Origin of the sequence: Pseudoalteromonas sp. NC201, from assembly GCF_002850255.1 — a bacterium.
GTDB lineage: Bacteria > Pseudomonadota > Gammaproteobacteria > Enterobacterales > Alteromonadaceae > Pseudoalteromonas.
Window position 1 is genome coordinate 2,068,700 of the sequence record NZ_CP022522.1, and the last position, 115,343, is coordinate 2,184,042.

Consider the following 115,343-nt stretch of genomic DNA (forward strand, 5'->3'; position numbering starts at 1 on the left):
GCATGATGTCAGAGTCTGAACGGCTTGGTTTATCATCGGTGATCACGGCGATTAACTTGTCACCTGTCGGTGCTAAGCTAACTGAGATAAGTGTTTTTCCTTTACCAAGATAAAACTGATTATCTTGGATACTTGCGTTATTCGCTTCTATCTCTTGATTTCTTGCTTCTCGATCTTTGCTGTTTTTGTGCGTTAGCGCAACGAATTGAATTAGTTCGTGTTGCTGCTCTGCGATATATCCATTTGGCTCTTTCACCCCTTCAGGCTTATCCGCTAAATGTAACTTTACCAGCTCTTTGGTTAAGCCAGTGACTAAATCGAACGCAAATAGCGCATTGCCTGAACGGTAAGCTAATCGGTTATCACTTAAGAATTGCGGTGCATACTCATAGTTCGAAGAATGAGTAACTTGTGTCAAAGCGCCAGACTTCAGGTTTTTAACGAATATGTTGCCTTTAAATTCATAAGATTGTAGCGTCCGACCTTTATTATAAATCGCGTTTGCAGCACCAACGGCATGCAAATCTGACAGCGAAACCGCTTCGCTTGTTTGTGCGCTACTGACTTTAAATAGATCTCTTAACTCTGAACCAGCTTGCTTACGCTTATAGAAAACGGTTTTGCTATCGGCCCCCCAATACGCGCCCTCTGGTTGTCTTCCCAACCAATCAGGATGCGCCATTGCTTGTTTTAGGGTGATCTGCTCACCACCAAAATCAACGGGAGTGGCAACAACTTGTGGGACTGGTGAATTGGCTTCAACTTGTTGTGGTTTTGGGCTTACTTCAGTGGTCTGACAACCAGAAAGGAATAAACCTGAAGCGACTGCCATCGAGATAAGAGAGAGTTTCAACATGTGACTTTCTTATAATAGTTAAATTTGTCTAATTTAAGCAGAAAGCCAGCGGAATATCGACAGATTTAAGATTAAAAGCACAATGGGTGGGACAAAAAAAGGCCAGCATAGGGATGCTGGCCAAATACTCTCTGCGCTCACATAGTCGTTGATGGACAACGAGTATGAAATGAGGCCTATCCGCGCCTCACAATAGTAGACCGCACTATCAGAAAAGAGTTCCAAAAATTACAGTAAAAAAATTAAATTTTTTATATCCAACCTGAGCTCTTCGATAAAGGAATGAGCTAACTCAATAGTTATCAGAAGCTTAGGTTTTTAGTTAACAATGGGCCTCTTTAGCTAAAAACAGTAGTACTAATTCAAAATTAATTGCTGAGCGGTTTCCATAACCCCAGGGTAGTCTGCTTCAGGCAAGATATCAGCAAGCTCTGCCAGTGCTTCACCTAATTTATGAAGTGAGTCAGCTGACACGTTGATATGCCCCATTTTTCTGCCCGGTTTCGCATCTTTGCCATACCAGTGACTGGTTGTCCCCGGAACAGCAAGAACTTGCGATGGAATGTGACTTTGCCCTAAAACATTAATCATCGCGGTTGGGCGAAGCAGCCTTGTATCACCAATCGGTAAACCGGCAACGGCACGAATATGGTTTTCAAACTGGCTTACATGGGCACCTTGTTGAGACCAATGTCCTGAGTTATGTACCCTAGGCGCTATTTCATTAACCAATAATTGACCTTCAACATCGAAAAACTCAATAGCAAGTACACCAACATAATCGAGTGCATTCGCAAGTTTCGCAAATGCGTCTTCCGCTTGCGATTGAATATTGGCTTTCTCTTTCCCGGCAATTGATAAGGTCAGTACACCATTGGTATGCTGGTTTTCAGTCAACGGATAAATTTTACATTCGCCATTTTTTGCTCGCACACCAATAATCGACACTTCACGGTCAAACGGTATCATTTTTTCAGCAACGATAGAGTGAGGCTGTGCTTCAGTGCCTGCTTGCAAAAACTCGGACATTTCGGCCCAAGTACTATCTATTTCAGACTCTGATTTAACTCGCCATTGCCCTTTCCCATCATAGCCTGCCTGACAGGTTTTAACGACCAAAGGCATGCCTAACTCATCAATCGCTGTGAGAAAATGCGCTTTATCCGTAATGATTTTGAAAGGAGCACAAGGAACAGATGTTTTATCTAGTAGTGCTTTTTCTTTCGCGCGATCACCACCGGTGGCGATTGCTTCTGCGCCAGGGTAGAACTTACCGCTTTGTTCGCAAAGCGCTAAAACATCATGTGGAATATGTTCAAATTCGGCAGTGATGGCATCAGCATTGTCAATGGCTTGCTGTAATGACTCTGGTGTTGTTGCAAAGGTAACGGGGTTTATTACCGTTTGACTGCCAACATCATAGGCCAACACTTTTATATCAAGATGAGTTGACGATAGACTCATCATACGGGCTAATTGTCCCGCCCCTAAAACAAGAATATTCATGTTATTTCGCAGGATCTGGATTAGCTAATACCGTTTCTGTTTGTTCTTTTCTGAACGCTTCTACTTTTGCAAAAACCTCAGGCTGCTGACAACCTAAAATTTGAGCTGCTAACAAACCGGCGTTTGCAGCACCAGCGTCGCCAATCGCTAACGTACCTACCGCAACACCTTTAGGCATTTGGCAAATTGACAGTAATGAGTCCACGCCATTTAGCGTTTTTGATTTTACTGGAACGCCAAGTACAGGCAGACTTGTAAATGCTGCCGCCATACCTGGTAGGTGTGCAGCACCGCCAGCACCGGCAATGATAACTTTGATCCCACGTTCTGCTGCTGTCGAAGCATAATCCGCTAAAAGCTGTGGAGTACGGTGAGCTGAAACCACTTTAGTTTCATAATCAATACCAAATTTATCTAACATTTCAGCTGCATGTTGCATTGTAGGCCAGTCTGATTTTGAGCCCATAATGATGCCAACGGTCATAATAATTCCTCGACTAATTTTGAACGATACAGGGCTAAGGTCCTTCACACCTTAGCTGCGGGCATTATACCTGAGTTCGTCTTTAATGCGAAGAATCAACTTATTGCAATTATCACGCGATGACACCCTGAGTTATTTAGACACTATCAATTCTTCAATACTTAATGCTTTAGCACGGTTAAAGTGAGAGAAAAACGTTTTGGGACCCATAATTAGGCATAGCACCGCGAGACCACCTGGGATCAGCACAATTTTTAAAGCTGGGCCAAGAATATAGCTGTAAAAAAAGATAAAAGGGATGAATAGAATGTATCCGATGAATAAGCTCAAATATTGCATAACAACTCCTATTGAAATTTAATGAGCATGCTCAATTATAATAATGAGCGCGCTCATTATTTGCAAACTTTATCTCTTAAATAATCTGGAATTGTGCTACACTCTCTTCGCAAATAAAAAGGTAACCATATGAAAAAAAGAGAAATTACGTACAATAAAATTCTCAGTGCTAGTTGGCAGCTTTTTCAAGACAATGGTTTTGAAAACACCACTACTCGGCAAATTGCCCAAGCAGCAAACGTGGCAACGGGAACGGTTTTCTCTCACTTCCCCACTAAGCTCGACATGCTCAAAGTCGCAATGCATAACCAAATAGATGAACTAATTAATGAAGCGAAAACATCAGATGAGCAGCATAGTGCCAGCTTAAAGTTACGCCACTATGCAAAGTATTTATTTGCTTTTTATCTTAGCAATAGAGATTTCAGTAAAGAGCTGCTTTGTGGGATTATTTGGCATAGCGAATTCTTTAAGGGGCAACTCAATTTGTTCAAACACTTGTTATTCAGTGAGCAGGAATACAATGAGTTGAAAGCAACCGTTATGATGGACTGCTACTTTATGACCTTATTAGAAGGGTTAAGCAATGAGCATAGTTCTGTTGACCAGATGCTGCATTCTCTATCTCAGAAGTTGAAACTGGTTAACCAATAAATTGTATGATGTGTTCTTTATTGAATATTCATACGAATTTACTTGTGCTTTTGAACTTCTGACCATATAAAGCATCTAGGACTAGTGTAATAAGCAAGTGCTTGGGAAAAGTTACTTAGTTCCTTATTTTTGTCTAACGAGGTCAAAATGAAACGCGTCATCTTATTCCTTATCACTAACTTAGCAGTAATGCTTGTGTTAGGAATTGTGTTATCTATCTTAATGTCTGTGTTTGGTATTTCTAGCCGAAGCTATACAGGCATTATGGTTATTGCTGCCGTATTTGGATTCGGTGGTTCTTTTATCTCTCTTTACATGTCGAAGTGGATTGCAAAGAAATCAACAGGTGCCCATGTTATTGAGCAACCACGAAACGAAACTGAACATTGGTTAGTTTCTACTGTCGCAGAGCAAGCTAAAAAAGCAGGAATTGCGATGCCAGAAGTTGCAATTTACGACAGCCCTGAAATGAATGCGTTCGCAACCGGGCCGAGTAAAAATAACAGCTTAGTTGCTGTGAGTACTGGCCTACTCCACAACATGAATCAAGACCAAGCAGAGGCAGTGCTTGCGCACGAAGTGTCGCACGTTGCAAATGGCGACATGGTTACACTTACCTTGATCCAAGGTGTTGTAAATACCTTTGTTATATTCTTCGCTAAAGTATTGGCGGGTATTGTTGATAACTTCTTGAATGGCGATGAAGAAGAGTCAGGTGGAAGCTGGACATATTTTATTTTTGATATGATATTCCAGATCCTCTTTGGTATTCTGGCTTCTGTTGTTGTCGCTTACTTTAGTCGTAAACGAGAATTTGCAGCTGATAAAGGTGCAGCGGATTTAGTCGGTGCGCAAAAAATGCGTTCAGCATTAGAGCGTTTGAAGCACAACCATGAATCGCAATTAGAAGGCTCAATGATGGCTTTTGGTATTGCTTCAGGTAAGTCTATTGCAGACTTCTTTGCTTCTCACCCACCACTTGATGAAAGAATTCGAGCACTTTCGTAACTCTTTTCACATTTGTACTAGGGCAACGATTACGTTGCCCTTTTTATAACTCAATTTTATACAGATTATTTCCAACAGCGCAAAACCCCAAACGCTTGAGTAGGTTTAATGAACGAAGATTATCAGCCGATACATGCGCCAAAACCACATTGAGCTTAAACTCAACCTGGCTTTTGTTTGCAAATAGACAACGTAAAGCTTCAAACATCACGCCTTTACCCCAATAATCAGGCATTAATTCATAGCCAATATGTAGGCCCTCAATATCACCGTCTTCGTGATAGAAACCAATACATCCAATCACCGCTTTAGTGCTTTTACACACGAGGCAAAAACGACCACCTATACCTTCATATTGACGCTCAATATCCATTTGGATCATGCACTTAAGGTCTACTTCAGTGAGGTTATCGCCGTAATCGTTATACGCTTTTACCTGCGGTAAATTAAGTAACGCTAATAACTGCGGATTATCTTTGTGCCTTATGGGCCTGATGACTAGCCTTGGTGTTTCAAATTCCATAAAATGCTCAGGTCTAAGTATCTGCCGCAATGGTAGCACTTATTGCAGCACATATACCTTTCAATATTATGATCGCTTGCATTGCTTTATAATTTAGCATTTTTGGAGAATGAATATGAGTCAAGAGTTCACCGTTATCCCACCAACGACAAAGGTTTACTGCCCAGAGAGAGGTGAAGGCTGGACTTTAACGGGCATTACAGGGATCGATGAAAATGCATCAGTGATGTTTTCTGGCGTACGCTATACCATCTCAGCAAAAGAAATTGTTGAGTCATTATTGCCAAACTTTAAAAATAGGCAAGAATCAAATAATTAGTACTTTTTAACTATTTTACTGTTGTAAAAGTGTAAATTATGATCAATTATAGCGCTAGATTGCAAAGTCAATAATGGAAGCGCCCGCCTTAAAGGATTAAGTCATCGCATTGCGTTGGACTCAATTGCGAAGACATTGCTTTGTGTTGTTTTAAGTTACAGGACGTACACTTTTTAGGGTTCCTGCTATGTTAAAAGCATCACTCACAACACTTGGTTTACTCTCAACATTACTTTCCACATACACCTATGCAGATAGTTGCCCAGGTCAGGTTTTTGGTATTAACGCTGGCCGCGGCGATATTGGTATTTTGTTTGGCCTAGATGAAGGTGCAGGACAAGCCAGCGCCAATAGTTTAGCCGCTTTTAGTTCGGCAGCACTCGCCTATGATACTAGCAGTGCGCGTTGGTACTATGCATCCGCACCAAGGCCAATCGATTATAAAGTTGACACTAGTCATCTAAACTTACCAGCTGACGCAGATATTCCCATTGAAGGTAAAAAACATCGCTATGTTCAACTGGCATATTTTGATGGAACCTCCCATACCATAGTCGGTAGAACGGCTTATTTGGTGGGATTGGCATATGACAGCACAAACGATAGACTCATTGGAACGAGTTACGATTCTATTTACAGCATAGATAAAAACACAGGCGACGCGACTAAGCTCTCGGATCTCCCCTCATTGGCGGGAAAATACCGCGGCGATCTTGAGTTTTATAATGGTCGCTTGATTCTAGTCACGAGTGCAGCCGTTTACCAAGTTAATACCAACGACTTTTCTGTGACTAAATTATCTGATCACGACCTAACTGCCGTTACAGGGGCAAGCCTTAATAGTAACGGAGAGCTTATTATCAGTCGCGTTATCATTAATGACGCCGGACACACCAACAAAAGTGCGATTTATAAGTTAAACCCTGATACAGGAAGCACCTGTTATATCAATACATTACCAATACGAATAAATGACCTTACATATAACCCAAATGGTAGCAATACATGCTATACCGTTTCTGGTTGCGGCGGCACACCAACCCCTCCTTCGCCACCGTCTTTTACGTTAACGAGTATTGAAAACACGGTTTATGAAGGAAGTACCCTTAGCTATCAAATTACCTTAAGTAAAGCCTTCGAGCAGGACGTCAGCTTTTCGGTGGCGGTCAATGATGTGACAACGCAATCAAATGACTACGTAGCACCACCTACTTCATTGGTAATACCTACGGGCAGCACAACTGCTACCATTCAAATAGCAACAATAGACGATACTGAGTACACTGGCGATCGGGAACTCTCTTTGGGCGTAACTGGCGTGAGCAATACCTCAGGCAATGAAACCCTATCGGGAAACATACTCGACAATGAAACCGCGTGTGTGCCTGACAACTACACGCGGATCAATTACGCGTTCGTCAGAGAAGATTCGTTATTCAATAACGACTGGGGTATCAAAGTAAATGGCCAGTATATTAAATTGCTTGATGAATACGGCAGTGCCGGCAGCTATGACATCCTTCAAGGACAATCCTTTACCTATGTGCTCGCTATTGATGGTAACAGTAATGCTCTATCAACCAAGTACCAAGTTTCAGGTACCAACCAACGTTGGGAAGATCAAAACGATAATGATTACAATGACTTTGAGGTCAGTGTGACAACACAAACCATTCAAAAAGGTTGTAATTAACAGACTCAAAGCGGCTTACTACCTTTAGAAGCCGCTTTGTTTAACCTGAACTCGGGATAAGAAGTTAGTTAATCCACTAAAATCACTAAGTTCAAAAGCGTAATATCACTCTAGCCAGAAGTTATTTCTTAATACAAGGCAAATTTGTGCGTCAATAGCTGGCCTATTGCAAGCAAATTTAACGCAGTAGTAAGGAATAACAGCTGCTAGAGAACAAATTGTTATCCCGAGTTTAGGTTATTTAATACTAACTGGTACCTGATTTTAGCTCAAACAACTCTAATAACGCTGAGCGAAGCTGTAGCTTTGGTGTGCCCTCACTGTAAGGCGCTGTTGCAAGCAGCGGACAGTCTAGACGAAGCTTTAAACTTTCAAGGTTTTCTTCAAATACAGACATCTCAGGGTCAATCTGGTTTGCAATCCACCCAACCAAATTCAGTCCTTTTTGCTTGATAGATTCTGCCGTTAAAAACGCATGATTCAAACAGCCTAGCTTCATGCCAACCACTAAAATAACGGGAAGTTGTTCTCTGACGACCCAATCATACAGATATTCATTGTCGTTAATGGGCAATGCCCAGCCACCTGCACCTTCACATAATATATACTCAGCGCCTAGTTGCTGAATTTCACTAAAGCGCTCATGTAGCTTATCGACTGTGATGTCAACATTTACCTGTCTTGCTGCAATATGCGGGGCAATTGCTGGTGCAAAACAAAATGGGTTAACTTGCTCGTAAGTACCGTGCACCGTCGCAGCTTCCATTAAACTGATAGCATCGACGTTCACTAGTTCACCAAATGCCTCTTCAGCATCCGCCGCAATCGGCTTAAAGCCAAAAGCCTTTTTGCCGTGCTTAGCCAACAGTTTCAGTAATAAAGTAGAAATATAGGTTTTACCTACTTCTGTGTCGGTCCCAGTTACAAAATATGCTTGATTCATTTCCTTAACTCCAAAAATCCGACTTGATAACTGACATCAAAACCATTTTCACTCTCAGGGTAGCTACTCAGCAGCTGAGCGTAAGCTGATTTGCCTAACAAACCTTGTCGACGAGAAGCGGTTTTTACATCGTTGGCACCGATATTTTTTACCGATCGCAACGCCTTTAACGGTGTGTCATAACTATCAATCAATAACGCTTCATCCGCCCAAGTCACTGCGAATCCGGCTTGTAGAGCAAAAGATTTAAGTGCCGACAGCGAATAAAATGAATTGATATGGCCACACTCATCGATGGCTCGCCATGCGCTATCGATTTCGTTTAACGAGCCGTCAAGCACTGAGCTTAGCAACACTCGTCCTTCTTTTTTTAGTACTTCATACAACTGCGCAAACAACGCTTGCGGGGAATTAGACCACTGAATTGCAAAATTACTAAAGACTAAGTCGATACAATTTGACTGAATAGCGAGTTTATCCATATCACAGCAAACACTATTTGTCGTATTTTCAGCGCTTGCCAACATAGCCAAGCTAAGATCCGCTCCAACATAATGATTCGTGAAGGCGTTTAATCTATGAAAGTTTTCATGTGGCCCGCATCCTAAATCGAGCAACCTAGGAAACATACGCACCGCACCAAGCTCGCTATTTTGCTGTGTTAAACGTGAAAAGAGTACATCTGCGGCCTGTTTTTGTACGTTGGCGTGTTGAGAGTATGATTGCGCGGCTTTTGAAAAGCACTTTGCTGTTTGCGTCTTTTGTGCTTTGCTCATGCTCCCTCCACTAAGGCCGAAACTAAATTGTCTATATCTTCGTGACTGTGCTGTGCCGTTATTGTTATTCGCAATCGTGCGGTATTTTGCGGAACCGTTGGTGGCCTTATAGCCCCAACCCAAAGTCCCTTTTCCTTAAGTTTATGTTGCGCCGCTAATACATTTTCGCTGCTACCATACACAAGAGGCTGTATGGCCGTATCACTTGGAATAGGAGATAAGTTGGTTTGTGCAACTAACGACTTAAAATAGTCGATGTTTACTTGTAATTTGTGTCTCGCTTCAGATGCAGCAAGCAATTTATTCAACTGGCATAATGCAACGCTTGCCATAATAGGCGACAACGCCGTTGTATAGATAAACTCACGATTAAATTGCGTCATGTAATTTATCACATCATGACTTGCTAATACCGCAGCTCCTTGACAGCCCATCGCTTTGCCAAAGGTGATCACCAAAATTTCAGGTTTAATGCCGCTTTCAATCGTGCCAAGTCCTTGCGCTCCCACAACGCCAAACGCATGAGCGTCGTCGACCATGAGCCACGCAGAATGAGACTTAGCCAGCACACTGATTTCAGATATCGGCGCTTTGTCTCCATCCATAGAAAACACCCCTTCAGTCACAATGAGTTTACTGTCGGCTTTGGTTTTTTCTAATCGAGACCTTAAGTGCGTCAAATCATTGTGATTAAAGCGAACAAACTTAGCGCTACCCGCTAAACCACCGTCTAACAGGCTGGCGTGGTTGAGCTTATCTTGGAACACCGCAGCGCTTAATTGCTTTTCTTGGGGCGTGAACAATGCCTTTAACACACTGGTATTAGCGGCAAAACCGCTTGGAAATAACAGTGCGGCATCATAACCCAAAACGCTGCAAAGCTTATCCTCTAGCTGACGGTGAATATCAAGATAACCCGTAACAAGCGCCGAACTACGGCTTCCGGCTTCAGTGCATGCGAGAGTGTTAAATTCCAACGAGTCTGCAAGTCCCAGGTAGTCATTGCTGGCAAAGTTAATATATTGCTGATCAGCAATTTTAATTCTACTTGCAGAGGCCTTTTCAACCACAATGCGTTTTCTTAGCAACCCTTCAGCGTGACGAGCTGCTAAGGCAGATTGAATATACTCAAACGACATTGATTAGTTGGCTTCGTAAAATAGCTCTGATGTCGCCTTGTCCGCAATTGCAGAGCTTAACGATGCCTCATAGGCCTCATCCGAATAATCTTCACGTTTTTCAGGGTTCATCCCAAGTTTTCTGATGAGGTTCATATCGGCGTCTGCTTCCGGGTTTTCCGTGGTTAATAGCTTATCACCATAGAAAATTGAGTTAGCGCCAGCGAAGAAACACATCGACTGCATCTGTTCATTCATTGCCGTTCTACCTGCAGATAAACGCACGTAACTGTGTGGCATCATGATGCGCGCAACCGCAATAGTACGGATAAACTCAAAGTGATCGAGATCATCAACATTTTCAAGTGGCGTGCCCTTAACCTTAACAAGCATGTTAATCGGTACACTTTCTGGTTGTTTTGGCAGGTTTGCTAATTGGATCAGCAAGCCATAACGATCAGATGCCTGCTCTCCCATTCCTACAATACCACCAGAGCACACTTTCATTCCTGCATCTCTTACGTGATCAAGGGTATCGAGTCTGTCTTGATAAGTTCTTGTCGTGATAATCTGCTCGTAGTATTCAGGTGAGGTGTCCAAATTATGGTTGTAATAATCCAGGCCCGCTTCTCTTAGCGTGTGCGCTTTTTGATTATCCAGTTTACCCAAAGTCATACAGGTTTCTAGACCTAGCTCTTTAACTTCTTTCACCATTTTGGCGATATAAGGCATATCTCTATCTTTTGGATCAGACCAAGCGGCGCCCATACAAAAACGCGTCGCGCCCTTTTCTTTAGCAAGCTTTGCTTGAGTTACAACCTTTTCCACTTCCATCAAACGCTCTCGTTCAAGATCAGTTTTGTAATGACCTGACTGTGGGCAGTATTTGCAATCTTCAGGACAGGCACCCGTTTTGATAGACAGCAAAGTGGAGATTTGAACTTCATTGGGATTGAAGTGTTTGCGGTGAATACTTGCTGCATAAAAAAGTAAGTCGTTAAAAGGCATGGTGAACAGTGTTTTTACTTCTTCATGTGTCCAATCGTGTCTTAGCGCGCCTAATTCCATATTTTCATTCTCTTTTTATTCTTGCCTAAATTTACAACACGAGTATTTTCTAGTGATTAAATTTAGCGCAGTCAAACTGACGGTGATTGGCTTAGTCTACTTCTTAGCTTAGTATTGTCAACGTTACACGCGCCCACAAGGTTTACAAATGAGCAATAAACAGACAATCGATATTGAATTTGATCGCAAGCATATATGGCACCCTTATACATCGATGATTGACCCTCTGCCCGTCTATCCAGCCGCAAGAACATTCGAGAACAAAATTGAGCTTGAAACTGGCGAAACTCTCATTGACGGTATGGCATCCTGGTGGAGTGCTGTGCATGGTTATGGTCATCCAGAAATAATCACGGCGATAAAAAATCAAGCAGACACGATGAGCCATGTCATGTTTGGGGGGCTAACTCATCAACCTGCCGTGGAGTTATGCAAACTACTTGTGGAGCTAACCCCAGCCCCACTTAATCGAGTATTTCTAGCCGACGGTGGCTCAGTCAGTGTTGAAGTTGCAATCAAAATGGCGATCCAATATTGGTTGAGTAAAGGCAAAAACAATAAAACCCAAATAATGACAGCCAAAAAAGGCTATCACGGTGATACATTCGCGGCGATGAGCGTTTGCGACCCTGTGAATTCAATGCATGCCATGTACCAAGGCTTTTTACCTGAGCAAGTGTTTGTCGATGCCCCTAAAAGTGAGTTTTACGGCAGCCAAAGCCAAGATGAACTTAACACGTTAGAAACCGCATTTGCTGCTCATCATGAAAAGGTCGCGGCATTTATCATCGAACCGATAGTACAAAATGCAGGCGGTATGAACTTCTACCACCCTGAATATCTCAAGGCGATTCGAGCGCTATGCGATAAGTATGAGGTGCTACTAATTTTAGATGAAATTGCGACTGGATTTGGCCGTACAGGTAAAATGTTTGCCTGTGAACACGCAGGGATCTCACCGGATATTATGTGTGTTGGCAAAGCGCTTACTGGCGGAAACATGACGCTCGCGGCCACTTTGGCAACAGAAGATGTGGCTTTGGGTATTAGCCAAGGCGAAGCGAAAGTGTTAATGCACGGACCAACTTTTATGGGAAACCCGCTAGCGTGTGCTGCCGCAGTTGCTAGTCTCACTATCTTAAAGCGCCAAGAAACAATGGCCAATATTGAACGAGTCGCGAGCGCGCTTAACGCACTCAAGCGCTGTCTTAATCTAAATGCAGTAATAGATGTCAGAGTTCTTGGTGCGATTGGCGTGGTGGAAGTGGAAAGGGTTGTTGATGTAGCAAAAATCCAAAAATTCTTTATTCAGAAAGGTGTCTGGATAAGACCATTTGGCAAGCTAATTTATATTATGCCGCCTTATATCACCTCAAATGAAGATATTGAATCACTCATTGACGCGATTTATATTGCCATTGACGGCGAACACTTCTAAAACACAATAAATTTGGAATTAGGTCTATTTCATGACCTAATTCTAACAATGCAATCTAAAATCATGGCGCATAATCAATAAAATTACGTTATTTCGAACTTTCCTCGCTTTGTACCTGAAATGACATCAATGGTATGTTACCATGCTCGCTTTTATCATTAGCAAATGAGAAAAGAGACATATTATCTATGCAGCAAACCGTCAAATTGCAGCCAGCTGAAGCTTATCAGCCCCCTCGTTTTACTGTTTACCAACACCGCCAAATTGATAAGATTGAGCAATTGGATAAACTACCTGAACACCTTCGCTTTCAAATGAAAGTCGTCGCCAACGTGTTTCCTTTTCGCGTTAATAACTTTGTCATTGAAGAGCTCATAGATTGGGATAAAGTGCCTAATGACCCTGTTTTTCAATTAACTTTCCCACAGCGCGGTATGTTGGATGACGAGTCATACGAGCAAATGGCCAACTTGTTAAGTCGTGAACATACACCAGAAGAAGTGTTTAACCTCGCAACCAAAATTCGTCAAAAGTTAAACCCGCACCCAGCTGGTCAAATGGAAAAAAATGTTCCTGAGTATGAAGGTGAACGCGTAGACGGAATCCAACACAAATATAAAGAAACAGTGTTGTTTTTCCCATCTCAAGGACAATACTGCCACTCATATTGCACTTTCTGCTTCCGCTGGGCGCAGTTTGTTGGAAAGGCAACTCGCTTCAATAATAACGACGCTGAATTACTTCATAACTACTTAGCCGAGCACACCGAAGTGACCGACCTACTGATGACCGGTGGCGATCCTATGGTAATGCGCACCGTTAAATTGCGTAAATACCTAGAGGCGCTAAAAGAACCAAGGTTTGACCATATTCGTACCATCAGGATCGGTACTAAATCTCTCACTTTTTGGCCTTTTAGATACGTCACCGATCCCGATGCACAAGAGCTGTTAGCCTTACTAAAAGAGCTGGTTGATGCCGGAAAGCATGTATCAATCATGGCGCACGTTAACCACAAACAAGAACTGCGTACTGATGTCACACGTGAAGCGATTAAACTCATCCGCAAAACAGGTGCGCAGATCAGAACACAAGCACCGCTTTTAAATAATATAAACGTAGACGCTGACATGTGGGCTGACATGTGGAAAGAGCAAACACAGCTTGGCATGATCCCCTACTACATGTTTATCGAGCGTGATACCGGCGCTAAGCGTTACTTTGAAATCCCGTTACATAAAACGTGGGAAACTTTCCGTGAAGCTTATAAGCAAGTCTCTGGTGTGAGCCGCACAGTTCGAGGCCCTTCAATGAGTGCAGGTCCTGGAAAAGTTGAAGTGTCTGGCGTAACCGAAGTCGCGGGCGAAAAAGTATTTGTGCTGCGCTTTATTCAAGCTCGAAACCCTGACTGGGTGCAGCGTCCATTCTTTGCCAAGTTCGACGAGAATGCCCACTGGCTGGATGACTTAAAACCTGCATTTGGGGAAGAAAAATTCTTCTGGCAGGACGAGTACGACGCCATGTAAATGTAAAAATATCAAAAAAGCCAGAAAATACTGGCTTTTATTTTATTTGGCGCATTTAAATAACCTGAGATTTAGATAAGGGATGGGCTAACTCATTGCTTATAAAATCACAGTAAATTATTTCCTTATCTAGCCAGAGCGTTTTGCGGATAACTGGCTACGAAAAGCATTAATTTGAATAATGTTTTAACTGTATCTATCAGGTTTGATTGCTAGGAATTAATCAAATATGACATCGCTTAAGGGCCAAACTCGGCGGTTCAACAGCAACACCATATCTTAAATCCAATTGCGATAAAGGGCACTCGACTGACTCGTATTTGGACAAAAACGTTTTAGGTCGCCGGCTGTGCAAGGCAAATTTCGCATAAAAACTTCAAAGGGCGAGCACTTTGGTAATGGGGCCGCTTGTGCCGCGTAGTTAGTTGCCGTTAACCAACTTGTTATGCATTTTTAGAGTTGCCACATTATCTCATTTCTTAGCTTTTGAACGACCTCAACCTTGGGGCCTGCAACCACTGCGTAAACAAAGGTCTTACCTTCTATCCGAGTACATTTTATAGCGGCTCTATTATTTGAATAATTCCCATACACAAACTCCCCGTGGGAGCTTTTGACAACCCCGACGAATCCAAGTGATGACAATATTTCCATACTTTTATTCGCGCATTTAGATTCACTTATATCCAGTAATTTATGGTCAGACCAAATTTGTGGTGGAAATTCCTTTTGTATGGTCACTACTTCGCTAATACTAGGCTCTTGATCAATACTTCTCGGTTGATTAATAGCACAACCTGAAACGATCATTAAGATCGAACTGAAGATAATCCATTTCATATTTACTGACACTCCGTTCATGCATAACGCCTTAATAAACAGCGGGAAATAGCAGACTAAACTAAGCGCAAGCCTGCTGCTTTGCGTCCACTGTTTAGTTAGTTTGTAAGGGGTACAACTTAATTCATTAATAATCGTGGGTGTCTTTATTTTCCTCCTATTTTTTCTCTGTGCTGAACGTAAGAAAAGCCCAAGAGTGACCTCTTGCCAATTAATACTAATGTGTCACCATCTTTGAACTTTCTCCATCTGCCTTTTTCTAACCCACAAACTTCTTCATTAGCGAAATAAGAGTATTCTTTGACCTTAATCCCATAGTCACAAATTTTGGATGAAGTAGTTTTTCTAAATGTTACGTTGTGCTGAGCAGCTTTTGCTACGGTATAATGAATGCAAGCAGGTAAACCTTTTGCAATTGAAAAAATCGACAAAAGTGGAACGAAGATAATTAAAAAAAGAACGAAGATAACTCTCTGTTTTGTTTGTAGTGGAGGCATTTGGTGCGAATGTCTAGACCTGAATACGAAATATAAACCCGAGCTGATAATGACCGCAGAAACAATACAACTCAATATGAGTAGTTTTAAATAAACCTCCTCGTTAACTAAAAAATTTGCGTACATACCGATAAAGGTAAATAAAAGATAACAAATCGCTGACACCCACCACTAATTTACACCTTCCAAATATACCGCCTAAGCTTTAATTCTGCACTCAAAGGATTGAGGAAAACAAACTATGGCAACTGCCCGTAAAAAGCAAATCCACCTACAAATCGCTGACATATATGGACGCTCAGCTGCTGTCAAGTAATACTCATCCAACAAGGTTGTTTTAACAGCCTTGTTGCTTCTTTTATTTATCTCTCATTTACTATTTGTATGTATTGATAAACAGTCACTTTGAGTCACCCTAAATAAGGTGCTGCTCTGACATATATTCGGGCTTAACTGACTTTCAGCGCCCCTAATGAGTTTCGAACCTAGCCACCCAAAAAGTAGAATACACCCACGCGGCATTGAATGCCTTGCCTATAACGGGTTTAACTAGGTAGGTTTGACCTTTTGTTCATCGTTATGTTTACAGCAATGAGAATATGGCTATCAAGGGCTCATAAACACCCACTCGGGCTCGAGGCCCTTGTCACGACCGGGCTCCTTAATAGCCATAATTTGAGTCATGATTGCGCCTCACTTTGTGTATATTGGGCTTTATAAGGTTCATTTCTTTGTAGCAATATCCACATTAAGCGAGCCAATCGGTGGGCCGTGGCCACCACCGCTTTATTTTTACCGCGACGTTCTACCAATGCGTTGATCCATTTGTTTAAATCATCCTGCTTTTTGTGCGCATGATTGACCACTGTACGGGCACCATGAATGAGTTGTTTTCTTAGATAACGATCACCTCGTTTGGTGATCCCTCCCATCTTATTGGTTTCACCCGAAGCATATTGACGTGGTGTGATCCCAAGCCACACAGCCAACTCCTTTTTATTAGAAAATGCTTGCCCTTTATCTATTGTGGCACTCAATGCCGATGCGTTGATAATCCCAATTCCGGGGATGGATTGGATAATTTGAGCAGCTTGGCTCTGTTCATTAAACTGCTTAAATTGTGCCTCTACATTTTTAATATTGGCGTCTAACTTTTGCATTTCTTCATAAACGTCTCTGAGGAGTAGATTTAAAGCTCCATGTAAATTACGGTTGAGCAGATCAGCAATGGTTGCACGAAAAGACTTTAAGCTCTTTTTGATGACGATGCCAAATTCAAGTAACAAACCACATGTTTGGTTGATGCAGGCGGTTCGATTATGTATGAGCCGCTCCCGATAGCGATGTAGTGCTAGGATTGCTTGTTGATGCTCTGTTTTTACAGGAACAAAGCGAATGTTAGGTCGAAGGCTCGCTTCATAAATCGCCATACAATCATTTTTATCGTTTTTATTGCCACGGACAAAAGGGGTAACATGTTGCGCAGGGATAAGCTGAACTTGGTGCCCAGCTTGTAAGCAGTACCGCCCCCAATAATGAGACGTTGAGCATGATTCCATAACAACATTACAAGCAGGTAATTGGGTCAATGTTTGCAAGAGCTTTGCTCTATCTAACCTTCTGGAAAAACATTTATTACCTTGCTTATCAAACGATAAAAGTTGGAATACATTTTTTGCTAGATCAATTGAAAGCGTGCTAACGTTATTCATGATGGACTCTCCTAATAACTGTGTTTGCAACTATCAGTTTGGCGCATTGACGCCGATTTGGGAGCGTCCATCTCATCACCCACCTCTAATTTGCACCTTCCTAAGATACCACCTAAGCTTTAGCTCTGCACTCAAAGGATTGAGGAAACCAAACTATGGCAACTGCCCGTAAAAAACAAATTAGTTTAACCGACACCAAATATTATCACTGTATCTCCCGTTGCGTGAGGCGCGCCTTTCTGTGCGGTGAAGATAAATTTACTGGAAAATCATACGAACACCGCCGTGATTGGGTTGAAGAAAAGCTCCTGATGCTGGGCTCCGTGTTTTGTGTTGATGTCTGTGCTTATGCCGTGATGAGTAATCACACCCACATTGTTTTATATGTTGATGATAAAAAGGCGAAACGTCTGTCGGATGAAGCAATTGTGATGCGGTGGCACAAGTTGTTTAAAGGCAATTGGATAAGCCAAAAATTTACTGAAGGTGAGCCACTCAATGAGTCGGAGCAATTGATGCTAGATGAGCTGGTTGATAAGTACAGGGGAAGACTAGCGGATATTAGTTGGTTTATGCGGGTGCTTAACGAAGACATCGCCCGCCGAGCAAATATAGAAGATAACTGTACAGGCCGATTTTGGGAAGGACGATTTAAATCCCAAGCATTACTGGATGAAGCAGCACTGGCTGCTAGTCTCGCTTACGTAGACTTGAACCCCATTAGAGCCAAAATCGCCGCAACGCCTGAAACCTCAGACTACACCAGCATCAAAAAGCGAATTGACCATGCGAAATTAGGTAAACAGCCAAAAAGCCTACTACGATTTGCTGGCAGCCCACGAAAACATATGCCAAAAGGACTGCCTTTCGAGCTCAAATCCTATATTGAGTTGGTTGAACTCACAGGCCAATGTATTCGCGCCGACAAGCGAGGCTATATCTTTGAGTCTCAACCCATACTCTCTCGACTAAATATCGAACCGGAGAACTGGATAAAACTCACTACGCAGTTTTCAAGGGTATTTCACGGTGCCGTTGGCCGAGAGCGAACAATAACCGCTTACTGTGAAACACTGCAAAAAAGACGGCGGACAAACCTAACAAACTGCGAGCGCTTGCTGGCTTAGCAGAGCAAGCTTTTCAATTCTAGAATTTCTTACTGTTGTATTTACAGCGCTTTGTCGTGCACGATAACCCAGTTTTGGTGAAGAGATTCGCCTGAGCGCTAAAAATTAGTCTATCGATGAACGTTTTTGACCAAAGTGATTGAAGTATTTTTATACTCTTTTACTTCATCTTCTTAGCTTTGATGCTAATTGTGATGGGTGTCATTTGTTTTTTTGTTGATGTAGAGATACGCTTACCCGCCAAAGGTCACCCTATCTAAGAACGCTTTTGTCTATATTCTTTTAGTGTTTCCGCACGCTTTAATCTCACTTTGCCAGCATAGATACAAATAACGGTGGGTATCATCAATGATAATATATGTCACTTGTTTCCACAATGAACGCCTTTGCCAAAACTGATTGAAGTGTTTTTATACTTTTTTACTTCACTTCCTCGGCTTGGATATTAATAACGATGATGTCACTAATTTTTTATTTTCTTATTCTTATTTTATTTGGATCAATATTCATTACGGGAGATGAACTGCCCATTGCAGCCCCGCATGATGGGTGGTGTGGGCTGGAGGTTAGAGGCATCCAACCCCCAGATTAGTTGCAATTACACCGATATTTTTGCACCTAGTTTTTTTACTGCTGCTTTTAGAAAGTGCTCTTTATTGGTTTCCATTTCATTTAACTCTTCAGCTAGTCGCTCCTTCCATTCTATAGCCGTTTTTTCAATTTCAATGAGTATTGTTGGATTGCCTCTTTCTTCACGATATAAATCTATCAAAGTTTTGTAGGTATCATATTTATGAGGAACACGTCCCCCATTTAAATGATAACTAAGCTCTCTATCCGCGGCACCAAACTGATACGCTGCACAAGAACCTTCTAACGTATTCAAGTATCGAGTAAATAATAAGAGACATTCGTCGTCACCGAATATTTTTTTAGCATCGGACTCCGTTAAAATGTAGTGCGCGCCTATATCCAAATTCAGTTTGTTTTTTGCATATGATTTGGCGACAAGTTCCAATTCGGTTTGAGCAGAAACATCAAATGTAGAATACGTTGCATGGATTTTATTCCAATGTGCTGCCTGCTCTAATGCAATACGTGCAAAATAAACTTGTCGAGTTACTAATATTATTCCAATTACTCCTATTACTAAGCTTAATATTGGAACCATATCTTTAAAAAAATCAGCAATAGTCATTCTGAACTCCATGTTTGCAACTAACATTTTAGTATTTATGCGGCACGCAGTTTATGTTGCATTATCATTTTTTGGACTGAGCTGCTACCAACTCGGTGTGACAGAGTTGGTGTTGTTTATGCTATGGCTTACTTAGGAAAAATAGGCTTTTTAGAGGATCTCACTTTCCTAGCTAGTGTAATCAGTTTAACTAGTGTTATGTAAGCTTTCCCTGCATTGCTCAGCGCTTATTATGTATTCATTACACCTAAATTTGCCTTAATAAGCAATTATATTTTTTACGCGTACAAAGGCCGCTAGCCTGAGCAATTAAGCAGGTTAACTAATTGATTTTAATTAGCTATCTAGCTGCTAACTCTTTCGATCTACTTTGCTCGGTGTTGCATCTAACTTAATTACGCCAATTAGCCGCAAGATACCTGTTCGACAATGTTGACAAGGCCAATGCGGTATCAGTGTCACGTTTTCTGTCTTTGGCTTCTTTGCTCTGCGTGTGTATGATGCCAGCAACCTTAACAGCGCTAACTTTCGCTTACGACATGCATTGGCTAAAAACCGTAATGCCGAATACGCATTCGGCCCTTTAGACAAAGTATCTACACTCATGTTTTACAGCAAGACGCAAACGGTGTTGTTAGCTCTTTGAGCAAAATTTTTTAGCTTGTTTTGGAGCAGGAATGAGCTGACTAAACGGCCGCTATGTAGAATAAGGCTAACATTGACGACCGTCTCTTGTTTGCTCTAAGGTGAAGTCTAAACCCGCTCTTTTTAACTGTAAGATCGGATATGATACTACCCTGTTTTACATGCGCGAGCGTTGTTAGGGTTACTCTACCCTATGCTTGATCACCATTCGAAAAGGTGGGCCATTTTTGAAATTGTTTTCAAGCCAATGCCATGGCTATTACGCTTGGCATATAAGTGCTGTAGGGATTTATCTTTAATTTCACCGACAATGACTTCTTTCACTTGATAACCCATTGCCACAGCAGCTGACGCATAAGCAACAAACTCCCATTTCTTGATATTGGTGTTATCAACAACGACCAAAGGGATACCTTCAGCTAAGGCGTTAATAAACCGGGCTAAGTTTAAGTTGTGATATTCTGAAAGGCGTTGTTTTTCAAAATGATACTCGCCGTTTTCATTAAGAAAATAATCATCGGTTGAACAGATAAAATACTGTGTTTCATCGCCGGAGACTAGGTCGTCGGCTAGCGTTTGCGCATAATGCGATTTTCCAGAGCCAGGTAGACCCCTCAAAATAAAAACTTGTTTCATCGAGTTTTGAACGTCACTGTTAGTATTAATAAAGCTATTTTTATCATCGAACATTCATAATGCCACAGTCCGACTGTTTTTTCATGGCTTTTACTCATTCTTTTCAGCCCAGTTTTTTGCATTTCAGTGTTTTTTTATTTGTCCATCGCAGGTAAGATACGGCTTACATGACGATAAGACACTCTGTCTTTTAATTTACAAATAAAAAATAAATCATTTGGAGTAAAGATGAGCCACACAGCGATAACGGAGCTACTAGCAGGCACCGTTGCGGTTGACAGCCAAGTAACAGTAAAAGGCTGGATCCGTACACGACGTGATTCAAAAGCAGGTATTTCATTTCTAGCCGTTCATGACGGTTCTTGTTTTGACCCTATTCAAGCCGTAGTCCCTAATTCGCTGAATAATTATGACGAAGTGACTCGTCTTACTGCTGGGTGTTCAGTAGCGGTGACTGGTGTGCTTGTACAATCACAAGGTCAAGGTCAATCTTTTGAGATCCAAGCGAACAGCGTTGAGGTATTAGGCTGGGTTGAGAATCCAGATTCATACCCAATGGCTGCAAAACGCCACAGTATTGAATACTTACGCGAACATGCGCACCTTCGCCCTCGCACTAATGTTATGGGCGCGGTTACGCGTGTACGTAACTGTCTTGCACAAGCTATTCACCGTTTTTATCATGAGCGTGGCTACCAGTGGATCAGCACGCCTATCATTACCGCAAGTGACTGTGAAGGCGCAGGCGAGATGTTCCGTGTATCTACACTTGATATGAACAACCTACCACGCACAGACAAAGGCGATGTAGACTATTCAGAAGACTTTTTTGGTAAAGAAGCATTCTTGACCGTATCGGGTCAGCTTAACGGCGAAACATACGCGAGTGCCCTTTCAAAAATCTATACTTTTGGTCCAACATTCCGTGCTGAAAACTCAAACACTTCTCGTCACTTAGCAGAATTTTGGATGGTTGAGCCTGAAGTGGCATTCGCCGACCTTAACGACATCGCAGCGCTCGCTGAGGACATGTTGAAGTATGTGTTTAAAGCAGTACTTGACGAACGTCGTGATGATATGGAATTTTTTGCACAGCGCATCGAAAAAGATGCCATTACTCGCCTAGAATCATTCATCGATAAAGACTTTGCTCAGGTAGATTACACAGACGCTATCGAAATTCTAAAAGCATGTGATAAAGAGTTTGAATTCGCTGTTGAGTGGGGTGTCGACTTACAATCAGAACACGAACGTTACCTTGCTGAAGTACACTTTAACGCACCAGTGGTTATCAAAAACTACCCTCGTGATATCAAAGCATTCTACATGCGCCAAAACGAAGACGGTAAAACCGTTGCAGCTATGGACGTCGTTGCGCCTGGTATTGGTGAAATCATTGGTGGCTCACAGCGTGAAGAGCGTTTAGATGTGCTAGATGCGCGTCTTGAAGAGATGGGCTTAAACAAAGAAGATTACAGCTGGTACCGCGACCTACGTAAGTATGGAACAGTGCCTCACTCAGGCTTTGGTCTTGGCTTTGAGCGCTTGGTTGCTTATGTTACTGGCATGGGCAACGTACGTGACGTTATTGCCTTCCCTCGTACTAAAGGCAGCGCGACTTACTAAAACGTCACAAACTCAGCTTTGCTAAAAACGCTCCCTTTTATGGGAGCGTTTTGCATTGTGCGTTTAGAGAGCTCTCATGATAACGTCAGCACTTTACTATAGTTGTACCAACATAGCGCTCACCCGAGTTCAAAGAACCCTACCAATTCAAACGCCTAAGCATTCGAATGCACAACACAGCCCTTAATGTAATGTGATGTAATCGATTAATTTGCATAACCATACTTAAATTAAACACCGAAAACACTTTATTAACAAACCTTTTAAAGGGAGTTTTTTATGTTTAATACTGTCACCAATCAGCAAGCAAAAGCCACAGCAGATCACCTACAAGCTGCACTGCAACCTAACAAGCAAGGTTTTGTCCCAGATTACAATATACCTTTACTCGCAACAGGAGGAGGAAATAGCCAGCCAGAAACCCTCAGCGCACTTGGGCCATTGGCAGATCTCATCGGCACTTGGGCAAGCGCTCGTTTTGCGGGATTTAACGTCATGCCGCTGCCGCAAGAAACTGCTCCAGAAGGGGTTATACTATTTAATTTCCCTTACTACGAGGTGATCACCTTTAGCGCCACACAAGGAAAAGTAGTAAATCGAGGTGGCGATTATCAACAAAATAGTTATACGATCTTTTATGAGCAACGTGTATTTTTTGCCGACGGTGACAAGAAAGACCAACTTGTGCATGCTGAAAATGGCACTTGGCTCAATTTAGCCACCACCAATCAAGGTTCAGGTAAATACAACCGCCCTCCTTATATCCCCGCTCCTTCAGGTGGAGCAAACGTGCCAATACAAAATCCAGAGCATGCGATAGTCAAACAGGTTTCAATTCCACACGGTAACTCAATTTTAGCACTTGGAAATCATCACTTTGTCGATGGTCGTCCAGAAATTCCCATTGCCAACACGCTGCCGCAACCAGAAACTAAGGCAGGTACTGCCATTGCGGGTTTGTATGGAGAAAACTCACCGAGTAATCCAAATATCAATCCGAATATCGTGTTAGAACAACAATTGCTAGTTAACCAAGCATATAACCCTATCACTAAAACGGATATTTTGACCGTTAACAGTGACAATGATGGATTAGTTTCAAGTATCCCATTTTGTAAAAACCATGTAGACGTTCCAAACTTTTCTACCACTTACTGGATAGAAAGGTTATCCAGTGGCGCGTTGCAACTGCAATACACACAGAATATTTCGCTACAGTTTAACAACACCAAAAACAGCAAACTACTGTTTCCCCACATTACTGCAAACACCCTGTTTAAGGTGGGATAGCGATACTAGGATTTCGCTTAGGTTCAAAATATAAGTTGATATCTACAGTGTAGTTAGTCAGGTCTCAACCTTGTTGTTATTTGCCATGGCGAATTTAGCGGTGTCTATCGCCCGGCACCAAACATCAATCTAAAGCCATGACTTTGGTCATAAAGGATTTGAAAATGAGTAATGACGTTAAAGATCTTCAGGTTCAGCTCACAGAGCTAAGTTCAAAAGTTAAAGAATTAGAAAAGCAATATTCTGAGCAGCAAGCAGAGGGAGTACGTAAATGCGACGCTTGCGCCCTTACGTGCAGTCCTTGCTATTTATGTACTCCTTGCACTCCTTGCACTCCATGTACTCCATGCTCGCCTTGTACAAACTGCCTCCCTTGTGTTGTCAATTTCTGTAACTGCTGCTTTCACTGTCAGCCAACAGCTACGCCAGAATCTGCATCACTGCAATGTCTACAGTGTCAACCTTCAGGGGGCGCTAGCGCTCAATGCGCACAAAGCATACAGTGTGTTCCTTGCATCGTTTCGTTCTGTGTAACCTGTCAGCCTGCGCAGTGTGTTACTTGCCAGCCAACACAATGTGTTTTATGTCAACCGCAGTGCGTTACTTGCCAACCAACACAATGTGTTTTATGTCAACCGCAGTGTGTTACTTGCCAGCCAACACAATGTGTTTTATGTCAACCGCAGTGCGTTCCTTGCCAACCAACACAATGTGTTTTATGTCAGCCGCAGTGTGTTACTTGCCAACCAACACAATGTGTTTTATGTCAACCGCAGTGTGTTACTTGCCAGCCGACACAGTGTGTGTTGTGTCAACCCTCAGTTAATCACTTTCAAGGTGCACAATTGTGTGCCGGAAGTAACCCAACATACCAATGTTATACCTGTACACCAGGTCCAATCTATTGCTGTATGTTGAGTGCAGTTCAAGGATAAAGACATTAGCGAAGCCTCTTTATCGGGGCTTCCATAACTTACAGAGGATGCATATGAATAAAGATAAAATAAGGCTATCACCTGCCGCAAGTATCTTACCTAACGATGAGGGAGTATTGTTACGCTCTGACCTTGGAGACTTTCAACTCCACGGAAAAGACATAAGTACTTTTGTTGACGACATTATTCCTTTATTAAATGGTGACTTTGGCCTCGATGAGATTGCATCACAAATAACGCAATACTCTAGCGCTAGTGTTGAGCAATTATTGCGCCTATTGGAGCAAAAAGGCCTCATTGAACGCGTTATTATCGACTCAACTTCAGCTCCTTGGCCTGAACAATACCGCTTTAATAACGCGTGGCAAAATGAGGCAAAGCGTGACCCTCGAACACTCAAAAATAACCGAATTCTGTGCATAGGGTTAACGCCTTGGGCAATGCCTATGCTAGAAGAGCTGTTGAATGCTGGCGTGGGGTATATTCATATTCTTGATAATAATAATTGTACTAACCAAAGTGGCTATTATCATCATGCAGTTAATCACCTACCAAGTAATACTACAACGATCGACGCATTCACAGACTACCTAAAGCAACGCTTTGTTCACTCAGAAGTTAGTGCACAAACTGCCGAACTGAACTCCTCATTAGATGAAGTTATTCTTCAAAACTGGGATCTGGTTGTTATTTCTCTACCATCGGACTCGCTCAGTGCGCATACCAACATCGCCACGCATTTAGCTACGCTTGCACTACCTACTTTTTACGTCTCCATTGATGGACTAACCGGGCATGTAGGTCCATATGTTACCAATCAAGGTGGTGGATGCTGGAACTGTTTACGGCTGCGAAAACTTGGCACCGCAATAAATCCGCAAACTGCACACAAGATTGATGAGATCACGAATAAAGCACATTCCGGCGCTCGAGCCCATTCAATTTTAAGTAGTATGTCAGCATCAATCGCAATGCAGGCTGCAACTGATATACAAACCATTTTGTTACAGTACACGCAATCTGTGCTGCAAAATACTACCAGAACAACCAATTTGGTTAGTGGAGAAAGCTCGCTCCACCCTATTATTCCAGTGCCTGAATGCCCAGTATGCTCTGGCCCTAGCGAACAAGATATCTCTGCTAGCAATAACACCTTACCAGCCATTTCTGAATTACAGACAGTTGAACAATTTAAAACAATGATGCGAGGTTGGGTTGACCCTGAATTTGGCGTGATAAAACAACTAACGGGCCATGCCCCCCACTTGCCTGAACTCCCTGTCACCGCATCTGCAAGCCTAAGTAGTTTTACAAGTGGTCAGTTTGATCCGAGAACACAAGGCCAAGTTGGTTCAGGCAAAGGATTAGACTCGCTTTCAGCTCATATTAGTGCCGTGGGTGAAGCGCTTGAACGTTATTCAGCAGCGAGATACGATATTCGTAACTGTCGTTATGCCACGGTAAATCAACTTCAAGGAGACTATGTAAACCCAGCAGATCTGGTCCTCTATTCTCCCGAGCAGTATGCAACACCTGAGTTTCCCTTTAGCAAATGGCGAAGCAAACAAAAAATTCATTGGGTTGAAGGCAATTGGATTGGCACAAGTCGCGCTACTTGGGTACCCGCATTAGTGAGCTACTTTAATTTTAGTTGCCCTTATGAAGAGCAATTCAGTCAAGTTTCTTCCAATGGCTTAGCGGCAGGTAAAGATAACGAAGATGCCGCTATCAGAGCTTGCTTCGAACTCATTGAAAGAGATGCGATGATGCTTACTTGGTACGCCCAACTCCCTTGCACTAGATTAGATGCCGACTCTTTGCTAACTGGTAAGTTGAAGCTCATGGTCGAATCGATAACGCAGCGAGGCATAGCACTAGAATTATACCTTCTTGACGTCGGCATCCATATCCCAACGGTGGTTTGCCTTGGTCTAGGCGATGGCATCACCACGCCTGCGGTATCAGTTTCATTAGCAACCCATGACAACATCAATGTGGCTGTCACCAAAGCATTATTAGAGCAAGGTCATGTTATGCCCTATCTTTGCAGCCTAATGCAGAGTGGGCATAAAGCTCCACAAACCGTAGAACAGGTCAGGACGTTAGAAGATCATGCCGCGTTTTATTTCTCTAACGCGCACTTATCCACCTTTAACTTTATGAGACAGCCTGCATCTGAATCTAAACCGCTATCATGTTGGCCTTATCCTACACTTGAGGGAGCCGCAGATCTAAGACAGCGCATTACCAAAGCAGGGGTTGATATTGCCATTGTTGATGTCACTGCCTCCGACGTTGCATTAAGTCCATTTAGAGTGGCTCGAGCCGTTGGCGTTAATATGCAGCCTATTCATTTTGGTGAACAATTCAAGCGCACTGACAACCCAAGATTGCATAAACTCTTGGCTGGCCGTGCGGTTAACTTGTATCCACACCCCATTGCATAAGGACTCAGCTATGAAAGTTTTAGTATGCGGAACAAATTACGGTGCTACTTATATTCGGGCATTACAATTTCAAAATACGGGATTGATGCTCAGTGGCATATTGTCAACAGGTAGCCTTCGCTCAACTCATTACGCTCAGTCCTTTGCGGTGCCACATTACACCGATGTAGAACAGATAACAAACCAACAAGTGGATATTGCTTGTGTGGCTATCGCTGGCGATGCCGGTATTGAGATTGCCACCGCCCTATTAAAAAAGCATATTCATGTAATTTGTGAGCACCCAATTGGGCAGGCCTCGATGACAGAGGTACTAGCAGTAGCCAAAGCTAATGGCGTTAGATTCTGGGTAAACGCCCATTTCGCCGATCTGTACCCTATTCGTTCTTTCTATGACAGCTACTTCAGTGCCGCAGCACAAGGCCAATGTATGCATCTAGACATCGCCGTTAACCTCAGGACACTGTATTCGGGACTGGATTTAATTTGTCGTCTGTTTACCGACGAAGTTGATGTGACAGTAGCCATTCAACCGAAGGCTACTTCGAGCGCGTTTGTTAGTATTTTGCTACAACGCGGGGAGATGTCCATTTCGCTGCTTTGTCAAAACTTTGCGTCTGAGTTTGATGATGGTTCAGCAACATTTATCAATCATAGAGTCTCAGCCATATTTAACCATGGCACATTACTGCTAAGCGATACTTATGGTCCGTTAACTTGGTTACCATCACCTATCACTATGTCTAGTAAAGAGTGGCGAAGCCACTACCTGCTGGAGCAACATGCGTTTACGGTGAATGAAATAATGACATTGCGCGATAAAGCCAACTTAGCCGTACTTGAACAACTTAAAGCCGTTATCTATGGCGACAGCGACTGTCCCCATTTTCAAACGCCTGACTACCTAATTGCATTATCAAAGCTTTGGGAGAATGTGTATTTAGTATTGAATGGAAGCAATGAGGCGGGTTAAAGAAAATATGTCGAAAAAGTAATAACAGCTAGCGTAGCTCAGTGACCCATTTTGAGGCGATAGCACAGCTGTGGGCAAGGTAGCGACGTCTGTGTCGGCAAGGTAAAAGTTTTTGTTATTTAGTCGCTCAATTTGAGGGAGTATTAACGCTAAATGGAATAATAGAGTGGATCGAACAGATCCACTCAAAGCATAGACTTAAAGTACGTCTAGTAGTTCAACGTCAAAGATCAACGTTGAGAAAGGTGCGATTGCAGCACCTGCACCACGCTCGCCGTATGCAAGCTCATGCGGCACGTATAGACGCCATTTAGAACCTGCTGGCATCATTTGAAGTGCTTCAGTCCAACCTTTGATCACGCCATTTACTGAGAATTCAGCTGGTTGACCGCGCTCGTAAGAGCTGTCAAATGTCGTACCGTTGATTAGAGTACCGTGGTAATGAACACGTACTTTTGAATCTTCAACAGGCTTATCACCTTCGCCAGTTTCAACTACTTCATACTGAAGACCAGACTCAGTTACTGTTACTTCAGCACGCTTTGCATTTTCTTCTAGAAATGCAACACCTTCAGCTGCTAATACTTTCGCTTCTTCTTCACGACGCTGTTGGATTTCAGCATTGATCTTCTCAAATGCTGCTTGAATTTCAGGGATCTCAACGCGGAAGCTGTCACCAGCATAAGCGTCTTTCATACCTTCGAATACAGAGTTAAGGTTTAGACCTTCAAAAGGGTTTGCTTTAAGTTGCTCACCCATTTGTAAACCAATACCGTAGCTCGCTTTATCTGCGTCTGTGTTGAATTGAGACATAGTCTTTCCATATTTTTTATTAACAAGAACCTTAGATTGTATCACAGCCAAAATAGGCAAGATACCGGAGCTGCTTGATTATCAAGCAGTCGAGCTATTCGTCGGACACAAAAAAACCGCTAGCTAGCGGCTTTCTCTTCGGCATATTGTTTGAGTTTTTTCATTACAAAGGTTGCAAATGGCAGCAATAATACAAGGCCTATATTAAGCTCATCACTGTACTCTCCCAAGCTACCAACAAAGTAGTGTCCAAATCCAACCACACCAAATAATGCAATAACCACACTGGCGATTTCTGGCCAGGATTTTTCATATTTAGTGATCAGATGACCAACGAGGCAATTGAATAAAAAAACATGCAGCAGCGTCATCGAAATATCAGGGTCTTGTTGCGAATCAATCGACAACGTTAGCGCCATGTTTAGGCCGCTAAGATAAAAATAACTAAATACAATCCAAATAGAACTATGTTTTATTATTGCCATGTTACTAGCCGCAGACATACACGCCTCCAAACGAAAAAAACCGCCATTTGGAGGCGGTTTTGGGAATGAGGTGGCGGAGAGATAGGGATTTGAACCCTAGATACGCTATTAACGTATGCCGGTTTTCAAGACCGGTGCTTTCAACCACTCAGCCATCTCTCCGTTGTTGGCGCGCATTTTATGGAGTTATCCATCGGTTGTAAAGCACTATTTCGATTTTTGCATTCAAAAGCGCAAATAATAGCCGAATAATCAATAATATTGCTTTGGCCTTTTGGCAATGTAAGCAAAAATACAACTGGCGATAACCATTGCAATCACGATGATCCCCGAATCAATCATACCGATGACTGCGTTTTTTGCAGGCAGCACTTTTTCAATGATAACCGGAATAGATGAAAACAACACAACGGTACTAAGCACTTTGAATGCTCTGGAAAAATCAAATCGCTTGGTGTAACTCATCCATGTTGTTAGTAATCCTAATACCAAAATAGGCGCTAATAGCCCCATCCATATCTCACTGGTATAACTCGATAATGCAACGGTTGCCGTGCATCCTATCAAGCTCCAAATAATCCAGGCGGTCCAATTTTCCCGTTCTTTTAAAAATAAATTACCCATGACACATCTTCTTTCAATTAGCTTGTTATTTTTATTATTGTTATAGAAAACAGGATTTACTGTCTTAGAGTAGCAAACATACTGGCTATAAAACAACCACATCGGTTGTGACAGTTTAAATAATGAAAAGTTCAACAAAAAGTATCAAAGAATGTGTTACCACAACATTAATCGCTGTATAAAAAAAGCGCAGCTATTGCTGCGCTCACCTTACTTTATTTTTACCCGTGGAATTTAACTTTCAGCTTTATCAAGTTCATCCACTAATAATTTGGTTTCATCCGCCCTCGGTTTTGTAAATCTCGCTAAACCGAGATAAACGACAGGTGTGAGGTAAAGCGTAAAGAATACTGCCAAGCCTAAACCGCCAAATACGACCCAGCCGATCGCATTTCTCGACTCAGCACCTGCGCCTACCGATAAAATCAACGGTAAAGCACCAAGCAATGTGGACACCAAAGTCATCATGATAGGACGCAAACGGATCACTGCCGCTTCTTCAACGGCTTGTCTTACTGACCGTCCTTTGTCACGTAACTGATCAGCGAACTCAACTAACAAGATGGCATTTTTAGCAATTAAACCAATCAACATCACTAAGCCGATTTGCGAATATATGTTTAGCGAAGTACCAGTAAGATACAGCGCCAATATGGCGGAAGTGATCCCAAACGGAACTGTGATCATAACTACAACGGCACTATTCACGCTTTCAAATTGTGCAGCAAGTACGAGCAATACAATTAAGAATGCCAGCACGTAGGTAAGTAACACTTCGTTGGCCGTTTCTTCAAACGTTAACGCTTCCCCTTTAAACGCCAGCGTCACGCTGTCGGGTAAACTCTGATCTGCTAGCGTTCGTAATTTTTCAACCACTTCTGCCATAGGCATGTCTTCTGGCTGTTTCATATCCAGCTCGATACTACGACGCTGCGCATGGCGTTCAAGCTCGGCAGCTACGCCCTCTTCTACAATAACGGCAAGGCTACTTAGCGGAACTAATGCACCAGAGCGGCTGCCAACATAAAGGTTAGCCAAATCACTTGGGTCTCTGATGGTATGGTTTTGAGCTTGCAGCATAATTGGTATGGATTGATCGCCAACATTCAAATCAGCAACATCATCGCCATTAATGGCCGCCCTAAGTGTCGTTGAGATATCACTCAAACTAACGCCAAGCTCTTCTGCTCTTCGACGGTCAATGTTTACGCGCAGCTGAGGTTGTGAGGGTTGATAAGAGATTTGCACTGGAGCCACGTCTGGCATTTCTTTTTCAACCAAAGCCGCAAATTGTTGCGCTGCTTTAAAAATCTCTAAATAGTCGTTACCAAGTAGCGCAAGCTCGATACCACCACCTTGGCCTCTTAGGTTTAAGCTATTTGCACCAAAGGCACGAGCAGGTGCACCTGGTATATTACCAAGCGGTCCTCTGATCTTATCGATAATTTCCTGTTGCGAGAAATGACGCTCATCCCAATGCTTTAATGGCACAGTGATAAATACAATATTTGGATCCCACTGACCAACAACCGTATAGATAGACTCTATTTCTCCACTTTCCACAAAAGGTAATAAAATGTCCTCCATTTGTTTGGCTTGTCGGTCCATAAAGTTAAGGCCAACACCGTCAGGCCCTCTTGCGAAAATCCGGATCTTACCTCTGTCTTCAGATGGCAAAAGCTCATTATCCAATTGCGAATAGAGCGCACCAGATAAGCTCGCAATAACCACAAATACACCAAAGGTTAGCCATGCATGGTCAAGTACCCAGTGGATCGTACCGCGATACATTTCTGCGAGTTTCACACCAATACTCGAAAATAGATGCTTTTTGCTATCTTGCTTTACTTTTAACTTAGATGTTAATGCTGGCACCAATGACAGTGCCACAAATGAAGAAATAATCACGGCACCAGCTAACACGCCACCAAACTCCCTGAACAATCGGCCCGCAGTCGAGGGTAAAAAGGCAATCGGTACGAATACCGCAGCAAGTACTGCGGTTGTCGCGACTACAGCAAAGAAGACTTCTCTTGTCCCAAGTACCGCCGCGGCGCGACGACCTATCCCTTCGCCACGACGACGCTGAATATTCTCACTAACAACAATCGCATCATCGACGATAAGTCCAGTGGCCAACACAAGTGCTAGCAAGGTTAAAATATTAACAGAGAAGCCAAGCGCCCAGATCAGCGCCAAAGAGCCGATAAGCGCGACCGGGATTGCAAAAGCAGGAATAAGTGTCGCACGCCACGAGCCGATAAATACCCAAAGCGTGAATACCACCAGCAATATGGTTATCACCAAAGAGCTCAAGACTTCATCTACGGATGAGCGAATAAACTGTGCATCATCGGAGGTGACGAATAGCTCCAGATCTGGAAAGCGTACTTTTATCTTATCAACGAGCTGCAGAACTTCATCTGAGATTTCAATGGTATTGGACTGTGCTTGGCGAATGATCTCAAGCCCAATTACAGGCTCTCCGTCAAGCCTCACCATAGAGCGAGGATCAGCCGGCCCAAAATACACAGAGGCAATATCCCCCACCCGAGTCTCACCACGAATGATGATATCACTCACCTGCTCAGCGGTTACTGAGGTGGCATCGGCACGGACAATCAGCTGTTGATCGTCTGACTTTAAACTGCCTGCAGGTACATCAAACGGGGCTTGTCTAAGCGCCGCAGCAACATCCGGAACGGTTAGATTAAAGCTTGTCAGTTTTAACGGATCAAGTCTTACGCGCAGCACTCGCTCTCTATCACCGTTCAGGCGCACATCGGCAACGCCTGGAATAGTTAAAAACTGCGGCGCTAAGTCTTTTTCTACTCGCTCGGTCAATCCTTCAAGTGTCAAAGAGGCACTACTTACAGTTAAAGACACCACGGCTTCTGCATCATTATCCGCTTTTATAATGGACACCCGTTCAACTTCTTCAGGTAACTCTCTTTGTACTCGAGAAACGGATTCGCGTGTTTCGTTTGCTGCATCGTCTAGGTTAATGCCCGGACGAAATTCAACAACAATCCGTGCATTATTCTCTTCACTTTGTGCACGAATGCTTTTTACACCACTGACACGCGCAACAGCCCCTTCTAACTTACTCGTTACTTCGGTGTCGACAGTCTCAGGCGAGCCCCCAGGAAACGATGCGGACACCGTTAAACGCGGCCTATCTACATCGGGCAGTTCACGAACTTCAACGCCGGCAAGAGCAGCAATACCTGCAATAATAATCAATAAATTTAATACAACGATTAATACCGGACGGCGAATGGCCATCGACGGTAAATCTTGTAGCTGTGGTAACTCCGGTTTAGTCACGATTTATTCCTTCGCCAGTGCATTCGTCACCGCAATTTCTTGCCCAGGACGAAGACGTTGCACCCCTTCTACAACTAATAACTCTCTTGCAGCCAAATCGCCTGATACCAGCAATTTACCCGGCAACCGCTGTTGGATTTTGACATCAATACGCTTAGCTTTGCCATCTACTTCTTTCCATACATAAGGACCTGTTGCGCCCCAAAGCAGTGCGGCTTCAGGAATAACGGCAAACTCTTCACCCAATACCTTTAACGATACTCTAAAGCTCATTCCAGGCAAAAAACGGTCATTGCGGTTTTCAAAGATGGCTTTGATTTTTAGTGTGCGGGCTGTTGGGTCTATTCTAGAGTCCATTTGCGCTATCTTTGCGTCGATCCGTGTTGAATTATCATTCCAAGGTGTCAGCAGCACGCTATCGGTCGATTTAAGCATGCCATACGCCGATTCCGGTGCCGCAAATTGAACATACAACTTATCAAAGTTATCGATACTCGCAATCGCGGTTTGGGTGGTAATGCGATCTCCAACCTCAACGTCGGTGAGTCCCATTACGCCAGAAAAAGGGGCGATCACTTGGCGGTCTTCTAATTCATTCTTAGCTTGGATCAAGGCGACCTTTGCTAAGTCTCTGTCCGTTACCGCTTTATCTAATTCATTAATTGGAACAGCGCCGCGCTTTTGGCTATCAGTTAGGCGGTCGACGGTGCGCTGCGCATCTGCAAGACGAATTTTAGCTTCTTCAAGCGCCGCTTTTTGGCGGCGTGAGTCTAGCTCCAATAGCAAAGTACCCGCTTTAACCTGATCGCCCGGTTTAAAATGTACCGCAGTCACCCTATCACCAATCGCGGGATACAAAATAACCGATTGAATAGCTTCAGCATTACCTACTGCCTGAATTTGCTGGCTACTGCTTTCAAATTGAATAGGCTCTGCAATCACTTGCGAAGGTTTCGCCAAAGCGGCATTGGTTATCAGCATAGTGGCCGTAAAAACCACCAAGCGCGTTACTTTACACATATTAACCTTAATAATTTCCATTGTTCTTAGCTATATTTGAGTGTAACAGTTAATCACTCACATCAAGATAAACTATTCGATAACACACAGGATAAGTGCGATAAGATGCAGTATGCCTTGCAGCGTTTTAAAGGCAAGCTAAGCCCATGTAAAGTAAGGTAAAGTTATGTAAAGATTGAGGCAGAGTTAGGCGCGATAGACTACCACGCCAAATAATGACTATTGTGCGGCCGCGCGCATCAGTCTGTCATTAACATCGCGCCACTCGGGCGCCGTTGGTGGTGCTTCCAACAAAATCTCGGTTGCACTTGATTGGTCCAATTGATGTAACCCGTGATAAAGGCCCTGCGCATACTTGGCTTTGTCAGCACCAAGTTTGAGATCCACCAGCTCGTTGTTTGCTGAATTCTCAGAGATCATTCGCTCAATTTGCGATGAATAATACAACACACCGGTATTCGCTTCGCACTGGCCGCTTAGGCGAGCAACTAACTCTTCCGTTGACAACAGGGTAAGCGGTTTGCTTGGTTGATAATGGGCTTTTACGTTACCAGGGACGGCTACAGTGTGCACATCAGGCTCATCCACTTCAATATTGAGCACCGCTTCAAGTGCAGCTTTAGTAATAGGGCCTGCTCGCAAGATCCTCGGTGTGTCTGAAGATACATCGAGGATCGTTGACTCAAGTCCTACTTCACACGGACCGCCGTCTAACACAGCTGCTACCTTGCCAGACAATCCAAACAACACTTGCTCGGCGGTGGTTGGACTAATTTTTTTGTAAGGATTGGCAGAGGGCGCAGCAAGTCCGGAGTTAATGTGCTGCAATAATGCTAGCATTGCAGGATGATTTGGCACACGTATACCCACGGTTGGGTGGCCGCCTGTGACTACATCGCTCACATGTGCTTGCTTTTTGGCAACGATCGTCAGTGGTCCCGGCCAAAAAGCATCTGCTAAAGCGTCAAAATAGTCTGGCAATGTTTCCACCCACTCAGTGACCAAAGACTTGTCAGCGAGGTGTACGATTAGCGGGTGATCAGCTGGGCGTCCTTTTGCTGCAAAGATTTTTTTTACCGCATCGAGTTGCCTTGCATCTGCTGCTAAGCCGTAAACGGTTTCTGTTGGAACCGCAACAAGGTGACCATCACGTGCAAGTTCAGCCGCTTGCGCCACTGCGCTTGGATCGGTTGCCAATAAATGTAAGGTTGTTAAGCTTGCTTCGCCCACGTGTCTTTCTCAGTGTAAAAAATGGACGCGAATTATAACCAATTTAAAATACAAAGAGCCAGTATTACTGGCTCCAGCGTAAAAACTAACATCAAGAACGGTTTGCGTTATTCAGCGCTTGCGACCATTACGGTTTTCACGTTAACAAACTCTTTGATCCCAAAGCCACCATGCTCTCTACCATAGCCACTGTCTTTAACACCTCCAAACGGCAAATTTGGTTGTGCCAGCGAATAACCGTTGATATTCACCATGCCAGTATCAAATTCCTTGATAGCAAGCTCTGTGGCACGTTGGATGTCTTCAGAAAAAATGCCGCCACCTAAACCATAGCGTGAATCATTGGCTACCATCATTGCCTCAGCCTCATCATTCACACGAATTAGCGACGCCACAGGGCCAAAGAGTTCATCATCATAAGCCGGCATACCGGGTTTGACGTCTTCCAAAATGGTGACAGGATAATAAAACCCCTGTTGCTTTGGAATTTCTCCACCAAGTGGACAAGTCGCTCCCGCCTTAACGGACGCTTCAACTTGTTGGTGTAATTCATCACGTAAATCTTTACGCGCCATAGGACCTAAGTCGGTGTCTGCTGCGGTTGGATCTCCCACCTTAAGCTGCTTAAACCCAGCCACAAAAGCCTCTCTAAATTGGTCATAAATTTCATCAACGATAATAAAGCGCTTCGCGGCAACGCAGGTTTCACCATTGTTGACAATACGACCTTGAATACACGCGGACACCGCTTTATTAATATCAGCATCTGCCAGCACCACAAAGGCATCGTTACTACCTAGCTCTAGGACGGTTTTTTTAGAAAGCTCAGCAGCTTGTTTGGCAACTTGTTTACCTACTTTATCGCTTCCGGTAAACGTAACACCACGAATATATGGATTCTTTATCAACTCGCTTGCTGTCTCACCATCAATTAACAGTGATTGATAGCAACCTTTTGGAAAACCGGCTTCTAAATACAGCTCTTCAATTAATTTAGCCATACCAAATACATTTGAGGCATGTTTCATTACCGTGGTATTACCCGCCATCACGTTCGAAACACTGTATCTGATAACCTGATAAAGCGGAAAGTTCCAAGGTTGTATTCCTAAGATCACGCCTATTGGTTGATAAGTGATAATGGCATGTCCCTGCTCAAATACCCGATGCTCGTCCTGTAATTCTTTTTCGCCATGCTCAGCGGTATATCGGCAAATTTCAGCACACAAGGAAACTTCCTGTTCACCCTGCTCCGTCACTTTGCCCATTTCCTCGGTCATCAGTGAGACTAACTTGGATTTATTTTGCTCAATTAAATCAGCAAGCCTGTTTAGCTTTTGTGCTCTTTGTGTAAATGTGGTTTTCTTCCAAAATGAATAACAGTCATTGGCTAAGTCCACCGACTTTTGCGCCTCGTCCAAGCTCATTAACGTATATTCATTAACGGGTTGCTCTGTCGCAGGATTAATTGTGGTTACCGTATTTGACATCATAAAGCTCCTTCAAAAATTTAACGGCGTAAATCAATTTTTAGATTTACAGCGATAGCCTTTGAATAAGCAAGGAAGGCACCAATCTGAGAACAATGAATATCCCATTGATTATTATGAATTAATTTAATTTCAGAATTAGATTTAAAAGAATTTGAATACGTGAATTAGAAAAGGCTACACACCTAATATGAAAAGTTTGCAGAGCGAATGGCGCTTGCGCAAATAGCTTGCAATGAAAGTTTAGCTGAGAAAAGGGACCATCCGGTCCCCTTGTTATGTATTCTTAATACAATGCACCTTTAGCGCTTTTGACGTTGCGCTTCTTTTTGCGCTAGCTTTTCTTCTTTACGCTTACGAATAGCATCCTGTGCTTCATGACCGATATGACCTTCGCCGCGTAGCTTCGCCAGTTCAATTTGCTTTTGGCGCTCAGCAAATCGTGCAACTTGCTCTTCTGTTAAGTCTTTGTGGCAGTGGTGACAAGACACCCCTTCCATATATTCTTCGAGTTGTTTCTCTGCTTCCGTGATTGGCATACGACAAGCATGACATTGATCATAAGACCCTTTGTTTAAATCATGATCGACAGCAACACGGTTATCAAACACAAAACACTCGCCTTCCCACATGGTTTCTTCTTTTGGCACGTCTTCTAAGTATTTTAGAATGCCGCCTTCCAAGTGATAAACCTCTTCGAAGCCTTGCTCTTTCATATACGCTGTCGATTTTTCACAGCGGATCCCGCCAGTACAGAACATCGCCACTTTTTTGTGTTTTTCTGGGTTTAAGTTATTTTGCGCCCACTCAGGGAATTCACGGAAAGTCTTGGTTTTAGGATCGATGGCATTTTTGAACGTACCGATCTCGATTTCATAGTCGTTACGCGTATCAACGAGTACAACGTCAGGGTCTGAAATCAATGCATTCCAATCTTGTGGTTTTACGTACGTACCAACCACTTCTTTTGGGTCTATACCTTGTACACCCATGGTCACGATTTCTTTCTTAAGCTTTACTTTAGTGCGGTAGAAAGGGCAAGTTTCATCGAACGACTCTTTATAAACGATGTTATCAAGGCCCGGTTGTTTGTCTAACCATGCAAGTAGCGCGTCAATGCCTTCACGTTTACCGGCAACGGTACCATTGATACCTTCTTCGGCAAGTAATAACGTACCGCGAACTTCATTCGCTTCCATCACATCGTGAAGTGGCTGTCTTATCTCTTGATAGTTAGGTAAAGAGACAAACTTGTACATAGCACAAACAACGTATTGTTCTGACATTGTATTTTCCTAGATTTAAGCTTTGATTAGCTTACACATTAAGCATGACGATGTGTAAAGCACGAAAACCGAGTCGCAAACCCGGCGCTGAGGCGCGTATTTTACGGATTTTTGATTAAAATGCAAAAAACACAAATTCTATATCCGATAGCGTCTATGCTTTGGTATAATCTCGTGTTTTTAAAATTCAAGACTTGGAGAAATTGACTTGAGATTCACTGAACTTGGGATAGATACGCGCCTAGAACAACAATTGGCTCACCAAGGGATCACGGAACCGACCGAGATCCAAGCGCATGCCATCCCAACGGCTCTAGCTGGCCACGATGTTTTTGCGCAGTCTAAAACAGGCTCTGGCAAAACCCTAGCCTTCTTGCTGCCTGCCGTACAGCGTGTAATGAAACAAAAAGCGCTGAGTAAACGCGATCCTCGCGTTGTTATCGTAGCTCCAACTCGTGAACTCGCGACTCAAGTATTCTCTGAGTGTCGTGCACTGTGTGCTGGCACTAATATTCAAGTCTGTAAGATTTTGGGTGGTGAAAACTACAATGATCAGGTAAAAGCGCTACGCCGCGACCCGCATTTTGTGGTGGGTACTCCTGGTCGTATTGCCGATCACGTTGAAAATCGTTCATTATTTTTAGGCGGTCTTGAACTGCTTATTTTTGATGAAGCAGATCGTATGTTTGACCTTGGCTTTGAAAAACAGTTGGACGTCATTAATGATTCTGCGGATCACCGCCAAAGACAAACGCTGCTATTTTCAGCCACACTAGACCATACTCAAGTTGAAGCATCGTCACGTCAATTACTTAAATCGCCAAAGCGCATTATGTTGAGCAATGCCCACCAGCAGCATGAAGACATTAAGCAAGCGCTCTACTTTGCCGATCATTTAGATCATAAAGAAGCGCTGCTTAAGCACTTCATCACACAAGATGACGTAGGACAGTGCATTATCTTTACCGCAACTCGTGGCGACACAGACCGATTAAGCAAACTGTTAAATGAGATGTCGATTAAAGCGGTATCGTTGTCGGGCGATATGCCGCAAAATAAGCGGTTAGACATTATGGAAAGCTTCAGCCGTGGGATTTATAAAGTGCTGGTTACCACAGACGTTGCCTCTCGTGGTCTCGATTTGCTCTCCGTTACCCATGTTATGAATTTTGACTTGCCTAAGCAGGCAGAAGAATATGTCCACCGTATCGGTCGTACAGGACGTGCCGGATTTAAAGGCACTGCGATTTCATTTGTTGGCCCCAAAGATTGGGATAGCTATGTGGCAATCAAAAACTATCTTGATGAGCCACTACGTTTTGAAGAAGTCTCTGGTCTTGTTGGTAAATTCAAAGGACTTAAGCAAAAACCACAGCAGAGTAAAAATCGCCCTGCAGAGTCTGCGCCAAAGCAAACAAGTAAACCTAAGAAAAAGCCGGTGAAAAAGTCACAACCGAGAAAAGTGGTCCCGCCACCGATTGATATTGACGGTACTATGCCGATGCGTCGCAAACCAAAACCACAAACTGACGAGGAATAATCATGTTAGGTCAAATCAAAATGTTAACCATTGAAGAGCTTACCGCTGAAGGGGCTTATTTAAACGGTGGTGAGCTTGGTGACGTGTTTCTTCCTCGAGCAGAGGTGCCAAAGCACACCGAAGAAGGTGACTCTGTTGAAGTATTTATCTATTTAGATAACTTGGGACACGCAACGGCAACAACCAAAAAGCCACTTGCACAAGTCGGTGAGTTTGCTCTGCTGCGCGTAAAAGAGATCAATAAGGTTGGTGCTTTTATGGATTTGGGTATTGAAAAAGACGTGTTAGCGCCTTTCAATGAACAAAAACCGAAAATGCGCGACGGCTATAGCTATTTGGTTAGGCTTTACCTAGACAACGCCAGTAAGCGTATTTGTGCGTCTAGTGCGCTGGGTAAATTTTTGAGTAAATCAAAAGCCGAGTACGAAAAATTCGAAGAAGTAGATCTAATCGTCGCGGCAAAAACCGATCTTGGCTATAAAGTGATCGTCAATGAAAAACACTTTGGATTGGTCTTTTTCAATGATGTGTTTAAGCGCATGTATATTGGTCAGCGCATGAAGGGCTTTGTAAAAGCGGTTCATGACGAAGATAAGATTGATATCGTGTTAGAAAAGCCAGGTATAGGTAAGGTTAAAGACCTTGCGGAAATCATTTATAGCAAACTCGAAGAAAGCGGCGGCTATTTACCGCTAGGCGATAAATCAGATCCTGACGCCATCAAGCGTACTTTCTCTACCTCTAAAGCTAACTTTAAAAAAGCCATCGGTGGTTTATTCAAAGATGGCCGAATTGATATCGAAGCGAATTCTATTTCAATTCGCAAGTCTTAAACGCACATAATACTTAACCTGAGGTTTGGATAAGGAATGTTCCAACTCATTGTTTCTAAAGAACAACTTAGTTTTTCCTTTTCTAGCCAGAGAGTTTTAGGGAAAACACCGCTTCCGCGTCCTGCTCTCGCTAAGGTACCTACATCCTGTAGGCAAGGAGAATTTACGCACCAATAGCTGGCTATTGGAAGTGAATTCAACGCGGTTAGCGCTAAAACTGGCTGCTAGAAAGGCATTAATTATCCGCAGCTCAGGTTACTTAGCAAGTCTCAACCTGAGACTTGCTTGTTACATTACACTGACTTCAAGCATATCACGCCATTTATCTACCGCTTTTAATCCCAGCTCAAACCCCAATTTATAATCAGACTTTAAGGTCTCAGGGCTTGAGCCTAAAATCATAGATTCCAGTGGTCTATTGGGCGCTATTTGAATGATGTTAACATCTTCTGGTGGTGAATTCATAAAGTTCACCGCATCGGCATAGCGACTTTGATAGTGATGATACATTTCAAACATTCGAGGAGATTGATTAACGCGCCGCATGATTGGCTTTAAGCGCTCAAGCACTGGCATTTTGCCATCGTCATGTGCCTCAATGGTTCTGATCACCCAAATCGTCTTTGCCCCTTGACTGTGTGCCCAGCGCACGGGTAAAGGATCGGCCACGCCTCCATCCATCATTCCGTGACCCGCAACTTTAACGCCTGGACGATATAAAAAAGGGATCGCACTAGAAGCCTTTAAATGGGTAAACATGTTATCGTGCCATGTATGCAAATAATGTGGCTCAAGCGAGTCTAAGTGACTTGCAACCGCATAAAAGTTACTTTCCGGCGTGAGGTGGTTAGGCTCAGTTGGAAACCGTACTTTGCCGCTGTGCTCTACTTGTTGAAAATACCAATCCAAGTCAATGACATTACCACCGGTAAAAAATCGCGCGGGACGGAAAAACTGCTGCTCCGTCGTCAGAGATTCGATAGCAGTTTGCGCATATTGACTTGCGCGAGCACAATAGGCTGCGAGGTTTTGTGCACCCGCTGAGACACCCACTTTTAAATCAAAAGGCGTAAATTTTTTCTCAAGAAAAGCATCAAGCACGCCCGCTGTAAAAATGCCTTTTTGACCTCCACCCTCAGCGATAATTGCAGAGCGTATGTTAGTTGTCATGTTGTGCTCTTTTTATTATATCAACCTGTACGCATCTTATTTTACTGTGGGCAAAAACCCGAAATTCAAGCTTTCATACCACTTAGCAATAAAAATGCCCTGCAGAACAGCGTTGTTCAAGCAAGGCATTCATAATATCCACAGCGTGATTAATATATGGTTAGAGTTTGCTTACGGAACTCTCTACTGGTCGTTTTAAAAAGCTGACTAATAGCGCGGGTAAAATGGTGAGTGTGACGATAGTTGCCATAGCAATACCACAAAGCACTATCATGCCAACGCCTCGATAAAGTTCAGATCCTTCTCCTGGAATGAACACTAATGGCGCAAGACCGCATAGGGTTGTCATCGTTGACATCACAATCGGTTTTAATCGCGTTTGTAGTGCTGAGATCACCGCCTCGTAAACACTCATCGCGGTACTCTCAAGGTTTCTGCGGCTTTGATCCACAATCAGAATAGGGTTATTAACCACGGTCCCTAACAAGATTAAAAAGCCAAGCATGGTGATCATGTCAAAAGGCTGGTGGAAAGTGCCTGTTATGCTACCAATGCCATTAATAGCAATTAGTCCAAGTAAGCCCCCTGCCATGCCAAGCGGCACTGTTGCCATGATAAATAGCGGGTAGCCCCAATGCTTGAAGATAGCGACAAGTAATAAGTAACACAGTGCTAATGCAACGATAAAATTACTGCCCAGCGCTTCTTTGGTTTTGTCTAGTTGATCGGCAGCACCACCTATACTCACATTGACACCAGGAAGCAGATCGCCCTGCCTATGAAGCTGCGGTAGTAATTCCATTCTTACTAATTCCTGCGCTTCCTCTAGGGCAACATTTCTTGGAGGAATAATATATACAGTCACGGTTCTACGACCATCAACTCGGCGCAAACTATCACTGTCTGCTTTTTCTCGTAGATCGGCCAAAGCGCTCAACGGGATCAGTCCAGCTTTGGTTACAACTGGAGATTGCGCTAATTGCGAAAGACTTTGCTGATTACCCGACTCAGAAAATAAAAAGACGTCGACTTTGTCATCGTCTAAAATCAACTCATCAACATAAGCGCCGTCACTCAGGACTGCGACCGTATAGCCGAGTTCGTCAGCACTCATACCCACTTCAGCCAGCCGTTGCCATCTTGGTTGAATCTCTATTAACGGTTGGTCGAGTGTCAGAGAAGATGGTGCAGAATCCACTTGTGGATTATCAAAGACCTCCCCCGCTAACCGGTACACTGCATCTGCCGCCCGGTAGAGCGCCGTTTGATCTGTACCGCTAATATCTAAAGCGACCGCTCTTGAACCGCCATCATTACTTGAGATAATCGAGCCTCGTGAAGAAAATGCACGCATTCCTGGGTAGCTTCTAAACTTGGTCGTGATTGCCTCCATCATTTCATCGATGTATTCACGGTTGTATGGTTCACTCAATAGCCAAATGCTACCAACACCAACAGACATCGAATAATACTTTAAAGGTGGCAACGACGTGTTACCCGATACAAAATCGCTGTCATCGTTTTCCAAATGCTTATTTAAATAAGGAAGTAGTTCATCACCAATTTTTCGCATATGGCTGAGGTTATAGCCCGGAGGCGCTATCATCATAGAGAACGCTTTTGGCTCCTCTCCCTCTGGCAAATATTCGGCTTTAGGCATAAATAACCACGCACTACCGAGTAACAACACACTACCGAATACAATACACACTATGCGAGCACGTGAACTTGATAACATCGCCGGAATAAACGTTGGCAGTTTAGGCGTAGACAACATGCCACTGGAGATCTCCTTACAGGCAAAATTTGCATTTGCCGCAGGCACCACAAACAAGGCTACCAACATAGAAGCGATGATTGCTCCAGAAATCGCAATTGCAACATCGGAATAAAGCTGTCCGGCTTCTTGCTGAATAAACAAAATGGGTGCGAATACCAACACTGTCGTTAGGGTTGAAGCGAGCACCGCAGGCCATACCTCTTGAACACCGGTAATAGCTGCTTGAAGTTTGTCGAGACCTCGGCGTCTTGCTTGCTCTATGTTTTCAAGTACAACAATGGTGTTATCAACCGTCATGCCAATGGCAAACGCGACACCGGCTAGGGAGATAACGTTGATCGTTCTGTCAAATAGCAACAGACCCAAAAATGCCGCGATGGTACAAATTGGAACGCCCATCACACCAATAAAGGTCGAGCGTGGGCTCTTTAAAAACCAAAACATCACCAGAGTCGCAAGCACCGCACCTAGCGCTAAATTAGTCCAAACATTTTCAACAGATCCTTTAACGTAACGAACATCATCGCTCAATAGCGTCAGTTGTAGTCCATTGCTTGCAAGCATGTCACGGTTGATGCGAGCCACTACCTCCATCATTTCTTCTTTAATCGCCATCACGTTAGAGCCGCTTTCTCGTCTCACCGAGAGCATTAAAGCTCGCTCGCCATTGTTATAGGCAATATCGCGCACTTCATAATGATCAAGCTTTACCTGGGCGATGTCTTTAAGCTTAATTGTGGTGCCCGCACGGTGACTGACTACCAGCTCTTCTAGCGCTTTAGCTGACTCAAAGCGGCCGACCATACGCAGTAAATAACGACGTTTACCACTATCTATATCGCCCGCTGAGGCATCTTGGTTACGGCTGCGTATTGCATTTCTAACGTCAACTAAGCTAATTCCACGGCTCGCCAATTGTTCTTGATCTACCAAAATTTGTACTTGATAGAGTGCACCACCACGCACACCAACCTGAGATACTCCAGTGACTCTCTCCATTTCTGGGCGAATAAAGTCTTCGGCATAATCACGAAGCATATCGATATCAAGATTGCGTGGATTTCCCGGTTGTGGCTTTAGATTAAAAAACATAAAGGCATTGCTCGAAAACGCGCTGCTGTATAACACCGGCTGGTCAACGTTTTCAGGATAATTTGGCACTTGAGATAACGCATTACTCACGTTTATGAGCGCTTCGTTGACGTCGACACCAAATGGAAACTCAAGCTCTATCTCTGCCTCACCGGTATTTGCATAACTGGACATGCGAGTTAGATTCGCAAGTGAGCGAAGATACCTTTCTTGCTCTATAAGTATTTCTTTTTCAACATCCTGTGGCGTGGCACCGGGCCAATTGGTCACCACAGTGATGGTTCTTACTTCAAGATCTGGGATCATTTGCACCGGAATTTTAAACGCCGCAACAATACCCAATATCGAACAGATCAATACCGTGACAGCAACTAAAATGGCGTGATTTACACTGGCTCTTAACATCACCCGCTCCTATAAACCCGGTACAATGTTTAATGCTTGGCCTTCTTGCAATAACTCATTGCCTTCAACCACCACTTGTTGCCCTATCTCTAAGCCAGATAGAACTTCAATATGACCATGAATTCGCTCACCAATTTGAACGTTTAACCGCTTTGCTTGACCGTCAACGGCCACAAAGACACTGAACCCACCGTCGGGATGACGCAAAATCGCATCGCTAGGAATAATCACGCTGTGGTCTTGTGCTCGAATTAGCGGCAGTTTTGCCGTAGCCGATGCGCCGACACGCAACTGCGCATCTGTTGGAATTGCCAATCTTAATAGAAACGAGCGACTGGTTTTGTCAACGACAGGAAGTTTTGCCAATACATGAGCTTGATGCTGCACGCTTGGTGTGCTTGCAACACTAAAATTTACGACACGGCCGAGATTAATAAGCTGAAAGTACTCTTGTGGTACTTGCAAATCGAGCCACAAAATATCACTACTTACTAGCTCAAACACCGTTTGTCCACGCGTCACCCACTCACCTAAATTAACCGTGCGCCTTGCTATCACCCCCGTAAAAGGCGCTTTTAATTGATGGCGGTTAACGAGCTCTCGCTGATAAGCTATCTTAGCTTGTGCTTCTAAAAGAGTGGCTTCTGATGCTTGTAACTTAGCCTCTCTGTCAGCAAGCTCAGTTTGCGCAAATAATTTTTGCTGCGACAGAGACTGTGCTTCTTTTACCAATCTTATCGCATTATTGCGATCGACCTTGGCGCGCTCAAGTGCTGCTTCTACGCTTTTCAGCTCAGCTTTTACTAAAGCGGCATCGAGACTCAGCAGTACAGCATTTTCTTCAACAATATCTCCGGCTTCAGCTGAGATCTTAGTGATTACACCATCGGTTAAACTTGACACTTGTGCGTGTTGTGCTGCACTAATTGAGCCCGTTAAAGACAGTGTTCGTTCAAGCTGTTGTTGCTTTACATCAGTGACCACAACGTTGACCGCTGCAGCATAAAGGTTAAAGGATAAAAGAGAGAATATTAAGCAAACGCATTTCATGTAGTTTGTTCCAAAGTTAAAAGCACTATTCCTTTTCGTAAGCACTTGGCAAAAGTACCTACTGATCTCGACTGAGCATTGCAGCTGGCGAGTTTATATCACTATAACGCGACACACTAACACAAATAAAAATCATTACTATCTAAACTGGATGAATGACCTCAAAAGTGTAGTTTGTGAAATAATGAATGAACAAAGAATATACAGAAATGACGCTTGGAATAAAGTAGACATAAATGTTGCTATGCCTACTTTAAGGGGTTAATTGCAGTGATTTAATTTAACAATACAAGTGAAGTGACATTACGAACACCAGGATGACTCATATAATCATTTTTAATTCCTTCAACTCTCAGTGATTTACCAATCAAACTCGGGTTAAGCTTGGGACTAAATGCATCACGCTGAGCTGCTTCCAACTTAATATATAGCTTGTTGCCAACGACAGTTGCGTCGCTTAATTCAAGCGCATAGATATCGTTTACAGCAGCTGTGATTTTGCCACTGACTACCACTGCTGAGCCATTATTTAGCGCTAATACGTCAGCAACACTCAAATCACTAGATGACTCTGTCGTTGTACCAACGGTTTGTATTTCACTGACTTCTCGTATCCCCGGTGCACTCATGTACGATGAGCGAACACCTTTGATAACTAAAGTAGAATCAAGAATGGATGGATTAAGCTGCGGACTAAATGCAGCACGCTGGTGACTTTCAAGTTTAACATTTATCGTATGAGTTGGATTTTGGCTGTCCTCAAGTACTAAAGCATAGATATCATTAAGTGCAGATTTAACACGCCCAACAAGCTCAATTTCATTGCCCTCGGCGGTTGCAAGCGCCTGCTCAACCGACAATGCCACTGGTGCAATCTGAATATCGCTTACATAACGAATACCAGCCTCACCCATATAGCTGTCTCGGGTACCAGTCACTATGATTGATTGACCAAGGATCTCAGGATTGAGTTGAGGGTTAAAGTCACTGCGCTGAGCAGATTCAAGCTTTACGTTGATACTTAGCGATACGTTGGCAGTATCTGTGAGTAATAGGCCATAGATACCGTTTACTTCGGCTGTCACTTTACCTAACACTGCAAATTTAGACCCAGCTGAAGCAGCAAGTGCCTGTGCTACAGAAATCGTGCCATCAGGAGTTGGCTCTGGATCGGGATTAGGATCTGGATTGGTTTGCCCTGAACCATAAGGCGCATTGAAAGAGTTATTTTTATAGCTATCTGTATTCCACGCATCAAAACCCGATGCAGGCGTCCCCCATGGCTGACCATTGTTTGGATCAGACATTTCTTGCAGCGCCATTGGCACAGGTGTTACTTCGCCGCTTGCATGACCGTTAGTACCATCAAAGTACTGATACGACTCGGGCGTTGCTAGCCAATTGATGATGTTGACCGAAAGTACAGCTGCATTACCTCTGTCCGTCCAGCCGGGGTACGTCTTTTTACTATTGCCATTATCCTGACGCTTGTATTTAGGTGTAGCATCTTCAATTGGAGAAGAATCACCAATAAACGCAGCTTTACCTAATCCGGCTTTTGAGATAGCAACATACGGGCCTTCATTTCTACCACCAAAGTAAAGCCCATCATCTTTAGCATGACGCCACTTAGCTGGTGTATCTGAAGGTGAAAAATAAACCAAGCCCTTCGCTTTTTGTTCATCTACAATCGCAAGCGTCGCGCCTGCGGCCATCAATACAGGAGTAACTCCGAGTGTGATCCCTTCTGTTTTGCTCGCAGACTCAATACCACTTACGCCTTGCTTGTAGTCAGCGGCATTAAAGCGAAAGCGGATCCCAAAATTTTCTGCAAGCCATCCCATGTCTGCTGATTTTGGATTACGCCAGTCACCGTACTCACCACCTAGATTATACTTGGCCAGATCTGAGCGGTTGTAGCCGTTAAAGACTTCAGTGGCATCCCACGTATTTAGATTACGATCCGCGTCATAATGATCTGCGATAAAAAATATCCCTTTTCCATCCGCTACAAACTGCAATAACGCTGCTTGCTCTGATTGAGTGAAAGGACGGTTAGTTTCTGCCAATACAAAGACATCTGCATCTTTAATCGCATCGTAGCTGATAACCGCTTCATTTTGATTGCTTTGAGAGGTACGGTCGTCAAAGAATCTAATCTTGCCGTCATTGTTTAAATCAACACCGCGATATTCTTTTACGGTATATCCTTCATTAACCAATGCATCCGCAAAGTCTGAAAACGCACCGTCAATAACCCAATCGGCATTTCCCTCCACGCCACCGTGTGACACATCAAATAATACTGTCTTACCATTGCTGTTTGTGGTTGGTGTTTTAACTGGAATATGGTTATTCCAGTCATACGGCTGTGCTGCAAACACAGATGTGGATATAGCCGCAGCCAAAACTACGCTGCTAAGCTTGAAGTTTACTTGTTTCATTCGTCAAATCCCGTTGAAAATTATAAAAAGAAGCGATAAAAAAGCCGCCAAAATATGGCGGCGTAGTGTATTAGTTCAGCGGTTGTGTTAAATCCAGCTGATAAAGTGCAAAACCTCGTTCGTCGGTTTTGCCAGTAGGTAGAATATGATTAAATTGCTGACTGTAGGTTTCAGCATCCGCACTAGTTGAACTAAAGAACTCAATATTAGCGCCAACTACAGGTGCAAATGACCAGTTCATATCTGCCGATGGATCAAGTCCTGCGGCACCATTTTGGTCGCTAACAAAAGTAATATAGTCAGCAACGACCTGACGGTTCTCATTTGGCGAGTCGACAACGATTTTATCTCCCTTAATATTTGGGAAATTACCGCCACCAGATGCACGATAGTTATTCGTTGCAACCAAGAATACTTGGTCGTCCTTCACCAACTCACCTTGATACTTCAATGCCTTAATGCGGTTACCGTTTGACACCTTTTCACCGTTTGCCGCGTAGCGTGCAGGCTCAGTGACATCAATTTGATACGTCACACCATCTAGCACATCATAGTTATATGAAGGAAAGTCTGGATTGATCAGCGCTTGAACGCCTTCAGTATTCGGTGTGATTTGATTGAACTGGCCTGCAGACATTTCAAGCCATTCGCGCACTTCGCTGCCCTTGAGCTTCAACACCTTAAGTACGTTAGGATAAATGTACATATCTGCAACGTTACGATAGGCGATATCACCTGCAGGAATTGCGGTAAAGTCATCTGGCCCGCCACGCCCAGCTCTAAAGGGTGCACCCGCAGACAGAATAGGTAATCCATCAAGCTCAGTACCTTGCACTATTTTTGCTGTATACCATGCTTGTGCGTCAGTCACGATTTGGATTGAGGGGTCGTCATTCACTAACGCAAAATAGCTGTTCACAGTGTTGGTGATTTTAGCAAAAGGCTCATTCACCCATGCGCGCGTTTCAGCATGCTCACTATGCACTACCGCTTCAATTGCTGCATCGCTTTCAACCAATGATATCGTGTTTCGATTTTCATCCGTTTCATAGATTGGTTTAAGCGTTGACTGTGAGTCAACCACCGTCCATTTACCTGACTTAAACTGGATATCTAAGTCAATTACACCAAGGTGATTTCCCCAAAAACCAGGCATTACAGCCGCAACGCCATTGATTGTGCCTTTATCGTTATCAACACCATGTGCCGCTAAGTCTGCATAGCCCGAACCTGGGAAGTTTGCATGCGCATGACCAAACATAATGGCGTCTATATCATCCACCTTAGATAAGGCATAAGATGCGTTTTCAGCCATTGGCTTATCGGCAGATACATCAAGACCTGAGTGCGGAATAGCAACGACAATATCCGCGCCTTCAGCTTTCATTTTAGGCACGTAGTGTTTTGCCATTTTTACGATGTCTTTGGCTATCACTTTGCCTTCAAGATTGGCCTTATCCCATTGCATGATTTGTGGTGGAACAAACCCGATAAAGCCAACTTTAATCACCTGAAGTTTGTCATTCTCGTCAAAGAATTGCTTTTCTTGAATTAGGTAAGGCTTAAATAACGGCACATCATTTGTTTCATCTTCGTCGCCATCAACCTTAAATACGTTTGCACTGATGTAGGGAAAATTCGCATCGTCGATTGCTTCGTCTAAAAACGCCAAGCCAAAGTTAAACTCATGATTACCAATATTTGCGACATCGTACTCTAGTGTGTTCATGGCCTTATAAACCGGGTGAACTTCTCCCTCTTTGAGGTTTTTGATTTTCGCCATATAGTCGCCAAGCGGACTACCTTGGATCAAGTCACCGTTATCTACTAGCATGGAATTTTTAACTTGGCTTCTCGCTTGATGGATTAACGCCGCGGTTTTCACTAGACCCACTTTGTCGTCTTGCTTGTCTGAAAAGTAGTTGTAGTTCAATACATTTGCATGCAAATCTGTGGTTTCTAGTAAACGCAAAGACACCGCAGTGCCCTCTTTTGGAATATCAGGTCCTTTCGGCACGTTTATATCAACATTGTTATCTGAATCTGAGCAACCAGTAATAATGCTTGTGGCACCGCACAATAGTGCGATTGGAAGTAGTTTTGTTTTCATAAGTCCTTTCTTTACTTTGTTTGCATACCCGTGTGCATGCTTTTAGTTATTTCAGCAATACCAAGTCACGTCTCTTCTTACTCCACTTCATAGAAGCTGAACCTAGAAGCACAGCGAGTCAGTATAAACCGTTGCGTTTTGCGTGGCGGGTGTCACTATACGAGGGAAAAAAGTCAGGAAAGCTAAGCTTTTATGGCAGTTCAGTGGGATAAATATGACGTTACTAAGTCAGGAGAAGCGAATTAATTTTAAAGTGAAATATAAACAAAAAGCCTCCACATTGGAGGCTTTAATTGTGACTTTTACATTTACCAATAGTTAATCTTCAAAATCGACTTCTAGCGCGATGATCGTGCCTTCGACCATTTGAGCGGTAACTTCAACCTTAACATCATTACTAAGGTCACTTTTTTGGCCATCTTTGAATACGGTGTCATTGGTTACATGAACCGTCATTCCAAATAATGTAAATTGGTCGCCAGACAAGTTTGCAACTTTACCTTCGAGCTCAAAATAGGCGTAGTCTTCGAACTCTACCTTTTCAGCTTGAATATAAGTTTCACCATTTTCAGTTACTAAATAGCCTTCAACTTCAACGTTTTTGCCTGTTGCAATATCAGATTGACTGCCACCTTTCAACTGAGTTTGCTCAGATACTTTGACTTTTTGGCCAAGGACGTAAAACGCCTCATCTGTCTCAACTTGTGTGATTGGACCTTCAACCTCCACATATTTTACGGCTTCAAATTTGAGCTCTTTAGCAATAACAGTGACACCGTCGGTTGTGTAACCTTCAACCTCAACTGCCAAGCCATTTGAAAGCTTTTCAAAATTACCATTCTTAAGCTTTGTATCTGCCGTAATTTGAACGCGCTGCGCACCAAGGTTGAACTCGTAATCAAACGCAGAGTTTTTGACTAGGTCCTCAATTAAGCCTGCAATTTCGACTTCGTCAACGTCATCTTCCTCAAACTCGACCTTTTTAGCCAACAATACATTGTCGTCAGTTAACACGCCTTCTACTTCAACCGTTACACCGTTTCCAAGGTTACTGCTATTGCCATCTTTAAATTCCGTGTTGCCATCAGTTGCAATAGAGACACCATTCACCATGAACTCAGACGCTGAGACAAAGTTTGTGATTTTGCCTTCGACTTCAAGTTCAATACCATCATCAGACTCGATTTCAATTTTGAGTGCCAAGATTGAACCATCAGCACGCTGAATAGCGGTAACTTCAACTTCATCGCCAATCACAAATAAGCCGTTTTTAAACTCAGTATTTCCATCAAAAAATACTGTCTTACCATCAACACTAAAAGTTGCGTCGACCGGATTAAAACTAACCACTTTACCTTCTAGCTCAAATCTACGGTCATCGAAGTCATCGTCTTTGTCATCAACTTCAACTTTAGTTGCGATCAATGAGTCTCCTTGGATCACATAATCAACTTCCGCGATATCACCTGCTGCCACTTGTTCAAAAAATGTCGTGAGGTTTACATCATCTTCAAGTTCCAGCTCTGTCGCACCATTGATGGCAAAGACAAGTTTGCCTACTGTGATTGTTTGCTCGCCAGCATTAACAGCCGTGATTTTTCCCTCAACCTCATGTTCTTGCTGGTCGTCAAAATCGCTTGCAGAGATACGCTCTAAATCTCTCACAACGTAGGCACCTTCAAAACCAAATGCCTCAATTTCTACGACATCACCTACACTAAGCTTCTCAAGTTTAAGTTCGATGTCTTCTGCATCCGAGTCATCTTCAAACTGGGTATAGCTATCCACAAAATAGGTGCTACCAAATACTGTTAGTGTCTGTGCTTCAAGGTCAATATCTTCCACTACGCCAGTTAATTCGATTTCAGAGTGCTTATCAAAGCGTACTTTTTTTGCGATTAAACCTTCTTCGGTTGCAACTGCAAGCACAAATACGCGCATACCGATTTGCAGGTCATCATCATCCCCTTTTTTGAAATCAGTGTCGTCATTTAATGTGAAGCTGTGCCCGCCGATTGCGAAGGTGTCGTCACTGACTTGAGTTACAATACCTTCAAATTTGGCGACCGCACCTGTTGATACTGGCTCGTTGCTATCAACCTCTACACTGTCTGCAAGTAATACACCGTCAATAGGTAAACTTGATGCTTCCACCTCCACTATTGCATTGTTTTCAAGCGTCCCTTCAACTTCTGTTGCTTGGCTATAGTCTATAGTCAACATACCTAATTTGAATGTTTTCGCATCAAGATCTAGCTCAGCAACCTTACCTTCAATTTCAAATTCGCCATTTTGCTCTTCCACATCAATGCGGGTAGCAACATACTGACCCTGCCCTTGATGCAACGCACTGATCTCTACGAAATCACCTGTCGTTATTTCTGTGAAAGCTACCTCTAATTTCGTACGTTTATCAACACTAAATTCTTGACCCAAAACAGTGATTGTTTGTTTGGCGTAGTCGACTGCCGTCACCACACCTTTAGCAGTTGCGTCATAGATAATAGAGTCAGCTACTGCAAAATTGCCATCTGCGCCTTGCTTACCTTGCAGATTTATCAGCATGCCCACTTTAAGATTTGCTTGTTGATCTGGCGTCGTCTCATAACGCACACCGTTTACGTATACACTGCCAAACCCAGTTACCGTTCCCTGTGCACTTACTGATGTACGGTAGGTAATGGTGATTGTTTCTTCTTCATTACCACTCAAATCGACAGTAACCGAGTTTTCATTTGGCTGATAGAGTGCTTGATCCACAGAACGAGAAGTAGCCGTTAATTTATACTCCCCGTTTGCTAAGGCATTTAGAGTAGTCGTGCTTGTAATGTCTTCGCTATAGCTAGAAGGGCCTGTGAGCGTTAAGCCCGCATCTGCACCAGCAGGTAAGCCTTGTACAATGACTTTTATTGAACCTTTGGTTCCTGTGTTATCACCAGGTTGCGGATCGGTATCACTTCCACTTCCGCCCCCACAAGCAACCAAAAGGCTACTCGATGCCAATAACGATGGTAACAACCATTTTTTATCCATTATATAATCTCCTAAATTTTGGCTCATTTAGTACATGCAGCTGCTAGCCACAAAAACTTAACATGCACTCTAGACGGCCGAAAATGAATGCCCGCTTTACTAACGCCCGAGTTGTACCTATTTTGGTTTTTCGTCGTTACCACACTTCCATGCGATTAATTTGGCAGTCATCGGCATCAAAGTACTTTTTCATCACCTCTGGAAATGGGCCATTGCCGTGAGCATTCTTATTCTTCTTAAACGTATACTCCATAGCTTTATAGTAATATCGGTTGATTGGTTGAGTAATATCCATAAACCTATTCATTTGTGACCAATCGTGAGTATCGCCACCTCCTGCAATACCTATACGATTTCCAAACCAATAGTGCTCGGGGTATTTTCTACAACTTAAGTAACCCGTTTGCATCGATGCGCTGCCTCGCATATTTTTTACTTCTGGACCAACAACATACTCTAGGTCTTCTATGGGGATATAAAATGGCTTTCTGAATAAGGTGTACGGCGTTCTTACCAATCCGGTATGGCGGTTAAACTCGATTGCATCCACAATTCGAATTGCATTCCCTATTTTGTACATTATTAAAGGGAATGCAGTCAGTAAAAACAGCCCCAACCATGAATGCCAAGCTGGCATACTGTCGTCTGTCATACTTACCCCTAACAGACAAACCCCAATGATAGGGCCTAATACCAACCCATGTAGCCTAATAGACCATAATCCCGGTGAGCGCGGTACGGAAACAACCCGACCATCGCATTGGCTAGGGTAACTTACGCCACTAAAGTCGTCTCTCGGCGCAAATCTGTCTTTGCAGGGTTTTGCTTCTTTAAACTTACAGCCGTTTAGCTCTTCAGCCTTGGCTAAGCGTTCCTTATAGCTTAAGTTATGGAGATGATCTTTGGGTAGTTCTTCATAAAAAATACCACTGCGACGATAACTTGTCTCTCTAGCCAAGTATGCATCTCTTTGTGCTTTCTTTTCTTTTTCTTCTTCAGTTGCTTCTTCTCGATAATATCGCTCTCTTTCCTTCGCTTTATTTGCCAAATAGCTATCCAGCTCTTCTTCAGTCATATCTTCAATCTTTTTCATCACCAATTCCTTTTAGTCAACCACTAGAAAGCACTTGTAATGATTAACGCCCTACCACACTTCCATGCGATTAATTTGGCAGTCATCGGCATCAAAGTACTTTTTCATCACCTCTGGAAATGGACCATTGCCGTGAGCATTCTTATTCTTCTTAAACGTATACTCCATAGCTTTATAGTAATATCGGTTGATTGGTTGAGTAATATCCATAAACCTATTCATTTGTGACCAATCGTGAGTATCGCCACCTCCCGCAATACCTATACGATTTCCAAACCAATAGTGCTCGGGGTATTTTCTACAACTTAAGTAACCCGTTTGCATTGATGCGCTGCCTCGCATATTTTTTACTTCTGGACCGACGACATACTCTAGGTCTTCTATGGGGATATAAAATGGCTTTCTGAATAAGGTGTAGGGCGTTCTTACCAGTCCGGTATGACGGTTAAACTCAATTGCATCCACAATACGAATTGCATTCCCTATTTTGTACATTATTAAAGGGAATGCAGTCAGTAAAAACAGCCCCAACCATGAATGCCAAGCTGGCATACTGTCGTCTGTCATACTTACCCCTAGCAGACAAATACCAATAATAGGGCCTAATACCAACCCATGTAGCCTAATAGACCATAATCCCGGTGAGCGCGGTACGGAAACAACCCGACCATCGCATTGGCTAGGGTAACTTACGCCACTAAAGTCGTCTCTCGGTGCAAATCTGTCTTTGCAGGGTTTTGCTTCTTTAAACTTACAGCCGTTTAATTCTTCAGCCTTGGCTAAGCGTTCCTTATAGCTTTGGTTATGGAGATGATCTTTGGGTAGGTCTTCATAATATGCATCATCTAGGCAATACCCCATTAGTCTATCGCCATATGCATCTAGTTCTGCTTCTCGCTTCTCTTCTACAGTAGCTCCTTTTTGGTAGAGCACTTCTCTTTCTTTAGCCCTCTTTGCTAAATAATTACGTATCTCCTCGTGAGTCATGTCCTTAATCTCTTTCACCACCAACTCCTTTTGATTAACTACTTAAAGCACTTGTAATACTAACGCCCTACCACACCTTCCAACGGTTTATTTGGCAATCATCAGCATCAAAGTACTTTTTCATTACCTCTGGAAATGGGCCGTTAAAGTGGGCGTTCTTATCGAGCTTATAGTGATACTCCATAATTTCGTAGTAATATTCTTCTATCGGTTGGGTAGTATCCATAAACCGATTTATCTGAGCCCAATCGTTTAGGTTTCCACCATCTCTGAGTCCGATCGCGTGACCAAACCAAAACTTTTCTGGATATTTTCTGCAACTTAGATAACCCGTTTGGAACGAGCCGCCACCTCTTGCGCTTTTCACCTCAACACCCACCACATATTCAAGATCTTCTACTGGGATATAAAATGGTTTTCTAAACAGGGTGTAAGGTGTTCTCACCAACCCGGTGTGACGATTAAACTCTATGTTATCAATAAACCGTAAAGCGTCAGAAAATTTAAACAACAAGAAAGGTGTGACGAAAAGACCTGCCAAACTCAAGTATAAATAGTCTATTAGAAATACATCAACCAGTGTCAGTACAATCAACATAAATCCAGCAATTGCGGACAATATGGTGATTACCATTCTAAAAAGTATTAGGCTTGGGTGACGAACTACCGCAACTTTTTCACCGTCACAATTCCAAGCGCCAAAAAGGCGTGTAGGGCCATCAAAATCGTCTCTCGGCGCAAATCTGTCTTTACAGGGTTTTGCGTCTTTAAACTTACAACCGTTTAGTTCTTCAGCCTTGGCTAAGCGTTCCTTATAGCTTAGGTCATGGAGATGATCTTTTGGTTGCTCTTCATAAAAAACACCACTTCGACTATAACTTGCCTCTCTAGCCAAGTATGCCTCAATTTTTGCAAAGTCTTCTTTTTCTTCTTCAGTTGCTTCCTCTCGGTAATACCGCACTCTTTCCTTCGCTTTATTTGCCAAATAGCTATCTAGCTCTTCCTGAGTCATATCTTCAATCTTTTTCATCACCAATTCCTTTTAGTCAACCACTAGAAAGCACTTGTAATGATTAACGCCCTACCACACTTCCATGCGATTTACTTGGCAGTCATCTGCATCAAAGTACTTTTTCATCACCTCGGGAAATGGGCCATTGCCGTGAGCATTCCTATTCTTTTTAAACGTATACTCCATAGCACTGTGATAGTACTCGTCAATTGGTTGAGTAATATCCATAAACCTATTCATTTGTGACCAATCGTGAGCATCGCCACCTCCTGCAATACCTATACGATTTCCAAACCAATAGTGCTCGGGGTATTTTCTACAACTTAAGTAACCCGTTTGCATCGATGCGCTGCCTCGCATATTTTTTACTTCTGGACCGACAACATACTCTAGGTCTTCTATGGGGATATAAAATGGCTTTCTGAATAAGGTGTACGGCGTTCTTACCAATCCGGTATGGCGGTTAAACTCGATTGCATCCACAATACGAATTGCATTCCCTATTTTGTACATTATTAAAGGGAATGCAGTCAGTAAAAACAGCCCCAACCATGAATGCCAAGCTGGCATACTGTCGTCTGTCATACTTACCCCTAGCAGACAAATACCAATAATAGGGCCTAATACCAACCCATGTAGCCTAATAGACCATAATCCCGGTGAGCGCGGTACGGAAACAACCCGACCATCGCATTGGCTAGGGTAACTTACGCCACTAAAGTCGTCTCTCGGTGCAAATCTGTCTTTACAGGGTTTTGCTTCTTTAAACTTACAGCCGTTTAATTCTTCAGCCTTGGCTAAGCGCTCCTTATAGCTTAAGTTATGAAGATGATCTTTTGGTAGTTCTTCATAAAAAACACCACTTCGGCGATAACCTGTTTCTCTATCTATATACGCATCAATTTTTGCGAAGTCTTCTTTTTCTTCTTCGGTAGCTTCTTCACGGTACTTTCTGTTTCTTTCTTTAGCCCTCTCAATTAAATAAATATTCCGCTCTTCCTGAGTCATCTCTTCAATCTTTTTCATACTTCGTTTCCTTCTATCTAATTGGCGGCCTTTCAGGAAATCTGAACTTTTGATTTAATCTGGATAGTTCTTTTATGTATCTAACCCCTTTAACAATCAAATAACCATCGTCTTTTTTGGTCACCACCGTTGGTAAAGAGTACAATTCAGTTGCACTTTCGACCACTTTTTTACCTTTACCATTGGGGTAGCTTTCTACTTCTATGATTAACTCAATAGAGCTACCAACTTCTAGGTTTAATAGTTCACAGAGTTTTCCTTCAGTGAACTCAAAGTAATAACCGGTTCGATTAGGATATAGCTTCCAACCACTGCTAAGCTTGGCCAACTGATGATGATTTATCTCCTGTATTTTGTCATCACCTTCTTTTGACCAATAAAAACGAGCAGAAAAGCCTTCTAACTCATTGGTAAGGGGGGCGCTTACCTGCACTTTAAACACACTTAAAAATCTTTGAATATTTATAGTGGGCGAGTACAACATGCTGTAAAAATCGGTTAACGCATTTTCCATTTTTTGCTGCCATGTTGACGCCCGTACAGCAGAAGACTTATTGCTATCGTCTTTATATTTTTGTTGACGCTTTTTACTCCAAGGACAGGCATTTAGCCAAGCCTCTATTTCAGATTCATGAAAAATAAGCAGTAAACCAGCGCCAATTAAGATAATCAACAAACCCAATAACCCTAGCGCACTTGCAATAGCGCCAAATGTTGCGACTGCGCCAACACTTAAGGCGGAAATTAAATGTGTTGCAGCGACTAAACTTGCTGAAGCGGTTAGTGACAAAAAACCCACCATCATCGTCATATTGGCATAATATAATGCGGTATCTCCGCTTTCCTTTTCTAACATCGCATCCTTAAACGCAACATAGGCGCTAACGGCAGCGGCAAGTAGGGAAATCGCGTTTGCTGTAAAAACCAAAACCCCTCTTAATACGACCATGCCTGAAACATGCGATGCTGAGTTTTTCAATATGGCGTTGACTTGCTTAGGAGTTGGTAATCCAGCCTTTTTTTCTACCACATTTGCACCGATATTGATCATAATGTCGGCAAAATCAAGAATTGCTGACGCTTTTGTAAGCCCACTTGCACTGGCATTTTTCATTGTATCGAATAAATTAACTGCCTCTAATGCGGCAACAAAAGACAGTGCCCCGTTTAATGCTATATTGTAAGTGCGAGGTTTTAAGCTAAATTTTGAGAGCCTCCCCAAGGAATCCGCTTCTTTTTTCAGACTATCCAGCTCCCAGATATTTTCATTTATCTTTTTTGTATGGCCTTTAACCTCTTTTCTTATACCTCCGACTTCGAAATCGAGCTTTTCAATCCTACTCGCATCCAACACCAATACTTTTTGCTGTAAGCGTTTTTGTGCAAATTCGGCTTTTATTTTTTGTCGCTCCAGTGTTTTTTCAATTTCACCCAAGGTACCATCCAGAGACAAAATATGACCTAACTGTTGCTGAACAATCTGTCCTCCACCCAACTCGGTTTTGACATAAGGATGTGCTACAGGATTCTTCTGATGACTATCAGCAAACGCCTCTGCCGCTTTCTCCAGCTCATTCAGGCGCTTAGATGCTCGTTCAGCTTTTGACTGAAAGTCCAGTGGTAAAAATCCATCAGGTAAATTGCCATCTAAATAGTCTGCAATAGACAGGTTGATCTCTTTTATCAAACCATTTGTCGAAACATCTACCAATTGCTTAAATCGACCAAAGAGATCCCCTCTGACACTGTTTTCAAATCTAGCTGATTTTGCATACTCTATCGAGCTTGACAATGCACTAAGCTCTCTCTTTGCATTCGTTAGTTGATATTGCACATTGGAGGCAGTTTTTTTGATATCACGTAATGCTTGCTCTTGGCGTTTTATTTGTAAGTCTAGCTGTGCCACTACTGAGTCTGGATTCATGCCTCCTGCAACAGCCGCATTTAAAATTTGGTTACGCGCTTTAATATAAGCACTAATTTCTGCTTGTTTAGCTTTAATAGAGCGCTCTAGTGCCACCTTTTCATCTTTTAGTGCATTTGTATCAAGCGCTAACGTTTCTGCTTTGGCTTTACGGTCTCCGTATACCGATTTAATATCCTGCCCTTGCGCTGCATTTAATCCGGTTGGCACCTCAAGACCAATCACCAAGAATCCCCACATCGCCTGTGAAGCTCTTCGGAGTACTTGTATTACCGCATCTGTAAATGATGAGTCTTGGTCATGCATGGGCTGCAAGTTATCTTGCATAAGCGTAAGATCAAAGCGCGTGTCAAATTCGTCGTTTGAACCTTTAAGACGGCACTCATACGCAGTCATCTCATCCTTTATCTTTTTAGGATAGAGCAGCTCAATTAATCTTAGCCTTTCAGTCGGATGCATCCCCATCACTTTTAGCCAACACTCTTGCCCTACGTCATTCGCATCCAATTCATCTAACTTTTTGAAATCATCGTCTGACACCGCAAAATGACTGATCAGGGTAATGGTTAAGTCCTTTATTGGGCCGAGTACATCGGAGCATACTGCGTATAGCAAGCACCGGCGTATATCATCGTAGTAGGCATAGTCTTCAATAGAGTAATAAAAAGAATTGTTTTTTTGCTCGTCACTAATAATCTCAAAGAGCTTCGCTTTTGATTGATTAATTTGCAGACCGAGTTCAAAGGCGCGGTCAGTGTGAAGATATTCTCTAAATTCAGTGGTGCTGAAGCTATCTTCTATATACTCCCGATACTGCTGTGCAAGATCCTCAGCGTCTTCATCAACTTCCACTCCGAGCGCCTTCTTCTTTTCTATTCCTTTTGGATAGTGAAAGAAAGTGCTCTGAATTGCAGTTGCTAACGAATGCTTTGCCAATTGGTTTGGACTAGGTTCGAAACGTTCAGTCTTAGACTCTGCTTTAAATTCAGGATCTTGTTGTATTGACGTTACGGGAAGGCTTAACAACTCCTTGCGATATATCGCAACCCTGGCGCTGGTGTCACGGGCTAACCCTATACTGTCGGCTAGTACCGGTACATACACACCTGACATATCTGGAACAGGTAAAACTAGGTGATCGGGTAATGTCGAATTATCGTAACCCTGCTTAAAACTTGCCAGTTTATCGAGTTTTTGCATTCTGTTGGCACGTCTGTTGGTCGCTTGGTCTCCGTTAAGACCGGGCTTTACACTTGGTCCATAATTTAAACGCGGATCCGTTTCAGCCATACCGCCAAATGCTTCAATTTGCTTCCAGCTCCATTGAGTTTCTGAATAAGCAATTTCAACACTACACTGTTGACCATACAACTTGTTTGGGACGATGATGGTACTGAGCTCTTCTGTAGTGGCTTTTCGCTCACCTTTGTCAACCATCTCAAGTGCTAATTCTGTATTGTCTACACTACACTCTTTGCCATAGTTATCTTTTTTATAAGAATATTCAGCAACACGAATAACTCTATGACCCTTTTGAAAGGCTAAATTGACATCTTTAAACGCGACACCTTCACCATTTTCCCTTGGAAGTACTTCCAGCTCTCGCCATAAGTGTCCGTCAACGTAAATATAGATAAATCCTTCTCTTAGCTGATCTTCTCCGTCTATCCCCATTCTCAACGGATAAATATGGACCAACTCCACTTCTGCATCTTGTGCAGTGTCATTCGCCGAAGAAGTACCAAGTGGTATTTTGTAGTATCCCGAGGTGCCAAGATCTGGGTTAGTATCAGCAACCATCAAAGACACTTTCTCTTGGTCGTTTGCTAGCCCTTCAAAAACCAGCTCTCTGTGAGCGGTTTCAAGATTCGTTAAGTCTGGTACTGTAAAATCACTCATCCTAGTTTCACTCCATCCTTGTAATACTCTTTACCTGATACGCTTACTTTTAACTTTTTACTTCCTGATTTATCAGGGGTTGCATCTCTTTTTGCCACTGACAGTGAGCTAGGGGTTGCACCGCCAGGTTGGTTAAGAGGAGAAGGTGGCGTGTTTTTACTGTTAGAGATCATAAGATCTCCTTGGCGCACGGCGGGTTTTCCTTCGATATACACATCAAAAGAGCTAGTAATAAACTCTGCTTTGCCTTTGATAGTGCCGCTGGCAATGCCTTTCTTTTTACCGGGTTGGTCACCTGTGCTTTTTGAAAAGTTACTTTTTATATTGGCTGCAGGGTTGCCATTAATTTTTACCGAGCTTGCGGTGCTCGCTGCATCACCTGATTTGGCGAGATTGCTATAAGGAATTGGCACAACAACCTTACCAATCTTAGTCCAGCACACATCTATGGTATTTAGCATGCCACCACTGTCTTTATGGACTGCGGTACGACCATTAATTAATACGTTTTGGCCGCTCACGATGCCTACCTGCTGTGCTTCGCTATCTACATCTTTTTCAATTTGTTCCTCAGTGCCAGCTTGCCATCCTATTTTGCGTTCAACCAAACCTAAAAATGCCCGAGCGTCATCAATTGGCTTATGCATATCCATGCCAGTTTCTGGTTCTTCATGAGGTAAAATCGGCTCGTTTTTTTCATCGTTCCACTTAGGCGGTGGGACAATATAGTCATTGGCAAATTCGGTTATCATTTCACCTAGCATCATATCGCCATATTTAGCGCGCGCAATCTCATCTATAAACGCGTTTTCACCGCTTGCTTTATCAGGAAATACGGCAATCCCATTTACACAGCCAATAGCACCATTATTTTTCGCTGCGATAGTAAGCTTTAGCAATGCGGGATTATTATGTCGCCACGACACACTCCCGCCTACTCGAAGCATTGCAGACATGGCATCTTGATCGTACTGAATCGAATCTGGCTCTTTTCCCTTTACTGCTGCGATAAAGCTCATAACACACTCCTTGTTACTGAGATTAATTGTGGTTTTTCTTGCTCTGTGATCAGCCACACTCTGTCAATATGGCTATTTAACGGGTTGTGTAAATAACTGCTGGCAACCGCAAGTCCCATTGCATTATGGCCAGCGCCAATATAACCAATGGTATTTGCTGTGTTGTTGAGTTCAATTAACGCATCATGCTCTTGGTACAGGGCGCGGCTGGCATTAAGCCACTCTCTTTGCCACTGTTCACTGAGTAAGCGGGTTGAAATATAGGGCTCGCTTATCTCTGCATGCAACTCCTTTAGTAGTTCACCTAAGTCGCCCTGATATGCTTTGGTCTGGCATGAAGTCTTACTAGCGCTTGTACCAAGGAGTACGCAGCCCCCTTCACTTAATACAACACCTTCAGGGCCGCCAACAACTTGTAGCTTGCCTACCCAGTTTGGCTTTGACGCTTCATCATAACCAACGCAACTATCTACAAATACATAGAGGCTATTTGGCGAGAGCGAATCAATATCAAGCACTTGATACAACTGAATATCGTCAACATTCAGCTCAAGGTGGTCACAAAGCGCCCTAACATCGGACAGCTCTATATATGGCTCTTCTGCTTTTGCGTAGGCAGTAATTAGATTAATGGTGCCGTCCCACGTGTTGGCACTGCCATCAAGCCGTTGCTTTGTCTGACTTAACAAAGATTCAAGAATGGCTAAACAGCGGTCTTTACGTCGTGTGACCGAGATTTCTTCAATTTGCGCGCGCAAGTATGGAGCATCGAGGCTTATATCGTATCTAACAATGGCTTTGCTTGGCGTGCAAAAGCGCATGTTGTTTGCGACCGCGGTATATAAAGCACTTGGATGGTTACCGGCGGGGGTTTCTAGCGCGATTAATTCAAACTGCATGTGCCACTCCTTGCGCTTGCGCCTCTTCTACTAAGAACACACTGTTACTGCCTGTTTGGCTCTTTTTTACCCTTCCTCGCCAGATTAATGAAAACTGCTGTGTTTGCGAGTCAATTACCAGCGTATCACACTGCATATCAATAGGCGTGGCGTCTGGGCCATTAACTAAACGACAACGCGGCACAGCTCTTGGTAACGCCAGTTTCAAGCTTTGTCCATAAGGTAAATCTGGCGTTAAGCCCATCATTTCAATCCACCAGCCATCACTAAACGGGTTTGGAGTTTGTTGGTCTTGCGGCGCGACTTGATAATGCGCAGCGGGGACTACTTCTTTAAATGGAAACTTACCCGCGAGGGCTTGGGATTCGTCAACCTCAGGAAGTTTATCCACCCTTGGCGACCAAAATGGTGGGATCGCTGCAAAGCTTGCAACCGCAGTGTCGTGGCTCGGCTTTTTTAATACCTGATTAGCATACTCCACTTGTGGCAATGGCTGGCCTTTCGCTTCTTTATTTTTGAGCTTATAACCACGACCAAGGGGATTTTGGGTAGAAACTTGTTCTTCATCCGACGGACTTGTGCCGCCATAGGCAAGTTGATAATTTAATACACAGGACGATAATACTTGTGGATCGCTCGCCACAGGCCCGAATAGCGATCGCTTCCACACACGCTCACCAGTAACTCGAAGTAATTTATCAACAAATACCCTGTCGTTACAGCCGAGTTTTAGTCCAACTTCAATCACTCGCGCTTGCTTGTCGGTTGGTGGAAAACAGGTCAATTCGCCGTATACTTCAAAACCGGTTTTATAGGGCTGAACTTCGCTAACGGCGGTTAGGCAGGCTTCAAGCCCCTCACCGTCAAAGTCATCAGCAAGCACAACTGGCGCTCCAGTTGGATCGGGATATACATTACCATTTACGTCGTATTCAAAGTTTTGCTTCACAGCGACGACTACGATGGGATCTTTTTCCTCATCCCAAGCCTCAACCGTGCTACTTTGCCACTCGGATTCATTCACTAGCATGGTTCAACTCCTGCTTTACTGATTGCCATTGAAGATAAGCCATCGGCATGTAAAAAAGCGCAGCGCCAAGTGCATGCGAGGAAATTTTGGAAAGCTTGCGCTGTATAGCAAGGCCAGCCAATCCCTGTTGTAACCAAGCCGCTGGCTCAGAGACTTTACGCCCTGCGAGTTGATGTTGGGTATTTGCTGTAATTAGGGCTTGGCGTTCGTATTCTGCTTGCTTAAAACTGGGTAATTTTTGCGATTTTTGAGACTTAACGCCAGTTTGTGCATCACTTATTGCAAATTCTTCAGGTAAGTCGAGAGCGGTGATTTGTTTCCACGCCTCGTAAGCCGGACGTGCGGTACTGGGGACTTCGAGTAACTTAACTAGATTTTGTAACGAACGGGTATGAGAAAAGTACGGAAACACTTCTGCAATGTAGCTTGGGTTATGCTGGCAATAAAGTAAGCATGGTTCATCCCATTTTGGCTCATCGAGTAAACCTGCCAGCTGCAATAGTTTTGCTTTTAGCGCGGCATCATCGGTCATCGCAAACCGCTTAACTAAGTGCTCTGAAAGTTGCTCTGTATTACACAGCCACATATTCACCAATGCCGTGTAGGCAATTTCAGGGTTGCTATGTTCAAGTGCGGCCATGAGTTGGTGGCGCGACAAGTTAACCGTACTAAATGCTAAATAGATAAGGCTCGTAGGCCAATTTTCATCTGTTGATAAAATTCGCTGTCTGAGTGCATCACCAAAATCAATGCGCCATGCCGACAAGTTATGAATGAGCAGCTCAGCAAGCGCAGGCTCGCTGTTAATCGCCGTGATGATCTCACTAGCTTGGGCTTCAAGCGCTCTTGTCCCAAAAAGATGGTTAATAAGTAACAACAGCTGAGGTGAGTCAATCTCTTGGGTTAACGTAAATACATCGTCAATCGACCCATGCGCGATACAATCTAGTTGGGAGCGATTTATCCAGTGTTCTTCGTCCGTCGCAGCTAAGGTATACACATGATTTAATAGTTGTTTTTCAAGAGCATGTAAACGCCCAGTCTCAACTACTTGGCGTGCATTAAACTTTTGATAATGACGCCAAAGCGACTTGAGTTGCTGACGGTGAACGGCCAATTTGGTTGCAGCTAAAAACATAGTCACACCGTATCAGCTTAATTTAATCGAATTGGCCAGCCTTGGAGGCTGAGATCTTGCTCAATATCGGCGTTTAACAGTTTACCTTCAAGCTGTATCTCACCATTGCCGTTGATCGCAATGCTGCCATTTTTGGTTTTGACACAGACTTCTTGCTCGCCATTTAACACCACGGTGCCGTTGTTATTTGTTACCGACGCTGCCGGAAAATCTTGCGGTGCGGCTAAGCGACCAATAACGATAGGCGTTGCCACGCTATGTAGCAACACTTCATCGTCAATATTCACGCGTGTCACGCTGTCTAGTTGACCTTTAACCTTCATTTCTACCTTAGATTCGTCACACTTCACTCGTAACACTTTGCCTAATTTATCAATGGCAGATACACGCCATACGATGTTGCTTAACGACGGTGGAAATTGTACGACATTGGTTTTCATAGACTTTGCTCCCTGCTTAGTTATGGCTAATTGCAGAGCCAGACACTGAAATGTTGCTGGCGCTTAAGTTCAAGTTGTTCGCATCAATGGTAATATTACCTGCCGCATCAATTTCTATTTTACCGCCGCCTTGAGAAAGCTGAATTGAGCCGCTACCTTGGCCAACGATAGAAATGTTTCTATCGGCATTGATAGTGAAGTTACCATTATGCGCCGCAAGCTCGACGTTACCGTCAACACTGAAGTAACTGATGTCTTGCGCGGCCTCTAGATTAATGGATTGCTGCGCTTCGAATTGAATATTGCTATCAGCAGACTGAATTTTAATGTCGGTATCTGCGGTGAGTTGAATAGCCTCTTTGGCATTGATCTCAATATTGGACTCAATACTTTGGATATAAACAGCATCTTCTGCGCGAATGCTTATTTCTTTGTCGGCTTGTGCCACAATATTCGCTTGTGATTGCAGCGTCATCGCTTCTTTCGATTTAATATCGATGTAACCTTTTTTGGTTTCAAGCTTGATAAATTCGCTACCTTCGGTGGCATTAAATTCGAGTATATTTTCTTGCGATTTGGTGAACAATTGGATTTTCTCTTCGCCTTCTTTGTCATCCATCAACAAAGTGTTTGACGCTCTTGTCACCAATTTGTTTTCGCTGGAATTCTCAAAAGTTACAGGGCTTAGTGCCTCCTCGTTAAATAGCGCACCGAGAATAATTGGCCTGTCTAAATCACCATTTTCACCCGCCACCATGACCTCAGTTCCTTTGTTTAAAGGAAAATGCATGCCGTATCCACCCGGTCCACCATAGTGCTGCATAAGTCGAGTCGGTTTACTCTCTTCCCCTTCACCATCTTGGTTAAATGGCAACTTGACTTTATACCGTCCCTTGTTATCCACTTCTTGTTCGATCGTGGCGTTAAACGATGCAAAGACCTTTTTGCGTTTTATGACGGGCGCTTTAAACTGCACATCAATTGGGATGATCGTCGCTTGGTTTTTATAGGTTAAGCCTTTTACCTTGGAGCCATATTCAACGCTGCCACCTTGACAGCCTTTATGGGCAACGGACACCACTAAGTAACGACCGCTGTAATTAGGGTGATCGGTTATGGTTAAAGCTACACCTGGACGAAGCGCTCGACAGTCGGTATCAATAACAAAAAGATTTCGCTGACAATCAATGCTTTGCTGGTGTACTTTGGTAAGCGCGTCGCCATCTCCTTCAGTCATGAAGTTTTCAGCAAATATACTGTCTTCACCAAAGCCACCAACCTCTGTTTGATTGTTACTATTAACAGACAACGCACAGCATTTTTCATAGTCTTCGTCGTACAGCCTAAAGCCACTATTTAGTAGGCTCGCTTTTTTAGAAAAGGCAAAGACAGACTCACTTGGCCTAACTTGTCCGGTAGGTGACGCATAAGGCAAGGTGATCTCTTCCATCTCTGCAGAAAAATCACTGCTGCTGCCAAACACTGACAGATTGGCTTGACTGCCCGTTGACTCTGTGCTGCCGTAAACAAAACCGTAGCGGCGCATTAGACGCGTTACAAAGTCAAAATCACTTTCATCGTACTGCACAGTCATAGCAAGGGATGGTGATGATGCCTTCAGTTGCAATTTTCCTGACGGGAACCCTGCCTTGTCTAACACACTTTTAACGATGGCATCCGCAGACATGTCGGTAAAAACGCGATTAGATCGTTGATGTTTGAGTAACACCAAAAGTGATTGAAAGGATAAGGTATACACGTAGCCTTGATGACTGCGACCATGGCAGACATATTCGGTAATAATCCCCGAAACTGTTCTGTCAGACATAGCCCATGTAATGGAAAATGTAACATCTTTACCAATCACCAGATCAGGCTCAATTAGTTCCTCACTTAACACCTCAATATCGAAGCGATAGTCACTGCATAAGCTGTCATTCTGTGATTCAAAACTCAATACTTTAAATAAACTCCCAGACAACCCCGCAATTTCGATTGCAAAGTGACTTTCGTTTGCCTTAGGCAGTTTATCGGCAAGTGATGCGAACATTTCCATTTTTGTCTCCTTACTCGTATCTACCGTTAACTTAAGTCGGCGAATACGGCTTCAATTTCACCATTTTCATCCAGTGTCAGCGTCAGCAGATCTGGCATATCTTCTTCGCTCATAAAGCCCAAAATTGAGCGAGCGATCCCAGGTAAAATTTGCTGTTCAATTGTTGCGTTAACCAATCGTGCGCCACTATCAGACATAGCGCACTTATCGGCTAGATAATCTAACGCCGTTTGATCTACGCGCAGTTGTATAGCGTGATTGTCACGAAGTCGCGCTGCGACCTTCTCAAGCTTAAGTGCCACGATATGTTTTAACACATCGGTATCAAGCGGGAAGAAAGGCACAACCTGCATACGTGCTAAAAGCGCAGGTGCAAAATGCGCGAGCAAGTTTGGCTTAATTAAGCTGACTAGCTGCTGAAAGCTCGGTCTCTCAAACGGTGTTTCTTCCTCGTTGTTGTCTTGTGCTTCTTCATCTTCAGGTACGCCTTGCTGAATGATCCCATCCACCATTTGTTGCATGGCCTGCTGCTCGGTTTCTGGTGTACAAGCATTGATGATTTGCTCAGCCCCTAAATTAGAAGTCATGATGATAACCGTGTTTCTAAAATCGATTTCACGCCCCTCACCATCACGCATTACGCCCATTTCAAACACTTGGTAGAACATATTCATGACATCTGCGTGGGCTTTTTCCACTTCGTCAAGTAACACCACAGAATATGGACGTTGACGCACCGCTTCGGTTAACACCCCGCCTTCACCATAACCCACATACCCCGGTGGTGAGCCTTTGAGTTGTGATACCGTGTGTGCTTCTTGATATTCACTCATGTTTATCGTGGTTAAGAACTTTTCACCACCAAATAATAGCTCGGCTATGTGTTTTGCCGTTTCGGTTTTACCCACCCCTGAAGGACCTGCTAATAAAAATACGCCCAGTGGGCCAGACGACGCCGACACACCCGCTTTTGCAACCCGTAATGTTTGTGCAATCGCAGTCAATCCAGCATTTTGCCCCACTACACTTTGTGCCAGTGATTGCTCAAGCTTAAGTAAGTTCTCCAGCTCGTCTTTCACCATGTTACCTACAGGGATCCCAGTCCAACTTGCAATCACTTGCGCTACCGTATCACTAGTCACTTCAGAGAAAATAGCATTATCATCTTGATTTAACGCAGCAAGCGCTTGTCTAATCGCAGGTTTCTCTTCGTCACTTGCACCGTGTAAAGCATTATAAGTATCAATTTGCAGCTCACGGCTTTGCTCAAGCTCAGCAAGCTGCTCTTGGGCTTGTGTAAGCGCATCGGTGAGACTTTGAATGCAAGTTTGATCTGCAATCCCAAGCTTTGACTCGATTGCCAAGCGTTCAATTCTGCTTTGATAGTAACGGATCTGCTCTTTGGCTTTATCAATCACCACAGGCGATGTTGCCGGTCCCATTCTGACCATAGCAGCTGCGGTATCTAGTACATCAATGGCTTTGTCAGGTAATTGTCTACCTGTGATATATCGTGCAGACAAAGTAACCGCGGCTTCAATTGCACTGTCTGTGATTTGAATTTGGTGGTGCTTTTCGTATTTATCTTTCAGCCCGGTGAGCATAAGCTTTGCGGCTTGCTCGGTTGGTTCATCGACTTTTATTAATTGAAAGCGGCGTTCAAGCGCAGCATCGCGCTCAAAATATTTTTTATATTCGCTCCAGGTCGTTGCAGCAAGTGTTCTTACTTCTCCACGTGCAAGCGCTGGCTTTAGTAAGTTTGCGGCATCACCCATGCCAGCATCGCCACCAGCACCAATCAAGGTATGTGCTTCGTCAATAAATAAGATAACGGGGGTCGCTGAACGCTTTACTTCATCAATGACTTGTTTAAGACGACGCTCAAATTCACCTTTGACACCAGCTCCGGCTTGTAGTAGGCCCATATCCAGTACGCAGATCTTTACTTCTTTAAGTTCTGGCGGAACTTGCCCTTCAACAACGCGCTGAGCAAGTCCTTCTACCACTGCCGTTTTACCAACCCCAGGTTCACCGACAAAAATTGGATTATTTTTTCGGCGACGACACAGCACATCAATTGCGAGGCGGATCTCTTCGTTGCGCCCAAGGACAGGGTCAATTGCACCTGAACGTGCTTTTTCAGTGAGGTCTTCACAAAATGCTTCTAGTGCGCTTTCACCTTGTGAACGACTATTCGACACCGTGTTGTCAGCATTTGGCTTACTAAATACTTGGCGCTCAGTCGAGCCTTTACAAATCTTATTTAAATTCTGCTTTAAGAAGTGTGTATCAATCTTGTCGAACTCGCGTGCCAGCCCAAATGCAGGGCTGTATATCGCCATGTCTTTGAACGAGTCAATCAGCGCAGCTCCTGTGATCCAATCATTCTGATGGCGCATGTTTGCACTGAGCCACGCTTTTTCTAACCACTCATAGAGACGACGGGAAAAAACCGGCTTGCTCGGGTTGCCTGCATCTTGTTGATTGATAAATTCGAGTGCACTATTCCACAATGCGTCTTGATCAACTTCGAAGAAAGGTAAGATCTTCGCAACATCGCCGTCATTGTGCTCTTCCATTAACTTTAATAGGTAATGCTCTGGTAGCACTTCAAAATGCTTTCGACTCGCTGCGAATCCAGCCGCGGCTTCTAACGCTGTCGCGCTGTGATGATTGAGTTTGTCTATGAGATTCTTTATGCCTGTTGCGTCCATCTTTTAATCCTTGCTATTCCCGTTCGCATTAAAACTGTGATTGTGAATATATTTTCTTCTCTACGCGTGCGTTAACTTTACCTATCGCACAACTTATCCCAAGCTTGCCAGCTCCTAACCGAGTTCCCTCGCGTGCTTGACGATTGATCTGCACTACCAGTTGCCAATTCATTTTGGTTGAGGTGTGCCAATTTAATAATTGTGATAAACGTTTGGCTTTTACACCACCGGGCTCATATAGCTGCGCCTCAGCCTCGTCCATTGGACCCAGCTCAATGCAAATACGATTGCCCGTCACCAATACACGTTTGCCCAATATGCCATTGCCGCCCAACGAAAAGCCGCTTTGTTTTGACCCTAACTTACCCGCTTCGGTAATTCCTTCCCACTCAACGATATTATCTTTAATCGTTAAGCTTTCGTCTTGTAGCGCTTGCTTTAATACTTGCTCAAGCCCAGCTGCGCTGGTTTGTTTGGCACTAATTAGGTTTAATTTGCTCTTATCTGACTGGTTATTTTCAAATACTGCAGCAACTATTTGATCAAATTGCTGCGCACCTATGCCCGCAAGGTTTATCTGAGATTTCTTCCAACTTTGAAATAACTGGCAATACAGCACATGATTAAAGAGATCTAAAAATGCACGTGTTCTTGCACCTATCTCCTCGTCTCCTACGGCTTGCTCTAACAAGTAGTGCGGCATCGCAGCATCAACGCCATACAAACCGAGGAATGAAGTTTCGAGCCTCAGCTTGCCTCGTTGCCTTACTTGTAATTCGCAGCGTCTAACATCCGATGCTGGAAACCCAAGTTCTTTATACGGTGCAATTTCAACGCGATGACTATGGCCACTTTGTAACTCGTTATTGCTAGCCCAGTGCTGTTCAATAAGCGTTAGCGCCTTGTACAAGCTAAAACGCCAAGGTGTGGCCATCAATTTAGCTATCGGCTCTGGCAATTTTGCCCAAATGGGTTGGTTTTGCTGCTCCATCATTTACACCTGATAACTGTCGCCTGCCGTCACATCCCATTCCCACTCGTGGTAACTTGGCAGCAGCGTCACTCTGGTTTTTAAACATTCGTTAATTGGCGCATATAATTTAAAGAACTGATGCAACACATCACAAAAATGATACGCATCAGCCGTACAAACAAAGCTCTTTTCGTTTAGGGTTAAATGGATCTCTATCCCTTTCACGAATACGCCCTTTTGTAGCAATGAGATAGGTTTAGATTCAGCACCTTGGATGCTCTCGATACGATTTCTATTTTCAGAGCGCTCCGACCAATCAAACAGTGCCAATAGCTTTTTCAGCTGGGTTGGCTCCGCAAGCTGAGAAAAACGCATGTTCAACAAGCTAATGAGCTGCCAATGTAAAGCCAAATCAGGAGAATTAAGCAACTTGCTCGGTCTTACGACATTTTTAACACTAAGTACCGACGGCACATCAGCGCTTTGTGCATTGATATCGCCTTCTTGCAGTGTTTGCCTTGGCCACGCCGCGTTATGTGCCAACAGATCCGTCGATAAAGTGGTAATATCACCTACTTCTTGCATTGAAAGCTGAATGTAAGTCTGTGGCGATACCCCGCCAATGTCGCGGCTTATCAGTGAATACAAATGGGCGTTATCTTCATATACCGTGCTATACCGAGAAACAAAGTCGATGGCTTCCCCGGTGCTACTGCTTGCGCCTTGTACCGACTTCACGCTATAACAAAAACTCTCTCCAAGCTTATTTTGCACTGGATGTAGTTGGTATTCGGTTTGGTTTTCACTGACTCGGATAGGCTCGGCATCTACCGGGTAGATATTTACCGCAGGTACACAATTAAGCAGGATATTATCCGCATTTACTTTGTTACCGGGTGGTAATTTAATATCACTGGCTATTTTGATGCTGATGGTATTAGTATCTGGATCAATATTTAGTGTATTCAGTCCCGTTAGTTCAACAAAATAGAACTTTTCACGAGAGTTAAAGTAATCAAGCAGCAACGCATAAGCGGGATGACTCTGTTCGCTGTTCGGCAGCATTCCGGTGCTGTCTTTATGAAAAGCGGCATCTATTTTTGATTTGCTCAAGGTATATTGCGTCGTACTACCAAGCTTTCCTGTCTCAACCCCTATCGCTGCGTTTGGATTCTTCATCATTTGATAAAGGCTGGCACAAAGCGGCGTGTCACCACGTAAATACACCCGCAATTTAGAGAGATCGTAATCATCTAAACTGCCTTGGCCTAACCGCTTGAGGTGCAAGTTTAACGTCGCACCAGTGTGGATCTCATGATAGTCCACAGAGTAGATCTCAAACGGCAGCACTTTCGTTTCTGCGGTGGTAGTAAAGTGACAAGCCACAGGCGCGTTGTCACTTTTATGGGAAGATATTTTCGCGCCTTTTGGCACACTCACCAGTCCTTGCATGGTGAGTTTTGGCGCAAACTCTAGCACCGTCGTAGACGGATAGTAGTTTAATAATATTGGGCAAATCTGTCTGAGTACCTGCTCAGACACTTCAGGTAGCGTCTCGTCCAATCGCTTTTGCGTAAATGCTGTCAAGTAAGCGACTCCTTCGAGCAAGCGCTCAACATGAGGATCTCTATCCTTTAATGCGTCAATATTTAAAAAGCCGGCGTGTTCGGGATACTGCTGAGCAAATTGTTTACCTGCTTGTGTTAACAGCCTCATTTGCGCATCAAAATATTGCTGCATATCCATTAGTCTGCTCCTCCTGCATTGACGTTTGCTTTACCACCTGATGCAAACTTAGTATTCAATCTGATTATCTCGCCGGTTTTTAATTGCGCTCTTATCTCAAATCGAATCACACAGTTTTCCTCTTTTATGTCGATGGGTCGAACGATGAGGTTGGTAATTCTTGGTTCGTACTTTTCTATGGTTCTTTTTACTTCATTGGCAAGTGTTTGCTGTGAATAAGGTAGCCCTTCATATAAATCTTCCACATCCGGTAAACCATAATCGCTTAAGTGCTCAAGCACTCCCCTACGCGCATTCAACAGTTGCGTTAGGTGTTTACATACGCTGTCGCTTAGATGCGATAAATTGTTATCGCTATAGGCTTGGCGTGATGGTTGAGCTAGCAAATCAAATAAGGCCATAGAAAAATACGCTCTCTATTCATTGCGCGAACTAGTGTAAGCTTGAAAAGGAGGCCAATAGGCCTCCAACACTCGAAATTAACGACCTTCAGTCCATGAGTCTGAGAACTCAATGTTACCGTCTAGGTACGTCCAAGTGATGCGCTTGTAACGCATGTGCACTGTTTCAAGGTGAGGATAACGCTCTTTATCCAAATCTTTAACGTTGTGCATTGTTGGCGTGATTGAAGTGATTTTCACGTCTTCAAGCGTATGGCGGAAGTACTCACGCTCAGTACCGGTGTCATCAATACGGTACCATTTAAGCTCAAGTTGCTTTAATGTTTGACCGTTTGAACACGCTTTGTACATGTACGGAGTAGCAGCATCCACAGCTTTTGTGATAACAAAAGGCTCGTGCTTACGAGTACCTGTTAGCTCGCCCGTGTCGTTATCAGTTGGGATACGCAATTCGTGATCGAAATGCAAAATCTCAATTGAACCTTCACGCTCAGCTACAGTTACTGAACCTTTAACGTCGTTACCTTGGTCGTCCTTTAACCACATATACGCTGGAATTGCCATTTTTAATTTCTCCTTTTAAGATAAGATGTTTCCTAATTATTAAAGGCATTGATCAAACGCATGTTTTTCACGTTTGATCCCCAAACAAAGCGCCACGCTTTATGCCAATTTGGGAACATGTCCCAAGTTGGTGGCAGCCAACTTGGGGCAATCTTTCACTACATGTTATAAGTCACCACGTAATTCCATCACTAACGTCGCCGCATCAAATGGCGTTTTTAGTATATCCAGCTGCAAAAAGTGCTGCTGAACTGCTTCGGGTAACTGTTTGAATTCGAATTCTCCACGTACTTCTTCCTCCAAAGCGGAAATAACAAAGCTATCAACCTCTAACCATTCATCACGATTAACCAAAGAGTTGTAGTAGTTAACTGCACTTAAGAAACGAATATATTCGTCTTTCATACAATGGTTAAGCGCGACGTAATGCAAATAATATACCGCATCTACAACTAATTCTGTTTCAAGTTTGTCTATTTCTAACTGACTTGGCGTAACTCGTGGAGTATGTTCAAAACATGTTTCCATTGATTTTGTGTAGGAAATGGTTGTTTCTTGTAATTTAACTTTTGCAAAGAATAACTCTGGTGTTAATGTTTCTGCCGAGGTCACAACTGGCAAAAACAACACTAATAAATAATATAATTTATTCATTCTTACATCCTTTAACTAACGCTTTCCAAAATTCTCTCTCTTTGTGCGAAGTAGCATTTCTGTAAGCACTAAATGAGATTCTCGATATTGTATGCCTTTTCATTTTTGGTACAGCGCCTAGAGCCTCTGCCATTTTTGCAAAGTCTGTATTTGCGATATTAAATTGAGATACGAGAGGTCCATTTCCAACGAAGATTGCAGCAAATGTTCCTATACTAAAGACCTGCGCTAACATATCAGTATTTTTTGTTAAATCTCGAACAGCTTCCAAATTTTCAATATTTTTTTTAGAAAACTCTAATCCAGTTATATTTGGGCATCTCATACTTTTATCCTTAAAGTTGATTTGAAATTTAGGCGGGTTTCCCCGCCCTATATACGCTTCATTGGTTCTTCAGGTGGCCTTCATTTTTCACCCGGCATTTGCCCAACGAGTGCGAGGCGTACGTCGATACCTTCCACTTGGAAGTGTGGAACCACATACGTATTCACACGGTAATAACCTGGGTTACCTGGGATCTCCGAAACCGTCACGTTGGCATCCTTTAACGGGTGCGTAGCAATTAGAGACTCGTCTGGATTATTCATCTTAGTAACTAATGCACCTAACCAATCATTAAGTTGCTGTTCTAGCTCGTGACGAGGTTTGCTGGAGCCGATATTTTCACGCTGGATCACCTTCATATAGTGCGCAATACGCGATACCAAGTAGATGTAAGGTAATCTTGCATTGATCCGCGAGTTAGAGGTGGCTTCCGGCGTCTCAAAAATTTGTGGCTTTTGCGCACTGTTTGCAGAGAAAAAACACGCAAAGTCACTGTTTTTGTAATAGCTCAGCGGGATAAACCCTTGGTTTGCAAACTCAAGCTCTTTCGTTTCAGAGATAAGTACTTCTGTTGGGATCTTAGTTTCTTGACCACGACCTGCCTCAAAAGAATGCAGAGGTAGATTTTCAACGCGACCACCAGATTGTGGACCACGAATATTTACCGCCCAACCATTTTGGTGGAAGCTACGGACGATATTTGCGGCGAACGCAAATGTCGCGTTACCCCATAGATAACGTTCATGATGCTCACTGCTAACGTCTTCTTGATAGTTAAAGTGACGAATTGGGTTTAAGTCGCCGTATGGTAAGCGCAGTAAAAAGCGTGGGAACGCTAAGCCAATATAACGTGCATCTTCTGATTCACGGAAGTTCTTCCAACGTAAAAACTCAGCACGCTCCATGTAAGAGCCCAAATCCTGAATTTTTGACACTTCTTCAAGCGAATCTTTTAAGAAGAACTTGGCACCAACACTACCCAAGAAAGGACAATGGGCTGCTGCAGAAACCCTTGAAATTTCTTGCAATAACGATATATCAGGCGCTGAACAATCAAATTCAAAGTTTGACACCATAGTCGAAATTGGCTCGCCCCCTGGCGTGTCATATTCAGCTGTATACACTTGCTTATAAAGCGCAGATTGCGTGGTATCAGGTGCTTCTTCAAAGTCATCACGTAGTGTTTCTTTATCAACATCAAGTAGCTCAAGCTTTACGTTTGAGTTATTTGGACAACGAGTTACCAAATAACGTAGTGAACGCCACGCTGACTCTACTTTTTGAAACTGTGGATGATGTAAAATTTCATCCAGCTGTTCAGAAATAATTTTGTCGACTTTAGCGATGTAGTCATCAAGTAATAGCTTGTCGATACGCGACACTTCTTTGCTGTCATTAGTAGCCATGTCTAAAAAGACATTGATAGCAGCCGTTAAGCGCTCATTGGTGTCTGTTTCCGCAAGATTATTAGCGTCACGGAAGTTATCAATGCTGATTTCGCTTGAAACCGGCTCAATAGACACAAGATTACAGATTGTTTCGTAAGCTGAAGCAGTCAAAGTCTCTTCTTTACGCGCTTCAACGTTTAACGTTTCTTGCATATTCATCGGTCGTGTCCTTACTCTTGCGGTTGTTTTTCTTGCTCAGATAAAAGCGGCGCCAGCTCATTAAGGCGTGCTTTTAACTCATCTAGCTCTGGTTTGTTTTGTAAAATACGCTCCAGTTCTTTTCTCAGTGTTGAGTTATCAAGCAAGTTAGATTTTAGATCACGTAACAAGTTACGCATCGACATCATCTTGTTAAGCTCTGGTACTTGCGCTGCAACCTGCTCTGGGTCGAATGACTTAAAATCATCAAACGTCAGGTTGATACCAATATCACCGTCACCCGCAATCTTGTTCGATACTTGGAACTTTGCTTTTGGTGACATGTCTTTAAGCACTTGCTCTAAATTATTTTTGTTAATAGCAATGCGCTCACGCTCAGCGAGGTCACTGTCGTTTTGGCCGTTGGAATAGTCACCCACAACCAAAACTTTCATCGGTAGTTCGCTCTTTTGCGTTGCACCTTCGGTTTCCAGCTCAAGCGCTATATTAATCCGCGCTCTTGGGATCTCTTTTTGAAACGTATCAGACATAGTCTTTCCTTATTTAATCAGTCGTTGCGCCTGCCGTTACAAGCCCAGCGGTTAACAATCAAACCCAGTCAATCGCTGAGCTTACTTTGGTTACGAGCATCTGCTGCTTTATCGCGGTTGCTCGTAGGTCAAATTCATCTCCTTGCTCCGTAGATACTGCTTCATTGCATTGCTTAGCGTAACGCCAAACCTCCAGAGCAAACGACTCGTGCCATAAATCCAGTCGATACTGTTCAATGTCTTTTAACAGCTGCTCAAACATCGGAGAGGCAAGATCAGCGCGCTCACTACGCATTAATAAACGCGCTTGATATAATTTTTGCTTCGCAAAATCGAACTTGTCTTGGGCAAACCCTTCCATTAGCTGCAGTGCTTGCGCAAGCTTATTTTGGTCAACAAGCGCCTGCGCTTCTTTAAATTTGTCTAGCCAAATTTTTTGGCCTCCATCTGCACCTGCACCTTCACCTTGGCTTAATAGTTTATGCTCACCAATTCGCTCGCGATTCGCCGCGGAGCAGAACTCACTTCCGTCTTCATATTTAAGACTTAACAGTGTTGGATACTGATCAGCAATTGCCGCTAACTCTAATTCTATCCACTGTGCTTCTTTAAATAGCTTGAGCCCCTCAAGTGCAGAAATGGTTAGCCTCTGTAAATTAAGATTAAAATGCATCGCCCCTTCCATAAATAAGGCTTCTGCTTTTTCTAACGCTTGAACAAAGTTTTGTGCGGCTAAGGCGTTTTCAATAGGCACAAATGCGGCTTGCCTGGGAGCTGGTAGGCGCGTTTTCAACTCATTATCGTGTGGTGGTAATGCAAGCGCCCCCCATCTTACTGCGCGCGCCAAGCGAATTGCCCGCATCCAATTTTGACTTTCTTTGTCATACGCCAATAATTTACGAACTTGCTCTGTATAGGCAGAGTCTGACTGTGGTGTTTCCACTACAATAGCAAGCGTGGAAACTGGCTTTGAAGCAACAGCTGTAGGCTGTGAAGTCGCCGCTACAGATTGCTGTACTTGAGGCTGTTCAGCGGTTGCCACTTCAGGCTTTTCAACAGGTTCTTGTACCGTCGCAACAGGTTGTACAGGAACTGGTTGCGAAACCAAACCTTGCTCACACCAGTGTTTTAAATCGGCAAGCGGCCCTGAGTCTGCATCAAGTATCGCCACCGAGTCTGTTGCATACTGTTCAAGTACACGCTTTAATTCTGGCCACTGCTCCGGCATTGTCGCGCTGTGCGCTGTAGCAACACCAAGTAAGCGCTGTTGTTGTTGTAAGAACCAAGTATGAACCGATGCTCTCGCACGTTCTTTCACAGGGTGGATCTGCGCCTGATACTGTTGCAAAAGCTGATTAAACAAATCTAACGAGTGGATCAAACCCTCTAGCCCAAACTCATTGGTAGCGGCCAACGCTAGATACGACGCAATGCGAATATCTTTGGTTTGTTTTTCTAACAGTTCTGATGCCAAAATAAAGTTGGCTTTGAAGTCTGGCTCGGCAACACCAGATGAAGAACCTTTTAGTAATTTAAATGACTCTTCGTATTTTAAATCGTCACCGCATGGCATACCGCCTAAAGGCGCCAATAAGTTTTCATGCCACTGCTGCCAGCTCTGATACTTATGTGGTTGACTCATAACTTACTCCAACTCCTTAACGCATCGAAAACACTCATATTTGATGCTTTTGCCAATTCATACATATGCGGTGTCACCGGATGTTGAGGCAAAGTCCCTGTTAGATTAATGGTCGTTGACAAGCTATTGTGCTCAAGCCAAACAGACGCAAAATACGAGGCTGGCATAGGTCTGCAATACACCACCAGCGAAGCTTTCTGGCTCAATTGACCATAGTTGTAAAAACACCAAGGCTGCCAGTGATGATCGGCCACCATATTGGTAATTAGATGTAGCCAAAATGCACCTAACAGCTGAGTATCTTCACCCACTTGTGGCATCGGTAACTTCAACCCGAACTGACAACGCAAACAGCCTTGTGTTTTGATCATTTTGAGCGCAGACATCACTTGGCTTATTAATTGTGCTCGCTGGTCAAGATCTTCTAGTTCAAGTGCATCCCATACACGCTGTATCGGTGAAGCTCGTAATGAAGACATCGCCTTATCGAAATCAATCGGTTGCGAAACCAGCTCACTTACCTGCTTAAGCTCCTGCGCGCTATGACGCATTTGCTCAACACTACTGCAGTTTCTGATCAGCTCATGGCTTAAGCTTAATGATTTAAACGCACTACCACATTCACTAAATAAAAATGCAGGGTTTTGTTTGTAGTCCGCATTACTCGATAACACGAACGAACAAAATGGATATTGTCTTCCACTTTTATCTTCGCTTGGCTGTAATGTGCCTAATAAACAGTTTTCGTCTTGACCTGAGGCGATAAAGAATAGCGTTGACTGCTCTTTTTGAGAAGATGCATCTTTTATCAACGCCTGTCGGCTCATGTCTGCATACCCTTCTTGAAGCCAGCGCTCAAGCGTAATCGCTTCTCTTGAATCAACGTTAAACTTAATGAAGTCTGCTTGGATTGGGTTCTTACCCATAAATCCAAATGGCTGAGTCGTTGGTACCTTGGCGACTTTCTTATTATTAAAAAAACCGAACATGCCTGTGTTACCTCAACGCCAAGTTTTCATTAGAGGCAACACTCACCTTGGTATCAAACAAAGACTCCGGCAGCGCAAATGACGTCATAAAATATTTACTGAATATGCCACTGTTTCTGCTCGACTTAAGTGCAACTTGAACTTGGATTGGCTCAACGCTTGCTTCCGCTTCTCGTTGTAATTGCCACGTTGCCAAAAACTCTGTACCACGGACCCACTGCACATTCGCTTCATTCAATACTTTTAGGAATGCCCAAGGTCCTGACTTTTCGATTTCGATTCTTCGGCCTTCACTATCTAAACCATATATCACTGCTTTTTCAGTTCCCGATCTTGCAGGCCAGTTAAAACGACGCCACTCTTCAGGTTCATTCCTATAACGGTAATTTTGGTCACTAAAACCGATATAAGTTTCTTTTAATCCTTTTTGCGCCACTGGCATCATTTGGAAGCTAATACCCACCTCAGAACCGTCTCGAGGAAATAGCGAACGCGTTACCTTTCTCGTCTTAGTTAACTTGTCTAGTACCCCGGGCTTAAAGCCAATGCCAATACCATTCCATGTTTTCTCTACCCACTCACCACGCTTTAAACGAAGGTAAGGAGATAGGTTCTCAGCCATAAATTGCCAAAAAACACCTGACTCTTGGTTCAGCAGTTCGCTAATATCTTCAACCGCTGCATCTGGCCCGTCGATATTAAACGGATATTTACCACGGATATTTTCTTTGTATGTTAAGAATACTTGATTAGACCAGCGCTCATTAAGCTGCACTTTTGCTTCGTTCATTACTGTCTGCACACTGGCTAAAAGTGGTGCTTTTAGTAGTTTTTCAAGTGCTTGCTTAGTATCTGGGTCGAGCGCTCTGACTTGGCTTTCTACGACCACCCAGGCACTTTGCAGCGCATGGTTTTTGCTATCACCGTTTAACAGCGTTTGAGTAAAAGACATGGCCATATAGTCGTCATTGTTACTCGCCGCAATCGTTTTGATGTCTGAATGAAATGCACTCAAAGCACCGAGATATTGCTCTAAGTAATCAGAGCGTGCGTTCTCTTCTCCTTTTGCGGTATAGCGACGAAGATCGGCAAAACGGCTCGACAGTTCAGGGACACGCTTTCTCGCAGCGGTTTCTATCTTTGCACCTTTAACCTTTCTATTTTTAGACTTTGCTAGTAACGCATTTGCTTGCTCAGTTAATTTTTCTGTTTCCACCATTTTGTTTGGCGAATCAATTAGGTTCACGTTGTTGTCGATTGAAGCCATTAAATCAACCAATGGACCTTCAGGTGATGACAACTGAGCGAGCGTTAAACTTGCTGCATTGCTAGTATTAAATGGACTTATCTCTACTGAATTTAAGAACTCAAACCACACATTGGCATAGTCTCTGAAGTACAGCGCACGGATAGATTTAACCAAAGCGTTTGCTTTTGCTTCATCAACAGAACCTTGGCTTTCTGCGTTGTCTGTGCCCATCACCCAGTCGCCAGAGAATGCTTTGCTCGCAATGACCTTAATGGCGTCGTATACTTCATTTTCCCAAGCTTCTTTGGTGTAAACGTATGGAATACTGATCTTGGACTGCAAAAAGGTCTTGTTGTTTTGCTGCATCATTTGATCAAGCGTTAGTGCGGCTTTCGATACCGTTACTTTTGCTTTGATCTGCTCATATAACGCAGTCGGTTCTGGCGCACTCATTAAGTCTGCACGAGCCTGACTCACTAAGAAATCATTACTTTGCCAAATCGCAAGCTGCTGCGGTGCAGGCTCAACCGCTAATTGGGCTAAATAAAAATCAATCAGTCCTGACAGTTGTTCTGTTAATACTTGCGTGTCTTCGTTTAGCGTTAGCTCTAAGCGGTCCGCCGTGTAGTCTAATAGCTCAGACTTAGCATAGTCTTTGTTTAAACGCTCAAACTCATTACTCATCATGAGTTGCAGCTTAAGTGCTTGATAGTACTTATCACGTAGCTTTGGCTCGATACGTTTAGCAACCTGCTCTTCTGTACTTAGCAGTGCAATCCAGTTTTGATGGCTTTCAAACAGCGCTTGTTGCACAAGCTCCGAACTTGGTTCACCAATGAGCGCTTGTACACGCTGACGTAATACCTGTTCTATTGGCTTTATGGTGTTGTCAGCACTGTAAACACCAAGTAAGAAATACCAAGGCAGCTTTTTCTCATAGCCTATTAGCTCTTGATAGTGTGCAAAAAGAGACAAGGTAGAGTTAAATTGCTCGGCCAACGGCTGGTTTTCAACTCGTGTATTAACAACAGCAGTCGTTAGTTTATCACTGGTTGTTAAAAGCTGCTGATTGTGGGTATAAGAGTTAACCAACAAGCCCGCTAGAGCAAATACCGACGTCACACACAAGCATACAGCAAAGCCTTTTAGCCATTTTTGTACGCGGCGCTTTTTCCGGTTACCCCGAGTGAGGTCTTGCAATTTAAACAACACATCTTTGAATACTTGATTGATAAAAAATGCGGAGGTAATGCTTTCTTGGCGATACTCAAACAATACTGATCTAAACGTAGATAGTTTACTCGTTGCGCTACGCTCGATAGGCGTACCTTCTTGTGTACCAGAGGTAAAATACACACCAGCAAACCACGGTACTTCTTGGTATGGATTTTCTTTAAATAATGTGTCAATAAACTCTTCGACTTTAGCTGACGCCGCTTTAAACTGATTAGGAAAATCATAAATCAATTGTTTCCGTTGAGCGTTACGCTCACGCGTCATTTTAACTAGGCGCTGATCACACAGTCGCTCATACAGGCCAGTAAGGTGCTTTGAAAAGTTTTCGCTCGCCACTTCACCGGTATTGGTGCCATCTTCTTCAAGTAAATACGCGCCCCAGGGTTGCTTACGCTCATCTTCACTTAGTTCATTAAAGAAAGGCTCAAAGCCGCTGATCAAATCACACTTGGTAAATACCACATATACTGGAAAGATAAGTCCAAGTTGATTGATTAACTCATCAATACGAGCGCGGATCTGTTTAACGTGGTCACGGATCTGTTCGCTGTCTGAAGTCAAGATATCAGCAACGCTAATAGCAACCATCACTCCATTGATTGGTTGTTTAGAACGGTATTTACGTAACAGCTTTAAGAATGACAACCATTGATCGTTATCTGATTCTTCAGTGGTATAACGACCTGCGGTATCAATCAAAACGGCTTGATCTGAAAACCACCAGTCACAATTACGCGTACCACCAAAACCTTGGATATGCAGTTGATTAGATTTTGAATAAGGGAAATGCAGTCCTGAATTTGCAAATAATGTGCTCTTACCCGCAGCCGACGGACCAATGATCATATACCAAGGCAAGGCATACAGCGCAGCGTTACCACGATACCCAGCCCCCAAATGAGAAGCTTTTAATGCAGACAGCGCTTCTTCCATTTTGGCTTTGATTTCTTCAACTTCGGCTTCTGTTCCCGCATGATTGTTGGCAATTTCTTTCGCTAACTTGTCACCAGAGCGCTTCACCCATAACCATCGAACTAATAAAGTAAGACAAAACAGACCAAATACAGCACCCATCACCATTAAACGATGATTTTGATCTTCAAGACCAATAAACCGGCCTGCAAACCAAATTAGCGTCAAAATTGCGAATATGCCGACCCAATGAGCCGTCGCACGAGATGACAAAAACCCTAAGACTAGGTGCACTAGTCCACTACGATTCACTCCTGACATGATGTTACCTCGCTTTCCCTGTTTTCTCTAACTGCGTTAGTACTTCAATATGCTTATCAATTTGCACGACTTGCTGGTTCGCGCGATTCTCAATGAAATACGTTGAACCAACATACATACTGGCAAGTAAGGCGAGCGTTACTGACAAAATAACCCAGTACGGTAGATTTCTTCCCACCTTAGTAACCATACTTTCTTGTGGTTTTGCATTATCAGAAAGCTGTAATTTTGCAGGTCCAGCAAGCTCTTCTAATTGCGCTCTAACATCCAACATCAACGCTTTGAGTTGCTCGACCCCTTTTATCTTATAGATCCCTTCGAAACCCAGTTGTAAACAAACAAAATAGACTTCTAGTAATGTACGTTGCTGCGCCGCTGCACGGCGGATATTTTCAAGCTTTTCAAAAAAAGCTTCTCCCCCACGCATATTGCCAAATAATTCTAATTGTAAAGGTCGCGCCATCCATTCCATACTATACGGCTTCTGTGCCGTCATGATTTGCTCATCAACCAAAGCAGTTAGTGCAAATTTGGCTTCTTGCATGTCTGACGCACTGATCCGTGCGTCATAACAGCTCTTTTCATATTCATCAAAAGCATCCATGACTTTACTGCGTAGACCGTCAACTCCTTGATGATCAGACCCGCCCTGGCGAATTGAAGTAAGCACTTCAAGCACCGGTGAAATGCAGGCGACTAGTTCAGATTTATTTTTCGACGCTTCCATGACCTTTACCTACTAACTATTTACTCGCCACTGAAACCACTTCAAGTTTCACGCCTTGAAGGCTAAATGGTACAAAGATTCTTAACGCTAGTTCCTGTACAACTTGTTCCCAAGCAGCGCCATGTGGCTCCACTTTAAAATACTCATACCCACCTTTAACTGACACTCTATTCGGTGGGCGCTGGCAATGCGTTAGCTTCACACCGCCAAGTGCTGAAGCAATTAAGATTTCCAACTGACTTGGCGCAGCCAGCTTAACCTGTTCTGCGAACAACTCGATCCATTGCGTAGATTCGTTTTCATAGAAAGCCGCAATGTACAACTCGCCTCGAGTCAAGGTACTGCTTTCTATGTCTTTAACCTCAAAAATAGACTGGGAGATTGCGCTGAGTACTAAATCAGACGAGCGTGCTGCGCTTATCGAACCAATAAGAGTGTGAATATGAGATTCGATTAAACCAAAGCTGCGCGTTAAGTCTTGATGGTCATAAACAGGTAACTCAAACTTAGTCGCTTCGGGTTCGAAATTTATCAGTTGGCAAACCAGCTTATTTAGCGCCATAAACAGTGCATCAGGACTAGTTTTAGCTGTAGTACTTAACTGCTTAATCTCAGGAAAAACAGAGCTAAATGTTTGTAATAGCAAAAAGTGTTTGAGTTCTGTTGGACCAAAATCTTCCACAATCCCCATACCTGCGCGGTTTGTAAACATCGCGGTGTACTTAGCTTCAACCATGTTGACTAGTTTATTTACACGCTCGGCTAAATAGCCATGGGCTTTGATGTTTAACAGTGGTGGAATATAGCTTGAATCAATTTCAAACTGCCCATGCTCACCACGTGTCACTTTTATACAAGGCAATTGCTCGATAAAACTGTTACTTGCGCTGAACTCAACCAGCATAAGTTTAGGCTTAGCAACCATCACTTCAGCTTTTCGGTTTGGATCATGTGCATCTTGAAGCTCAACAAAATCACAGTCATAAGCACTAAGTTGCCCTGTTTGGGGGTAACCTTGGATATTGCTTACCGAATGATTGTTCGCAAGCGCTACACTGATAATGTATTCGCTTTTGTTATCTTCAAGCTCAAACATAGGTGCTTCGTTATCAGCAAAAACATGATGTATATGACGACCACTTTTGAAGATTGCCGTAATACTTTGCAGTTTGACTACACCTTTGGCCAATGCTGATTCGTCAAATACAATGCGACCTAAACCATATGTATTGTCTCTAAGGCATTGCTGTACACCAGCTAGTTGCGATTGCAGATATTGATCGAACAGTTGTAAATGCTGCTGACTTAGCATTAAACCTTCAGCCCAAACTGGTTTGTATACGTTGTTGTGCTGCATTACTTATCCTCCTCAACTTCAGGTAGGCGAAGCGAGTTACTTGTAATTTCAATATCTAGAGAAGTAGATAAGGGCACCGGCCAATCATTTAAGTCATAAAATGCGCGCCAGTTACCGCCTGTTCTGTCTCTAAATAGAGCAACAAAAGCCACGTACTTTGCAGATTCAGCTTGTTCAAACTCAATTTTTATACGATCTGAGGGGTTTACGGTGCGTTCTTCCACCGTAACTAAGGTGTTAGCCAGAATTGATTTATCGGACTTCCAAAGCTGTTCAAATGTAGAATTTTTAAACGCTTGAATATCAGTAAGTTGATATACTTTTAATACCACAGGTAGTGGCTCGTTAAACTGGTTTAAATTTATGTTATCAGTAGCAGTTACATCTAGCTTAACGTAAGTAGACATACAACCAGTCAAAAACAAAACCATTATAAATAAAGCATTCCTAGCCATATCCGCCTCAATTATAAGACATCCAAATTAGATTATTGGAAACAATTAATCTTTTTAATTTCCCGTACAATAGTGAAAATACATTTGATTTAACTATTTAACAAGAAATTACAGAGCACAAGTATGCAGTTTGTAACTGAATACTAAGTTAACATTCAGAAATCTTCTTAAAAAATATTTAACCAGTTGTTTTTGTGGTGATTTTTGTTTTTATTCGGCATTCAGGTAGGAAGTCACGAGACTTAATGAGCAATTCAGTTTGCATTAAGCTTTCTTACAACTTGTTGAGATAGACACTTCCCTGAAAACAAAAACCACACTAAACATCTGGACTTTTGATGTACATTCTCGAACGGCGCATAAGATACACAAACGCTTTTTACAGATCAACCTTAATATCAAACTAATATTATCAACCACCAAAAAACACACTTGCACTCCACTAAAACCATGTAATAACCTCCATTATTATATTAAATTAACTTAATAACAGATAATTACACATAAAAACCACATTTACACCACATTAACCAAGCTTTATGGATTGTTGTGAGAGTTTTCAAATCAACCAAGGCTAAATATCATGCACACAAAGGTGGTCATTCACGACACAATCCAAAGTACTAAGGTCATTAGTTCTGAACTAACCACTTGTATAAATGAAAGTTTTGTTTTCCATAGTACTTTAGAACCAGATTCCTATATTCATGACAAACTTTCGACTGGGAATGATGTAACTTTTGAAACAATCAAGCCAGATCAAATAATCACTTTTTCCACGGATACCTCTTTTTTAAATTCGTGCAAGGATGACTTCAGAGCGTACCTATTCTTATAAATTAACCTTAAAGCCAAGGATAGAACCACTTAAACAAACAGAAAAAAGCCAAGCTTTTGTAAAAATCAATGTACAATCTTTGAACAACCCTCTTATTTTAATAGCCGGCTATTTACAAAACCGTATAAAGTGGCGAGTCACTAAAGATCTACCCACGCTATCACAGTGTGTACAGCACTAGAAAACGACTCACTGATCTGATCCAAAACTTTTGGACACCTCATTAAGTGAGTAAACTAACTCGTAGAGGTGAAAAATAACGCCCCCAAAGAAAACCAGAAAAACTTATTCAGCCGAATTTAAATAAGAAGCCTTGAAGCTGGCGACCAAAATTGGAATTGCGCAGGCTGCACGAGACCTCACTGTTTATGAATCTCGGCTCTATGCTTGGCGTAATGTCGCGAGCGCAGAGAGTGCCAAGTTAAGACGCCAGTTGGCTGAGCAAGCTAAGGAATTAGAAATCTTAAAAAAGGCGGCCACCTATTTCGCAAAAAACCAAAAGTAACTCGATTTGAGTTTATGAAAGACAACTGCGGGTCATTCTCAATACACAGGATGGCCTATATATTGTCCGTGTCGCCAAGTGGGTATTATTTATGGCTAAAATCGTGCCAGCAGCTGAGTAAGCGCAAGCAAGCCCGCGATACAAAAATTAAAGATGAGTTGAGCGGGACGGTGCTCGACGCATTCCTGCTGAGCTTGAAGAGCAAGGTGAGAAGTATGATATTAAAACCATTATGTGCAGCATGGAGCGCTAAGGGCTTGTAGCCTAAGCGGCCCGCAAGTTTAAAGTTACAAAGTACAGTAAACATTCATGGCCTGTTGCACCGAATTTGCTTGAGCAAGACTTTATCGCTGATGGGCCAAATCAAAAATGGGCAGGCGACATCACCTATTTAATAACGAGCGAAGGTTGGCTCTATTTAATTTAGCTTTCATCACCAATTTATATTCACGGTCAGTAGTTAGTTGGTCGATGAGTAAGCGCATCACATCAATCTTGGTGTGATGCTCTAAAAATGGCGCTTTGGCGACGCGACAAGCCCAAGGAGTTATTGTTCACAGTGACCGTGGCAGCCAGTATTGCTCTCATGCTAATCGGAATATGATTGAGCAGTACGGATTAACTCAGAGCATGAGCCGCAAAGGTAACTGCTGGGAGCGTCAACGCTTGTGTTGAGAGCCTGTTCCATTCACTGAAAGTTGAGGCGGTTCAATACGAACCAATTATGGATCGTTAAGCGATGTTTCAGCAAATACTTGAGTACCTAGAAATTGATTACAACAAAAAGAGAAGGCATAGTATTATTGGCTATCTAAGCCCTGAAAGATTTGAATAACTGAAAGTAGCTTAATGAAGTGTCCTGTTTTACTGGATCAGATCACTTTTTTAGTTATGAGTTTAACGTTGCAGAGACAGACCAAATACAGAGGAAGAGCTAGGTACCACAGCCGTTTTCATATATGTGGCGAAAGATCTTACTGAACTTATCGCAAGCAAAATTAAGAGATTAAGAATCTGTTCTTACGGAAACATTCAGCGCTTCTTGAAAGCGACAGAAAATAAATAAAATAATTTACACATCAATTAATAAGAAAATACAATGATCACGATGGAACAATATTTTATTGGCTTTTTAGTTTCTTTGATCAGTTTTATCGTTGCTGTATCGATTAGCAAACAGGGACATAAGCTAGTTCAACCTTGGATAAAAGCCATCGTGTTACTAACATCAGTACTTTCGTTTTTTATCTGTATGTCTATACTATCAAACCTATTCTCAAATGCGGTTATGATAAGTAAAGCCGCGGATCAGGCGATCATATTTATACTATTCGGTTTTGGGATCTACAAATTCATAGCACATACTAAAGCCAAAAGTCGCCAGTAAAATCAGATCAACATTTATCGCTGAACATAACAAGGAGTTGGAATGCGTGAAGAAAACCGACAAGTCCCACAACAATTGGGTCAATATCTGTATCAACAAATTAAAGAGCCGTGGAGCGAAGCGCGACTCGTATTGGACTATCATGACGACAATATGCCGAGGTGTTCCGCCTTCTACTATGACACCAGCACTCCCAAACAAGCACATGTCATACCTGTAAGTGATGAAATTTCCGTCCTTTTTCTAAGCTTGTTCGAAAATGCGACAGCAAATCAAGAAGAGAACTGGCAAAAGGCTATTTTCTCAGTACAGCGCAGTGGTCAATTTAGTTTGAACTTTGAAACTACGGAAAATGAAGATTAAGTTAAAATCTAACGCTTCGATTAAACTGGTCTCGTAAATTGAAAGAGGCCAACAATAATGTTGGCCTCTCATGTTTAAAGCGAAGCAATACTTTGGTTAATTGCTTCCAGAGCTCCTGCTGGATTGTCAGCTTTAGTGATCGGACGCCCTATCACTAGATAATCACTACCCGCTTTCACTGCTTTTTCAGGGGTCATAATACGTTTTTGATCGCCAGCATCAGCACCTGCTGGTCGGATACCTGGTGTCACAAGCTTAAATTCCTCACCGAGTTGAGCTTTTAAAAGTTCGGCTTCTTGCGCAGAACAAACCACGCCATCTAGACCTGATTCTTTCGCTAATTTTGCAAGATATAGCACTTGCTCTTGAGGTGTCTTTTCAATTCCAAGCTTTAGTAGCTGACCTTGATCCATACTAGTTAATACGGTCACAGCAATAAGTAGCGGCGCTTTATCACCGTAAGCTGCCAACGCTTCTTTTGCTTTTGACATCATTTCATGGCCGCCGCTGGCGTGAACATTTACCATCCACACGCCAAGTTCAGCCGCAGCAGTTACCGCTTTTGCAACTGTGTTTGGAATATCGTGAAATTTTAGATCTAAAAATACATCAAAATTCATATCTACCAGTTTTTTTACAAACTGAGGGCCAAAATAGGTAAACATCTCTTTACCTACTTTCAATCGGCATTCGTCAGGTGAAAGCTGAGAAACAAATGATAATGCAGCTTCTTCATTATCATAATCAAGCGCAATCAAAACCTTTTTTAAATCTTGTGTCGACATAGTTACCCTATTTGGCCAAATTAAAAACCTAAAAACCGTCTAACCCACGGCTCGGAGCAAGTGACTCCCAATGTTTGCAGGAGGGACATAACCAGTACATTGTATGACTTGTAAACCCACAATGACCACATTGATAATTCGGCTTAGTTGCAATATAAGACTTTACCAACTTATCTATTTCTTGTAGTACGTGATCTATTTTAGCATCTTTGCCACTAATGAGTTGCAGCAAATAACTAAAGCCCCTAATTGATGGTTCACGCTTTAAACTATCAGTTAGAAACTCTATCGCCTCAGAAATATGACCTTTTTGGACTAATCCTTGGCAGAACTTAATTCTGATCAGCACTCCTCCTTTTTCTAATAGCTCGGAGACTAACTCAAAGAATTGCTCATGAATATTTAATTTAACATAACAAGATTCGAGGTCTTCTATTACTAGTGGCGCCATAAATACAAATTGGCTCACGAGCTTTCGCCAATAATATATACACTTCACGTAATCATCGTGTTTGTATGCATCTTTGCCCATTTCATACAAGGGTCTGACTGTTTCATGCGCGAGCGCTGTCGCTTTTTCGAATAAGCTTGGATTCTTTTCTTGATTTGCAGCTTCACAATAGAAGTTTGCAATAGTCGCGCAATGAGACGACTTTTTAAAAAGCTCAGGATGCGCTTCATACATATGAACGCCTTTTCGCCAATCTCTAGTTTGAGAGTATAGGTTTAAAATTGGATCGAGTGCATCCTTAAACCCAAGCTTTACAAGAATGACTAAGTGTTCTTCAGCGCTATCCAATAGACCGGCTAAGACGTAATCTTGAGCAAGCTCTAGACGACAGGACTTCACCACTTCTTCGTCTAGATTAGGTTGTTTAAGTAGTAGCTCATGAATTTTTATCGCTCTATCTAACTCTCCCCGCTTTCTAAAGAGCGATGCGAGTGTTAAATAATGGTCGACGGAGTCTGCTGAGACTTCAAGTAATTTGGTGAGGTGTTCAAGACCCTGATCTTCTTCCCTATCTAGTAGGAATTTTAGGCCTTTACTGTATTCAGAGGTAATTTGTCTACTTTGCTCTAGGGCTTGATTCTTAGCACTATTTTTACCCATAACATAACCGTAAGCGGCAGCTACAGGTAGTAATAAAAACAGTAGCTCGATCATAACTAGCGTTCGGCTGCTTGACTAAGCTTACTATTACTTTTTTTTAGGCGATGATTTTGCCATTTAAGCTTAGATAAAACCGACGCTGTTACAAGTAAACCAATAATTATCCCAAGAGCTAAGCAAATACTCATTAAGGTTGCGAGTGGTAACTCTGCACTTGCAATTACAAAATTGACATTAACAACTTGTGGATTTTGTGTTCCAACTAAAAATGCAATCAGTATGGCAACAACAGCTAATCCCTTTTTCAATACTGCAACCAAGTTTAGCTCCGTTAGACTTAATTATTTAAGCTTTCGTTTACTCTATCGCGCAGCTCTTTGCCTGGCTTAAAGTGTGGTACGTATTTACCATCCAATTCTACTGTCTCGCCCGTTTTAGGATTACGACCAGTGCGAGGGGAACGGAAGTGAAGCGAGAAACTACCAAAGCCACGGATTTCGATACGTTCCGAGTCTGATAATGAGCCAGCCATTTGTTCAAGGATTTCTTTTACCGCATTCTCTACATCTTTAACAGGAACGTGAGCGTGCTGCAGTGCAAGTTGTTCTATCAATTCAGACTTTGTCATAATGTTTCCTTTAGTGTAAAAGGAAGGGCTGAGCGCCCTTCCTAGTTTAAAGACTGATTAATTAGTCTTTTTGAGCATTTTTGAAAGCTGCAGCCATTGCGTTTTCGAACGCAGGCTCATCTTTCTTAAGCTTCTCTAGTACTTCTTTTTCTTCAGCTTCGTAGATAGCTTTAACTGATAGGCTGATAGTACGGTTCTTACGATCAACACCTACAAATTTAGCTTCGATTTCGTCGCCTTCAGAAACAGCAGCAGTCGCGTCTTCAACACGCTCTTGCGCGATGTCAGCTACACGGATGTAACCTTCAACGCCTTCGATTAGCTCAACAGTTGCGCCTTTAGCATCAACTTCAGTCACTTTACCTTTAACAATAGCACCTTTTTTGTTGGCGTCTAGGTAGTTAGTGAATGGATCAGCGTCGATTTGCTTAACGCCTAGAGAGATACGCTCACGCTCTGGGTCAACTTGTAGAACGATAGCTGTGATTTCGTCACCTTTCTTGTACTCACGTACAGCTTCTTCACCTGGAGTGTTCCAAGAGATGTCAGATAGGTGTACAAGACCGTCGATACCGCCGTCAAGACCGATAAAGATACCGAAGTCAGTGATAGACTTGATCTTACCAGAAACTTGGTCGCCTTTGTTGTTAAGACGAGCAAATTCTTGCCAAGGGTTAGCTTTACACTGCTTAAGACCTAGAGAAATACGACGACGCTCTTCGTCGATTTCAAGAACCATAACTTCAACAGTATCACCTAGTGAAACTACTTTTGAAGGGTGGATGTTCTTGTTAGTCCAATCCATTTCTGAAACGTGTACTAGACCTTCAACGCCTTCTTCGATTTCAACGAAACAGCCGTAGTCAGTTAGGTTAGTTACACGACCAGTAAGCTTAGCACCTTCTGGGTAACGACCAGCGATAGCAGCCCATGGATCTTCGCCAAGTTGCTTAAGACCTAGAGAAACACGAGTCTTCTCTTTGTCGAACTTAAGTACTTTAACGTTGATTTCGTCACCTACGTTCACGATCTCTGAAGGGTGCTTAACACGCTTCCAAGCCATGTCAGTGATGTGTAGAAGACCGTCAACACCACCTAAGTCTACGAATGCACCGTAGTCAGTAAGGTTCTTAACGATACCCTTAACTTCTTGGCCTTCAACAAGGTTTTGAAGCAGCTCTTCACGCTCTTGTGAGTTCTCAGACTCGATAACAGCACGACGTGAAACAACAACGTTGTTGCGCTTCTGGTCTAGCTTGATTACTTTGAACTCTAACTCTTTACCTTCAAGGTGAGCTGTGTCGCGAACTGGACGTACATCAACAAGTGAACCAGGTAGGAATGCACGGATTGAATCAACTTCAACTGTGAAACCGCCTTTAACTTTACCGTTGATAACACCAGTAACAGTCTCTTGCTCTTCACAAGCTTTCTCAAGACGGATCCAAGCTTCGTGACGCTTAGCTTTTTCACGAGAAAGGATAGTCTCACCGAAACCGTCTTCGATTGCATCTAGTGCAACGTCTACTTCGTCGCCTACTGCAACTTCTAGTTCACCAGCAGCATTTTTGAATTGCTCTGCAGGGATTGCACTTTCAGACTTAAGGCCAGCATCAACAAGAACAACATTGTTCTCAATAGCGATTACTGTACCTTTAACGATTGAGCCTTGCTCAACTTCAAAACCCTGTAGGCTTTCTTCAAATAACTGCGCAAAATTTTCTGACATACTAAATACGTCTCTATAAAGTTAAATTACCAATTAGCAACCATGCTGCATGGGGTTATTAAATAAACACTAGCTTCCTGCCTGTGTCATTATAAATTACTTAGGTAAACAGCTTTTTGGAAGTTTACCGGCCACAATGGCGTCTTGAATAAAAGACATAACCCGTTTGAACACTTGCTCAGCATTATGCTCAGTTGTATCAACAACTATCGCATCGCTAGCAGGAACTAATGGGGCAACCTTGCGATTCATATCGCGATCATCGCGAGCTTTAATGTCTTCTAACAGACCACTTAGTGTAACATCATGGCCTTTCTCATTCAACTCAACAAATCGCCTGCGAGCACGCTCTTCTGCACTTGCAGTCAAATAAATTTTAAGTTCAGCATCTGGAAACACCACCGTTCCCATATCACGTCCATCAGCAATTAGGCCAACTTCAGTTCTAAAAGCGCGCTGACGTCGTAACAATGCTTCTCTCACTCGTGGCAATGCCGCAATTTTTGACGCAGCTGCGCCTACTTCTTCATTGCGAATAGTGTTAGTAACATCTTCACCTTCAAGTACAATTTTGCTTTTTTTAGTTTCTTTATCGATAGAAAACTGTACATCCAAATTGGCAGCGAGTGGGACTAAACCCTCTTCGTTATCAGTTGCAATTTGGTGGTGTAATGCCGCTAACGAAAGCACGCGATAAATCGCACCGCTATCCAACACTTCCCAATTTAATGTTTCAGCTAACAAGCGACAAACAGTTCCTTTGCCTGAACCACTTGGGCCGTCTACGGTGATAACTGGCATAGCTGCCTGCATTTAGACCTCCTAAAAATGCTCACCTGAATTTGACGGCGCATAGTATACGTCAATTTGCTGAATATATCCTTATTTACCTGTCATTTTTTGTTATATCTCAAATTATTAGTGCAACGCAAAATGCTATACGTCAGGTGCGAACTGGCTTTAATTGAAAGAAATTCAGTCAAACACCCGTGTATTTGACTTTGTTAAGATTGACTATTTTATAGAAGATTTTAAGGTGTTGAAGATCTTCAACACCTTGGATGAAATTAATACTGACTAATGCTTTCTAACACTGAAAAATAGGTTGGGAAAGTTTTTGCCGTACATTTAGGGTCGTTAATCGTGATAGCTTGACCACCCACAGCAACCATCGAGAAACACATCGCAATACGATGGTCATTATATGTGTCTACATCCGTGAAATTAAAATTAGCCGGTGGCGTAACTTCGATAAAGTCGTGCCCTTCTACCACTTCTGCGCCTACTTTTTTTAGCTCAGTCGCCATGGCAGCTAGCCTGTCGGTTTCTTTCACACGCCAATTGTAGATATTACGAATTGCCGTTTTACCTTTTGCAAATAGCGCTACGGTTGCAAGCGTCATCGCCGCATCAGGGATAGCATTGGCGTCAATATCCACACCATTTAACTCACCTTTTCGGACAACGATACGCTCATCATGCCAATCAATGTTTGCACCGACTTGTTCCATCACTTTGGCAAAGCCGATATCACCTTGCACACTTTGTTTACCCACTCCCTTGATCTCAATTTCACCACCTGCAATTGCGGCTGCAGCAATGAAATAAGAAGCTGACGAAGCATCCCCTTCGACCATAAGTGTTCCAGGAGATTGATACTGCTGGCCAGCTTTTACCACAAAATGTTGGTAATCGTGGTTTTCGACATGAACCCCAAAGTGCGCCATCACGCCAATAGTAATATCAATATAAGGCTTTGAAACCAGTTCACCTTTAATCGCAATATTCGTATCGCCACTAAAAAGCGGTGCCGCCATCAATAATGCAGTTAAGAATTGGCTTGAGATACTGCCGTCAATCTCAACTTCACCACCAGCAAGTTGCTTACCTGCAACTTTTAACGGCGGGTAGTCTTTGTTTTTGAGATATTGAATATCGGCACCAAGCGTTTGCATGGCATCGACAAGATGGCCAATTGGGCGCTCTTCCATTCGTGGCTCACCAATCAGTTCATAATCACCGGGTATAGCTGCAAGCACTGCTGTTAATGGGCGATATGCTGTACCAGCATTGCCTAAAAATAGCGGCTCAACGGGGGTGTGAAAGTTGCCACCATTTCCTTTGACCAGTGCCACCGTATTATCGTCTTCTAACGTTACTTCAACGCCTAACTGGGATAGCGCACCTAACATATGGCGGATGTCATCGCTATCCAATAAGTTCGTCACTTTTGTCGTGCCTTCGCACAATGCTGCAAGCAACAAAATACGATTTGATAAGCTTTTAGAGCCAGGTAGCGTCACACTGCCACTGACTTTAGTAATAGGCTTGAGGGTCAATTGTTCCATCAACAGTTCTCCCGTGCGAATTTATCCATAAATGCAACTAACGCTTTGATCCCTTCAATTGGCATGGCGTTGTATATACTAGCTCGCATACCGCCAACAAAACGGTGGCCTTCAAGTGCAATTAAACCGTTTTGTTCTGCCTCTGCCAAGAATTTAGCATTTAGGCTGTCATCATTTAACCAAAATGGTACGTTCATCAATGAGCGACAATGTTTTGCAACTTTGTTTGAATAGAAGTCAGAGCCATCGATGTAATCGTATAAAATGGCTGCTTTTTCTTGATTGTGCGCTTCCATAGCTTTAACACCACCAATGCTTTCAAGATACTTGAATACCTCAAACGCAAGATACCATGCAAATGTCGGTGGTGTGTTGTACATGCTTTGCTGATCAGCCTCAATGGCGTAATCAAGGATAGCAGGTCTTGGCAGCCCTTCACGCTTCAATAACGTCTTACGTACAATGGCGATACTGAGACCCGAAGGACCGATATTTTTTTGCGCACCAGCATAGATCAAATCAAAGTCATCGACGTTAATTTCACGAGATAAAATATTGGAAGACATGTCCGCTACAATTGGTGCGGTTGCATGCTTTGGAACGTCAAATATTTCAATACCATCGATGGTTTCGTTTGGACAATAGTGAATATATGAAGCGTTTTCTGGTAGCTTCCACTCAGAGACAGGTAAAATATCGAATTGACCATTTTCGTCAGTACGAATATTAATCGCATGCGTTTGCGTGAATTTTTCACCTTCTTTCGTCGCACCGGTAGACCAGATCCCGTTCTCGATATATACGCCAGGTACACCATCAACATGCAGATTTAGCGGTACAGCTGCAAAGTGACCTCGGCCACCACCATGCATAAACAGGACTTCAAATTCATCAGAGATGTTCATCAAACGACGTAAGCTGGCTTCACACTGCTTCGCCATCTCCAAGTAAGGCGCTGAACGATGGCTAACTTCCATCACCGACACGCCTAAATTTTGCCAATCTAAAAATTCTTTTTGCGCTTTTTTCATAACTTCAACAGGTAACATCGCAGGACCCGCGCAAAAATTATAAACCGTCATATTTTTCCTCATTCCAAATAATCTAGATCATCCAAAGAATAGCGTTATTCTCATGACTTTTTGGATGAACAGTGGGCTGCCCGACTAAAACGTCGGATTGTTGGTAGCCTTAATTTATCAGGCTTCAGGCTCTTGTCATAGAGGAACAGATTGAAAAAATTGACAGAAAGAAAAAAAGCGACCGAAGTCGCTTTTTTTTGGATAGGGTTTTTTATTCCTCTGCGTCAGATCCCGCTGCAAGTGTTGCTTCACCTTCTAGCTCTGCAACATCACCTTCAGGCAACGCTTCCACTTCAATTTCTTCGATGCGTTGAAGACCAACTACCTTTTCTTCTTCCATCGTACGGATCAGAATAACACCTTGGGTGTTACGGCCTACCGTAGAAACTTCGTTTACACGCGTTCTAACTAGCGTACCACGGTTTGAGATCAACATGATTTCATCATTGTCGTCAACTTGAACCGCGCCAACCACAGAACCATTTCTTTCAGTTACTTTGATTGATACAACACCTTGTGTTGCACGGCTCTTCGCTGGATACTCTTCAAGCGGTGTACGCTTACCATAACCATTTTCAGTTACGGTCAAGATTGCACCATCGCCTTGTGGTACGATTAGTGATACCACTTTCACGTCATCTGGCATCTTGATACCACGAACACCTGTTGCTGTACGGCCCATCGGACGTAAAGCCAACATTTCTTCGCCAGTTTCAGGGTCGCGCTTCACTTCACCTGTTTCAGAATCTCGCTGCTTCTCGTTAAAGCGTACAACTTTACCATGCTCAGTAAATAGCATGATGTCATTTTCACCTGTGGTGATGTTAGCACCGATCAGGCTATCGCCTTCGTTCAAGTTGATAGCAATAATGCCACTTGCACGCTGACGGCTGTATGCAGTCAGAGGTGTTTTCTTAACGATACCACTTGCCGTCGCCATGACGATAAACTTATCTTCTTCGTATTCACGAACCGGTAAAATTGTCGTAATACGCTCATCAGCTTCGAGTGGTAACAAGTTAACAATTGGCTTTCCGCGCGCAGCACGTGATGCAAGCGGCAGCTGGTAAACTTTCAACCAATACAAGCGGCCAGAAGTGGAGAAACAAAGAATTGTATCGTGAGTATTTGCAACGAGTAGACGTTCGATAAAGTCTTCATCTTTCATCTTAGTTGCAGATCGCCCTTTACCACCACGACGCTGAGCTTCGTAATCACTAAGAGGTTGATATTTCACGTAGCCTTCATGAGAAAGCGTAACGACAACGTCTTCTTCGTTGATCAAATCTTCTAAACTGATATCGTGCGCAGCAGCAGTGATCTCTGTGCGACGCTCATCACCATACGTTTCTTTGATTTCAACTAACTCATCGCGGATCACTTCCATCAAACGCTCTGGAGTAGAAAGGATGTACAGTAGCTCAGCGATAAGATCGAGTAGTTCTTTGTATTCTGCTAGAATTTTCTCGTGCTCAAGACCCGTTAATTTGTGTAGTCTTAAGTCTAGGATTGCTTGGGCTTGTTGCTCAGACAAGTAATACTGACCATCACGGATCCCTAATTCTTCCGCTAACCAATCTGGACGCGCAACATTTTCTTCGCCTGTGCGCTCAAGCATTGATTTAACGTTACCAAGATCCCAAGCTCGCGCAGTTAGCGCCGCTTTCGCTTCCGCTGGTGTTGGTGACTTACGAATAAGCTCAATGATTGGGTCAATGTTAGCTAGCGCAATTGCGAGGCCTTCAAGCGTGTGCGCTCGGTCTCTTGCCTTACGCAGGTCAAATACAGTACGACGCGTTACAACTTCACGACGGTGAATAATAAACGCATCAAGCATTTCTTTCAGGTTGAAACACTTAGGCTGGTTGTTGTCTAGTGCAACCATATTGATGCCAAACACAGTTTGTAGTTGTGTTTGAGCATATAGGTTGTTTAGTACAACCTCACCGACTTCACCACGTTTGATTTCAATAACAATACGCATACCGTCTTTGTCCGACTCGTCGCGTAGTGCACTGATCCCTTCAACCTTTTTATCTTTAACAAGCTCTGCAATTTTTTCGATTAGTCTTGCTTTGTTAACTTGGTAAGGAATTTCATGAACGATGATGGTTTCTTTGTTTGTTTTCTCATCGACTTCGATTTCAGCTTTCGCGCGGATATAGATCTTACCACGGCCTGTTTTATAGGCTTGTTCGATGCCGTTTTTACCGCTAATGATGGCGGCAGTCGGGAAATCAGGACCCGGAATATAGTCGATTAACTCTTCAATGGTGATGTCTGGATTCTGGATCACAGCCAAACAGCCATTGATCACCTCAGTTAAGTTGTGAGGTGGAATATTGGTCGCCATACCAACCGCAATACCAGATGAACCATTCACCAATAAGTTAGGCACTTTAGTTGGTAACACATCTGGAATTTGCTCTGTACCATCGTAGTTTGGTACATAATCAACGGTTTCTTTTTCAAGGTCAGCAAGTAACTCGTGAGCGACTTTCGCCATACGTACTTCGGTATAACGCATCGCAGCTGCAGAGTCACCATCGACAGAACCAAAGTTACCTTGTCCATCTACGAGCATATAGCGTAGAGAGAAAGGCTGAGCCATACGTACAATAGTATCGTAAACCGCGCTATCACCATGCGGGTGATATTTACCGATTACGTCACCAACTACACGAGCTGACTTTTTATAAGGTTTGTTCCAGTCATTTTTAAGTTCATTCATCGCGAACAATACACGACGGTGAACAGGCTTTAGGCCGTCACGTACGTCAGGTAATGCACGACCTACGATTACACTCATTGCATAATCTAGGTATGAATTTTTTAATTCATCTTCGATATTGACTGGCAGGATTTCATTGGCGAGATCAGACATTTGACTCCACTTTCCTTCAGTGTCCACCCCTTTTGTGTCACACTACAACTTGTGTTGAGATGCTATCTGAATAGCAAATTGCTTTTTCTGCTGAAGCGCCAATTAAACGCACTTCAAAAAATAGCCGAATTGCCTCAGAGTATCAGCGGGGGCTTTGTTTATTATAAAATTCGTCAAGCATGCTAACACACTTTTTACCGTTTTACAGGTGCTATTTTTATCTAATCCCCTTTATAATGCGCTCAATTCGACGAGGAAGTTTTTTATGACCGAACATCAAAATGTAGACCCTAATGAAATCGCTAAATTTGAAGAAATAGCAGAGCGCTGGTGGGACCGAGAGGGAGAATTTAAACCATTACACGACATTAACCCGTTGAGGTTGGACTTTATTAACGATAAGTGTGAAGGCCTATTCGCAAAAACAGTATTAGATGTCGGTTGTGGTGGCGGGATTTTGACAGAAAGCATGGCTAAGCTGGGTGCAAATGCAACCGGTATCGATATGGGGCAAGAGCCGCTTAACGTCGCAAAGCTCCACGCATTAGAGGTCGGCGTTAACGTAGACTATCAAAAAGTGCCAGCGGAAGAATTCGCAGCCATGCACCAAGGTGAGTTCGATGTAGTAACTTGCATGGAAATGCTAGAACACGTACCAGACCCAGAATCCATTATTCGTTCAGTCGCACAGCTAGTTAAGCCCGGCGGTCATGTATTTTTTTCTACCTTAAACAAAACTACAAAAGCGTATTTACTGGCTATCGTCGCCGCAGAAAAACTGCTTAAAATGGTTCCTGAAGGCACGCATGAGCATGATAAATTTATTCGCCCTTCGACCCTAATTGATTGGGCTGAAAAATACGACCTCAAAGTTAGGGCGGCGACAGGGATTAACTACAACCCTATCGGCAAAACATTTACCTTAACTAAAGACGTTTCAGTTAACTACATTCTACACTTTGAGAAGCTGGCATGATCCAGGCGGTACTATTTGATTTAGACGGCACCTTGCTGGATACCAGTGATGACTTAGGAGCCGCACTAAACCACGTTTTAGCTGCTAATAAAATGCCTATTGTCGGCAAACAGGTTTATAGCAGTGCGATTTCAAACGGCGTAGCAGCGATGTTGCAAGTAGGATTTGGTGAGTCATTAAAGCACTACGACATTCAAATATTACGGCAGGGTGTACTCGACTACTACCTGGAGAATTTATCAGTACATTCCCAATGCTTTGCGCAAATTGGTGAGTTATTAGCGGCACTTTTAGAAAAAGAGATTCAGGTTGGGATCATGACGAACAAACCTGAGTTTTTAACGCTTCCGCTACTAAAACAGATCCCTGAACTTGCAAAGATCGAGACAGTAGTATGCGGAGATACACTGGCGGTGGCCAAACCTCATCCCGAGCCTTTACTGTTAGTGGCGTCAAAATTGGGGGTGTCACCTGAGCAGTGTATTTATGTTGGTGATGCTGAGCGAGATATTATTGCTGCAAAATCCGCAAAAATGATTAGTGCAGCAGCAATGTGGGGATTCATTCCATCTGAATCCGAAGCTAAGTCTTGGCATGCGGATCTCTATCTTACTAACCCATTAGACACGTTATCGCATATTTAGTGTCGATAAAAAAATAAAACACCATATATTGTGTTTTTGCTATAATAGATACGAATTTGTGTAGAAAAAAATCAGTTAGAATTTTTTTTTATTTTTGCTGAAAAGCATCATCTTTTTGTTGATTTTTCTTTGTGGGCAGATAAGTGGATTGTCATAGGTTAGTGGACACTTACATAAATAAATTATCCCAAACTTATCCACAATTCTGCCCGAGTTGTTCTCTTGCAAATTCACGTCAACCCCACTATCTTGTGATCCCTAGCCACTAGGGCACCATATATAGTGGTGGTTTGCTAAACAATTTTATATTCGTGCGATATCTAAAGCGCGTTCCTAAGGAATACAGGCACATAACATGAACCAACAGCTATCTGTATGCAAAAGAAACGGTCGCAAAGAACCGTTAGATCTAGATAAGATCCATCGTGTCATTACATGGGCGGCAGAAGGCCTAGATAACGTCTCAGTTTCTCAGGTTGAATTAAAGTCACACATCCAGTTTTATGACGGTATTCGTACTGGTGATATCCACGAAACGATTATTAAAGCTGCAGCCGATCTGATCTCAAAAGAGTCTCCAGATTATCAGTATCTAGCCGCTCGTTTGGCTATTTTCCACTTGCGTAAGAAAGCCTATGGCTGTTTTGAGCCGCCGCACTTACACGACCATGTGGTAAAGCTGGTTGAAGACAAGCGCTATGATCAGCACCTTCTTACCGACTACACAAAAGCTGAGTTTGATGAGCTAAACAGCTACATCGACCATAGCCGAGATATGAACTTCAGCTATGCAGCCGTTAAGCAGTTGGAAGGTAAGTACCTTGTACAAAATCGTGTAACGGGTGAGATCTATGAAAGTGCGCAGTTCTTATATGTTCTTGTTGCTGCAAGCCTGTTTGCAAACTACCCGAAAGAAACGCGTCTAGATTACATTAAGCGATTCTACGATGCGGTTTCAACATTCAAAATTTCATTACCAACGCCAATTATGGCTGGTGTTCGTACGCCGACACGTCAGTTTAGCTCATGCGTACTGATTGAATGTGCTGATAGCCTAGATTCAATCAACGCGACTTCTTCTGCGATTGTAAAATACGTCAGTCAGCGTGCCGGTATTGGTATTAACGCAGGCCGTATTCGTGCACTTGGTAGCCCAATCAGAAATGGGGAAGCGTACCACACTGGATGTATTCCGTTTTATAAGCACTTCCAAACGGCTGTTAAAAGCTGTTCTCAAGGCGGTGTACGTGGTGGCGCGGCGACCCTATTCTACCCGCTTTGGCATCTTGAAGTTGAAAACCTATTAGTACTAAAAAATAACCGTGGTGTTGAAGAAAACCGCGTACGTCATTTAGATTATGGCGTGCAGTTCAACAAAACCATGTATAGCCGCCTAATTAAAGACGACTATATTACGCTCTTTAGTCCATCAGATGTGCCAGGTCTTTACGACGCATTCTTTGAAGATCAAGATAAATTCGAAGAACTGTATGTTAAGTACGAGAAAGATGAGTCTATTCGTAAGAAACGCATTAAAGCGATTGAATTATTCTCAATGTTTGCGCAAGAACGTGCGAGCACCGGTCGTATTTATCTACAAAACGTTGACCACTGTAATACACACAGCCCGTTTGACTCTAAGGTTGCACCGATCCGCCAGTCAAACCTATGCCTTGAAATTGCACTACCAACGAAGCCGTTAAGCCATGTAAATGACCCTGAAGGTGAAATTGCACTTTGTACGCTTTCAGCGTTTAACTTAGGTGCTATCAAGTCTTTAGATGAGCTAGAAGAGTTAGCAGAGCTTGCGGTTCGCGCACTTGATAACCTATTAGACTATCAAGACTACCCTGTTCCTGCTGCGTACAATGCAACGATGGGACGCCGTACACTGGGTATCGGTGTGATTAACTTTGCTTATTATCTCGCAAAGAATGGTGTTAAGTACTCAGACGGTAGTGCTAACGGCCTAACACACAGAACATTTGAAGCGATCCAATACTATCTGATGAAAGCATCGAATGAACTAGCAAAAGAACGCGGCGCTTGTCCTAAGTTTAACGAGACGACCTACTCACAAGGTATCATGCCAATAGATACCTATAAGCGTGACCTTGATAAAGTCTGTGAAGAGCCATTACGCCTTGACTGGGATGCGTTAAGAGCAAGTATCCAAGAACACGGTATGCGTAACTCAACGTTGTCAGCCTTGATGCCATCGGAAACATCATCGCAAATTTCAAACGCGACAAACGGTATTGAACCACCTCGTGGTCATATCAGTGTTAAAGCAAGTAAAGATGGTATCTTGAAGCAAGTTGTACCTGAGTACGACCGCCTCAAGAACAACTATGAACTACTTTGGGATATTCCATCTAACGATGGTTACCTTGCGCTGGTTGGTATTATGCAGAAGTTCATCGATCAAACTATCTCTGCAAATACCAATTATGATCCAAGTAAGTTTGAAGCAGGTAAAGTTCCTATGAAGCTATTGCTAAAAGACTTACTCACCGCATACAAACTTGGTGTTAAAACACTTTATTACCATAACACCCGCGACGGTGCTTCTGATGCTCAAGATGAGATGAAACCAGAAGCAGAAGACGATGGTTGTGAAGGCGGCGCTTGTAAGATATAACTTTTTATGCGGGTGGTCATCACCCGCTTTTTTAGGTATTGAGTAACACATTTATGGCATATTCTACGTTTAGCAGAAATCATAACGACCAATTAAAAGAACCGATGTTTTTCGGACAAACTGTTAATGTATCTCGCTACGACCAACAGAAGTTCCCTATTTTCGAAAAGCTAATTGAAAAGCAATTATCGTTTTTCTGGCGTCCAGAAGAAGTAGACGTAAGTAAGGATAGATTGGACTTTCAGGCACTTCCTGAGCACGAAAGACATATCTTTTTGAGCAACCTAAAATATCAAACATTGCTAGACAGTGTGCAAGGTCGCTCTCCAAACGTTGCGCTTTTGCCGATCGTCTCCATCCCTGAGCTTGAAACTTGGATCGAAACTTGGGCGTTTAGTGAAACTATTCACAGTCGCTCTTACACTCACATTATTCGTAATGTGACGCAAAACCCTGAGTTAATCTTTGATGACATCGTGGGCAATGACAAAATTGTTGAACGTGCGGATGCAGTTACCAAGTATTACGATGAACTGATTGAAAAGGTAAGCCTTTATAATCAGTACGGTGAAGGCAAGCATGAAATTAATGGCACAACGGTCGTCATAAACTTGTTTGAGCTGAAAAAGCTCCTGTACCTTTGCATCATGTCGGTAAACATCTTAGAAGCAATCCGCTTCTACGTGAGCTTTGCCTGCTCATTTGCTTTTGCTGAGCGCGAGCTTATGGAAGGTAATGCAAAGATCATCAAGCTAATTGCTCGTGATGAGGCGCTTCATTTGTCTGGCACACAGCATATGCTGAATATCATGCAAGAAGGCAAAGATGACCCTGAAATGTCTATCGTGGCAGCACAATGCCGTGAAGAAGCAATTAAGATGTTTGTTGAAGCAGCTGAGCAAGAAAAAGAATGGGCTGAGTATCTGTTTAAAGACGGTTCAATGATTGGCCTGAACAAAGATATTTTGTGTCAATACGTTGAGTACATCACAAATATTCGTATGTCAGCGGTTGGCTTACCAACGCAATTTGAGACCAAATCGAACCCTATTCCGTGGATCAATGCTTGGCTTGTTTCTGACAATGTTCAGGTTGCACCACAGGAAGCTGAGATCAGCTCATATCTTGTTGGACAAATCGACTCTGAAGTCGATGCCTCTGACTTTGGCGATTTCGACTTGTAATGGTTGAAAAGCCATCCTTCCTAATTCAGGTTGAGAATATTGAGGAGCCACTGGAATATGTGGCTTCTTCGTCTTCGATACTCGAAACCCTTGAAGCAGCAAATATTGAAGTCCCCTATCAATGCCGCGAGGGTTTTTGCGGTGCTTGCCGCGCCAAGCTCATCGAAGGACAAACACAGTACGCGAACGAGCCACTTGCTTTTGTGAGAGATGGGGAAATTTTATTGTGCTGTAGCAGACCCACAAGCCATATTAAAATAGAGTTGCCGTAAATAACCAAAATCCGCGACATAACAACTTGTTCTCTAGCAGCCGTTATCCCGAGTTTAGGTTAACTAGTGCGTTAAATCAGCTTGGTAATTTGAGTACGAATGTAGTGTTCACTATCAGTAACACTCATCGCCCCATTTTCAAAAATCACGTCCCAATGTAAACTTCGCGTCAGCATTTCACACAATTCAACCACAAAGTCCGTGGGAATACTAAACACAGAGAAAGATCCAATAAACTGTAATTGCGCTCGACGCTCTTCAAACCATTGCTCACCGTCAGCACACAACACCACAACCTTAGCATAAAGCTTTTCATACTTGAGTATCTCATCGACCTCTAAGGTACCAATAAACAAAGCGACTTCAACCTGGTCGTTGTCGTCTTCTAGCCATACGTCCGGCCAATGTTTTTTCTCCGCCTTGCTCCACTTTGCCGGCTTATCAAAAGACAGTGCGCATATCCCAAGCAGTTTCATCGCAAAGTGCTCACTACTTTCTTTTGACAACATGGCGGTGGTAAATGCTTCTTCATGGTGGCTATGGTGAAATAAGTCAGCAACCTTAATCCTTGCCTTGAAGACAAATGGCTTGTTCATTACGTTGTGCTCACTTTGACTTGTTCCTTAACTATAGTTGTAATTCTAATTTCAACAATAACTAAGTTATAGTATAACGTTATTGATCCTCCAAATTTGTAGTGTTATATTATCACTCTATTAGCCGAATAGGCTCACTCGTTCAATACATAATCTAACTCGTGGTAATAAAATATGTTTAAGCAGTCTCTTATCGCCAGCGCATTAATTTCAATAATCGGGGCAGCGCCAGCTTATGCTGCACAACTAACAGGTAAAGTTGTTGACGCAAACAATCAACCACTTAGTAATGTAACCATCCATCTTCATGGCAAAAGCAAGTCAGTTAAATCAGATAAGAATGGCCAATTTACCATTGCAATAGATGCTGATTCTCAATTACACGTTACTAAGCCTAATTATCTTGATAAACGTGTAGATGTAGATGAAGCCCAAGGATTTGTTCGAGTCGAACTAAAACCAACATCTGTTGAGAGCATTGTTGTTTACTCTTCTGCCCTACATAAAAATAGTATGGAAATGACCTCTCCGGTCAGTGTATTAAGTGGGGATGAGCTAAAAAACCGTGCCAAACCAACACTGGGTGAAACACTAAAAGGCCAACCAGGGATCAATGCTAGTTACTTTGGTCCGGTGAGTTCAAGCCCTATCATCCGTGGTTTAGATGGTCCTCGGGTTAAAATCACGCAAAACGGGTTAGACAGTAGCGATGCCTCGCGCGTTGGCCCAGATCACGCCAACACTAATGACTCGCTGGCTGCGCAGCAAATTGAAGTGCTAAGAGGTCCTGCAACCCTACTTTACGGCTCAGGTGCAATCGGTGGTGTGGTTAATGTTGTTGATAATCGTATTCCGACAGACGTGATCGATAGCCTTCAGGGCGCTGCCGACTATAGCCATGATACCAACTCAAATACCAATACCTTTGCGGTATTATTAGAATCCGGCTTTGACGGATTTAACTTCCATTTCGATGGCGTTAAGCGTAAAGGTGGTGATTATGAAACCCCTAATTTCGCGCTTCCACACGACGAACATGAAGAACACGAGCATGAACATGAAGGCGAAGATCATGCCCACGAAGCAGAAGAGCATGAAACAGAGTACGCCAATCGCGTCGACAATACCTTTATCGATTCTGAGCAATTTAACTTAGGTACAAGTTACGTTGGCGATCATCTGACCGTTGGTTTCTCTTATGGCCGTGTTGATACGGACTATGGTATTCCTGCTCACTCTCATATTGGTCATGACCATGATCACGAGCATGAAGAGGAAGGGCATGACCACGAAGAAGAATCCGTATTTGCTCGAGTAAAACAAGACCGTTGGCAAGGGCTTGTAAATTATGCAGTACACAGTGACTGGCTTGAATCTGTTGGCCTACGTGTCGGCTACACCGATTACGAACACGCTGAAATTGAAGATGGAAACATAGGTACTGTATTTGAAAATGATACAACTGAGTTACGCTTAACGGCAGAGCACCGCTTAGGAGAGTGGCACGGCACTGTTGGTTATCATTTCTCCGACAGCGATTACGCCGCAAACGGTGCAGAAGCTTTCACGCCATCGACCAATACCAAAACGCACGCACTTTACATCCTTGAAGAACGTCGTTTTGGAGACTTCACATTTGAGTTAGGTGCTCGTATTGAAGACTACCAGTTATCAAGCAAAGGCAATCAACTGGAAGCGTACGAAGAAGATCATGACCATGAAGGTGAACACGATCATGATCACGACCACGGCCATGGTGGTAACTTAGATAATGGGTTTATTTCTTATGACCTGGAAATGACCAATCTAAGCTTGTCTATTGGTGGCGTGTACGACTTTGCTGAAGGCCAAAACGTCGCTGTTTCGCTGTCTCGCTCGGAGCGCGCACCATTAACCGCCGAATTGCTTTCAAATGGCATTCATATCGCAACCAGCACCTATGAACTAGGGCTTGGTTATGAGCTAGAAGGTGATCATTTACACTTTGAGCCGCAAGATATCGAACAAGAAACATCAAACAACCTAGACATTAGCTTTAGAAAGTTCTCAGGTAACTTTGGCTATACCGTTAATTTCTTCTATAACGACATCGAAAACTTCTACTATCAGGCATTAACAGACTATATCTATAGTCCAGAGCACGGTTTAGAAGTGGCGGATCATGCACATGAAGGCGCTGTTCCGGTGTTTAAGTTTGAAAGCAGTGATGCCAAGCTATACGGCCTTGAGTTTGATGCCCATTACAAACTAAGCAACTTTGCACGCGTCAAAGTGTTTGGTGACTCGCTGACAGCGAAGTTAGATAACGACGAATATTTACCACGTATTCCAAGCAACAAGCTAGGTCTCGATTACGAACACAGTTACGAGAACCTAACAGCTAACTTCACGGTGACACATTACTTCAAGCAAGACAACATCGCGAGCTATGAAAGTGAAACTAAGGGCTATACGTTAGTGGATATGTCGTTTAACTATGACTTTGAGTTTATGGGCAGTGACATGGTTGGTTATGTTAACCTTGATAACCTAACAGATGAGCTAGGCTTTGTGCATAGCTCGTTTATCAAAGAGCAAGCCCCTCTTCCAGGTCGGAATATCAAGCTTGGTATCAGAGGCTACTTTTAATACCGATTCCTTTCTTTTATAGAAGCCAAAAAGCTACCTCTTGTGGGTAGCTTTTTTATTTGGATTATTTATATTTTACTACTTCTTATACTCAACGTGATGAAGTTCTCAAAGTTGGTAGCGTCTAAAATATCAAGCGTGAACCTATGGCTATTCACCCAACGAGATAATATCCAATCAATGTTAGGATCTTTCAAATCACGCAGTGCAAGGATAAAGTCGCCTGTTGATGCTCCGCTTTTAACATGTGCTGCATAAAAAGTACGTAGTAAATGATTAAACCTTTCCTCTCCTAGCTCATGATGCAAAAGCGCAAAAAATAGCGCCCCTACCGAATAGGCATTAAGCCCAGCTTTTCCATACTCTTCAAACGCAGTCGTTAAATATTTAGGCTGTTTAACGAACTGGTTTTTTGCTCGTTTTAGTACGTTTGTCATATGCGAGCTTAAAGACACCCTTTTATTCAGCCGTGAATCCGTTAAATATTCTAAAAAGGTAGCCTTACCTTCATTCCAGCGTGGTGAGTAGCTTTCATTCGAACGTGGGTCCCATAGATGACTCAGTTCGTGATACAAACGAGTTACCTCCACAAACCCCTCGCTGTCTTGAATAATTGCGGTAACATCAGCTTGAGCACCAAACCCCTTTGGGATCTCTATAAAGCTAAACTCACCAGTGCTTTGACGTTGACCAAACCAACTTTCATACAATGTTATAGTTTGTTTTGCCTTTTCCATATAGTCAGTTGCATATTTATTTCCCGGTAACGTAAATAGCTTAAAGCCATGCCCTTTTGTCACGGTATATGGTGCGACCATGAAGTCCATTCTCCATGAGGGTTTCTGGTTTTTGTATGAATAAACCTTTCGTCCTTGATCGGTTTCTGTTACGCCTAGTAAAATTCCACCATTTGCTACTACTAAGCCGCTATCCACTTCGATGCTAGCGGTGTAGTTATACAGCTTCTGCCAAAAGCGTGACGCGCGATTGACCCTATCATCAGGCACTGTGATGAGCGGATAAGCATATGCGTCCATACGAATAATAGAAAACAAAGGGGTGATGTCATCTTTAATATAAGCCATCCCAGTTTCTACATACCCCTTTATATGGCCAGAATAATTAACAGTAAAAGTTGTTTGTTGATCGGGTTGGAGCGCCTCAGATAACGATAATTTAATATAATTAGACTGAAATAGTGAGTCATCAATATTACTTACTACTCCTTGTGTATAGTTGAGGGACTTACCCGCTTCCGAAGTGATATCGACAACACTAAGCAAGCGATAAAGTCTTAATGGGATTACTCTAGTTGGTGTTGTTCCTTGATTTTTAACCGTTATCGTTGCGCTGCCAGATAGACTGCTTGTTTGTGTATGTATGTTGAGATTGAGATGATAGTTGGTTGCAAATGTTTCTATTTTTTCAATGCTGGGGAGCTCGCTTGCTGAAGCAGAAATGCAGCTTAGCCACAAGAAAATACGTAGCAAATACATCGTCTATCCTTAATATTATTTTGTTGTTTTAACAAAAATAGAGCGGAAGGCATGTTTTTACTACCATATTTTTTTGTATCATTGTTTTAGATCAAAAAACAAAATCTGTTAATCACTAAACCTGCTAGGTTCTCGTACCAAAGATTTTGTCACCAGCATCACCAAGCCCAGGGGCTATATATCCTTTCTCATTTAAGTGGCTATCTAATGCTGCCGTGTATATTTCAACGTCAGGATGCGCTTCTTCCACCAACTTTACTCCCTCAGGCGCAGCTACCAGCACAATCGCTCTGATCTCTTTTGAACCTGCTTTTTTTAGCATGTCGATAGTAGCAATCAGTGAGCCACCCGTTGCCAGCATTGGATCAATAACCAAAGCGAGTCTAGCATCGATATTGCCCACCAACTTCTCAAAATAAGGCACTGGCTCAAGTGTTTCTTCGTTACGCTGTAAACCCACAACACTTACTTTAGCTGCTGGGATCAATTGCAGTATGCCATCTAGCATTCCCAAACCGGCTCTTAAAATTGGCACCAAGGTGATCTTTTTGCCTGTCAGCCTTTTAACTGTTAATTCGTTACCATCCCAAGCAGAGATGACCTGATCGCTCAACGTCAAATCTTTTGTTGCTTCGTAAGTGAGTAAGTTGCCAACTTCTGAGACAATTTCGCGAAAGTTTTTGGTTGATATACCCTGCTCTCGCAAGAGTCCAAGTTTATGCTGAACTAATGGGTGATCAATTACATGTAATGCCATGGCTGCGTATCCTTATAAACTGCTAAAGAAATCTTCTGGTTTATGCCTTACTGGCTTTGTACACTGCACCGTAGGCGTACCTAAATAAAGATAGCCAACGATCTCATCTTTTTCATCGAGACCAAGTTGCTTTTTCACTTCTGGACTCTGGGCAAAGTAACCCGTTCGCCACACACCAGACAACCCCTGTGCAAAAGCTGCTTGCTGCATAGCAAGTACACTACAACCGGCACTTTGAATTTGCTCAATACGAGGCACTTTTGGATGTTCTTGATAAGGAGATACTGCGATGATCAACATAGGCGCGCGCTCTGGTAGCTCTCTCGCTCTATCTATCACCCGCTGCTCTTGCAGCTCTTTCACCGCCGCTTGATAATAGATTTCACCTAGCTTTTCGCGGCCTTTTTCTTCAACTGTAATAAATCTAAACGGTGTTAAGCCACCATGATCTGGCACTTTTAGTGCTGCTTTTTTAATGATTTCTAACTGAGCTGGATTAGGTCCAGGAAAAGACAGATTGCTATCTGACTGGCGTGTTAAGAGTAATTCTATGGCGTCCATTAACTCATCCCGTGTTGTGCCTTCAAAATGGCCGTGAATTATACCAATTTGACTTAATACGTGTCTCGAAATAGACCAAATACTTAAGCAAATTGGTATTACGTGGCTTGTAGTCTATCATTTTCCCTTAAATTCGACCACGTGACATCACGGATTTCTGGATAGCATCCTTGCAATATTTCGTTTTACTCTGGAAGTAAATTGCGTTGTTTCCTATCAATAAGTAGCCTCAACCAATAGTCAGCACTGACATAACGTCCACCACCGGTAAAAAATAGTGAAAGTAGTAATACAAAGTAAGTTGCCGCAAATTCAATTCCATTGTTTAAAATAACAATATTGCCTTTTTCATAGAGATAATTTGGTCTGCCATTTTCTTCGACTATCTCTTTAATTGAATCCAAACGTTGCTTCGCTGCTACGCTATTTTCTAAGCTCACTTTAGCTTCGTCAAAGCCAAGCCAGTCTAATACTTTTGCGGCGCTGGTGTCTGGGTTTGTTGGCGTTACCGAAAACCAGCCATGCTCCAAATGCACCGTCGTTGCAGCAACGACCATAGTCACCATGAGCGGTATAGACACTAAACGCGTAAGCAAGCCAAGCAAAATCAACCAACCACCTAAAAACTCTGTCCAAGCGGCAAGAAAGGCAAGTAAGTCAGGAAAAGGTAAACCTAAGCCCCATTCACTATTGCCAAACCATGCGACAATATCGGGATCGGCGAGGAGGCGTTGTAAAAATGTCGCGTCCGGATTAGCCAAATTTAATTTATTGTAACCTGCAATGATCATAACTGGCGCGAGAATAAGGCGCATGAGTAATGGCGCGATACCAGAAAAATGTTGAGATAAATGTTGTAGTTGCCGATACGGCTTTAGTAGGTTGGCAAGCATATGCGATCCATAGTTGATGTTTGAATTATCAGTATAGACCGCAGATTGGGTTGGGTTATTTCGTTAGATCTTTCTTGCTACCTGAAGGGCTTCTGCAATCGCTCGCTTAGCATCAATCGCTGCCGCCAGTTTAGCCCCACCGATAACGTGCTGATTTTCAGGTAGCACCTCTTTATCGAACAAGCTATCGTTAGAAACTTGTCCAATACAAGCAATGACCGTATCGACATCTAACAGTTGCTCTTCACCCGCAACTCTTACGGTCAAACCTTGATTATCAAAGCTGATATATTCGCATTCTGCAATTTGCTGAACATTGTGGTGTTTTGCAACGGCTCTGTGGATCCAACCGGTGGTCTTACCTAAGTCTTTACCAAAACGTCCTTCAGAGCGTTTTAACATATAAATCGGCCTTTGCTCTTGTGAAGGCTGCGCTTCGCATTCTATTCCCCATTGAGATTTAAAATCAGGGATCGTTTGTTCTCGCTGTTCAGTTAAAAACGCTACCATGTCAAAGCCAATACCACCGGCACCTAAAATAGCAATTTTATTACCTAATTCTACTTCACCTTTAATAACTTCGTCATAGGCAAACACACGTTTCCCATCTGCGCATTCTATTTTCGACATACGTGGGCTTACACCCGTTGCAAATACCACATCATCAAACGCGTTTGCCATTGTTTCTTCGTATGGTGTATTTAGGCAAAGCTCAACGCCTAAGCGATTTATTTCGCTGACATAGTATTTAAGCGTATGTTGGAAATCTTCTTTACCTGGTATTCTCATCGCTAAATTAAACTGACCACCAAGCTCGCTACCTTTATCAATCAACTTAACTTGGTGGCCTTTTTTAGCGAGATAGTAACTTACAGACAACCCAGCAGGTCCTGCCCCAACAACGAGTACTTGTTTTTTCCTTTGGGCACTCTGAAGTGGATAATCCAATTCAAATCCGGCTTGTGGATTCACCAAACATGTTGCTCGTTTACCTTTAAATACGTGGTCTAAACAACCCTGATTACAGCCGATGCAAATATTGATTTGTTCCGAGCGCTGCTCTTGATATTTGTTAAAGAATTCAGGATCAGCCAGTAATGGACGCGCCATAGAAATAAGGTCGGCATCACCTTTGGCTAAAATGTCATTAGCAAGATCTGGCGTGTTAATCCTATTTACTGCTACAACGGGTATATCGACAGCCTGTTTTAGCCTATGTGACGCTTCACGGTAGGCACCAGGAGGCACCATTGATGCAATTGTTGGAACGCGCGCCTCATGCCAACCAATACCGGTGTTAAGAATATCCACACCTGCCGCGACCAAAGCTTTGGCTTGAAGCACAACTTCTTCTGGAGTTGAGCCATTTGGGATTAAGTCCATGACCGACAGGCGAAAAACGATAATGAACTTATCGCTCACTTTCTCTCTAACCGCTTTTACAATATCTGTTGCCAATCGCATTCTGTTTTCTAAGCTACCACCATAGTCATCAGTGCGCTTATTGGTATGACCCGCCATAAACTCATTGATTAAATAGCCCTCTGAGCCCATGATCTCCACACCATCGTAGCCTGCTTTTTCGGCCAATTTAGCTGAGTGAGCAAAGTCTTTAATCGTACCTTTGATGGCACTTAAGCTCATTGCTTTTGGTTTATACGGATTAATCGGTGCTTTGATCGCACTAGGTGCAGTGTTGAATGGATGATAAGCATAGCGCCCAGCATGTAGTAACTGTAGACAAATTTTGCCGCCGTGTTTATGTACTACCTCGGTGTATGCTTTGTGTTTAATTACATCGTATAACGAGTTAAAAGAAGAAGAAATTGGTGTCAACTTACCACGTAGGTTTGGACTGTAACCACCAGTTACGATCAGGCCCACTCCACCTCTTGCTCGTTCTTCATAAAATGCAGTGAGCCGCTTTCGGTTGTGCCACCCTTCTTCAAGCCCGGTATGCATTGATCCCATTACCAAGCGATTTCGCAAACTGGTATGTTTAAGTTGTAGTTCTTGTTCTAACATTTGCCGCCCCACAAAACTGGTCTTACCTGTGAACATTAACGTTTTTTTATTATTTGGCAAGTCTTAAGAAGAAAGAAATTAACGAATTTGGCAGCATTGGCGATATTTCAATCATGAAAATACTTCGTTACGTTTTTCTATTATTCATGAAACTCGCTCTGATATATGATAAATGT

At 43.0% G+C, this 115,343-nt stretch carries 91 protein-coding genes, 1 tRNA gene and 2 pseudogenes (1 of these 94 cut by a window edge); 23 read left to right on the forward strand and 71 right to left on the reverse strand.

Annotated elements, in window-relative coordinates; genetic code table 11:
• From PNC201_RS08695 to PNC201_RS08710, 4 genes are all read right to left on the reverse strand, one after another.
• A protein-coding gene (locus PNC201_RS08695; RefSeq protein WP_102056810.1) for a S9 family peptidase crosses the window boundary here: on the reverse strand, positions 1-856 show its 5' end (the start). The gene continues 1,628 nt to the left of window position 1, outside the view; the window shows 856 of its 2,484 coding nt (coding positions 1-856); it begins with the start codon at positions 854-856; the stop codon falls past the left edge of the window.
• 357 nt (positions 857-1,213) lie between these two features.
• Positions 1,214-2,362, reverse strand: a complete 1,149-nt coding sequence (locus PNC201_RS08700) for a 5-(carboxyamino)imidazole ribonucleotide synthase (RefSeq protein WP_102056811.1) — start codon at positions 2,360-2,362, stop codon at positions 1,214-1,216.
• 1 nt (position 2,363) lies between these two features.
• Positions 2,364-2,846 (reverse strand): 5-(carboxyamino)imidazole ribonucleotide mutase, encoded by a 483-nt coding sequence (gene purE / locus PNC201_RS08705; protein ID WP_102056812.1) that lies wholly within the window; start codon positions 2,844-2,846, stop codon positions 2,364-2,366.
• A gap of 132 nt (positions 2,847-2,978) precedes the next feature.
• Entirely contained in the window at positions 2,979-3,185 is a 207-nt protein-coding gene (locus tag PNC201_RS08710; RefSeq protein ID WP_010604774.1) for a hypothetical protein, read from the reverse strand.
• 129 nt (positions 3,186-3,314) lie between these two features.
• On the opposite strand from PNC201_RS08710, the gene PNC201_RS08715 reads away from it, so the two are divergent.
• Positions 3,315-3,839 carry a TetR/AcrR family transcriptional regulator gene (locus tag PNC201_RS08715; protein ID WP_010604775.1) on the forward strand — a complete coding sequence of 175 codons (525 nt, stop codon included), beginning with the start codon at positions 3,315-3,317 and terminating at the stop codon, positions 3,837-3,839.
• 147 nt (positions 3,840-3,986) lie between these two features.
• A complete protein-coding gene (gene htpX, locus PNC201_RS08720; RefSeq protein WP_010604776.1) occupies positions 3,987-4,847 on the forward strand; it encodes a protease HtpX in 861 nt (286 codons plus the stop codon).
• A gap of 43 nt (positions 4,848-4,890) precedes the next feature.
• Here htpX and PNC201_RS08725 read toward each other — a convergent pair whose 3' ends face one another.
• Complete coding sequence (locus PNC201_RS08725; RefSeq protein WP_102056813.1) at positions 4,891-5,370, reverse strand: GNAT family N-acetyltransferase; 480 nt, start codon at positions 5,368-5,370, stop codon at positions 4,891-4,893.
• 115 nt (positions 5,371-5,485) lie between these two features.
• On the opposite strand from PNC201_RS08725, the gene PNC201_RS08730 reads away from it, so the two are divergent.
• Complete coding sequence (locus PNC201_RS08730) at positions 5,486-5,689, forward strand: hypothetical protein (RefSeq protein ID WP_010604778.1); 204 nt, start codon at positions 5,486-5,488, stop codon at positions 5,687-5,689.
• A 187-nt stretch (positions 5,690-5,876) separates the two neighbouring features.
• The gene (locus PNC201_RS08735; RefSeq protein WP_102056814.1) at positions 5,877-7,382 is read left to right on the forward strand and encodes a hemolysin; all 1,506 of its coding nucleotides are present in this window, start codon (positions 5,877-5,879) and stop codon (positions 7,380-7,382) included.
• 247 nt (positions 7,383-7,629) lie between these two features.
• Here the strand turns inward: PNC201_RS08735 and bioD are convergent, their stop codons facing one another.
• Genes bioD through bioB form a run of 4 tightly spaced genes read right to left on the reverse strand, consistent with a single transcriptional unit; the run spans position 7,630 to position 11,287 of the window.
• Complete coding sequence (gene bioD / locus PNC201_RS08740) at positions 7,630-8,325, reverse strand: dethiobiotin synthase (RefSeq protein ID WP_102056815.1); 696 nt, start codon at positions 8,323-8,325, stop codon at positions 7,630-7,632.
• A complete protein-coding gene (locus tag PNC201_RS08745) occupies positions 8,322-9,101 on the reverse strand; it encodes a methyltransferase domain-containing protein (RefSeq protein ID WP_010604781.1) in 780 nt (259 codons plus the stop codon). The genes bioD and PNC201_RS08745 overlap by 4 nt, the downstream gene beginning before the upstream one ends.
• Positions 9,098-10,240: an aminotransferase class I/II-fold pyridoxal phosphate-dependent enzyme gene (locus tag PNC201_RS08750; RefSeq protein WP_102056816.1), complete on the reverse strand. Its 1,143-nt coding sequence runs from the start codon at positions 10,238-10,240 to the stop codon at positions 9,098-9,100. The genes PNC201_RS08745 and PNC201_RS08750 overlap by 4 nt, the downstream gene beginning before the upstream one ends.
• A gap of 3 nt (positions 10,241-10,243) precedes the next feature.
• Positions 10,244-11,287 carry a biotin synthase BioB gene (gene bioB, locus PNC201_RS08755; RefSeq protein ID WP_010604783.1) on the reverse strand — a complete coding sequence of 348 codons (1,044 nt, stop codon included), beginning with the start codon at positions 11,285-11,287 and terminating at the stop codon, positions 10,244-10,246.
• A 148-nt stretch (positions 11,288-11,435) separates the two neighbouring features.
• On the opposite strand from bioB, the gene bioA reads away from it, so the two are divergent.
• Both bioA and PNC201_RS08765 read left to right on the forward strand, forming a co-directional pair.
• Positions 11,436-12,725, forward strand: a complete 1,290-nt coding sequence (bioA, locus tag PNC201_RS08760; RefSeq protein ID WP_102056817.1) for an adenosylmethionine--8-amino-7-oxononanoate transaminase — start codon at positions 11,436-11,438, stop codon at positions 12,723-12,725.
• A gap of 188 nt (positions 12,726-12,913) precedes the next feature.
• Entirely contained in the window at positions 12,914-14,251 is a 1,338-nt protein-coding gene (locus PNC201_RS08765) for a KamA family radical SAM protein (protein WP_102056818.1), read from the forward strand.
• Positions 14,252-14,704: 453 nt separating this feature from the next.
• On the opposite strand, the gene PNC201_RS08770 is transcribed toward PNC201_RS08765, so the two are convergent.
• The 3 genes from PNC201_RS08770 to PNC201_RS08780 all read right to left on the reverse strand — a co-directional run bounded on the left by PNC201_RS08770 (position 14,705) and on the right by PNC201_RS08780 (position 17,300).
• Complete coding sequence (locus tag PNC201_RS08770; RefSeq protein WP_102057865.1) at positions 14,705-15,091, reverse strand: hypothetical protein; 387 nt, start codon at positions 15,089-15,091, stop codon at positions 14,705-14,707.
• Between the two features lie 146 nt (positions 15,092-15,237).
• Positions 15,238-15,588: a hypothetical protein gene (locus PNC201_RS08775; RefSeq protein ID WP_158299112.1), complete on the reverse strand. Its 351-nt coding sequence runs from the start codon at positions 15,586-15,588 to the stop codon at positions 15,238-15,240.
• Positions 15,589-16,268: 680 nt separating this feature from the next.
• Positions 16,269-17,300 carry an IS110 family transposase gene (locus PNC201_RS08780; RefSeq protein WP_102056325.1) on the reverse strand — a complete coding sequence of 344 codons (1,032 nt, stop codon included), beginning with the start codon at positions 17,298-17,300 and terminating at the stop codon, positions 16,269-16,271.
• Positions 17,301-17,455: 155 nt separating this feature from the next.
• On the opposite strand from PNC201_RS08780, the gene PNC201_RS08785 reads away from it, so the two are divergent.
• Positions 17,456-18,427, forward strand: coding sequence for a transposase (locus PNC201_RS08785; protein ID WP_102056820.1), 972 nt, complete (start codon positions 17,456-17,458; stop codon positions 18,425-18,427).
• Between the two features lie 598 nt (positions 18,428-19,025).
• Here the strand turns inward: PNC201_RS08785 and PNC201_RS08790 are convergent.
• The 3 genes and pseudogenes from PNC201_RS08790 to PNC201_RS08800 all read right to left on the reverse strand — a co-directional run bounded on the left by PNC201_RS08790 (position 19,026) and on the right by PNC201_RS08800 (position 20,906).
• Complete coding sequence (locus PNC201_RS08790) at positions 19,026-19,625, reverse strand: DUF4760 domain-containing protein (protein ID WP_102056821.1); 600 nt, start codon at positions 19,623-19,625, stop codon at positions 19,026-19,028.
• Positions 19,626-19,976: 351 nt separating this feature from the next.
• Positions 19,977-20,209 (reverse strand): annotated as a pseudogene (locus PNC201_RS23710) (IS91 family transposase); the annotation flags it as partial.
• A gap of 262 nt (positions 20,210-20,471) precedes the next feature.
• Positions 20,472-20,906: an AAA family ATPase gene (locus tag PNC201_RS08800; RefSeq protein ID WP_026000942.1), complete on the reverse strand. Its 435-nt coding sequence runs from the start codon at positions 20,904-20,906 to the stop codon at positions 20,472-20,474.
• A 228-nt stretch (positions 20,907-21,134) separates the two neighbouring features.
• On the opposite strand from PNC201_RS08800, the gene asnS reads away from it, so the two are divergent.
• The 5 genes from asnS (at position 21,135) to PNC201_RS08825 (ending at position 28,177) form a co-directional block, all read left to right on the forward strand.
• Entirely contained in the window at positions 21,135-22,532 is a 1,398-nt protein-coding gene (gene asnS / locus PNC201_RS08805; RefSeq protein WP_102056823.1) for an asparagine--tRNA ligase, read from the forward strand.
• Positions 22,533-22,811: 279 nt separating this feature from the next.
• Positions 22,812-23,822 (forward strand): heme-binding protein, encoded by a 1,011-nt coding sequence (locus PNC201_RS08810; RefSeq protein WP_010604792.1) that lies wholly within the window; start codon positions 22,812-22,814, stop codon positions 23,820-23,822.
• Between the two features lie 552 nt (positions 23,823-24,374).
• Complete coding sequence (locus tag PNC201_RS08815) at positions 24,375-24,740, forward strand: hypothetical protein (protein WP_233525151.1); 366 nt, start codon at positions 24,375-24,377, stop codon at positions 24,738-24,740.
• A gap of 70 nt (positions 24,741-24,810) precedes the next feature.
• Positions 24,811-27,204, forward strand: coding sequence for a TOMM precursor leader peptide-binding protein (locus tag PNC201_RS08820; protein ID WP_102056824.1), 2,394 nt, complete (start codon positions 24,811-24,813; stop codon positions 27,202-27,204).
• 10 nt (positions 27,205-27,214) lie between these two features.
• The gene (locus PNC201_RS08825) at positions 27,215-28,177 is read left to right on the forward strand and encodes a Gfo/Idh/MocA family oxidoreductase (protein ID WP_102056825.1); all 963 of its coding nucleotides are present in this window, start codon (positions 27,215-27,217) and stop codon (positions 28,175-28,177) included.
• A gap of 198 nt (positions 28,178-28,375) precedes the next feature.
• Here the strand turns inward: PNC201_RS08825 and PNC201_RS08830 are convergent, their stop codons facing one another.
• From PNC201_RS08830 to trhO, 9 genes are all read right to left on the reverse strand, one after another.
• Positions 28,376-28,990: an FKBP-type peptidyl-prolyl cis-trans isomerase gene (locus PNC201_RS08830; RefSeq protein ID WP_102056826.1), complete on the reverse strand. Its 615-nt coding sequence runs from the start codon at positions 28,988-28,990 to the stop codon at positions 28,376-28,378.
• Between the two features lie 119 nt (positions 28,991-29,109).
• Positions 29,110-29,493 (reverse strand): hypothetical protein, encoded by a 384-nt coding sequence (locus tag PNC201_RS08835; RefSeq protein WP_102056827.1) that lies wholly within the window; start codon positions 29,491-29,493, stop codon positions 29,110-29,112.
• A 53-nt stretch (positions 29,494-29,546) separates the two neighbouring features.
• Positions 29,547-29,637 (reverse strand) — tRNA-Ser (locus tag PNC201_RS08840).
• Positions 29,638-29,727: 90 nt separating this feature from the next.
• Positions 29,728-30,099, reverse strand: a complete 372-nt coding sequence (locus PNC201_RS08845) for a hypothetical protein (protein ID WP_010379077.1) — start codon at positions 30,097-30,099, stop codon at positions 29,728-29,730.
• A gap of 234 nt (positions 30,100-30,333) precedes the next feature.
• Positions 30,334-33,384 carry an efflux RND transporter permease subunit gene (locus tag PNC201_RS08850; RefSeq protein ID WP_172439979.1) on the reverse strand — a complete coding sequence of 1,017 codons (3,051 nt, stop codon included), beginning with the start codon at positions 33,382-33,384 and terminating at the stop codon, positions 30,334-30,336.
• A 45-nt stretch (positions 33,385-33,429) separates the two neighbouring features.
• Positions 33,430-34,467 (reverse strand): efflux RND transporter periplasmic adaptor subunit, encoded by a 1,038-nt coding sequence (locus tag PNC201_RS08855; protein ID WP_102056828.1) that lies wholly within the window; start codon positions 34,465-34,467, stop codon positions 33,430-33,432.
• Between the two features lie 198 nt (positions 34,468-34,665).
• Positions 34,666-35,676 carry an L-threonylcarbamoyladenylate synthase gene (locus PNC201_RS08860; protein ID WP_102056829.1) on the reverse strand — a complete coding sequence of 337 codons (1,011 nt, stop codon included), beginning with the start codon at positions 35,674-35,676 and terminating at the stop codon, positions 34,666-34,668.
• A 107-nt stretch (positions 35,677-35,783) separates the two neighbouring features.
• Positions 35,784-37,166, reverse strand: coding sequence for an NAD-dependent succinate-semialdehyde dehydrogenase (locus PNC201_RS08865; RefSeq protein WP_102056830.1), 1,383 nt, complete (start codon positions 37,164-37,166; stop codon positions 35,784-35,786).
• Positions 37,167-37,468: 302 nt separating this feature from the next.
• Positions 37,469-38,452, reverse strand: a complete 984-nt coding sequence (trhO, locus tag PNC201_RS08870) for an oxygen-dependent tRNA uridine(34) hydroxylase TrhO (protein WP_095729392.1) — start codon at positions 38,450-38,452, stop codon at positions 37,469-37,471.
• A gap of 208 nt (positions 38,453-38,660) precedes the next feature.
• Between trhO and PNC201_RS08875 the strand changes: the two genes are divergently transcribed.
• Positions 38,661-39,992: a DEAD/DEAH box helicase gene (locus PNC201_RS08875; protein ID WP_102056831.1), complete on the forward strand. Its 1,332-nt coding sequence runs from the start codon at positions 38,661-38,663 to the stop codon at positions 39,990-39,992.
• Between the two features lie 2 nt (positions 39,993-39,994).
• Positions 39,995-40,825, forward strand: a complete 831-nt coding sequence (locus PNC201_RS08880) for a CvfB family protein (protein WP_010604803.1) — start codon at positions 39,995-39,997, stop codon at positions 40,823-40,825.
• A gap of 288 nt (positions 40,826-41,113) precedes the next feature.
• Here the strand turns inward: PNC201_RS08880 and PNC201_RS08890 are convergent, their stop codons facing one another.
• The 32 genes from PNC201_RS08890 to tssJ form a co-directional block, all read right to left on the reverse strand.
• Positions 41,114-41,995 (reverse strand): patatin-like phospholipase family protein, encoded by an 882-nt coding sequence (locus PNC201_RS08890; protein ID WP_102056833.1) that lies wholly within the window; start codon positions 41,993-41,995, stop codon positions 41,114-41,116.
• 160 nt (positions 41,996-42,155) lie between these two features.
• The gene (locus tag PNC201_RS08895; RefSeq protein WP_102056834.1) at positions 42,156-45,272 is read right to left on the reverse strand and encodes an efflux RND transporter permease subunit; all 3,117 of its coding nucleotides are present in this window, start codon (positions 45,270-45,272) and stop codon (positions 42,156-42,158) included.
• A gap of 9 nt (positions 45,273-45,281) precedes the next feature.
• The gene (locus PNC201_RS08900; RefSeq protein ID WP_102056835.1) at positions 45,282-46,322 is read right to left on the reverse strand and encodes an efflux RND transporter periplasmic adaptor subunit; all 1,041 of its coding nucleotides are present in this window, start codon (positions 46,320-46,322) and stop codon (positions 45,282-45,284) included.
• Between the two features lie 275 nt (positions 46,323-46,597).
• Positions 46,598-48,766, reverse strand: a complete 2,169-nt coding sequence (locus PNC201_RS08905) for a DUF6359 domain-containing protein (protein WP_102056836.1) — start codon at positions 48,764-48,766, stop codon at positions 46,598-46,600.
• Between the two features lie 70 nt (positions 48,767-48,836).
• Complete coding sequence (locus PNC201_RS08910; protein ID WP_102056837.1) at positions 48,837-50,876, reverse strand: bifunctional 2',3'-cyclic-nucleotide 2'-phosphodiesterase/3'-nucleotidase; 2,040 nt, start codon at positions 50,874-50,876, stop codon at positions 48,837-48,839.
• A gap of 318 nt (positions 50,877-51,194) precedes the next feature.
• Entirely contained in the window at positions 51,195-53,909 is a 2,715-nt protein-coding gene (locus PNC201_RS08920) for a DUF5666 domain-containing protein (protein ID WP_102056839.1), read from the reverse strand.
• A 136-nt stretch (positions 53,910-54,045) separates the two neighbouring features.
• A complete protein-coding gene (locus PNC201_RS08925; protein WP_102056840.1) occupies positions 54,046-55,002 on the reverse strand; it encodes a hypothetical protein in 957 nt (318 codons plus the stop codon).
• A gap of 51 nt (positions 55,003-55,053) precedes the next feature.
• Entirely contained in the window at positions 55,054-56,007 is a 954-nt protein-coding gene (locus tag PNC201_RS08930; RefSeq protein WP_102056841.1) for a hypothetical protein, read from the reverse strand.
• Between the two features lie 49 nt (positions 56,008-56,056).
• Positions 56,057-57,019, reverse strand: a complete 963-nt coding sequence (locus PNC201_RS08935) for a hypothetical protein (RefSeq protein ID WP_102056842.1) — start codon at positions 57,017-57,019, stop codon at positions 56,057-56,059.
• 51 nt (positions 57,020-57,070) lie between these two features.
• Positions 57,071-58,027, reverse strand: coding sequence for a hypothetical protein (locus PNC201_RS08940; protein ID WP_102056843.1), 957 nt, complete (start codon positions 58,025-58,027; stop codon positions 57,071-57,073).
• Between the two features lie 13 nt (positions 58,028-58,040).
• A complete protein-coding gene (locus tag PNC201_RS08945) occupies positions 58,041-61,850 on the reverse strand; it encodes a toxin VasX (protein WP_102056844.1) in 3,810 nt (1,269 codons plus the stop codon).
• Positions 61,847-62,869 (reverse strand): DUF4150 domain-containing protein, encoded by a 1,023-nt coding sequence (locus tag PNC201_RS08950; protein WP_102056845.1) that lies wholly within the window; start codon positions 62,867-62,869, stop codon positions 61,847-61,849. Before PNC201_RS08950 ends, PNC201_RS08945 begins: the two co-directional genes overlap by 4 nt.
• On the reverse strand, positions 62,866-63,768 hold the full coding sequence (locus tag PNC201_RS08955) for a hypothetical protein (RefSeq protein WP_102056846.1): 903 nt from the start codon (positions 63,766-63,768) through the stop codon (positions 62,866-62,868). Before PNC201_RS08955 ends, PNC201_RS08950 begins: the two co-directional genes overlap by 4 nt.
• Entirely contained in the window at positions 63,758-64,798 is a 1,041-nt protein-coding gene (locus tag PNC201_RS08960) for a DUF2169 family type VI secretion system accessory protein (RefSeq protein WP_233525152.1), read from the reverse strand. Before PNC201_RS08960 ends, PNC201_RS08955 begins: the two co-directional genes overlap by 11 nt.
• Entirely contained in the window at positions 64,785-65,936 is a 1,152-nt protein-coding gene (locus tag PNC201_RS08965) for a hypothetical protein (protein ID WP_102056847.1), read from the reverse strand. The genes PNC201_RS08960 and PNC201_RS08965 overlap by 14 nt, the downstream gene beginning before the upstream one ends.
• Positions 65,937-65,953: 17 nt before the next feature.
• On the reverse strand, positions 65,954-66,376 hold the full coding sequence (locus PNC201_RS08970) for a hypothetical protein (RefSeq protein ID WP_102056848.1): 423 nt from the start codon (positions 66,374-66,376) through the stop codon (positions 65,954-65,956).
• A gap of 16 nt (positions 66,377-66,392) precedes the next feature.
• Positions 66,393-68,432 (reverse strand): type VI secretion system Vgr family protein, encoded by a 2,040-nt coding sequence (locus PNC201_RS08975; RefSeq protein WP_102056849.1) that lies wholly within the window; start codon positions 68,430-68,432, stop codon positions 66,393-66,395.
• Positions 68,433-68,458: 26 nt separating this feature from the next.
• Positions 68,459-71,146: a type VI secretion system ATPase TssH gene (tssH, locus tag PNC201_RS08980; RefSeq protein ID WP_102056850.1), complete on the reverse strand. Its 2,688-nt coding sequence runs from the start codon at positions 71,144-71,146 to the stop codon at positions 68,459-68,461.
• A 28-nt stretch (positions 71,147-71,174) separates the two neighbouring features.
• The gene (gene tssG, locus PNC201_RS08985) at positions 71,175-72,140 is read right to left on the reverse strand and encodes a type VI secretion system baseplate subunit TssG (RefSeq protein ID WP_233525153.1); all 966 of its coding nucleotides are present in this window, start codon (positions 72,138-72,140) and stop codon (positions 71,175-71,177) included.
• Positions 72,141-73,865, reverse strand: a complete 1,725-nt coding sequence (tssF, locus tag PNC201_RS08990; RefSeq protein WP_010604822.1) for a type VI secretion system baseplate subunit TssF — start codon at positions 73,863-73,865, stop codon at positions 72,141-72,143.
• Positions 73,865-74,266, reverse strand: a complete 402-nt coding sequence (gene tssE, locus PNC201_RS08995) for a type VI secretion system baseplate subunit TssE (protein WP_010604823.1) — start codon at positions 74,264-74,266, stop codon at positions 73,865-73,867. Before tssE ends, tssF begins: the two co-directional genes overlap by 1 nt.
• Before the next feature lie 78 nt (positions 74,267-74,344).
• A complete protein-coding gene (locus tag PNC201_RS09000; RefSeq protein WP_010377064.1) occupies positions 74,345-74,830 on the reverse strand; it encodes an Hcp family type VI secretion system effector in 486 nt (161 codons plus the stop codon).
• A 165-nt stretch (positions 74,831-74,995) separates the two neighbouring features.
• On the reverse strand, positions 74,996-75,484 hold the full coding sequence (locus tag PNC201_RS09005) for a hypothetical protein (RefSeq protein WP_233525154.1): 489 nt from the start codon (positions 75,482-75,484) through the stop codon (positions 74,996-74,998).
• The gene (locus tag PNC201_RS09010) at positions 75,477-75,809 is read right to left on the reverse strand and encodes a hypothetical protein (protein ID WP_102056852.1); all 333 of its coding nucleotides are present in this window, start codon (positions 75,807-75,809) and stop codon (positions 75,477-75,479) included. The genes PNC201_RS09005 and PNC201_RS09010 overlap by 8 nt, the downstream gene beginning before the upstream one ends.
• An 80-nt stretch (positions 75,810-75,889) precedes the next feature.
• Positions 75,890-77,416, reverse strand: coding sequence for a type VI secretion system contractile sheath large subunit (gene tssC, locus PNC201_RS09015; RefSeq protein ID WP_010604826.1), 1,527 nt, complete (start codon positions 77,414-77,416; stop codon positions 75,890-75,892).
• Positions 77,417-77,427: 11 nt separating this feature from the next.
• Positions 77,428-77,946, reverse strand: a complete 519-nt coding sequence (tssB, locus tag PNC201_RS09020) for a type VI secretion system contractile sheath small subunit (protein ID WP_010604827.1) — start codon at positions 77,944-77,946, stop codon at positions 77,428-77,430.
• Positions 77,947-78,004: 58 nt separating this feature from the next.
• On the reverse strand, positions 78,005-79,588 hold the full coding sequence (locus PNC201_RS09025; RefSeq protein ID WP_102056853.1) for a TssA family type VI secretion system protein: 1,584 nt from the start codon (positions 79,586-79,588) through the stop codon (positions 78,005-78,007).
• Positions 79,585-80,577 carry a type VI secretion system-associated protein TagF gene (tagF, locus tag PNC201_RS09030; protein ID WP_010604829.1) on the reverse strand — a complete coding sequence of 331 codons (993 nt, stop codon included), beginning with the start codon at positions 80,575-80,577 and terminating at the stop codon, positions 79,585-79,587. The genes PNC201_RS09025 and tagF overlap by 4 nt, the downstream gene beginning before the upstream one ends.
• Positions 80,578-80,584: 7 nt before the next feature.
• Complete coding sequence (gene tssM, locus PNC201_RS09035) at positions 80,585-84,295, reverse strand: type VI secretion system membrane subunit TssM (RefSeq protein ID WP_102056854.1); 3,711 nt, start codon at positions 84,293-84,295, stop codon at positions 80,585-80,587.
• Between the two features lie 4 nt (positions 84,296-84,299).
• On the reverse strand, positions 84,300-85,022 hold the full coding sequence (icmH, locus tag PNC201_RS09040; protein WP_010604831.1) for a type IVB secretion system protein IcmH/DotU: 723 nt from the start codon (positions 85,020-85,022) through the stop codon (positions 84,300-84,302).
• Positions 85,023-85,038: 16 nt separating this feature from the next.
• Positions 85,039-86,379 carry a type VI secretion system baseplate subunit TssK gene (tssK, locus tag PNC201_RS09045; protein ID WP_102056855.1) on the reverse strand — a complete coding sequence of 447 codons (1,341 nt, stop codon included), beginning with the start codon at positions 86,377-86,379 and terminating at the stop codon, positions 85,039-85,041.
• Complete coding sequence (tssJ, locus tag PNC201_RS09050) at positions 86,379-86,786, reverse strand: type VI secretion system lipoprotein TssJ (RefSeq protein ID WP_232003163.1); 408 nt, start codon at positions 86,784-86,786, stop codon at positions 86,379-86,381. The genes tssK and tssJ overlap by 1 nt, the downstream gene beginning before the upstream one ends.
• Before the next feature lie 1,199 nt (positions 86,787-87,985).
• On the opposite strand from tssJ, the pseudogene PNC201_RS09060 reads away from it, so the two are divergent.
• The 3 genes and pseudogenes from PNC201_RS09060 to PNC201_RS09070 all read left to right on the forward strand — a co-directional run bounded on the left by PNC201_RS09060 (position 87,986) and on the right by PNC201_RS09070 (position 89,927).
• A pseudogene (locus PNC201_RS09060) lies at positions 87,986-89,012 on the forward strand (IS3 family transposase).
• A gap of 264 nt (positions 89,013-89,276) precedes the next feature.
• Complete coding sequence (locus PNC201_RS09065) at positions 89,277-89,564, forward strand: hypothetical protein (protein ID WP_010604837.1); 288 nt, start codon at positions 89,277-89,279, stop codon at positions 89,562-89,564.
• 42 nt (positions 89,565-89,606) lie between these two features.
• A complete protein-coding gene (locus PNC201_RS09070) occupies positions 89,607-89,927 on the forward strand; it encodes a hypothetical protein (protein WP_010604838.1) in 321 nt (106 codons plus the stop codon).
• Between the two features lie 74 nt (positions 89,928-90,001).
• On the opposite strand, the gene pyrF is transcribed toward PNC201_RS09070, so the two are convergent.
• The 9 genes from pyrF to gyrA all read right to left on the reverse strand — a co-directional run bounded on the left by pyrF (position 90,002) and on the right by gyrA (position 100,494).
• Positions 90,002-90,712 carry an orotidine-5'-phosphate decarboxylase gene (pyrF, locus tag PNC201_RS09075; RefSeq protein ID WP_010604839.1) on the reverse strand — a complete coding sequence of 237 codons (711 nt, stop codon included), beginning with the start codon at positions 90,710-90,712 and terminating at the stop codon, positions 90,002-90,004.
• A 28-nt stretch (positions 90,713-90,740) separates the two neighbouring features.
• The gene (locus PNC201_RS09080) at positions 90,741-91,877 is read right to left on the reverse strand and encodes a lipopolysaccharide assembly protein LapB (protein WP_010604840.1); all 1,137 of its coding nucleotides are present in this window, start codon (positions 91,875-91,877) and stop codon (positions 90,741-90,743) included.
• 2 nt (positions 91,878-91,879) lie between these two features.
• Entirely contained in the window at positions 91,880-92,143 is a 264-nt protein-coding gene (locus tag PNC201_RS09085) for a lipopolysaccharide assembly protein LapA domain-containing protein (RefSeq protein ID WP_010377035.1), read from the reverse strand.
• A 17-nt stretch (positions 92,144-92,160) separates the two neighbouring features.
• Entirely contained in the window at positions 92,161-92,451 is a 291-nt protein-coding gene (gene ihfB, locus PNC201_RS09090; protein WP_010377033.1) for an integration host factor subunit beta, read from the reverse strand.
• 61 nt (positions 92,452-92,512) lie between these two features.
• Positions 92,513-94,180, reverse strand: coding sequence for a 30S ribosomal protein S1 (rpsA, locus tag PNC201_RS09095; protein ID WP_010604841.1), 1,668 nt, complete (start codon positions 94,178-94,180; stop codon positions 92,513-92,515).
• A gap of 96 nt (positions 94,181-94,276) precedes the next feature.
• Positions 94,277-94,993 carry a (d)CMP kinase gene (gene cmk / locus PNC201_RS09100; protein WP_010604842.1) on the reverse strand — a complete coding sequence of 239 codons (717 nt, stop codon included), beginning with the start codon at positions 94,991-94,993 and terminating at the stop codon, positions 94,277-94,279.
• A gap of 254 nt (positions 94,994-95,247) precedes the next feature.
• Positions 95,248-96,528, reverse strand: coding sequence for a 3-phosphoshikimate 1-carboxyvinyltransferase (gene aroA / locus PNC201_RS09105; protein ID WP_102056856.1), 1,281 nt, complete (start codon positions 96,526-96,528; stop codon positions 95,248-95,250).
• A complete protein-coding gene (serC, locus tag PNC201_RS09110; protein WP_102056857.1) occupies positions 96,528-97,610 on the reverse strand; it encodes a 3-phosphoserine/phosphohydroxythreonine transaminase in 1,083 nt (360 codons plus the stop codon). Before serC ends, aroA begins: the two co-directional genes overlap by 1 nt.
• 211 nt (positions 97,611-97,821) lie before the next feature.
• Positions 97,822-100,494, reverse strand: coding sequence for a DNA gyrase subunit A (gyrA, locus tag PNC201_RS09115; protein ID WP_102056858.1), 2,673 nt, complete (start codon positions 100,492-100,494; stop codon positions 97,822-97,824).
• A 265-nt stretch (positions 100,495-100,759) separates the two neighbouring features.
• Here gyrA and ubiG point away from each other — a divergent pair, with 265 nt between their 5' ends.
• From ubiG to yfaE, 5 genes are all read left to right on the forward strand, one after another.
• Positions 100,760-101,470 (forward strand): bifunctional 2-polyprenyl-6-hydroxyphenol methylase/3-demethylubiquinol 3-O-methyltransferase UbiG, encoded by a 711-nt coding sequence (gene ubiG / locus PNC201_RS09120; RefSeq protein ID WP_010604847.1) that lies wholly within the window; start codon positions 100,760-100,762, stop codon positions 101,468-101,470.
• Positions 101,467-102,114 (forward strand): HAD family hydrolase, encoded by a 648-nt coding sequence (locus tag PNC201_RS09125; RefSeq protein WP_102056859.1) that lies wholly within the window; start codon positions 101,467-101,469, stop codon positions 102,112-102,114. Before ubiG ends, PNC201_RS09125 begins: the two co-directional genes overlap by 4 nt.
• A 355-nt stretch (positions 102,115-102,469) precedes the next feature.
• Complete coding sequence (gene nrdA, locus PNC201_RS09130) at positions 102,470-104,755, forward strand: class 1a ribonucleoside-diphosphate reductase subunit alpha (protein WP_102056860.1); 2,286 nt, start codon at positions 102,470-102,472, stop codon at positions 104,753-104,755.
• A gap of 53 nt (positions 104,756-104,808) precedes the next feature.
• On the forward strand, positions 104,809-105,939 hold the full coding sequence (nrdB, locus tag PNC201_RS09135) for a class Ia ribonucleoside-diphosphate reductase subunit beta (protein WP_102056861.1): 1,131 nt from the start codon (positions 104,809-104,811) through the stop codon (positions 105,937-105,939).
• Positions 105,939-106,211 (forward strand): class I ribonucleotide reductase maintenance protein YfaE, encoded by a 273-nt coding sequence (gene yfaE, locus PNC201_RS09140; RefSeq protein WP_010604851.1) that lies wholly within the window; start codon positions 105,939-105,941, stop codon positions 106,209-106,211. The genes nrdB and yfaE overlap by 1 nt, the downstream gene beginning before the upstream one ends.
• A 71-nt stretch (positions 106,212-106,282) precedes the next feature.
• Here yfaE and PNC201_RS09145 read toward each other — a convergent pair whose 3' ends face one another.
• Entirely contained in the window at positions 106,283-106,807 is a 525-nt protein-coding gene (locus tag PNC201_RS09145; protein WP_102056862.1) for a YaeQ family protein, read from the reverse strand.
• Positions 106,808-106,981: 174 nt separating this feature from the next.
• On the opposite strand from PNC201_RS09145, the gene PNC201_RS09150 reads away from it, so the two are divergent.
• Positions 106,982-109,435 carry a TonB-dependent receptor gene (locus PNC201_RS09150; protein ID WP_102056863.1) on the forward strand — a complete coding sequence of 818 codons (2,454 nt, stop codon included), beginning with the start codon at positions 106,982-106,984 and terminating at the stop codon, positions 109,433-109,435.
• Positions 109,436-109,503: 68 nt separating this feature from the next.
• On the opposite strand, the gene PNC201_RS09155 is transcribed toward PNC201_RS09150, so the two are convergent.
• The 5 genes from PNC201_RS09155 to PNC201_RS09175 form a co-directional block, all read right to left on the reverse strand.
• Positions 109,504-110,931, reverse strand: coding sequence for a M1 family aminopeptidase (locus PNC201_RS09155; protein ID WP_010604855.1), 1,428 nt, complete (start codon positions 110,929-110,931; stop codon positions 109,504-109,506).
• A gap of 124 nt (positions 110,932-111,055) precedes the next feature.
• Positions 111,056-111,688 carry a uracil phosphoribosyltransferase gene (upp, locus tag PNC201_RS09160; protein WP_102056864.1) on the reverse strand — a complete coding sequence of 211 codons (633 nt, stop codon included), beginning with the start codon at positions 111,686-111,688 and terminating at the stop codon, positions 111,056-111,058.
• A 12-nt stretch (positions 111,689-111,700) separates the two neighbouring features.
• The gene (locus tag PNC201_RS09165) at positions 111,701-112,249 is read right to left on the reverse strand and encodes an NAD(P)H nitroreductase (protein ID WP_010604857.1); all 549 of its coding nucleotides are present in this window, start codon (positions 112,247-112,249) and stop codon (positions 111,701-111,703) included.
• Positions 112,250-112,434: 185 nt separating this feature from the next.
• Complete coding sequence (locus PNC201_RS09170; RefSeq protein WP_102056865.1) at positions 112,435-113,142, reverse strand: HvfX family Cu-binding RiPP maturation protein; 708 nt, start codon at positions 113,140-113,142, stop codon at positions 112,435-112,437.
• A 63-nt stretch (positions 113,143-113,205) separates the two neighbouring features.
• A complete protein-coding gene (locus tag PNC201_RS09175; RefSeq protein ID WP_102056866.1) occupies positions 113,206-115,167 on the reverse strand; it encodes an FAD-dependent oxidoreductase in 1,962 nt (653 codons plus the stop codon).
• Positions 115,168-115,343: the final 176 nt, after the last annotated feature.

Excerpts from the sequence above, each read along its gene's own strand:
- bioB (WP_010604783.1), bottom strand. The coding sequence starts at position 11,287 with ATGGAATTAGGCGCGCTAAGACACGATTGGACACATGAAGAAGTAAAA.
- PNC201_RS08770 (WP_102057865.1), bottom strand. The coding sequence starts at position 15,091 with ATGAAATGGATTATCTTCAGTTCGATCTTAATGATCGTTTCAGGTTGT.
- cmk (WP_010604842.1), bottom strand. The coding sequence starts at position 94,993 with ATGCAGGCAGCTATGCCAGTTATCACCGTAGACGGCCCAAGTGGTTCA.
- serC (WP_102056857.1), bottom strand. The coding sequence starts at position 97,610 with ATGACGGTTTATAATTTTTGCGCGGGTCCTGCGATGTTACCTGTTGAA.
- PNC201_RS09070 (WP_010604838.1), top strand. The coding sequence starts at position 89,607 with ATGCGTGAAGAAAACCGACAAGTCCCACAACAATTGGGTCAATATCTG.
- PNC201_RS08855 (WP_102056828.1), bottom strand. The coding sequence starts at position 34,467 with ATGGAAATTATTAAGGTTAATATGTGTAAAGTAACGCGCTTGGTGGTT.
- upp (WP_102056864.1), bottom strand. The coding sequence starts at position 111,688 with ATGGCATTACATGTAATTGATCACCCATTAGTTCAGCATAAACTTGGA.
- PNC201_RS08910 (WP_102056837.1), bottom strand. The coding sequence starts at position 50,876 with ATGAAAACAAAACTACTTCCAATCGCACTATTGTGCGGTGCCACAAGC.
- PNC201_RS08880 (WP_010604803.1), top strand. The coding sequence starts at position 39,995 with ATGTTAGGTCAAATCAAAATGTTAACCATTGAAGAGCTTACCGCTGAA.
- bioD (WP_102056815.1), bottom strand. The coding sequence starts at position 8,325 with ATGAATCAAGCATATTTTGTAACTGGGACCGACACAGAAGTAGGTAAA.
- PNC201_RS09005 (WP_233525154.1), bottom strand. The coding sequence starts at position 75,484 with ATGAATAAATTATATTATTTATTAGTGTTGTTTTTGCCAGTTGTGACC.
- tssH (WP_102056850.1), bottom strand. The coding sequence starts at position 71,146 with ATGGACGCAACAGGCATAAAGAATCTCATAGACAAACTCAATCATCAC.
- gyrA (WP_102056858.1), bottom strand. The coding sequence starts at position 100,494 with ATGTCTGATCTCGCCAATGAAATCCTGCCAGTCAATATCGAAGATGAA.
- PNC201_RS09150 (WP_102056863.1), top strand. The coding sequence starts at position 106,982 with ATGTTTAAGCAGTCTCTTATCGCCAGCGCATTAATTTCAATAATCGGG.
- PNC201_RS08935 (WP_102056842.1), bottom strand. The coding sequence starts at position 57,019 with ATGAAAAAGATTGAAGATATGACTCAGGAAGAGCTAGATAGCTATTTG.
- PNC201_RS09125 (WP_102056859.1), top strand. The coding sequence starts at position 101,467 with ATGATCCAGGCGGTACTATTTGATTTAGACGGCACCTTGCTGGATACC.
- PNC201_RS08785 (WP_102056820.1), top strand. The coding sequence starts at position 17,456 with ATGGCAACTGCCCGTAAAAAACAAATTAGTTTAACCGACACCAAATAT.
- yfaE (WP_010604851.1), top strand. The coding sequence starts at position 105,939 with ATGGTTGAAAAGCCATCCTTCCTAATTCAGGTTGAGAATATTGAGGAG.
- tssK (WP_102056855.1), bottom strand. The coding sequence starts at position 86,379 with ATGCAGCACAACAACGTATACAAACCAGTTTGGGCTGAAGGTTTAATG.
- PNC201_RS08715 (WP_010604775.1), top strand. The coding sequence starts at position 3,315 with ATGAAAAAAAGAGAAATTACGTACAATAAAATTCTCAGTGCTAGTTGG.
- htpX (WP_010604776.1), top strand. The coding sequence starts at position 3,987 with ATGAAACGCGTCATCTTATTCCTTATCACTAACTTAGCAGTAATGCTT.
- PNC201_RS08765 (WP_102056818.1), top strand. The coding sequence starts at position 12,914 with ATGCAGCAAACCGTCAAATTGCAGCCAGCTGAAGCTTATCAGCCCCCT.
- pyrF (WP_010604839.1), bottom strand. The coding sequence starts at position 90,712 with ATGTCGACACAAGATTTAAAAAAGGTTTTGATTGCGCTTGATTATGAT.
- rpsA (WP_010604841.1), bottom strand. The coding sequence starts at position 94,180 with ATGTCAGAAAATTTTGCGCAGTTATTTGAAGAAAGCCTACAGGGTTTT.
- PNC201_RS08745 (WP_010604781.1), bottom strand. The coding sequence starts at position 9,101 with ATGAGCAAAGCACAAAAGACGCAAACAGCAAAGTGCTTTTCAAAAGCC.
- PNC201_RS08965 (WP_102056847.1), bottom strand. The coding sequence starts at position 65,936 with ATGTTTTTAGCTGCAACCAAATTGGCCGTTCACCGTCAGCAACTCAAG.
- PNC201_RS08775 (WP_158299112.1), bottom strand. The coding sequence starts at position 15,588 with ATGCCTCCACTACAAACAAAACAGAGAGTTATCTTCGTTCTTTTTTTA.
- PNC201_RS09165 (WP_010604857.1), bottom strand. The coding sequence starts at position 112,249 with ATGGACGCCATAGAATTACTCTTAACACGCCAGTCAGATAGCAATCTG.
- tssC (WP_010604826.1), bottom strand. The coding sequence starts at position 77,416 with ATGAATATGCAAGAAACGTTAAACGTTGAAGCGCGTAAAGAAGAGACT.
- PNC201_RS08955 (WP_102056846.1), bottom strand. The coding sequence starts at position 63,768 with ATGCAGTTTGAATTAATCGCGCTAGAAACCCCCGCCGGTAACCATCCA.
- PNC201_RS08825 (WP_102056825.1), top strand. The coding sequence starts at position 27,215 with ATGAAAGTTTTAGTATGCGGAACAAATTACGGTGCTACTTATATTCGG.
- PNC201_RS09175 (WP_102056866.1), bottom strand. The coding sequence starts at position 115,167 with ATGTTAGAACAAGAACTACAACTTAAACATACCAGTTTGCGAAATCGC.
- tssF (WP_010604822.1), bottom strand. The coding sequence starts at position 73,865 with ATGGATATGCAGCAATATTTTGATGCGCAAATGAGGCTGTTAACACAA.
- PNC201_RS08800 (WP_026000942.1), bottom strand. The coding sequence starts at position 20,906 with ATGAAACAAGTTTTTATTTTGAGGGGTCTACCTGGCTCTGGAAAATCG.
- PNC201_RS08730 (WP_010604778.1), top strand. The coding sequence starts at position 5,486 with ATGAGTCAAGAGTTCACCGTTATCCCACCAACGACAAAGGTTTACTGC.
- aroA (WP_102056856.1), bottom strand. The coding sequence starts at position 96,528 with ATGGAACAATTGACCCTCAAGCCTATTACTAAAGTCAGTGGCAGTGTG.
- trhO (WP_095729392.1), bottom strand. The coding sequence starts at position 38,452 with ATGTCAGAACAATACGTTGTTTGTGCTATGTACAAGTTTGTCTCTTTA.
- PNC201_RS08830 (WP_102056826.1), bottom strand. The coding sequence starts at position 28,990 with ATGTCTCAATTCAACACAGACGCAGATAAAGCGAGCTACGGTATTGGT.
- ubiG (WP_010604847.1), top strand. The coding sequence starts at position 100,760 with ATGACCGAACATCAAAATGTAGACCCTAATGAAATCGCTAAATTTGAA.
- tagF (WP_010604829.1), bottom strand. The coding sequence starts at position 80,577 with ATGTTCGGTTTTTTTAATAATAAGAAAGTCGCCAAGGTACCAACGACT.
- PNC201_RS09065 (WP_010604837.1), top strand. The coding sequence starts at position 89,277 with ATGATCACGATGGAACAATATTTTATTGGCTTTTTAGTTTCTTTGATC.
- PNC201_RS09170 (WP_102056865.1), bottom strand. The coding sequence starts at position 113,142 with ATGCTTGCCAACCTACTAAAGCCGTATCGGCAACTACAACATTTATCT.
- PNC201_RS09080 (WP_010604840.1), bottom strand. The coding sequence starts at position 91,877 with ATGATCGAGCTACTGTTTTTATTACTACCTGTAGCTGCCGCTTACGGT.
- tssG (WP_233525153.1), bottom strand. The coding sequence starts at position 72,140 with ATGATGGAGCAGCAAAACCAACCCATTTGGGCAAAATTGCCAGAGCCG.
- PNC201_RS08890 (WP_102056833.1), bottom strand. The coding sequence starts at position 41,995 with ATGACAACTAACATACGCTCTGCAATTATCGCTGAGGGTGGAGGTCAA.
- PNC201_RS09000 (WP_010377064.1), bottom strand. The coding sequence starts at position 74,830 with ATGGCAATTCCAGCGTATATGTGGTTAAAGGACGACCAAGGTAACGAC.
- PNC201_RS08900 (WP_102056835.1), bottom strand. The coding sequence starts at position 46,322 with ATGAAATGCGTTTGCTTAATATTCTCTCTTTTATCCTTTAACCTTTAT.
- nrdA (WP_102056860.1), top strand. The coding sequence starts at position 102,470 with ATGAACCAACAGCTATCTGTATGCAAAAGAAACGGTCGCAAAGAACCG.
- PNC201_RS08820 (WP_102056824.1), top strand. The coding sequence starts at position 24,811 with ATGAATAAAGATAAAATAAGGCTATCACCTGCCGCAAGTATCTTACCT.
- purE (WP_102056812.1), bottom strand. The coding sequence starts at position 2,846 with ATGACCGTTGGCATCATTATGGGCTCAAAATCAGACTGGCCTACAATG.
- PNC201_RS08710 (WP_010604774.1), bottom strand. The coding sequence starts at position 3,185 with ATGCAATATTTGAGCTTATTCATCGGATACATTCTATTCATCCCTTTT.
- PNC201_RS08940 (WP_102056843.1), bottom strand. The coding sequence starts at position 58,027 with ATGAAAAAGATTGAAGAGATGACTCAGGAAGAGCGGAATATTTATTTA.
- PNC201_RS08780 (WP_102056325.1), bottom strand. The coding sequence starts at position 17,300 with ATGAATAACGTTAGCACGCTTTCAATTGATCTAGCAAAAAATGTATTC.
- PNC201_RS08750 (WP_102056816.1), bottom strand. The coding sequence starts at position 10,240 with ATGTCGTTTGAGTATATTCAATCTGCCTTAGCAGCTCGTCACGCTGAA.
- PNC201_RS08945 (WP_102056844.1), bottom strand. The coding sequence starts at position 61,850 with ATGAGTGATTTTACAGTACCAGACTTAACGAATCTTGAAACCGCTCAC.
- PNC201_RS08960 (WP_233525152.1), bottom strand. The coding sequence starts at position 64,798 with ATGCTAGTGAATGAATCCGAGTGGCAAAGTAGCACGGTTGAGGCTTGG.
- PNC201_RS08975 (WP_102056849.1), bottom strand. The coding sequence starts at position 68,432 with ATGGAAATGTTCGCATCACTTGCCGATAAACTGCCTAAGGCAAACGAA.
- nrdB (WP_102056861.1), top strand. The coding sequence starts at position 104,809 with ATGGCATATTCTACGTTTAGCAGAAATCATAACGACCAATTAAAAGAA.
- PNC201_RS08970 (WP_102056848.1), bottom strand. The coding sequence starts at position 66,376 with ATGAAAACCAATGTCGTACAATTTCCACCGTCGTTAAGCAACATCGTA.
- PNC201_RS08895 (WP_102056834.1), bottom strand. The coding sequence starts at position 45,272 with ATGTTAAGAGCCAGTGTAAATCACGCCATTTTAGTTGCTGTCACGGTA.
- tssB (WP_010604827.1), bottom strand. The coding sequence starts at position 77,946 with ATGTCTGATACGTTTCAAAAAGAGATCCCAAGAGCGCGGATTAATATA.
- tssM (WP_102056854.1), bottom strand. The coding sequence starts at position 84,295 with ATGTCAGGAGTGAATCGTAGTGGACTAGTGCACCTAGTCTTAGGGTTT.
- PNC201_RS09145 (WP_102056862.1), bottom strand. The coding sequence starts at position 106,807 with ATGAACAAGCCATTTGTCTTCAAGGCAAGGATTAAGGTTGCTGACTTA.
- tssE (WP_010604823.1), bottom strand. The coding sequence starts at position 74,266 with ATGGCCTTATTTGATTTGCTAGCTCAACCATCACGCCAAGCCTATAGC.
- PNC201_RS08845 (WP_010379077.1), bottom strand. The coding sequence starts at position 30,099 with ATGGGTAATTTATTTTTAAAAGAACGGGAAAATTGGACCGCCTGGATT.
- PNC201_RS08920 (WP_102056839.1), bottom strand. The coding sequence starts at position 53,909 with ATGGATAAAAAATGGTTGTTACCATCGTTATTGGCATCGAGTAGCCTT.
- ihfB (WP_010377033.1), bottom strand. The coding sequence starts at position 92,451 with ATGACAAAGTCTGAATTGATAGAACAACTTGCACTGCAGCACGCTCAC.
- PNC201_RS08865 (WP_102056830.1), bottom strand. The coding sequence starts at position 37,166 with ATGTCAAATACGGTAACCACAATTAATCCTGCGACAGAGCAACCCGTT.
- PNC201_RS08725 (WP_102056813.1), bottom strand. The coding sequence starts at position 5,370 with ATGGAATTTGAAACACCAAGGCTAGTCATCAGGCCCATAAGGCACAAA.
- PNC201_RS09025 (WP_102056853.1), bottom strand. The coding sequence starts at position 79,588 with ATGAGTCAACCACATAAGTATCAGAGCTGGCAGCAGTGGCATGAAAAC.
- PNC201_RS09155 (WP_010604855.1), bottom strand. The coding sequence starts at position 110,931 with ATGTATTTGCTACGTATTTTCTTGTGGCTAAGCTGCATTTCTGCTTCA.
- bioA (WP_102056817.1), top strand. The coding sequence starts at position 11,436 with ATGAGCAATAAACAGACAATCGATATTGAATTTGATCGCAAGCATATA.
- icmH (WP_010604831.1), bottom strand. The coding sequence starts at position 85,022 with ATGGAAGCGTCGAAAAATAAATCTGAACTAGTCGCCTGCATTTCACCG.
- PNC201_RS08790 (WP_102056821.1), bottom strand. The coding sequence starts at position 19,625 with ATGACTATTGCTGATTTTTTTAAAGATATGGTTCCAATATTAAGCTTA.
- PNC201_RS08810 (WP_010604792.1), top strand. The coding sequence starts at position 22,812 with ATGTTTAATACTGTCACCAATCAGCAAGCAAAAGCCACAGCAGATCAC.
- PNC201_RS08925 (WP_102056840.1), bottom strand. The coding sequence starts at position 55,002 with ATGAAAAAGATTGAAGATATGACTGAAGAAGAGCTGGATAGCTATTTG.
- asnS (WP_102056823.1), top strand. The coding sequence starts at position 21,135 with ATGAGCCACACAGCGATAACGGAGCTACTAGCAGGCACCGTTGCGGTT.
- tssJ (WP_232003163.1), bottom strand. The coding sequence starts at position 86,786 with ATGTCTACTTACGTTAAGCTAGATGTAACTGCTACTGATAACATAAAT.
- PNC201_RS08905 (WP_102056836.1), bottom strand. The coding sequence starts at position 48,766 with ATGAAACAAGTAAACTTCAAGCTTAGCAGCGTAGTTTTGGCTGCGGCT.
- PNC201_RS08735 (WP_102056814.1), top strand. The coding sequence starts at position 5,877 with ATGTTAAAAGCATCACTCACAACACTTGGTTTACTCTCAACATTACTT.
- PNC201_RS08950 (WP_102056845.1), bottom strand. The coding sequence starts at position 62,869 with ATGAGCTTTATCGCAGCAGTAAAGGGAAAAGAGCCAGATTCGATTCAG.
- PNC201_RS08835 (WP_102056827.1), bottom strand. The coding sequence starts at position 29,493 with ATGTCTGCGGCTAGTAACATGGCAATAATAAAACATAGTTCTATTTGG.
- PNC201_RS08850 (WP_172439979.1), bottom strand. The coding sequence starts at position 33,384 with ATGGCCATTCGCCGTCCGGTATTAATCGTTGTATTAAATTTATTGATT.
- PNC201_RS09010 (WP_102056852.1), bottom strand. The coding sequence starts at position 75,809 with ATGAGATGCCCAAATATAACTGGATTAGAGTTTTCTAAAAAAAATATT.
- PNC201_RS08700 (WP_102056811.1), bottom strand. The coding sequence starts at position 2,362 with ATGAATATTCTTGTTTTAGGGGCGGGACAATTAGCCCGTATGATGAGT.